Genomic DNA, 115343 nt, shown 5'->3' with positions numbered 1-115343 from the left:
CCTCGATATTCTTGACCACGCCGCGCACCGGCGAGCGCAGGGTGAGGCGGCTCAGCGTATCCGAGCGGCCGCGCACCACGGGGGCGAGCGCCTCCACCTCCTCGCTGACCTTGGCCAGATCCTGCCGCGCCTCGACGATATATTGCGAACGCAGGTCCGATTTCTTCAGGTCCAGATCGGCGCGCTGGCGCTTCAGGCGCAGCACCTCGACATTGCTGGCCGCGCCGACCGCGATCAGCGACTCGCCGATCCCCACTTCGCGGCCGATCAGCGCGAGCGACTCGTCGATCAGCCCGATCGAGCTGGCCAAGCTGCGGCGGCGTGCATCGTATAGCCGCTGCTGTTCGGCCTTGAGCGCGGGGAAAGCGTTCAGTTCGGGCGAGAAGGTCAGGGACGTGCCGTTCACCTCCGCCTGCAACCGCGCCTGCGCGGCGAGCGCGGCGCGGTATTTGGCGGCGCTTTCCTCGACCGTCGATCCGGCTTGCGTGGGGTCGAGCTGCGCCAGGATCTGGCCGGGCTTCACGATATCGTCCTGCCGGACCAGCATCTTGGCGAGGATGCCGCCCTCGAGCGATTGCAGCACCTGTTCGCGGCTGGTCGGCACCACCCGGCCGCTGCCCGTTGCGACCTCGTCCAGCTCGGCGAACCAGGCCCAGCCGAGTGCGGCGACGAACAGCGCGGTCAGCACCCACGTCATCCGCTTGGCCGCGAGCAGCGGCGCGCCGCCCTCGTCGGCGAAGGGCAGGTCGGCGGGATGGGTCAGCGCGGTCATGCCGCCTGGCTCCGCGCGCCACCTTGTGCGGCCTTGGTCATGGTCGCCAGCGCATTGGCCTTGGGCTGGTCGAGCAATATCTGGCCCTGGTCGATCACGATGATCCGGTCGACCAGTTCGAGCACGCGCATCCGGTGGGTGGCGACGATGACGGTGCGGCCCCGGCTCCATTCGCGGAACCGTTCGATGAACTGGCGCTCGGCGGTTTCGTCCATCGCGGCGGTCGGCTCGTCGAGCAGCACGACCTGCGGCTGGCGGATCAGCAGCCGGGCGAGCAGCAGCGCCTGTTGCTGCCCGCCCGACAGGCCACGCCCGCCTTCCAGCACGCGGTGCTCCAGCCCGTCGCGCAGCCGCCGGACGAAATCGACCGCGCCGACCATGGCGAGCGCCGCCAGGATCGCCTCGTCGCGCGCCATCGGTGCGCCCATGGTCAGATTCTCGCGCAGCGTCCCGTGGAACAGGCGGCTGTCCTGGGTCAGCAGCGCGACGTCGCGGCGGACATCGCCGGGATCGATCTGGTGCAGCGCGAGATCGTCGAGCAGCACCTCGCCCGATATCGGCTGGAGCATCCCCGACAGGCCCTGCAGCAGCGTGGACTTGCCCGCCCCGTTGCGGCCGAGCAGCGCGATCGTCTCGCCCGCCGCGATATCCAGCCGGGGGACGGTCAGCGCCGGGGGGGCATCGGGATCGGCATAGCCGAACACCGCCGAGCGCAGCGCGAAGCGCCCGGCGACCGAGGGCAGGGGGATGCGATGCTCGGCATCGGGATGGTCGACCGGCAGCGCCATGATCTGGTTCAGGCTCTGCGCGGCGACCTTGGCATGCTGATAGCGGCCGAGCAGGTGCGACACCTGCCCCATCGGCGCCATCATCCGGCTGGCCAGCATCGAGGTCGCGACCAGCGCGCCGGTCGTGATGTCACCCGCGATGACCATCGGCGCGCCAACGAAGATCACGGTCGCATAGACCGCATTCTGCACGCTCTGCGCCCAGGTCGACAGGCTGGCGGTCAGCCCGCGCAGACGCAGCTGCGCCTCGCCCGCCACCGCGTTGCAATGGTTCCACTGGCGCTGGAAACGCTCCTCGGCCTGGAGCGTCTTGATGTCCTCGATCCCCTGTACCGCCTCGACCAGCAGGGCGTTGCGCAGCGAGGTCTCGCGCATCGACTCGGTGGCATGCGCGCGCAGGCGGCGCTGGGCGAGGAGGCTGGGCAGCAGGAGCGCGACCAGCGCCACCACCGGCACTAGCGCCAGCGTGCCGCCGATGAAGCAGAGGATGGCGAGGAACAGCAGGAAGAAGGGCAGGTCCGCCACCGCCGCGACGGTGGTCGAGGTCAGCATGTCGCGCACCTGGTCCAGATCGCGAAGCTGCGCGATGAAGGTGCCGGTCGAGGTCGGCCGCGCGCGGTTGCGGACGCGCAGCGCGTGGCCGAACACCCGGTCGGACAGCCGCAGGTCCGCGCGCTTGCCCAGGATGTCGGTGATGCCGACCCGCAGCCGCCGCAGGACGTAATCGAACCCGGTCGCCAGCAGCACGCCCAGGAACAGGATATAGAGCGTCGGCATCGACTGGGCGGGGACCACCCGGTCATAGACCTGCATCGAGAACAGCACGCCCGCCAGCCCCAGGCAGTTGGTCACGACCGAGGCGATGGCGACATGGCCGTAGCCCCGTGCATCCTGAAGCAGGATGTCGCGCAGCCAGTGCGGCTGGAAGGGGCGGATATAGCTGTCGACCCGGACATCGGCGGCCGAGCGTGACGGGCGGGGGATGACGAAGACGCGGGTCTGTTCGACCAGCGCGGCGAGCGGTCGCTGCACTGCCAGATCGGCTTCGCCTGCGACGGTGAACAAAGCCTGCCCCTCGGCATCGATCGCGGTGATCAGCGCCAGCTCGCCGTCCGCCAGGCACGCGATGACCGGCAGCCGCCAGCTGGTCAGCCGGACGCTGGCCGGGGCGGCGAAGCGCACCGACAGGCCCGAGGCGCGGGCGAGCGCGCGGACCCGCGTCTCCTCGTCGCCTTCGCCCTGCCAGAGCGCGGTCAGCCGCGCGCGCTGTTCGGCAAAGGGCATGCGGTAATGGCGGGCGACCTGACCCATCATGTCGATCCAGCCCTGCGCATCGGCAGGCGCGGTCACAGCGTCACCCCCCGGATGCTGGTGCCGGTCAGCCCGAAATCGTCGCGCGCCTGGCCCGAGACATAAAGGCATTCCACCGCCAGTCGGCGCAGGTCATGCTGGGTGTTCGCCGCGTCGAAGCGCGCCTGCTGCAATTCCTGTTCGGCGTTGAGCAGGTCGACCAGCGTGCGCGTGCCCATGTCGAGATATTGCAGGCGATAGAGCTTGCCCGTCTCGACCATATTGTCCTGCCGTTCGGCGAGCGTGGCGAGCAGTTGCGACAGCCCGGCCATCTGCTGCTGCGCCTCGGCGAGTTGCTGGCCCGCCTCGTTGCGCGCCTGGCGCTCGGCGGCCTCGGCGGCGCGGACGCCGTAATCGGCGCTGCGCGCGCGGGCGCGCACCGCATTGCCGCCGAACACGTCGCTGGTGACGTTCAACCCGAAATTATAGAGGCTGCGGTCGGAAAAGGGCGACGACACATCGGCCGAGGCATCGCCGGCCAGCGCGATGGTGGGCAGCCGCCCGGCATGGGCGCGCCGCGCCTCGGCGGTCGCCTGTTCATATTGCGCGCGGGCCCGCATGATCGCGGGCACATCGGCCCAGTCGACCGTCATCGCGCGGCCGCAGCTGCGCAACAGCCAGTCGGGCACTTGCGGATCGACCGCGGGCGCGCTCTCGCGGCCCAGCAGGAAGGACAGGCTGGTGGTCCAGCGGCGCTGTTCCGCCTCGATCCGGGTCAGCGTCGCGCGCGCGGCGGCGACCCGCGACTGGGCCTGGAGCGCGTCGGATCGCGTCGTCGCGCCCTTGCCGAACCGCTTTTCGACCAGCGCGCTGATATCCTCGATCCGTGCCAGCTGCTCCATCGCGATGGCGCGCAGCGCGGCGTTGCGCTGGACCTCGATCATCGCAAAGCCGGTGTCGCGGATCAGCCCGTCCACCGCCAGCAACAGGTCCGCGCGCCCGATCCGGGTGCCTGCGCGCGCCGATTCCACCGCGCCCGCGACCTTGCCGAAATCATACAGCATCTGCGAGGCGGACAGTTGCGGCCGGGGGCGCCAGCCGGTGCTGATCCGGCTGTCATAGCCGCTGCCGACGCCCGCGCTGATCCGGGGGAGATAGCCCGCGCGCGCAACCTCGACATCCTCGCCGCGCGCGTCCAGCGTCGCGCTGGCCTGCGTGACCGAGGGGTGCCAGGCCAGCACCTCGCGCATGGCGCTTTCCATCGTGACGGCCGGTTCGGCCGATACGGGGGCGCTTGCCATGATCACCGCCAGAATAGCCGCCATCACCCTTTCCGATCGTCGCTGGTAGCGTTCACGCCACTCTGTTCTCATCAGGCGCCTTTCCTAGCCTCTCCAGCGCCGGAGTTCGGCTAAACTACTTTAATAAAAAAAGAAAAGTGCCGAAGACTGGCGCCTTCGGCACTCCCAATCACGTCCATTTCCGGAGTGGTGACCGCATTCGTCACATTATGTGCATGGTCGCCAGTTTCTCCTGCTCGGGATCGGCCGAAACGGTCAGATAGCCGAGCGGATCGTCGACGATCGGCGCGGCGTCGATGGGACCGGTATCGGTGGCGATCGCGGTCGATCCCCGATCGTCGTCGTTCAGGGTGACGGTCGCGGGCTGCTGCGTATCCAGATAGCGGGTCAGCACCGCCTCCAGATCGCCCTGGCCCTCCATCAGCGACAGGGCGATCCGCGCGTCGCCATGGTCGGCGGCGACCACCGGCGCGGGCTGGTCGATGTCCGCCATCATCGGCACCACGTCGAGCGCCAGATGATCCATGCCATCGGCATCGAGCGCGGTGATCGTCGCGGCCGGGAAGGCCGGGGCGACGCCGTTGTTGATGTCGACCGCGACGTCCAGCCGCGCGGTCGCCACCTGCCCGTCGGGCTGGACGATCTGATAGGTGAAGCTGTCCACCGGATCGACCGCCGAATAGCCCAGCGTCGTGCTCGGCTGATAGCTATACTGTCCGACCTCGTTGATCGTCAGCGTGCCGTGCGCCCCCGTCAGCGTCAGCAGCGTGTCGCCCACCGCGACGAAGCGGCCGCCCGACAACATCCGGATTTCCAGGAAGTCGCTGCCCGGCGCGTCGTTCGCCAGCAGGTCGCCGCTGACCGGGGTCGTGCCGGTCAGCGCGAACTGGTCGAGATGGGTGACCGTCTGGGCGACATAGACGCTGCTCGTATAGCCGGTGCCCAGCGCGTTGGTGCTGGTGACGGTGTAGTTATAGGTGCCCGAGGGCAGCCCGGTCATCGTCACGCTGAGCCCCGTGCCCAGCACCCCGCCAATGCCCGCCACGCCGGTGCCCGAGTTGGTGCCGACTACCGTGCCCGCCGCATTGGTGACGGTGATCGTATAGCTGGGCAGCAGCGCCAGCCCCGGCGCGATGACCGCCGACAGGGTGACGTTGGCGACGCTGTTGGCGTCCACCGTGAAGCTGTCGACGGCCCGCCCGGTCTGCGGCCCGGACAATATGCTCGCCAGCGGCGTGGTGAAGCTGGTGTCGACGACCGGCGCGCGCGTCTCGACCACGTTGACGAAGCTGGCCGCGGCGGTGGCGATGTCGTTCACGGCCAGGGGCGCGCCGGTCACGTCGGGGCTGCCGATCGTGATGGTCAGCGTGGCGCTCTCGCGTTCATTGTCCGAGGCGTCGAGCAGCGTGTAGGTGAAGCGGTCGACCTTGCCGAGCACCGCCGCATTCGCATCGGGGATATAGGTGTAGCTGCCGTCGCGCGCGATGGTCAGCGTACCCCATAGACCCGCGACGATCGTGGTGTCGGCCGTCACCGCCGTCGTCACGCCGTTCAGCGTCACGCTCTCCACGACCGTCTGCGGGCTGACCACGTCGATCTGGCCGCCGGTGCCGGGATCGGTGATGACGTTGCCGTTGGTGACGGCGGGTATGACCTGCGCGATGTCGGTGAAGTCGGAATCGACCCCGGTGACGCTCAGCCCGCCCAGCAGCCCGACGCCCAGCGTATTGTCGAAGGTGACGAAGGCGCGGTACTGGCCCGGCCCCAGATCGGCATTGGCGACGAGGTTGCCGTTCAGCAGCCCGACCTCCAGCAGCGAGGACGTGCCACCGCCATCGACCGCGACCCAGCTGGTCCCGTTGAACCGCTGGACCACCACCGAATAGCCGCTGGCGACCCCGACATTGGCCAGCGAGTCATAGGTGAAGGTCGCCGCCAGCGTATGGCCCGCATCGACGGTGAACTGGACATTGGGGATGGCCAGCACCTGCGCATCGAGGTTGACCAGCCCCAGCGAGACGAGCGCGGTATAATTGGCGCTGCCCAGATTCTCGTTGGTCTGGACCGGGACCAGATCGACCAGCGCCGTGGCGGCGTTGTCGAAGGCGCCGATGTCGAAGGGCGCGACGATCGACACCGCTGCCGAGACATTGCCCGCCCCGTCGCGCAGGCCCACGCTCAGCGTCTCGCCCGCCAGCTGCGGGCTGGGCAGCGTGACCGCATAGAGCCCTCCGGGGGCGACCGTGCCGGTGCCGAGGACGGTCCCGGCGGCGTTGCGCACCTCCACCGTGGCGCCCGGCTCGCCCAGGCCGCTGACCACCGTGCCGCCCGGATTGATCGTGGCGGTCGGGGGCGCGGGGGGCGTGATGTCGGGGGCGTTGGCGACGATCCGGACCGAGGCATTGCCCGCCGCATCGGTCTGGGTCACGCTCAGCAGCTGGCCATTGGCCTGCGGCGTGGAGAGCGTCGCGCTATAGCCGCCATCCGCACCGACCAGCGCGGTGCCTACCAGCTGTCCGGCGGGGTCGAGGATGCGGATCGTCGCCCCCGCCTCGCCGGTGCCGGTGACGGTCGTGCCCGTGCCGTTGACCGTCGCCAGCGGGGCGGCGGGCGGGGTGATGTCGGGCGCGATCACGCTGCCGGGCAGCGAGGCATTGCCCGCGACATCGGCCTGCGTCACCTGAAGCACCTGGCCATTGGCCTGCGGCACGGTCAGCGTCACGCTATAGCTGCCATTGGCCGCGACGATGCCGGTGCCGATGACCGCGCCCAGCGGATCGCGGACGGTGACCGTCGCTCCGGCCTCGCCGGTGCCGGTGACCAGCGTACCGACGCCGTTGATCGCGGCGGTCAGCCCGATCGGGGCGGTAATGTCGGGCGCGGTCGCCTGCGCGGTCGCCGAGACATTGCCCGCGGCATCGGCCTGGCTGAGCGACAGGAGCTGGCCGTTCGCCTGGGCCGGGACGAGCGGCACGGCGAAGCTGCCGTCCGCCGCGACCAGTGCGGTGCCCAGAATGGCGCCGCCCGGACCCCGGATGGTGACGGTCGCCCCCGCCTCGCCGGTGCCGGTCAGGGTGGTGCCGTCCCCCGACACGATGCCGACCGGCGCCAGCGGCGCGGTGAGGTCGGGTGCGGTCACCGCGGCAGCGGCCCCGACATTGCCCCCGGCATCGGCCTGGGTCACGGACAGCGCCTGGCCGTTGACCTGCGGCGTGGCGAGGATGGCGGCATAGGTGCCGTTGGGGGCCACCACCGCCGTGGCGATCACCGTGCCGCCCGCATCGCGGATGGTGACGGTCGCGCCCGCCTCGCCTTGGCCGGAGACCAGCGTTCCCGCGCCGTTGATCGCGGCGGTCAGGCCGACCGGCGCGGTGATGTCGGGCGCGCTGACCTGCGCGATCGGCGACACATTGCCCGTCGGGTCGCTCTGGCTGAGCGACAGCAGCTGGCCATTGGCCTGGGGCGGGGTCAGCGTCGCGGTGAAGCTGCCGTCCCCGGCCACCAGCGCGGTGCCCAGGACGATGCCGCCGGGGCCGCGGATGGTGACGGTGGCGCCCGCCTCGCCGGTGCCGGTGATGGCGGTGCCGTCGCCCGCGACGATGCCGACCGGCGCGAGCGGCGCGGTCAGGTCGGGCGCGGTGACGGGGGCGGGGGCGCCGCTATTGCCCGCCGCATCCGCCTGGGTCGCGACCAGCAGCTGGCCGTTCACCTGCGGCGTGGTCAGGAGCGCGGCGTAGCTGCCGTTCGCGGCGACCAGCGCGGTGCCCAGCACCGTCCCGGCGGCATCGCGGATGGTGACGGTCGCCCCCGCTTCGCCCTGGCCCGTGACGATGATGCCTGCGCCGTCGATTGCGGCGGTCAGCCCGACCGGCGCGCTGATGTCGGGCGCGGCGATCTGCGCCATCGGCGAGACATTGCCCGCCGGATCGGCCTGGGTCAGCACCAGCAGCTGGCCATCGGCCTGAGCGGGCGATAGCGTCGCGGTGAAGCTGCCGTCCCCGGCCACCAGCGCGGTGGCCAGGATCGTGCCGCCGACGTCGCGGATGGTGACGGTCGCCCCCGCTTCGCCGGTGCCGGTGACCGTCGTCCCGTCCCCGGATACGGTCCCCAGCGGCGCGATCGGCGCGGTCAGGTCGGGCGCGATGACGCCGATGCCGGGCGAGGCATTGCCCGCCGCATCCGCCTGCGTCGCGGTCAGCGGCTGGCCATCGGTCTGCGGCGTGGACAGCACCACCACATAGCGGCCGGTCGCGCCGACCACCCCGCTGCCCAGCAGCGTGCCGCCTGCGTCGGCGATGCGGATGGTCGCGCTGACTTCTCCGACGCCCGTCACCACCGAGCCGGTGGCGTCGATCGTCGCGGTCGGCGCGGCGGGCGGGGTCAGGTCCGGCGCGATCACGATGGCGGGGGGCGAGACATCGCCGTCCGCATCGGCCTGGGTCACGCGCACCGTCTCGCCATTGGTCTGCGGCGTGGTCAGCGTGGCGCTGTAGCTGCCGTCCGGATTGACGGTGGCGCCGCCGATGACGGTGCCGGTCGCATCGCGCACGGTGATCGTCGCGCCTGCCTGTCCGGTGCCCGATACGCTCGCGCCGTCCAGCGCGACGCTGGCGGTCGGTGCGCCCGGCGTGTCGTTGGGCACCAGATCGGGGGCGATCGCCGCGCCCGGTGCCGAGACATTGCCCGCCGCATCCGCCTGGGTCAGCGTCAATAGCTGGCCGTTGGTCAGCGGCGGGGCGAGCGCGACGGTGAAGCGGCCATCCGCGCCGACCGGCACGGTGGCGATCACCAGCCCGACCGGATCGGTGATGGTGACGATCGCGCCGATCTCGCCGGTGCCGGTCAGGCTGGCGCCGTCGGCCGCCACGACCGCGGCGGGCGCGTTCGGCGGCGTCAGATCGAGCGCGGCAACGCTCGTGCTGCCCGAGATATTGCCGGTGGCATCGGCCTGGCTGACCGACAGGATCTGCCGGTCGATCTGCGCGACGGGCAGGAGCACGGCATAGCTTCCCCCCGCATTGACGGTCGCGGTGCCCAGCACGTTGCCGCCCGCGTCGCGCACCGTCACGGTCGCACCGACCTCGCCCGTGCCCGACACGATCCTACCCGTCGGATCGAGCGAGGCGAGCGGCGCACCCGGCGCGGTGATGTCGGGCGCGGTCACGATGGTCGCGCCCGAGACATTGCCCGTTGCGTCGGACAGGGTGGCGCTGATCGTCCCGCCATTCGCCTGGGCGGGGGTCAGGGGCACGGCGAACAGGCCATCGGCACCGATCGCGCCGCTGCCGATCACCGTCCCATCGGCGTCGCGGATGGTGACGGTCGCCCCCGCTTCGCCGCTGCCGCTGGCCAGGGTGCCGTCGGCGTTGACGGCGACCAGCGGCGCATCGGGCGCGGTGAAGTCGGGCGCGGTCACCGTCACCGGGGCGGAGGCATTGCCCGCCGCATCGGCCTGCGTCACCAGCAGGGTGTCGCCGTCGATCTGGGGCGGGGCGAGGACGACCGTATAGGCGCCATTGGCGGCGGCGGTCGCGGTGGCGACCACCGTGCCGCCCGCATCGCGCACGGTAACGGTCGCGCCCGCTTCGGCCAGCCCGGTCACGACCGTGCCGGTGGCATCGATCGCGGCGGTCAGCCCGACCGGCACGCTGGTATCGAGCGCGATCAGCGCCAGCGGCGCCGAGACATTGCCCGCTGCATCGGCCTGGGTGACGGTCAGCGTCTGGCCGTTCACCTGCGGCGTGGTCAGCGTGACGGCAAAGCCGCCGTCTGCCCCGACCTGCGCGGTGCCCAGCACCGTCCCGTCCGCCGCGCGCACGGTAACGGTGGCGCCGACCTCGCCGGTGCCGCCGACCGTGATGCCCTCGGGCGACAGCGTGGCGACAGGCGCGGCGGGGGCGGTCAGATCGGGGGCGATGGGGGCGACGGAGAGTGAGGCATTGCCCGCCGCATCCGCCTGCGTCACCTGCAACGTCTCGGCATTGCGTTGCGGGATGGTCAGCGTCGCGACATAGCTGCCGTCCGCGCCGACGATGGCGGTGCCGATGACGATACCGGCGGGATCGCGAATGGTGACGCTCGCCCCCGCTTCGCCCAGGCCGGTCACCAGCGTCCCGTCGCCGCTGACCGTCGCGGTCAGCCCGGTGGGGGCGGTGATGTCCGGCGCGGTGACGATGACGACGGGCGAGGCATTGCCCGCCGCATCGGTCTGGACGATCTGCACGGTCTCGCCATTGGCTTGGGGCGTGGCGAGTGGGACGGCGAAGCGGCCGTCCGCGCCGACCTGCGCGGTGCCCAGCAGGGTGCCGTCGGCGGCCCGCACGGTGACGGTCGCGCCGGGCTCGCCGGTGCCCGCCAGCGTCACCCCGGCATCGACGACCGATCCGGTCGGCGCGAGCGGCGCAGTGATGTCGGGCGCGGTCAGCGGGACGGGGGCGGAGACATTGCCCGCCGCATCGGCCTGGGTCACGCTCAGCGCCTGGCCATTGGCCTGCGGGGTGGTCAGCGTCGCGCTATAGCCGCCATTGGCATCGACCTGCGCGGTGCCGATCGTCGTGCCGCCCGCATCGCGGATGGTGACGGTCGCACCGGGCTCGCCGCTGCCGGTCACGACGATGCCGTTGCCGTCGATCGTCGCGGTCAGCCCGGTCGGGGCGGTGATGTCCGGTGCGGTGAGGGTGACGGAGGGCGAGCTGTTCCCGCCGCGATCGGTCTGGCCGACCGTCAGGGTCTCGCCATTGGCCTGGGCGGGGGACAGGGTGACGCTATAGCCGCCGTCCGCGCCGACCACCGCGCTCGCCAGCGGGGTGCCGTCCGGCCCGCGCACGGTGACCGTGGCGAAGGGCTCGCCGGTGCCGATGACCGCGCTGCCGTCCGGCGCGATCGTCGCGACGGGTGCATCGGGGGCGGTCACGTCGGGGGCGGCGACGATGCTGGGGTCGGAGACATTGCCCGCCGCATCGGTCTGCGTCGCGGTCAGGACCTGGCCGCCGGTCTGCGGCGTGGCGAGCGACACGACGAAGCTGGTGTCGGCGGCGACCACCGCGCTGCCCAGCAGATTGCCGTTCGCATCGACGATCCGCACCGTCGCGCCGGGCTCGCCATTGCCATAGACCGCCGCGCCGTCACCCGACAGCGTGACGCCGGGCGCGTCCGGCGGGGTGATGTCGGGGGCGACCGTCATCATCGGCGGCGAGATATTGCCCGCCGCGTCGGTCTGCGTGACCATCAGCATCTCGCCATTGGCCTGCGGCGTCGGCAGCGTCACCGAGAAGCTGCCGTCCGCCGCCACGGGCGCCGTCGCGATCAGCGTGCCGTCGGCGTCGCGGATCTCGACGATCGCCCCCGCTTCGCCGGTGCCGGTGACGACCGTGCCCTCGGGGCTGAGCGCGACCGAGGGCGCGTCGGGCGCCGCTAAATCGGGCGTGACGGTGGTGACGGCGGCGGAGACATTGCCTGCGGCGTCGGTCTGCGTCGCCGACAGCGTCCTGCCATCGGCGGTGCCGGTGGGCAGCGTGACGCTGAACGCGCCATCCGCGCCGACGATGGCGGTGCCGATCGGCAGGCCATCGGCGTCCGTGACCCGCACGGTCGCGCCGGGCTCGCCCGTCCCGGTCAGCACCGTGCCGTCCGCGCTGACCGCGACGACCGGCGCGCCGGGGGCGCTGGTATCCGGCGCGGTCAGCGTGGCCGCAGCCGAGACATTGCTCGCTGCATCCGCCTGGGTGACGGTCAGCGTCTGGCCATTGGTCTGCGGCGTAGTGAGGGTCAGCGTATAATTGCCCTGCGCATCGACGGTGGCGGTGCCGATGTCCTGTCCTGCCGCGTCACGAACCGAAACCGTCGCGCCGGGCTCACCGGTGCCGGTGATGGTATCGCCATTCTGCCCTAGCGTCGCGGTCGGCGCAGCGGGCGCGGTCGTATCGGGCGCGGTTAGCGTGGCGGCGGGCGAGACATTCCCGGCCGCGTCGGCCTGGGTGACGGTTAGCGTCCCGCCATTGGTCTGCGGCGTGGTGAGGGTCAGCGTGTAGTTGCCCTGCGCATCGACGGTTGCGGTGCCGATGACCTGTCCGGTTGCATCACGAACCGAAACCGTCGCGCCGGGCTCGCCGGTGCCGGTAACGGTGTCGCCATTCTGCCCGAGCGTGGCAGTCGGTGCTGCGGGCGCGGTCGTATCAGGTGCGGTCAGTGTGGCGGCGGGCGAGACATTCCCGGCCGCGTCGGCCTGCGTGACGGTCAGGGTGCCGCCATTGGCCTGCGGCGTGGTGAGGGACAGCGTGTAGTTGCTCTGCGCATCGACGGTGGCGGTGCCGATGACCTGCCCAGCTGCGTCGCGAACCGAAACTGTCGCGCCGGGCTCGCCGGTGCCGGTTATCGTCGTGCCATTCTGGCCGAGCGTTGCGGTCGGCGCGGCGGGCGGGGTGATGTCGGGCGCGGTCAGCGTGGCGGCGGACGAGACATTCCCGGCCACGTCGGCCTGTGTGACGGTCAGCGTGCCGCCATTGGCCTGCGGCGTGGTCAGCGTCAGCGTATAATTGCCCTGCGCATCGACCGTCGCGGTGCCCAGCACGTTTCCGGCGGCATCGCGGACGGTGACGGTCGCGCCGGGCTCGCCGGTGCCGGTGATCGTCGTGCCCTGGCCGTTCACGGTCGCGGTGGGGGCGGTGGGGGGGGTGATGTCGGGGGCGGTGACGCTGGCACCGGGCGAGACATTGCCCGCCGGGTCCGACTGGGTGACGGTGACCGGCTGGCCGTTGGTCTGGGGCGGGTTGAGCGTGATGGCATAACTGCCGTCCGCGCCGACCGTGCCGGTCCCGATCACCGTGCCGGTGGGATCGGTGACGCGGACCGTCGCCCCGGCCTCGCCGGTGCCGGTGACGCCGGTTCCGGCCGGGTTGAAGATGGCGGTGGGCCGCGCGGGCGCTTGCGTATCGGCGGTCGGTGGGGTGGTGGGGGCGCGATCATCGCCGCCGCCGCCGCCCGAGACGGCTGCGACCAGACCGCCGACTCCCGCCACGCCCAGCACGGCGGGCAGGATGAACGACGCGCCGCCGCCCTGCGCCGCCCCCTGCGCGGCCAGCAGGTCGTCGAGGCTGGTCAGCGCGGTGAAGCGGCCCGCGCCACTGGCGGCGGGATGCGCCAGCCATTGACCGCCCTGATCGTCGCGCAGGACGAGGTCGCTGATGGTGCCGCGCTGCTCGTTGTAGAAATGGTCGATACGGATGGTCTGGCCATCGGTCAGGCGGATGATCAGGTCGTTGCCCTGTCGTTCCATCGCGGCGACCTGCGCGCGGTCGAGGTCGAGCCGGACGACGCTGGGCGCATCCAGGGTGATGACGTTGGCGGTGGTGGTGGTCGTGGTTCCGTTGGCCTTGGCGATGATCTCGGTCTGCATGCCCTGCTCCTCCCAAAAGCTGTTCCCGGCGTCCGGCACGGGATGCCGGACGGGGGCGACGGCGCATGGGTCGCACAGAGATGCGGACGCACGGCCTGCCCCTTATGAAGCGGGAACCACGGCCTGGGTCGGCGGATGCTGGAATTCCGAATCCGGATTTGATTCAGATGGTTAATGGAAGTTTACGCGTCCCCGTCACCGCCGGGGCGACAGCGTCGGCGCATCGTCGTCGGTCATCGTCACGCGGCGTATCCTGCCGTCCGGGGCATAGCCGATCCGGTCGATCGCCACGACCCGTTCGCCCCGGAACGGCCCGGGTCCGGCCGCGCGGTCCCAGCGGTGATAGACGATCAGCCAGCGCCCGTCGGGCGTCTTCACGAAGCTGTGATGCCCCGGCCCCTGATGCCGCGCGTCGCTGGTCAGGATCGCACCGCGATAGCGCCATGGCCCGACGGGCGAGGGGGCGGTCGCGTAATGGACCGAATAATCGGGTCCGTCGAAGCGGCCATGGCTGTAGGACAGGTAATAGAGCCCGCCGCGTTCGTGCATGAACGCGCCTTCGGTGAAGTTCGGCGGCTGCGGCACCGGGATCTCGCGCGCGATCGACACCATGTCGGGCTTCAGCTGCCATACGCGCAGCCTCGCCCCCGCGCTGCCGCCCGCATAGAGATAGGTCCGGCCCGATTTGCGGTCGGTAAAGACCATCGGGTCGATCGCCTCGAACCCCGGGCCGCCGGTGACGAGCGGGCGGCCGCTGTCGCGATACGGTCCCTCGGGCCGGTCGGCGACGGCCACGCCGATCCGGCTGGGCGTCGGATTTTGCGGGCCGACCGAATAATAGAGATAATAGCGGCCGCCCCGCACCGCGACGCCGGGCGCCCAGAGGAAATGGTCGCGGGCGCCGTCGTCCTTGATCCAGCCGATCTGGTCGCGCCGGATCAGCGCACCGCGCGGCCGCCAGTCCTTGAGGTCGCGGCTGGAAAAGGCGCCGAACCGGTCGGCGGCCCAACTGCCCCCCGGCCCGCCGGTGGGAAAAATCCACATCTCGTCGCCGATCATCATGGCATGCGGGTCGGCCCCCTCGAATTGCGGGTTCCGCGCGGCGACCGAGACGGTGATCGCCAGCGCCAGTCTGGCGGCGGCGCAATAGTGGAACGCCCTCATCCTGATCCTCTCTCATGGTTGCGGCCGACCTGTCGCGGTCGATCCGATTGGTCGTACAATATCCTGTAACATCGACGGATTTTTCTCTAGCCTCCTCGTGCAAAAGACCAACAAGACAAGGGAGAGGATGGGATGAAGCCATGGATGCTGGGCGGAATCGCGCTGCTCGCGCTGCTGCCCGCCGCACCGGCCGAGGCGCGGGACCGCTGGACCGAGGCGCAGGCCCGGGACTGGTATGATCGCCAGCCCTGGCTGGTGGGGGCCAACTACACCCCCGCCTCGGCGATCAACCAGCTGGAGATGTGGCAGGCGGTGACCTGGGACCCGGCGCGGATCGACCGGGAACTGGCGCTGGCGCAGGGCATCGGGATGAACACGATGCGCGTGTTCCTGCACGACCAGCTCTGGGCGCAGGACCCGGAGGGGTTCAGGCAGCGGATCGGCGCGTTCCTGACCATCGCCAGCGCGCATGGCATCCGTCCGCTCTTCGTGCTGTTCGACAGCTGCTGGGACCCGGCCCCCCGGCCGGGGCCGCAGCATCCGCCGATTCCCGGCGTCCACAATTCGGGCTGGGTGCAGGGGCCGGGAATGGCGGGGTTGCGCGACCGCGCGCGCTGGCCCCGCTACCGCGCCTATGTGCAGGGCGTCATCGGCGCCTTTCGCGACGATCCGCGCATCCTGGGCTGGGACGTGTGGAACGAGCCCGACAATGGTGCCGACCAGTATAAGGGCCAGGAGGGCAAGGAGCCGCTGGTCCGCGCGATGCTGGCGCAGGTGTTCGACTGGGCCCGCGCGGCGGAGCCGTCTCAGCCGATCACGTCGGGCGTATGGCTGGGCGAGGACTGGGCGCCGGGCGGGCGCGCCTCGCCGATGGAGAGGTTGCAATTGGCGCAGTCGGACGTGATCTCGTTCCACGACTATAGCTGGCCCGAGACGTTCGAGCGGCGGGTGAAGCAACTGCTCCCCTATAACCGCCCGATCCTGTGCACCGAATATATGGCGCGCGGCAACGGATCGACCTTCGACGGATCGCTGCCCATCGGCAAGCGGTACAATGTCGCGATGATGAACTGGGGCTTTGTCGATGGGAAGACGCAGACGCGGCTGCCATGGGATAGCTGGAAGAAGCCCTATGTCCTTGAGGAGCCGACCATCTGGTTTCACGAGGTGTTTCGCGGCGACGGCACGCCCTATCGCCCGGCGGAGACCGATCTGATCCGCCGCCTGGCCGCCGCGCCCAAGGGGGTGGTGCCCGCCGCCCCCTGATCCTTCGCGCTATCCGCCATCGGGAAAGGGCATCCAGCGGGCGGCACAATCCGCAGTAGCAACCTGGGCAGGGGGCAGGGCGGGGCCGGGCGGTGGCGGAGAGACGCCGCCCGGCCCGGCGGCGATCCGCGCATTCTCGACCTCCCATGTCGCGCCGGGTGCGAAGCGGACGCCGTCCATCGTCACCTCCAGCGGATGGCCCGCATCATGCCCGCGCAGCACCAGCGTACCGTCGGTGCCGGTCACGTCGTGCAGCGTGATGTCGCGGTAGAGCGGGATCGCAAACCCCTGTGCCGAGGCATCATAGCGCGTGTCGAAATCGATCGGCCGCCGGTTGCCGCGCAGGCATATCCCGTCATAGCGGATGTGTGTGACCAGCCCGCCCCGGCTGGCGTCGCTCTTGATCCGCAGCCCCGAGGTCGTGCCGTCGAGCGTCAGATGGCGGACGAGGATATCGCTGACCCCGGCCTGGGTCTCGCTGCCGATCGACATGCCGTGCCCTGCATAGAAATGGCTGTCGAGGACCGAGACATGCCGGGTCGGGCCCTTGCCCGCCTTGATCGCGACATTGTCGTCGCCGGTCCGGATGAAGGCATGCGCGATGGTGATGTCCTGCGACGCGCCCGGATCGATGCCGTCGGTGTTGCGCGCATCGGCGGGCGTGTCGATGCGCACGCCCCAGAAGGTCGCCCCCCGCACGTCGTTCAGCACGACATGGAAATTGGGCGCGTTGCGCAGGGTGACGCGGTAGAAGACGAGATCGCGGGCATGGTCGGCCTCGATCAGCCGGGGATTGTTCTGCTGGCCGCCCTCGCGTTGCGCGCGGCGGGCGAGTTGCCACCAGCTTTCGGCATGGCCGGTCATCGGGGTGCCGCCCGCACCGTCGATCGCGCCGTCCCCGACGATCCCGCCGCCGCGCGTCCCGTCGAAGCGGATGAAGGCGGTGCAGCCATTGCCCTTCGCCGCGATCGTGCCGCACATGCCTTGGCCGCGATCATAGACGCGCGGATCGGACAGGGCGGTCAGGACGACGCCGCGATCAAGCCACAGCGTGACGCCCGATGTCATGCGCAGCGGACCGCTGAGAAAGCGCCCACCTTCGGGACCGGCCACCAGCCGGACCGCCGCTCCGCTGTCGCAATGGTCGATGGCGGCCTGGATGCGCCGCGTCGCGTCCTTGCCCGCGCCATCGGGCGACAGGGTGGTGCAGATCCGTTCGGGCAAAGCGGGCTCGGCCACCGTCCGGCGATCCTGCGCCCGGGCGGTCGCCGCGATCAGGCCGAGCGCGAGGAGGGGGGCGAGGCGTAAGCAGGCAGCCATGCGGCCGTTCCTGCCATGCTCGGGATCGACCCCGCCTTACCGCCGGAGGACAGTGGGTTCATCCGCCATGCCGGTTCGCGTCAGGCGCGCAGGCGATAAAGCCCCGATCCATGCGGCGGCAGGGTCTGCGCGAAACGGCCGCCCGCCCGGCCGAGCGATTGTCCGCTCCACAGGTCGGTCACGCCGACCCCGCCCGGCAGGCCAAGATAGGACAGGGCCAAACCCACCTCCCTGGGCTTTTCGGTGGTGTTGAACAGCGCAAAATAACGGTCGCGCGGCGCGCCCTCGGGCGTGGCGGACCAGATGCGCGCGCCGTCCTCGACGAAATGCGGCCGGTTGTCGGTCGAGGCCTGGTTGACCGCCAGCACCGCGCGGTTGGTCAGCAGCGCCAGCGTCGGCGCGTCCAGATGGCGCAGGTCGCCGCCCATGATCAGCGGCGAGCGCGCGATCGACCACAGCGTCATCAGCGTCCGCTGCTCGTCGGGGGTGAACTTGGTGTCGCGCTTGCCCAGGGCGAGGCGGCCGAGCGGCAGCATGTCGGCATCGGGCCAGCCGCCCGGCCCGCAATAGGGCGTCCAATTCTCCAGCCGGGTGAACTGCGCCTCGAGCATCGGCCATTCGTCCCAGAAATCGTCCGAGATGCGCCACATCTGCGCATGGCGGCGGACATGCGGGCCCCGGATCACCGGCGTCTCGCCGGGCGACAGGCTGAGGATGATCGGGCGGCCGCTATTCCCGATCGCCTTGTGCGCCGCCTCGATCTCGGGCGCATGGGCGTCATAGGGGCGGCTCATATCGTCCATCTTGACGAAATCGACGCCCCAGGAGGCATAGAGCGCGAACACGCTGTCATAATAGGCCTGCGCGCCGGGTCGGGTCATGTCGACGCCGTACATGTCGGGATTCCAGGCGCAGATGCTGCTCGTGTCGGCGATGTCGGCGGCGCGGTAGCGGGTGCCGAGGATCGGCAGGTTGCGCTTCACCGCCAGCCGGGGAATGCCGCGCATCAGGTGGATGCCGAACCGCATCCCCATGGCGTGCACGTCCGCCGCCAGTTTCGTGAAGCCCGAACCGTCGGCGCTGGAGGGAAAGCGGTTGGGCGCGGGGATCAGGCGGCCATGACCATCCATCGCGGGCACCGGCGCGGCGCTATATTCATAGCTGGAGGCGTTGGGCTCATACCATTGGATGTCGACGGTGAAGATATCATAGCCGAAGGGCAGCAGCCGGTCGCGCATGATCGCGGCGGTCTCGCGGGCCTGCGCCTCGGTGATGGTGGTGGCGAAGCTGTTCCAGCTGTTCCAGCCCATGGGCGGGCGCGGGGCGAGCGGCCCTGCGGGCGCGGCGGCGCGGGCGCTCCCGCCAGCCAGCATCGCCGTGCCCGTCCATGCCGCCCCGGCCAGCGCCTGGCGCCGGTTGATCCCGCTTTCGTCCATCCTCACCACTCCCGGCCTGTTATTCTGTCGTTATCCCGGCAGGTTAGGGAGCATCCCCGGAGGCGGCAACCCGGTCGATATCCGCGCCCCAGGGATCGCGACCGACCACGACCGTTCCGGCGGGCGTGAAATCCGCCAGCGTGTCGGCGGCACGGCCATAGCGGTCCCAGCGGGGCAGGCCCGCGCCATTGGGGTCGCCGGTCTTCACGAAATTGACGAGATAGCCGCTCATCGCCCGGCCCATCGCCCGGTCGCGCGGGGTCGTGGCCGCGCCGTATTTGATTGCCTGATTGTCGAAGAAAAAGGGGATGTCGGTCGCATGCTGCGCGCCCGGCTGGCCGACCGACGAGGCGACATAGGAAAAGCGATATTCCCAGACCGGCACGCGCTTGTCGGCCAGCATTCCCGCCACCGCGCGTGCGCCGCCGACCATATAGCCGGTCTTGCCGCCGATATCGGCATCGGTCGCGCCGACCACCATCGGCACCCGCGCGAAGCGGTCGGCCCGATAGGCCGCGTGCGGATCGACGATCACCTTGCCGTCGACAAAGGGGCCGGAAAAGGTCGGCTCGCCGCCTGCGGGGTTGAAGAGCTGCGCCAGGTTCAGCCCGTCGGTCACCTGCTCGGCGGACAGTGCGCGCAGCCGCGACAGCGCATCGGGGGCGGCGGGGTCGATCCCCTTGGTGCGGGCGAACGCCGCGCCGATCCGCTCGACGGCGGCAAGCGTCCTGCGCGGATCGCTGCGCGCATCGCCGCCCGACATGACGAAGGCCCGGGCGAACAGCCCTTGCGCCTCGGGCGAGGTGACGAGCTGGTGCACCGACATGCCGCCCGCGCTCTCACCGACGATGGTGACCCTGGCCGGATCGCCGCCGAACGCCGCGATGTTGCGCCGGACCCAGCGCAGCGCGGCGATCTGGTCCATCGTGCCGTAATTGCCCAGCCGCCCACCATCGGCATTCTCGGCGGTCAGCTGCGGCAGCGCGAAGGTGCCGAACCGCCCGACCCGGTAGTTGAAGCTGACGACCATCACCCCCTGGCGCGCCAGATTCGCCCCCGCATAGGTCGGCGGCGATGCCCCGCCATTGACGAAGCCGCCGCCATAGATCCAGACCAGCACCGGCAGCTTGCGCCCGCTCCCGACGGGCTTCCAGACATTGGCGTAGAGGCAGTCCTCGGACGGCCGGGTGCCGAGCGGCGCGGCGTCGCTGGGAAAGGGTTGCTGCATGCAGTCGGCGGCATAGGCGGTGGCGTCGCGCACCCCGTCCCAGCGCGCGGCCGGTTGCGGCGCGCGCCAGCGGAGGGGGCCGACCGGCGGCGCGGCAAAGGGAATGCCCTTCCAGCTGGTCACACCGTCCGCGACGGTGCCGCGCACCTGTCCCGTCTCGATCCGGACCGTGGCGCCGTCGGACCGGGCGACGGCCGGGGCGGCCAGGGCGAGCGCCGACAGGGTCAGGACGGTCAGGGACTTCATCATCGGGCTCTCCTCCGCGCCGCTCCGGGCGTTCCGGGGCAAGGGGTACAACCCGATCATGCCGCCGCGCAATGCGGGGCGGTGAATTTATCGCTTTGTTATCAGGGCATTCAGGCGCCTTCGCAGGGGCGCGTCCCAATAATGATGCGCGACCGCGGCGAACAGGATCGTGAACAGATAGAGCGAAACCGCGATCGCCGTGGTCGTCGCGCCGCTGGCCGGTCGGGTCGCCACCCAGTTCATATAGACGTACACGAACGGATAATGGGTGATGTAGAGCGGATAGGAGAGCCGCCCCGCCAGCCTGCACAGCCGCAGCGTCGCGGGGCCGCCCGCCGAATGTCGGCCCGCCACGATGATGGCGGGAAACAGGATCAGCACACACCCGGCCTGGTAGAGTCCGTTCAACGCGATGCCATGCCACGTCCCCAGCACCGGCGCGGCGAACAGCGCCAGCAGGATCGCGCTCAACAGCGGGAAACCCAGCGTGAGGCCCGGCAGCCGGTCGCCCAGCCGATAGAGCAGCAATCCCACCAGAAACGGATAGGCCAGCCGGACCGGCGCGCCCCAGAAATTGGCAAGCCCCCAGCCGGTATCATAAGACCCCAGCGACAGCGCGGTGACCAGCGAGGCGATCGCCGCCAGCCCGGTCAGCGCGATCAGCGCGCGCATCCGCAACCGCCGCAGGACCAGCGCATAGGCGAGATTGCCGATATATTCCTGAAACAGGGTCCAGGCCGGGGCATTGAGCGGATGGCTGTCCCCCAGCCGATTGGGCAGCGGCGGCGAGGGCAGGGCGAGCATCGCCGCGACGAAGGCCAGAGCCACCCATGCGGCCGAGGCATCCTGCCGCCCATCGGCGAAGGGATCGCCCAGATAACTCGCCAGCCCGAGCAGGGCACCCAGCATGACGAGCGGATGCAGGCGAACCAGGCGCCGGACGAGAAAGTCGCGCACCGTCATCGCGCCCCATCGGTCGTCATAGGCATAGCCGATGACGAAGCCCGACAGCGCGAAGAAGAAATCGACCGCGAGATAGGCATGGGGCAGCATCAGCCGCGCCGGATCGAACAGCACCGTGATGCCCTGGATATGAAAGGCGACGACCAGCAGCGCCGCCGTGCCGCGCAGGCCGTCGAGCGTCTCGAAATGCGGCTTGTCCGTGCCGGTCCGGTCGAGCCGGGCGCTCATCGTCCGATCGGCCGGGCGGGATTGCCCGCCACCGTCGCGCCTTGGGCGACGTCACGGGTCACGACGCTGCCCGCGCCGATGATCGCATCGTCGCCGATGGTGACGCCGGGCAGGATCAGCGCGCCGCCGCCGATCCAGACATTGGCGCCGATGCGGATCGGCCGCCCCCATTCCAGTCCCTGCGCGCGCTGCGCCGGGTCGCGCGGGTGGTCGGCGGTCAGGATCTGGACGCCCGGCCCGACCTGCGTCCCCGCGCCGATCTCCACCGTCACGACGTCCAGGATGACGCAGCCGAAGTTCAGGAAGACCCCGTCGCCCAGCGCGATGTTATAGCCATAGTCGCAGTGGAAGGGCGGTCGCACGACGACGTTGCGCCCGACCTTGCCCAGCCCCTCGACCAGCAGCGCGTGACGCCCGCTCGCATCGGCGGCGAGCGACGCGTTGTACCGCGCCATCCAAGCCGCCGCCGCCGCCTGGTCGGTCGCCAGTTCGGGATCGTCGGCGGTATAGGGCTCACCCGCCAGCATCCGGTCCTTCTGGCGCATCGATCAGCTCAGATCGTGCAGGTCTTTGCCCAGCGGGGCGGTGATGCGCAGGTCGGAAAAGCGGACGCTCAGCCCGCTGCGCTCCGGGGTGCAGGCCATCGGCCCTACCTGATAGGCGGTGGCGACGGGGAAGGGGGCCAGCCGGACGAGCGGCCATGTCCGGCCGTCCGCCGACACCTGCAACCGCAATACGCCCCCGGCGACCGTCGCGCGCATCCAGAAGTCGGCGGCATCGCCCGTATAGGGGCCGGTCGCCCAGTCGGAACGGCCATCGGTCAACACGCTGCTCAGCATCGCGCGGCCATCGGACAGCTCGATCCCCGCCTTGACCCAGCGGCGTTCGTCGACGCGCACCATGATGCCCGCCTGATCGTAGAGCTTGTCGTAATGGCCCCGGATGCGCAGCTGCGCGGTGAAGGCGTCGGGGGCGGTGAATCCCAGGAAATGGCCGCTGTCACGCGTGAAGCCATAATGCGTCTCGCGCCAGAAGTCGGTGCCCTGATCGGTGGCCAGGGTCAGGTCGCCCGCCGCATCGACGCTCCATTGCCGGGGCTCGTTCAGCCAGCGGCCGTCGCGGCGGCCCAGCACCGGCCTGCCCGCATCTTGCGCCGCCGCCACGCCGCCGATGCCCGGCACCGTCAGCGCCATCGCACCCCCCATGACCGACCGGCGCGACATTCGCCTTTCCTGCATGACATCCATCCTTTCCGAACAGCGGATCGATGGCGATGTGTACATTTGTACACATGCAATGCAAGCGGTTTGCCGACGGCGGGGCGGGTCGGGTTCACCGGGCCGGGTGGTGCCCGCTCATCTCCGCTCCCGCATCGGCGGCGAAGCGGCGGTTCCAGATCACGGCGGAGGCCGAAATAGCGGCAACCACCAGGAACGCCGCCGAAAACACGGTCAGCGTCGGCTGCGCCTTGCCCTCGACCAGCGTCCCCAGCTCCAGCACCGTCGCCGCCGTGCAGATGCCCAGCGACAGGGTCAGCTGCTGGAAGGTCGCATAGAAGCTGGTCGCCGCGCTCATCCGTTCCTTCTCGACATCGGCATAGGCGATCGCGTTGAAGCCGGTGAACTGGAACGAGGTGAAGAAGCCCGACAGCGCGAGCACGCCGATCATCGCGGCGGTCGGCCAGTCGGGGCGGAACAGCGCGCAGGTCGCATAGCCCGCGCTGCTGACCAGCCCCGACACGATCAGGCTGCGGCGAAAGCCCCAGCGGCGCAGCACGCGCGGCGCCAGCGCCTTCATCGCCAGCGCGCCGACCGCGCCCGCCATGGTGATCGTGCCCGTCTTCGCGGCGGTCAGCCCGAAGCCCAGCTGGAACATCAGCGGCAACAAAAAGGGCTGCGCGCCCTGCGTGATCCGGGTCAGCGATCCGCCGATCACCGACAGGCGGAAGGTCGGCACGCGCATCAGCGTCAGGTCGAGGATCGGGTCGCTGACCCGCCGGGCATGGCGGATATAGGCGACGGCCAGCACCGCACCGACCGCCAGCAGCGCCAACGCGGCCCAGCCCGTCCCCGGTCGGCTCGCCAGCTCGAACCCGAACAACAGACAGCCGAGCGCGATCCCCGACAGGAGGAAGCCCGACACGTCGAACCGCGCCCGCGCATCGCCGGGCACGTCGGGCACCAGCAGGATCGCACCGATCATGCCCAGCACGCCGATCGGGATGTTGAGATAGAAGATCCAGCGCCAGTCGAGCCAGGTCACGATGAACCCGCCCAGCGGCGGCCCCAGGATCGGCCCGATCAGCGCGGGCATGACCAGCCAGGACAGCGCCTGGACCATATCCTCCTTGGCGACGCTGCGCAGCAGGACGAGGCGGCCGACCGGCACCATCATCGCCCCGCCGATCCCCTGCAGGAACCGCGCCGCGACCAGGATGGGCAAGGTCCCCGCCTGCGCGCACAGCACCGAGCCGAGCAGGAAGATGCCGATCGCCGAGCAGAAGACGGTCCGCGATCCGAAACGGTCGGCCAGCGTTCCGCTGGCGGGAATGAACAGCGCCAGCGCCAGCAGATAGGCGGTCAGCGCGAAGCTGAGGCTGGTGGCCGACGTGCCCAGGTCGCGCGCCATGGTGGGCAACGCAACGGTCAGGACGGTGCCGTCCAGCTGCTGCATGAACAAGGCCGACGCGACGACCAGCGCGATGACCCGATATCCGCGTTCGGGGGGGCGGGCGTCCGGGGCGGGGGTAGGGCGCGAACCGCTGGTCACCGCCTCGACCGCCGGGGCCAGTCCGTCGCCCACATCCGCACTCATCGAAGCCAAATTACGCCGCCGCCATCGCATGCCGTCCCGTCACCTCATCGTCCGCCATTGCCGAGTCTCGATCCCTTTACACGCAAATGGCGCAAAACGATCGATTTTGGGTCATGATGGCTGACGAATTGGGGCGGCAGAGAGTTCCCGATGGCGCGCGCTATCGGCGGGGCGATGTCACCGGATGCGCGTGCGCCCAGTCGAGCGCCTGTTGCAGCGTGGCGACCCAGACGTCGCGCCGATGCGCCTTCAGCCAGGCGACGAAGGCGCGGTGCTGCGCATCGCTGACCGCCAGGTGATCGCCGTCGACGCCGTGGAACAGCAGCACCGCCATGCCGCCGCCCGCCTCGGCCTGTTCGACAAAGGCGATCATCTTCGCGGCATCGTCGCCCTCGCCGAAACCGCGTGCGGGGATGTGCATCGGGTCGATCCGTGCGACGTCCGCCGCCAGCTCGGCCGGGCTGGCGCTGACCCCGCGGGCATAGGTGACGAGGCCGGCGGCGCGCAGCGGCTCGAGATAATCGACCCCGCCTGCTCGCGTCTCGCCACAGGGTGTCGCAAAGCCGTGGCGCATCCTGCCGTCGAGCGCGGTCAGCAGGACATTCTGCTGCGCGATCTCCTTAATCATGCTCGCCGGGGTATAGGCCTCGGTGGTGTAGCGCGGATCGGCGGGAAAGGCGGCGGCGCGGCAGGGGTGGAAGATGGTGTGATTGCCCAGCTCATGCCCTTCATGCGCCACGGCGCGCCAGCGACCGACATCCTGCGCGCGGACATTGGCGAGGAAGAAGGTGCCCTTCAGCCCGGCAGCGTCGAGCGCGGGCACCGCATGGTCGAGCTGCGAGGGCAGCGCATCGTCATAGGTCAGCACCACGGCCGCCTTCGCACCATGGGGCCAGCGGGTGGCGGCCTGGGCAGGCATGGCGGCCGCCGCGAGGGCGAGCAGCGTCAGGAGGCGGCGCATCAGCGGCGCGTCCATATATCGGGTCGGGCATCGATGGCCCGTTCGATCGCGGCGGCGATCCTGCGATCGTCATCCGTGTCGGGATGGGCGTCGCAGCCGGTGAAGCCCAGCCCGTCGACGGGCACGAAGGCGATGCGCCGTTCCCCGCCCGCGCGCAGCCGGTCGACGACCTTGCCGACCTCGCGCTTGATCTCGCCATCGGCCAGATCGGTCGCCCACAGGACGAAGAAGGCGCGGGGATAGTGGCGGCGCAGGCGGCCGACGAAATCGACATAGCGCCGCTCGTAATCGGCGTGCAGCGCGTCGCGGTCGGCCCAGCGCTCGCCGGGCTTCAGCGGCGTCGAAAAGTCGTTGGTGCCCAGCGCGATGACCACGACCTGCGGGTTCCAGCCGGGCGTCGCCGCCGGGGTGCGGCCGTCGAACAGCGCATAGGGATAGGCGTCCGGCAAGGTCGGCGCGGCGAAGCCGCCATAGTTGCGCACGATCCCGCGACCGGAAATGGCGTTGACCTGATAATCCGCGTCGTAATGGCGCGCGGCGATGCCGGGCAGGCCCAGCGTCGTGTCGGTCGTCCGCCAGATCGCATCCTGGCTGCACTGACGGGTGGGGGAGGTGTTGCCATAGCCGACCGTGTGCGAATCGCCGATGAACTCGATCTGCCGGGCGCGCGGCGCGGGCGCGGCCAGCGGGGTCGTGCCGGTGGGGGCGAACAGCCCGCGCAGCACCGTCCACCCGGCCTGGCTCTCGCTGGCGACGTCGACGCGGATGCGGTGCGGCCCCGCGCCCCGTGCGGCGATGCGATAGAGGCCGGGGGCGGGGCGGACCAGCGGCATGGGCGCGCCGCCATCGAGGCGGATGCGCAGCGACACGGCGCCGGGGCCGACCCCCAGATCGACCGACGGCCCCCGGAATGCGCCCTCGATATAGGTGCCCGGCCATTGCCGCCGATAGCCGTCCGTCGCGACCACGCGCCCGCCGATATGAAGCGGCAGCGGTCGCCCCGCCCGAGTCTCGGCCCCGAGCGCGCGGATGCCCTCGGCCGCACCCGACTGGGCGGGCAGGGCGGCGGGCAGGCCCATCGTCAGCGACAGACCGGCGAGCATCAGGCGGCAGCTCCGTGTCGGGGGCAGGATATGCGGCATCGTCTCTCCTGACGGGGCCGATGTTCCGCCCCATATGTCATCGCGTGCTACCCTCGGCGCGGCGCAACGCAACGAAAATCATTTCCTTTTCCCGTCCGGGCCTGACACGGATCGAACCGTGATGAGACAGGATTCCGAAGCGAGCGCGACCGCCGACTGGATCGCCCGGGCCCCCCGCGTCGCGGAGCGGAGCGCGCCGACCACGCAGGACGGTTTCCTCGCGCTGGTCGAGGCGGCGATGCCGGTGGTGCTGCGCGGTCTGGTCGAAGGCTGGCCGGTGGTCGCGGCGGGGCGGCGGGGAACGGCGGCGCTCGCCGACTGCCTGCGCGGCTATGACGGGGGCAGGCCGCTGGGGCTGATGGCGGGCGATCCCGCGATCGGCGGGCGATTCTTCTATCGCGACGATTTCAGCGGCTTCAATTTCGAGCGCGCGCAAATCCCGCTTCCCCTGCTGCTCGAGGCGTTGCTGCGCGCCGAGGGGCAGGATAAACCGCCCGCGCTTTATGCCGGGGCCAGCACCGCGGCCGAGCATTTCCCCGGCTGGACCCGCGACCATCCGCTGCCCTTGCCGGTCGGCGATGCGCAGGCGCGGCTGTGGATCGGCAATGGCAGCCGGGTGTCGGCGCATTACGACATGGCCAGCAACATCGCCGCCGTCGCGGCCGGACGCCGCCGGGTCGTGCTGTTCCCGCCCGAACAGACCGCCAACCTCTATGTCGGGCCGCTCGACATGACGATGGCGGGGCAGCCGACCAGCATGGTCGACCTCGAACGCCCCGACCTGACCCGCTTTCCCCGTTTCGCCGCCGCGCAAGCCGCCGCCCAGGTCGCCGAGCTGGGGCCAGGCGACGCCATTTATATCCCCGCCATGTGGTGGCACGAGATCCGCGCCGAAGGGCCGCTGAACCTGCTGGTCAATTACTGGTGGACGCGCGGCACGTCGGATGCGCCCTTCGCCGCGCTGGTCTATGCCATATTGGCGGTGCGCGACCGACCGGCGGCGGAGCGGGCGGCGATGCGCGAATGGTTCGACCACTATGTCTTTGGCGAGGATGCCGCGCGGGTGGCGGATCACCTGCCCCCGGCGGTGCGCGGCATATTGGGGCCGCCCTCTCCCGAACGGGACGAGCGGATTCGCGGCTATCTGTTGCGGATGCTGGGCGCCGGTCAGCCCTGACCGGCGACGATCCGCGCCAGCGCCACCGCATGTGGCGGCAGGCCCGCCACGGCGGTCGCGGTCGCCTGTCGCATCTGGCGCAGCGCGGCGAGAACCCGGTCGTCGTCCAGCGCGTCGATCACCGGGTCATAGCCCTGGGGCATCACCCCCTGGCCCAGCAGCACCGCGACCCAACTGGGCGTCGCGAACAGCTCGTCCTCATAGCGGAAGATGCGCCCCTTTTCGCGGAACAGCGCGATCTTGCGGGGCAGCGTGTCGGGCAGGGCCATGGTGCGGACATGGTCCCAGAAGGGGGAGTCGTCGCGCGCGGTCGCGTGATAGTGAAGGATGATGAAGTCGCGGATCGAGCGGTAATTGTCGCCCATCTGCCGGTTATACTCGTCACGCTCGACCGGCGAGAGCCGCTTGTCGGGGAAGAGCGCGAACAGTTTCGAGATGCCCTGCTGGATCAGGTGGATGCTGGTCGATTCCAGCGGCTCCAGAAAGCCCCCCGCGAGGCCCAGCGCGACGACGTTGCGCTCCCACAGGCGCTGGCGGCATCCGGCGGTGAAGGACAGCCGCCGGGGCGTCGCGGTCGGCGCGGCGTCGAGCCGGGACAAGAGCAGGCGCTCCGCCGCATCGTCGTCCATGAACCGGCTGGCATAGACCACGCCATTGCCGGTCCGATGCTGAAGCGGGATGCGCCATTGCCAGCCCGCTTCGTGCGCGGTGGCGCGGGTATAGGGGAGCAGCGGCTCGGTCCGCTCGGTCGGCACCGCGATGGCGCGGTCGCAGGGCAGCCAGTGCGACCAGTCCTCGAACGGCACGCCCAGCGTATCGCCCAGCAACAGGCTGCGGAAGCCCGAACAGTCGACGAACAGGTCGCCCGCGATCCGGCGGCCATCCTCCAGCCGCACGCCCGCGACATCGCCGTTTTCATGCCGCTCGACCGCGACGATCCGCCCCTCGACCCGCGCGACCCCGTCCGCCTCCGCACGCCGGCGCAGAAAGGCGGCATAAAGCCCGGCATCGAAATGATAGGCATAGGCCAGCCCCGACAGCGGCGAGCGCGGATCGGGCAAGGGCTTGCCGAACGCGGCCCGCTCCATCGCGACGGTCGAGGCGGAATAGTCGCCGATCGGCCCGACGCCCGGCTGCCCCTGCATCTTCAGCCAGAGCTGATGGAAGTTCAGCCCCTGAATGTCGCGGCCATGATGGCCGAAGGGGTGAATATAGTGGCTGTCGGGGCGGTGCCAGCCGGTGAATGCGATACCCAGCTTGAAGCTGCCCTGGGTGGCGCGCAGGAACTCCGCCTCGTCGATGCCGAGCAGCGCGTTGAAGTTCAGGATCGAGGGGATGGTCGCCTCGCCGACGCCGACCGTGCCGATCGCGTCCGATTCCACCAAGGTGATCCGGCGGCGGCCATTGTCCAGATAGCGCCCGGCGGCGGCCGCCATCATCCACCCGGCGGTGCCGCCACCGACGATCACGACATGTTCGATGGGGGAAGGGGTCATGATCCGCGCTTTCCGGCGGCGGCGCGCCACTGTCCAGCCCTGTCGAGCACGGCCCGGCGTGCGACCTCGCGCGGAATGCCCATCGCGATGGGATCGGACCGCTCGGGGCGCAGGCCCTGGCCGATCAGCATCGCGATCCAGGCGTCGCGCTCGACCGAATCCTCGTCCGCCGGGGGCAGGGTGCCGCGCCGTTCGAACTGGGAGATTATGGTCGCCAGCGACGGGGTCATGGCGGGCGGCGTCGTGGTGGCGATGTAATGCGCGGCGAGGAAGTCGCGCATCCGGTCGGCACGCTGGTTCGCGCGGCGATTATATTCGGCCGACAGCAGGGGCATGTCCGCGCCGGTCGGCAGCAATTCCAGCGCCAGCGCGATCTGGGCCAGCGCCAGCGTGAAGCCGGTCAGGCCCAGCGGCCCCGGCTGCACCGCCGCTTCGCCCAGCGCCAGGACGTTGCCGCGCATCGGCGCCGACAGGCGGCCCGGGACAAGGGCGATCGCGCCCGGTGCCGCGTCCCGGCTGGCGCTCACCGACGCGCCGGGCCATGTGGCGGTCCAGCCGTCCGCCACGGCGCGATAGCTGTCGATGGGGGAGGGGGAGGGGGCGGCGGCGGACGGCTCCAGCCGAAGGTGATGGCAGGGCAGGCTGTCGCCCCAGCCCTCGAACCCCTGGGAGGTGGCGACCAGCCGCGCCGGGCCGGTCGCGTCGATGACCAGATCGGCCTCGATCCGACCGCCATCAGAGAGTTGCAGCGCCTCCACGCCGCCGGTCCCGCCTGCCACTTCGGCGAGCGGAGCATTTGCGAGCACCACTCCCGCCTGCCGGGCGAGCGAGGCCAGCCCGTCGCGCAGCCGCCGCGCATCCAAATGGAGCCCAGACTCGACATCGCGGGGAACCAGGCCCGCCTCGGCGGCGACGCAGGCGGGGTGGAGCGCGTGGAACGGCATCGGCGCCCCGGCCCGGAGCCAGAGCTGGTGCAGCGGTGCACCGGCAAGCGGCGGGGCGGGCTCGTCCGCGACCATCCACGCCGTCCCGTCCGCGCTCCAGTCGAGGAACCGCGTGGCGAGGCGCGGCATCGCCACGCCGTGCGCCAGCATCACGTCGGGCGGGCAATGCAGCCGCGCGAGCATCGCATGGGCGGACGGCAGGGCGAGCGGCCAGCGATCCGCCAGCGCGGCATCGGGCACGGCCGCGGGGACCAGCGTGACTCGCGTGCCCGGCATGGCCTGCGCAAAGGCGAGTGCGGCGGCGAAGGCGACCGGCCCTCCACCCGCGACCGCAACATGGGCGGGAAGGGTGCGGCGGTTCATGCGCGTGCTCCCGCCGCGATGGCCGCCAGTGCTGCGTCATGGGTGGGCATCCGCGCCACCCGATCGGCGATCGCGCGCGACAGGCCGGACAGGGCGCGGTCGAGCCCGGTGCCTTCGGGCCGATCGGCGCGCGGGTCCCAACCATGCGGCACGACGCCCTGGCCCAGATAGACCGCGACCCAACTCGGCTCGAGGAACAGGCCGTGGCGATAATGCGCGACCTGCGCGGTGGCGCGCCACAACGCCATCTTCTCGGCCAGCGTGTCGGGCACCGTCATGGTGCGGACATGGTTCCAGAAGGGGGAGTCGTCGCGGGTCGTGGCGTGATAATGCAGGATCAGGAAATCGCGGATCCGGTCATATTCGGCATCGATCGCGGCGTTGAACCCGTCGCGGTCGATATCGGTGACCTGCGCGTCCGGGAAATGCTCGACCAGCGCGGTGATCGCGGCCTGGACCAGATAGATGCTGGTCGACTCCAATGGCTCGAGAAAGCCCGAGGCGAGCCCGACCGCCACGACATTGCCGACGAAGCTGCGCCGCCGCCGCCCCGCGCGGAATTTCAGGAAGCGCGGCTCGGCGAGCGCGGGGCCGTCCAGCCCGGCCAGCAGCAGTTCGGCCGCCCGTTCATCGTCGCAGAATGCGCTGGCATAGACATGGCCGTTGCCGACCCGGTGGCGCAGCGGGATGCGCCAGCGCCAGCCCGCGACGGTCGCGGTGGCATGGGTGAAGGGCTCGGTCGGCGCGTCGGGGCTGGCGCTCGGCACCGCCACCGCACGGTCGCAGGGCAGCCAGTGCGACCAGTCCTCCCAGGGTTCGGCCAGTTCCTGCCCCAGCAACAGGCTGCGAAATCCCGAGCAGTCGATGAACAGATCGCCCTCGATCCGCGTGCCGTCGGCCAGCGTCACGGCCCGGACCGCGCCGTCGCCCGCATCGCGCTCGACCGCCACGACGCGCCCCTCGGTCCGCCGCGCGCCGCGCGCCTCGGCCCAGCGGCGAAGGAAGGGCGCGAAGCGGGTCGCGTCGAACTGATAGGCATAGCCGAAGCTGGTGGTCGGATCGTCGGGGTCGGTGCCCGGTCGCTCGAACCGGCGGGCTTCGGCGGCTGAGACCCCGGCCGAATAGGCGCCGATCGGCGGCACCGGCGCTCCTTCGGCATGGCGACGCAGCCAGTAATGGTGAAAGCCGATATCGGCGAGCGGGCGGCCATAGGTGCCGAAGGGGTGGATATAGCGGTCGCCGATCCGGCCGAAATCGCGGAATTCGATCCCCAGCTTGTAGGTGGCATCGGTCGTCGCCATGAATTCGGCTTCGTCGATGCCCAGTCGTTCGAGATAGGCGCGCAGATGCGGCAGGGTCGCCTCGCCGACGCCGACGATGCCGATCTCCTCGGACTCGACCAAGTGGACGGTGCACGCCGCGGGCAACAGGCCGACCAGCCCCGCCGCGGTCATCCAGCCCGCCGTGCCGCCGCCGATCACGATGATGCGCACCCGGTCGTCCGCCGATGGATCGCCGCTCACTCGAACCTCTCCCGATCATGCCCGCAGGGATCCTGTGAGTGTCACCTGGCAGCAACAGTTCGATGCAATTCCTCAATAATTAAATCAAGTTTAGATATTTCCCTTGAGTCCGGATCGGCACCGATTTAGCCGCATGATAACCGCTATCACGCGGCACGAAAAAATGGGGGCGCTTCCATGACGAAGCGCATCGGAGAGGATCGGGAAGGTACATGCACACCATGCGAATCTTGGCTGACGGCGTCAGCCGCAAGCGGCTGGCGGCCACGGTTTCGGTCGTAGCCCTTTGTGCGGCCGTGCAATTGGTCCCCGCGACCGCGTCGGCCCAGACGACGCCCGCACCCGCTTCCCGCGACGACGAGTCCGTGCCCCAGACCAATGTCGGCGCCGGTACGGCCGGGCAGGCCAGCGTGCCCGCCGGTGCCAATGCGGGCAAGAAGCCGCTGTCGAACAGCGCGTCGATCGCCAACCAGACCGCGCCCGACCAGTCCAATGTGACCGCTACCGACGTCGCGACGCCCGCCGCCGAGGGCAATCAGGGTGACATCGTTGTCACCGGCCTGCGCCAGTCGCTCGCCAATGCCCAGTCGATCAAGCGCAACGCCGACACGGTGGTCGATGCGATCACCGCCGAGGACATCGGCGCGCTTCCCGACCGTTCGGTCAACGAAGCGCTGCAGCGCGTCCCCGGCGTCGCCATCACCCGCTTCGCCGCCGCCAACGACACCGCCCACTTCTCGGTCGAGGGTTCGGGCGTCACCATCCGTGGCCTCAGCTATGTGCGCGGCGAGTTCAACGGCCGCGACAGCTTCGGCGTGTCGGGCGGTCGTGAGATCGGCTTCAACGACGTGCCGACCGAACTGGTCGGCTCGGTCGACGTGTACAAGAACCTGACCGCCGACCTGATCGAAGGCGGCATCTCGGGCACGGTCAACATCAACACCCGCAAGCCCTTCGACACCAAGGAGACGCTGGTCTATCTGTCGGGCAGCGTGAACTATGGCGACTTCTCGAAGCGCAGCGCGCCCGCCGTCGTCGGCCTGTTCTCCAAGCAGTGGCAGCTGGGCAATGGCGGCCGCTTCGGCATCCTCGCCAGCGGCAGCTACAACCAGCAATATAGCCGGTCGGACTCGGTCTTTTATTCGGCGTTCATCCCGCGCTACAATGACGACACCAACGGCAATGGCCAGCAGGACGCGGGCGAGGGCCGGACGATCAACGCGGGCACGCCCTATGCGTCGACCGCCTATGACCATTATCCGGTGCCGTCGGGCCGCAACGTCGTGTACGTGCCGCTGGGTGCAGGCTCGCGCATGCAGCAGTTCGACCGCACCCGCATCGGCTATGCCGGTTCGGCGCAATATGAGAATGGCCGCGGCAACCTGCTGATCACCGCGCAGTTCCTGCGCGCCGAGTCCAAGCAGACCTGGCTGGACCGCACGGTCGAGCCGAACGTCTATTATGCCGACGCCAACCAGATCTTCCCGCAGGGCTATAACCCCAATGCGCCGATCGCGGGGCAGAGCTTCACCCAGCCGACCTATGACGCCAACGGCCTGTTCACTTCGGGCACGCTGATCCGCAACGGCGGCGGTCAGTACACCACGCTCGCCAACCGCTATTTCAAGACGGACGGCGCGACGCAGGACCAGTCGGTCAACGTCAAGTGGGACCCGACCGAGCGGCTGCACCTGAACTTCGACGGGCAATATGTCTTCTCGAAGGGCCGCGATTCGGACGACACGGTCGAACTGGCGACCTTCTCGGGCGTGCGGATCGACGGTAGCAACGGTGCGCCGCTGATCAACGTGATCCCGCCCAACGGCCAGTCCGCCGCCGCCTATTTTGGCGACCCGACCAAGATCTTCATCCGCGACGCGATGAACAACCGCACGCACAGCGACGGCGACGAGTGGGCATTCAAGGCCGATGCGCAATATGACGTGTCCGAGGACTCGTTCCTGCGCAAGGTGCGGGTCGGCGGCCGCTATTCGGACCGCAACCAGACGGTGAAGACCAACGACTATAACAACTGGGGCGCGGTGTCCGACACCTGGACCTCCAGCACCGCGACGCTCGACAAATATTCGAGCGCGGTGACCGGTCTGAACTTCACCGATTTCTATCGTGGTCAGGTGGTGACCCCGCCGACGACCTATGGCCTGCGCGATGCGCTGCTGACCGATCACGACGCGCTGACCGCACTGCTGCGCGAGGCGACCAAGGCGTCGGGCGGCGGCTATGTCCCGCTGGAGGATCGTGGGTCCGACCTGGTCGACGGCTATTTCCGGCCGAACGAAGTCTACAAGATGCGCGAGCGGACCTATGCGGCCTATGCGCGCGTGGATTTCGGGATCGACAATATCGGCGGCGGCGAGACCAGCCTGTCGGGCAATATCGGCCTGCGCTACGTCCACACGCAGGACGAGTCGACCGGCGGCATTACCTTCCCGCAGATCGGCACGACGATCGGCAATTTCCCGACCGTCGCGGCCTATTGCGCCTCGCCCAACGACACCAACACGGTGCGCCCGATCTGTACGCTGACCAGCGCGCAGCAGGCGGCGGTCGTCGCCTTCTCGAACGGCGCGTCGACTACCGACGTGGCCAAGCAGAGCTTCGACAAGTGGCTGCCCAGCCTGAACCTGAAGTACCAGGTGACGCCGACCCTGCTGTTCCGTCTGGCGGCGTCCAAGGCGATCTCGCGCCCCGGCTTCACCGATCTGCGCAACTTCGTCGGCCTCAGCCCCTCGGGCAGCAACACGACCGGGTCGTACGGCTTCCAGTCGAGCGCGCGGAACCCCTATCTGCGTCCGGTCGATGCCAAGCAGGTCGACCTGACCGCCGAATGGTATTTCGCCAAGGTCGGCTCGCTGACGGGTGCGGTGTTCTACAAGGAATTGTCGAACATCATCCTCGACAATTACGGGTTCGTCCGCGACTTCACCAACAACGGCCAGACCTACGCCGTGTCGGTGAACGGCCCCGCCAATGCACCGGGCACGGCGCATATCAAGGGTGCGGAAATCTCGTACCAGCAGACCTACGACTTCCTGCCGGGCATCCTGCGCGGCCTGGGGACGCAGGCGACCTTCACCTATGTCGATCCGGGCAAGATCCCCAATGCGACGCCGAACAACGGGCCTGCCGACGGCAACCGTCCGCCGGTCGACGTGGCGGGGCTGTACAGCACGCTGCCGCTGGCCCAGCTGTCGAAGTACAATTTCAACGTCTCGGCCTTCTATGACTATGCGGGCATCTATGCGCGCATAGCCTATAGCTGGCGGTCCAAGTATCTGCTGACCAACCGCGACTGCTGCTTCCCGTTCCTGCCGGTCTATTCGCTGGCGGCGGGCCAGGCGGACGCCTCGCTGTTCTACACGGTCAACAAGCAGTTCAAGATCGGTCTGCAGGTCCAGAATCTGCTCGACGCGACGACGCGCACGACCTTCGTGCTGAACAGCTCGGGCCTGGAAGCGCCGCGGTCGTACTTCAAGAGCGATCGCCAGTTCCAGCTGAGCGTCCGCCTGACCTACTGATCGGTCGGCACGACCGCATGAAAAAGGGCCGCGGTGGCGACACTGCGGCCCTTGTTTTTTCCCGAGCCGATCAGCGGGCGATGGGCTTGGGCGCTGGTCTGGCCAGCGCGGTGCGGATCGCGGCCTCGGCCACCGGGGCCATCACGGCATAGCCCGCCTCATTAGGGTGGACGCCGTCATAGGTCAGGCTGGCGCGGGTCGCCTGTCCGTCGTGCAGCGCCGACCAGTAGTCGGCATAGGTCGCCCCCGTGCGCGCCGCATAGCCCTTCATCCAGTCGTTGAGCACCGCGATCCGCGACGCGGTGTCGAGGCCGGGCCGCCAGGGGAAATGATCGGCGGGCGGAATGGAGGCCAGGATGACGCGGATGCCGTGCGCCCGCGCCAGCTCGGCCATCGACATGATGTTCGCCTCGGTCTGTTCGGGCGTCATCGGGCCGGTATTGCCCGCAATGTCGTTGGTGCCCGCCATGATCTGGACGATCTTCGGCTTCAGGTCGATCACGTCCTGGCGAAAGCGCAGCAGCATCTGGGTCGTCGTCTGGCCGCCGATGCCGCGCCCGATCCGGCCCGGCGTGAAGAAGCCCGGCATCTTGTCGAACCAGCCTTGCGTGATGGAATCGCCCATGAAGACGATCGTCACCGGCCCGGTCACGCGGGCATTGGCCTGTTGGTAGCGACCCAGCCAGCCGAAATCATTGTGCAGCCGGATTTCGCCCTCGTCGGGCTTGGCGGCGGCGGGCGGCGGCACCTGCTGCGCGGAGGCTCCGGCACCGAGCAGCAGCAGAAGGGCAGGGGCGTAGCGCATCAACGTCTCCAGCAAGCATCAGGCGGTCGCAAGGCACGGCGCCGCCTTTGTTTTTCGTGCCCTCGGTCATGTCCGACGAAGCCGTTGCGAAGCGTAGAGCGGTAAAAAGAAAATTTGAAATATGTTTTGTTGACAGCGCTGTCATGAAACCGGAACGTCGCATGAAAATCGACAGGAGAGGATGTACCATGCCGTTTTCCCGCACGCTGGCCCTGATGGTGGCCGCAACCGCGCTCAGCAGCGGCGTTTCCGCCCAGACAGCCGGGCAACAGGCCGCCGGTGCCGCCGAGGCTTCGGCGGTCGCGCATCCCGATCTGTGGCCCCGACTGCCCCTGAAGCGGCAGCGCGATCCGAAGGTCGAGGCGCGGGTCGAACAGATCCTGTCGAAGATGAGCGTGGAGGACAAGGTCGGCCAGCTGATCCAGGTCGACATCGCCTCGATCATGCCCAAGGACCTCGAGACGTACAAGCTCGGCTCGATCCTGAACGGCGGCAATTCGGCGCCCAATAATGACGAATTCGCCCCCGCGCCCGAATGGCTGAAGCTGTTCGACGCCTTTTACGACGCCTCGGCGAAGCGCAGCGACGGGCGTCCGCAGGTGCCGCTGATCTGGGGCACCGATGCGGTGCACGGCGCGAACAATATCGTCGGCGCGACGCTGTTCCCGCACAATATCGGCCTCGGCGCGGCGCGCGACCCCGAGCTGATCCGCAAGATCGGCGCGGCGACGGCGGCGGAGACGGCGGCGACCGGCATCGACTGGAGCTTCGCGCCGACCGTGGCGGTGGTGCAGGACGATCGCTGGGGCCGCACCTATGAAAGCTATTCGGAGGACCCGGCGATCGTCGAATCCTATGCCGGAAAGATGGTCGAGGGCATTCAGGGCAGCGTCGGCGGCGACTTCATGAAGCCGGGCCATGTCATCTCGTCGATCAAGCATTTCCTGGGCGATGGCGGCACCGGCGGCCGCGACCAGGGCGATACGCGCGTGTCCGAAGAGGTGCTGCGCGACGTGCACGCGGCCGGTTATCGCAGCGGCCTGGTCGCGGGCGCGCTGACCGTGATGCCCAGCTTCTCCAGCTGGAACGGCACGAAGATGACCGGCAACAAGAGCCTGCTGACCGGCGTGCTGAAGGACAAGCTCGGCTTTGACGGCTTCACCATCGGCGACTGGAACGCCCATGGCCAGGTGCCCGGCTGCAACAACGAGGATTGCCCGGCGGCGATCAATGCCGGGCTCGACATGTTCATGTATTCGGGCGCGGGTTGGAAGCAGCTTTACGCCAACACGCTGCGCGAGGCGAAGGACGGCACGATCCCGGCCGCGCGGCTGGACGATGCGGTGCGCCGCATCCTGCGCGTGAAGATATTGGCGGGCAGCTTCGAGGCGGGGCGTCCGTCCTCGCGGCCCATGTCGGGCAAGTTCGACCTGATCGGATCGCCCGAGCACCGCGCCATCGCGCGTCAGGCGGTGCGCGAGTCGATGGTCCTCCTCAAGAACAATGGCAGCCTGTTGCCGCTCAAGCCCGGCGCCAATATCCTGGTCGCAGGGCGCGGCGCCGACAATATCGGGCAGCAGGCGGGCGGCTGGTCGATCACCTGGCAGGGCACGGGCGTCACCAACGCCAACTTCCCCAACGGCCAGTCGATCTGGGCGGGCATCGACGAGGCGGTCCGCGCGGGCGGCGGCAAGGCGGTGCTGGCGGTCGATGGCGCCTATAGCGCCAAGCCCGACGCCGCGATCGTGGTGTTCGGCGAGACCCCCTATGCCGAGTTCACCGGCGACCGCCCGACGCTGGAATACAGCCCCGAGGACAAGAGCGACCTGGCGTTGCTCAAGAAGCTGAAGGCCGCCGGTGTCCCGGTCGTCGCGGTGTTCCTGTCGGGGCGTCCGCTCTGGGTGAACCCCGAGATGAACGCGGCGGACGCATTCGTCGCGGCCTTCCTGCCCGGCACCGAGGGCGGCGGCGTGGCGGACGTGCTGATCGCCGGGCGCGATGGCAAGCCGCGCCACGACTTCCATGGCAAGCTCAGCTTCTCCTGGCCCAAGCGGCTCGACCAATATGTGCTGAACAAGCGGGACGCCAATTACGACCCGCTCTTCCCGATCGGCTATGGCCTGACCTATGCGCAGGGCGCGACCGTGCCGGTGCTGAGCGAGGCGCGTCCGGCGGTGGCGGCGGGGGACCAGAATGCGCTGTTCGTGCGCGGCCGGGTGGTCGCGGGCGCGCGGCTGGACGTGGCGGGAGCGGTGCAGCAGAGCCGCGTCGACCGCGCCGCGCAGGAGGACAGCCTGCGCTTCACCTTCGCGGGCACCGGCCCGGCGAGCGCCGCGATCGAGGAAGCCAAGCCGATCGACATCACCCGCGAGTCCAACGGCCAGCTGAGCCTGCTGGTCGACTACCGCGTGACCCAGGCCCCGACCGGCGAGGTCCTGCTGGGCATGGAGGGCGGCAAGCCCGCCACCGTGCCGATCACCGGCGCGCTGAAGGGGACGCTGGGCGAATGGCGCCAGCTGGCGGTGCCGCTGCGCTGTTTCGCCGATGGCGGCTTGACCATGGCCTCGGTGACGAAGCCCTGGACGATCGCGACGAGCGGCAAGCTGGGCCTCGACATCTCCTCGATCCGCATCGCCAGCGCGCCGCCGGGGCCAGTCAGCTGCGGGATGCGCTGATCGGCTATCCGGTCCTGTAAGGGAATCGCTGCGAAAACGCCCTCACCATCCCCGCGCAGGCCGGGGTCCGGTCGGGCAAGCGCTGGTACATCGTTGCCATCGCCCCGTAACTGGACCCCGGCCTTTGCCGGGGTGACGGGTGGGGGAGGGTTTCGGCCACTCAAAATACCGCAAGCAATTTGCATTATTCTTCGTTATGCCAATGGAATCAGGTCGATCGACCTGCACCATGACGACGGCAAAGCCGCGTCGGGAAACGATATGAGGGGGAGGATGCGGGCATGACCATGGATATCGATCGTCGCGGCTTTCTGGGGTCGGCGGCCTTGCTGGCGGGATGCGCGGGCGTGGCGGCTGGCGCCGATGCGGCGGGCGCGAAGCGGGAGCTGTTCGTCCGGCGCAAGGGCACCCGCCTGATGATCGGCGACGCGGTCTATCGCTTCGTCGGGGCCAATATGTGGTACGCCGCCTATCTGGGGGCCGATGCCCCTTATGGCGACCGCGCCCGGCTGCGGCGTGAGCTGGATGCGCTGGCCGCGATGGGCGTGACCAATATCCGCATCCTCGCCTCGGCCGAGGAAGGGCCGTTGCGCGACTCGATCAAGCCGGGCTTCCGTACCGCCACCACGACCAACCAGACCTTGCTCGCCGGGCTCGACTATGCGCTGGCGGAGATGGCCAAGCGCAACATGCGCGCGGTCCTGTACCTGACCAATTTCTGGGAATGGTCGGGGGGCATGATGACCTATCTGTCCTATGTGAACGGGGGTCAGTTCCTGAATGCGAACGACCCGGCGCATCCCTGGCCCGCCTTCGCCAATTTCAACGCGCAATTCTATGGCAATGATCGCGCCAAGGAGATGTATCGCGACTGGATCCGCACCATCGTGTCGCGCACCAACAGCGTCACCGCAAAGCCCTATGCGGCCGACCCGACGATCATGGCGTGGCAGCTGTCCAACGAGCCGCGCCCGGCGGGCGATCTGGCGCATGCCGATCTCGACCAATTCCATGGCTGGGTCCGCGACAGCGCGACGCTGATCAAGTCGCTCGATCCCAATCATCTGGTCTGCACCGGATCGGAAGGGCTGAAGGGCACGCTGGAAAAGCCCGACATCCTGCTGGCCGAACATGGCATCGACGCGATCGATTATCTGACCGCGCATATCTGGCCCAACAATTGGGACTGGGTGAAGCAGGCCGATCTGGCGAACACCTACAAGCGCGGCGAGACGCTGACCCAGGACTATATCGTCAAGCACATCGGCTATGCCCGCCAGCTGGACAAGCCGCTGATCATCGAGGAGTTCGGCTATCCCCGCGACGGCGGCAGCAACGATCCGAAGGTCGCGACGACCTATAAGGACCGTTTCTACCGCCTGATCTATGCCGCCGCGCTGCGCGACATGGCGGCGGGCGGGCCGATCGCGGGCACCAATTTCTGGGCCTGGAACGGCGAGGCGCGCGCGCAGCATCCCGACTATCGGTTCCGCGATGGCGACGGCCAATATATGGGCGACCCGCCGCACGAGCCGCAGGGCTGGTACGGCATCTTCACCGGCGACACGACGGTCCGCATCGTCGCGGACCATGCCGCGGCCATCGCCCGGCTCCCCAAGACCCGATAAGCGCAGGAGAGGCCGCCATGCTCCGTCGTTTCGCCCGCCCGCTCGCCGCCGCCGCGCTGCTGCTCCAGATGGCCGTTCCCGCCACGGCGCAGGAGGTGCTGGACACCGACCCCAACACGCTCGCCCCGTCCCAGGACCCCAAGCGCACCGCCAACGGCCTCGCGCAGACCCCGCCCATGGGCTGGAACAGCTGGAACAAGTTCGCCTGCAACGTGAACGAGGATGTGATCCGCCGGACGGCGGACGCGATGGCCTCCAATGGGATGAAGGCGGCGGGATATGAATATATCGTCATCGACGATTGCTGGCACGGCGCGCGAGACGCCAATGGCTTCATCACCGAGGATCGCCAGCGCTTTCCCGGCGGGCTGAAGGCGCTGGGCGACTATATCCATGCCAAGGGGCTGAAGTTCGGCATCTATTCGGATGCGGGCACCAAGACCTGTGGCGGGCGTCCGGGCAGCCAGGGGCATGAATATCAGGACGCGCTGCAATATGCGCGCTGGGGCGTCGACTATCTGAAATATGACTGGTGCTCGACGGGCGTGCGCAATGCCGAGGAAGCCTATGCGACCATGGCCGATGCGCTGCGCGCGACGGGGCGGCCGATCCTGTTCTCGCTATGCGAATGGGGCCATTCGCGGCCCTGGCTATGGGGGGCGAAGATCGGCAATATGTGGCGCACCACCGGCGACATCACCGACAAATGGGAAGGCAAGCACGGCTATAGCTGGGGCGTCGCCTCGATCGTCGACATGAACGAGCCGCTCTGGCCCTTTGCCGGGCCGGGCCATTGGAACGATCCCGACATGCTGGAGGTCGGCAATGGCGGATTGAGCGACACCGAATATCGCGCGCATTTCTCGCTCTGGGCGATGATGGCGGCGCCGCTGATCGCGGGCAACGACGTCGCGGGCATGACGCCCGCGACCCGCGACATCCTGCTGAACCGCGACGTCATCGCGGTCGATCAGGACCCGCTGGGCGCGCAGGGCCACCGGGTGGCGCGCGACGGCCAGCGCGAGGTCTGGGTCAAGCCCATGGCCGATGGCGGCCGCGCCCTGTTGTTCTGGAACCGGGGCGAGACCCCCGCGCGGATCGGCGCGGACTGGACGCAACTCGGCCTGCCCGCCACGACCCGCCTGCGCGCACGCGACCTGTGGACGCACAAGGATCTGGGCCGTCTGTCCCGCCGCTACGAGGCGGAGGTCGCGCCGCACGGCGTGGCGATGATCCGCCTCCAACCCTGAAGCGGCGGCGGGCGCGAGCGGTCAGAGGCCCGCGCCGCCCCCGCCGGGCGTCTCGATGACGATCCGGTCCCCCGCCTGAAGCTCGACCTGATCGACGCCGGGCAGGGCGTGCCGGGTGCCGTCCGCCCGGACCAGCCATTGTCGTCCCACGGCTCCGGCACCGCCGCCCGCCAGACCGAAGGGCGCGACGGTCCGGCGCGAGGCGACGATGGTGGCGGTCATCGGTTCCAGCGCGGTGATCTCGCGAATGGCCCCGTCGCCGCCGCGATGACGGCCGCTGCCCCCCGATCCCCGGCGAATGTCGAACCGGTCGAGCCGGACGGGATAACGGAGTTCCAGTATCTCGGGATCGGTGATCCGCGTGTTCGTCATATGGCTGTGCACCGCCGATGCGCCGTCAAAGCCCGGTCCGGCGCCGGTTCCGCCGCAGATCGTCTCGTAATATTGATAGCGGTCGTTGCCGAACAGGAAGTTGTTCATCGTCCCCTGCGACGCGGCGCAGGCCCCCAGCGCGCCGAGCAGGGCGTTGCAGACCGCCTGGCTCACCTCGGTATTGCCCGCCACCACCGCGCTGCCGGGCGGGGGCGACAGGAAGCTGCCCGTCGGGATGATGATGGTCAGCGGTGCCAGGCACCCCTCGTTCAGCGGCAGGTCCTCGCCGATCAGGCAGCGAAAGGCATAGAGCACGACCGCACGGGTGACCGCCGGGGGCGCGTTGAAATTGCCGGGGCGGGCAGGGCCGGTGCCCGTGAAGTCGATCGTCGCCGCCCGCGCCGCCCGGTCGACCGTGACCCGCACCGCCAGCGGCGTGCCGTCGTCCATCGCATAGGCGAAGGCCCCGTCCTCCAGCCGCGACAGGACGCGGCGGATGCTTTCCTCCGCCTGGTCCATGACATGCCCCATATAGGCGTGCACCATCGGCCAGCCGCTGGCCGCGATCAGCGCGTTCAGCTCGGCGATGCCGGTCGCGTTGGCGGCGAGCTGCGCCTTGATGTCGGCGACATTGGTGTCAGGGCTGCGCGCGGGATAGCGCGCCCCGGCCAGCAGCTCGCGAAACGCCGCCTCGCGCAGCGTCCCGCCATCGACCAGCAGGAAGTCGTCGATCACCACGCCCTCTTCCTCCAGCGTGCGCGACAGGGGCGGGGTCGATCCGGGGGTCAGCCCGCCGATATCGGCATGATGGCCGCGATTGGCGACGAAGAAGCGGATATGCTCGCCTGCCTCGTCGAAGACGGGAGCGATCACCGTCACGTCGGGCAGATGGGTGCCGCCGTTGAACGGATTGTTGAGCGCGACGACATCGCCGGGCTTGAGCGTGGCCGACCGGCTGGCGATGACGGCACGGACGCTTTCGCCCATCGCACCCAGATGGACGGGGACGTGCGGCGCGTTGGCGACCAGCCGTCCCTGGCCATCGAAGAGGGCGCAGGAGAAGTCGAGCCGCTCCTTCATGTTCACGCTGCGCGAGGTGTTGCGCAGGACCACGCCCATACGCTCGGCGATGCCCATGAAGCGGGTGTTGAACAGTTCGAGCTGCACCGGATCGACCAGGCGCGGGTCGGGGGCGCTGCGCATGCCCGATGCGTCATGCGCGAGCAGCAGTTCGCCGCCATCGCCGACGCGCAGCGTCCAGCCCGGCTCGACCATCGTCGTCGCGATCGCCTCGCGGATCAGCGCGGGGCCGGCGATGCGATCGCCGGGTCTCAGCGTGGCGCGATCATGGACGGGGGTCGTATGCTCCGCACCGTTCGTCCAGACCGACACATGCGAAAGCGGCGGCGGCAGCGGACCCTGCCGCGCCGGGAGGGGCGGCGGCGTCACCGGCTCGCCGGGCAGGATCGCCTCGACCATCACGCTTTCGACGACCAGTTCGGCGTTCGGGCTGACGAAGCCGAAGCGCGCCCGATGCGCCGCCTCGAACGCGGCGTGCATGGCGGCGTCCCCGGCCCAGTCGACGGGCAGCGCGGTGTCGGTCCCGGCATAGCGCAGGTGAACGGTCGCGACGCGGCGTGCCCCGGCGCCGACCTCCGCCGCCGCTTCGTCGCCGAGCGCCGCCATGATGGCGTCCAGCGGCGTGCCCAGCGGCTGCTCGACCGATCGCTGACGGATCGTCACCCGGTCGGCCAGTCCCATGCCATAGGCCGACAGCACGCCCGCGAGCGGATGGATCAGCACCGTCCGCATCCCCAGCACCTCGGCGACGCGGCAGGCATGTTGCCCACCGGCCCCGCCGAAACATTGCAGCGCGAAGCCGGTGACGTCCTCGCCGCGCTCCAGCGCGACACGCTTGATGGCCGCCGCCATATGCGCGACGGCCACCTCCAGGAAACCCTCCGCCACGGCGCGGGGATCGGCCATGCCCATCTCCGCCGCCAGCTCGGCAAAGGCGCGGCGGGGTGCCTCCATGTCGAGCGGCTGGTCGCCGTTCGGGCCGAAGACCGCCGGGAAATGCGCGGGCTGGATCTTGCCGACCAGCACATTGGCGTCGGTCAGGGTCAGCGGGCCGCCGCGCCGATAGCAGGCGGGGCCGGGATGGGCGCCCGCACTGTCCGGGCCGACGCGGAACCGCGATCCGTCATAATGCAGGATCGATCCGCCGCCCGCCGCGACCGTGTCGATCGCCATCATCGGCACGCGCATCTCGACGCCCGCCACCTCGGCATCGAGCACCCGCTCGAACCGCCCGGCATAGAGCGCAACGTCGGTGGAGGTGCCCCCCATGTCGAAGCCGATCACCCGGTCGATCCCCGCCGCCTGCGCGGTGCGCGCGGCGGCGACGACGCCCCCGGCCGGGCCCGACAGGATCGCGTCCTTGCCCTGAAAGGCGCGCGCATCGGCCAGCCCGCCGCTGGACTGCATGAAGTGGAGCGGGATCGGCCCCAGCGCACCCGCCACCCGATCGACATAGCGGCGCAGCACGGGCGACAGATAGGCATCGACCACCGCCGTCCGTCCGCGCGCGACCAGGCCGATCATCGGGCTGACGACATGGCTGGCCGAAATCTGGGTGAAGCCCGCCGCGCGCGCCAGCGCGGCGACGCGCGCTTCGGTGTCGCCATGCGCCCAGCCATGGGTGAGCGCGATCGCGACCGCCTCGAAACCCTCCGCGCGTCTCGCCGCCAGCTGCGCGGCGCACGCCGCCTCGTCCAGCGGCAGGACCACCACGCCGTCGGCATCGATCCGGCCGCCAATCTCGATCACCCCGTCATACAGCGGGGCGGGGCGGCGAATGGCGAGGTCGAACAGGCGCGGGCGGGTCTGGTCGCCGATGACGAGCAGATTGGCAAAGCCCCGGTCGACCACCAGCAGCGTCCGCGCACCTTTGCGTTCCAGCAGCGCATTGGTCGCGACGGTCGTCCCCATCTTGACCTCGGCGATGCGATCGGCGGGCAGGGGCGCGTCGTCCGCCAGCCCCAGGATCGTGCGGATGCCAGCGATGGCCGCATCGGCATAACGTTCGGGTGCCTCGCTCAACAGCTTGGCGGTGGTCAGCGTCCCGTCGGGCGCGCGCGCGACCACGTCGGTAAAGGTGCCGCCACGATCGATCCAGAACGACCAGCCTGCCATCGCGCCACCTCCATGAGAAATTGTCGACGAATCGTCGATAAACTATCGGCGATGGATTGACAGCCCATAGAAACGCCGCAACCCTGAACGCGCAGGAGGCGGCATGACCAACGACAAGCGGGCGATCGTATCTTCGGCGCATCTGGCCGATGGCGCGGCCCCGGCGCTGTCCGAGCTGGAGTTCAGCCTGACGCTGGCCGCCGCCGCCTATCAACGCTGGATCGTGCGCTGCGCGGCGGCGGCGGGACTGGCGCTGGCGCCGCTGGAGGTGCTGATCCTGCACACCGTCCGCCACCGCGATCGCGCCAAGCGGATCGCCGACATCGCGCTGGTGCTGGATGTCGAGGACACGCATCTCATCACCTATGCGATCCGCAAGCTGGAACGCGCCGGGCTCGTCGCCACCGATCGGTCCGGCAAGGAAAAGCGGATCGCGGCGACCGAGGCGGGCCGCGATTTCTGCCTCCACTATCGCGACATCCGCGAACGCGTGCTGGCCAGCGCCGTCGTTGCCGACGGTCCGGACGGCCAGGCGCTGTCGGAGGCGGCCGACCTGCTGCGCTCGCTGTCGGGCCAGTATAACCAGGCGGCACGCGCCGCCGCGACGCTTTAGCGAGAGGCCGCCATGCTCGTACTGTCGGGAATCGCGATCATCATCATCGGCTTCGCGCTGGGCGTGAACCCCTTGCTGGTGGTGACCGTCGCCGCGCTGGCCAGTGCGGCGGCGGCGGGGTTCGGGCCGGTCGCGGTGGTCGCGATGATCGGGCGGGCCTTTGTCGATGCGCGGTTCCTGGCGGTCCCGTTCCTGGCGCTGCCGATGATCGGCCTTCTGGAGCGCGCGGGGCTGCGCGAAAAGGCGCGCGACATCGTGCGGGGGTTGCGCCGGGCGACGACCGGGCGGGTGCTGCTCGGTTACCTCGCATTGCGTCAGATCACGGCGGCGCTGGGGCTGGTGTCGCTGGGCGGGCATGTCCAGATGGTCCGGCCGATCGTCGCCCCGATGGCAGAGGGGGCGGAGGAGCGCGACGAGCGCCAGCCGCTTGACCCCGACACGCGCGACCGGATCCGCGCGCACGCCGCCGCCGTCGACAATATCGGCGTGTTCTTCGGCGAGGATGTGTTCATCGCGATCGGATCGATCCTGCTGATCCGGGCGATCCTCGAACAGGACGGCGTGGCGGTCGCACCGCTGGACGTCGCGCTCTGGGCGATCCCGACCGCCGTCGCGGCGTTCCTGATCCATGGCGCGCGCCTGCTGCTGCTCGACCGGCGGTTGCGGCGGCGGGCATGATCGGGCTCGATGCGATCGGGATGGCGGCGGCGACGCTGCCCGCGGCGGTGGCGGCGCATCACGCCTTCGACCGGGGGGCGCCGACGCGCTGGCGCAACGCCGGGTTCTGGGGACTCTTCGCGGTGCTGCTCGGGGTGGGGCCGTGGCTGCCCGATCTGCTCGCCGGGTGTCTCGTCCTGGTGATGGTGGGGCTCGCGACCTGGGGGCTGCGTCCCTCGGCCGTCGCCAGCAGCGACGCGGAGCAGCGCGCCGCCTCCGCTGCGCGACTGGGCGGCCGGCTGTTCGTGCCCGCGCTGATGCTGCCCGCCGTCACGCTGGCGGGGACGCTATCGATCGGCAAGGGCCGGATCGCGGGAATGGCGCTGATCGACCCGAAGCAGGTGACCCTGGTGGCGCTGGTGGCCGGGTCGATCGTCGCCCTCCTGCTGGCCGTGCGTCTCACCCGGCCGCCGCGCACCGCACCGGTCGCCGAGGCGCGGCGGCTAGTCGACTCGATCGGCTGGGCGATGGTACTGCCCCAGATGCTGGCGGCGCTGGGCGGCGTGTTCGCGATGGCGGGCGTGGGCAAGGTCGTCGCGAGCGGCGTCGTGAACATCGTCGCGCTCGACACGCCGCTGGCCGGGACGATCGCCTATTGCGTTGGGATGGCGCTGTTCACGATGGTCCTGGGCAATGCCTTTGCCGCCTTTCCGATCATGACGGCGGGCATCGGCCTGCCGCTGCTGATCCGCCACTTCGGCGGCGATCCGGCGGTGGTCGCGGCGCTGGGCATGTTGTCGGGCTTTTGCGGGACGCTGATGACGCCGATGGCGGCGAACTTCAACCTGGTGCCCGCCGCGGTCCTGGAACTGCGGGACCGGTTCGGGGTGATCCGGGTCCAGTGGCCGACCGCGCTGATGCTGCTGGCGTTCAATATCGCGGTGCTGACGCTCTGCGCCTTTCCTGGAGGATTGCGATGACCCCCATTCGTGCCGCGACATTCGCGCGGATCGCGCTCGGCCATGTCACCCGCGAATATCCGCACAAGGCCGATCATGTGATGACCGGCGATGACGACCCGTATCGCCCGCGCGCGGTGCATCCGATCTTCTTCGGCAGCTTCGACTGGCATAGCTGCGTCCATGGCTATTGGCTGCTCGCCCGGATCCGGCGGCTGTTCCCCGATCTGGCCGAGGTCGCCGCCATCGATGCGCTGTTCGACGCGGCCTTCACCCCCGAAAAGGTCGCGGCGGAGTGCGCCTATCTCGACCGGCCGAGCGCGCGCGGGTTCGAGCGGCCCTATGGCTGGGCGTGGCTGTTGATGCTCCAGAGCGAGTTGATGGTCGCGGGGCTGGGCCATGCGGACACGCTGCGGCCGCTGGCGGAGGCCTTTGCCGCACGATGGCGCGCGCATTTGCCGCTGATGACCTATCCGGTGCGCGCGGGGACGCATGCCAACACCGCCTTCGCGCTGGTGCTCGCCGATCGCTATGCGCGGGTCGCCAACGACCAGGCGATGCGCGGCGCGATGATCGAGCGTGCGCACCACTGGTTCGGCGCGGATCGCCAGGCCCAGGTCTGGGAGCCGAGCGGCGAGGATTTCCTGTCCCCGACGCTGATGGAGGCCATGGCGATGCAGCGCCTGTTGCCCGCCGACGCCTTTGTCGACTGGTTCGCGGCGTTCCTGCCGGGGCTTCCCGATACGCTGGCCACCCCGGCACGCGTCAGCGACCGCAGCGACGGCCGGATCGCGCATCTCGACGGCCTGAACCTCAGCCGCGCCTGGGCGATGCAGGCGCTTGCCGCAGCGGCCGATTTACGACTGCGTGACGAACTGCAAACCGCCGCCGCCGACCACCTCGCCGCAGCGATCGACGAGGTCGCAGGCGACTATATGGGAGAACACTGGCTGGCGAGCTTCGCCATGCTGGCCTGCACGGGCACGGATTGAGGCGGGGTGCCGTATCTGGTCGGGAGCGATCGACTTGTGAAAAGGTCGCTGATCGGAAGGGTGTGGCTCTTCGCCTATCAGCACATGGCTGAACCATACCAAGCGCTATCCAACCTTTGAAAAGGCTGGTGACCCCTACGGGAGGCGTTGATCCAGCGTAAAAAGCACGTATTTCTGCGGTTCTTGTTGGTCACTTGCCCATCGGTTTGTACACACGGCCTGTACCCGTGTGTGGCAGCTATTTGATCATGGCATCGGCCACCGTCAAGTGATGCAGACAGGTCCCCGAACTGCTTTCTATTAAGCGCCGATATCGACGGACAGGCCGTGCTGCTCGGTTCAGAATATATCCTCCGCAACAAGCCATGCGTAAGGAACAGGGTCTGATTGTTCGGGAGTGCTGCACCATCGGCGATGTTCCGTAAATCGGCTCGGCGGTGCGCCGTCCTGCCCTTGCGGCTCGATCCCGCGAGATCCCAGCAAAGCGATCAATTCGGCCATGACATCATCACGTTCGCGAACGAAACGCGAGGCGAAGCAGCGCCACACGGTCCAACCCGCCCGCTCCAGCATGCGTTGGCGGGCCATGTCGTGCGGCCATTGATCGGGGCCGTGGTAACGGTCGCCGTCGCATTCGATCGCCAGTCGCCGGTCGTTCTCGCCCTCGACAACCAAGTCGATCCGCTTGGTACCCACCGGCACCTGCGTGTCGACGCGATAACCCCGTTCGACCAAAAGGTCGTACATTTCGATCTCGAATGGCGACTCACAGCGGGCTCGGCGATCGGCGACCATGGCAGTGTCGGCCGCAAAGGGCGCATGGAAATGCTCGATTAGGCTTCGGCGCAATTTGTCGGCCGGACGCAAATCCTCCAACTCCACCGAGCGGACCAGCACCATCCGGTCGCGCGCCCGTGACGCGGCGACGTTGAAGCGCTGCTCATAGCCCAGGCCGGATAGGCCGCTGCTCTTCCCATCCGCGACCAGCGAAATGAACATGATGTCGCGCTCGTCGCCCTGAAAGGCTGCGGGCTCTCCAACGCGAATGTTGTGACGCAGCTGGACTTCGGAGCCCAGCACCTGCTCGATCGCTGTCATGATCGCGACGGCCTGTTCTTGGCCGAGCAACGTGGTCACGCCGATCGAGCGCTTGTGCATCGCCGGATCGTCGGCGATGCGACCGATGGCATCGACGATACAGTCGACCTCGGGCGGATTGACCTTCCCCCGGCGATAGCCATCCTCGACCAGAATATCGATCAGCGGCGGATCGAGCCGCTCGGACGCCGATGGCAGGCGCAGCGGTACTAGCTGGTGGCTGTAGAATTGCGCTTTGGAGTATTCGATGATTGGCCCGACGCAGCGGAAATGTTCCTTGAGGAGGATCGCCCCACCGGCAAAGACTACCGTACCCAGGTCGTATAGCGACTTTTCCTCGCGTAGCGCCGATCGATAGTCTGCGACCTGTCCACCCAGATGGCGGTCGGCCAGTTGGTTCATCCGTGCCTCTTCACGGAAACCTGCATCCGGACTGACCTGCCGGTCATCGCCGACGATCAGGACTTGGCGGGCCCGTAGAAGGGCTGGAAGCGCGGCAACGGTCGATTGCGACGCTTCGTCGATCACCACCAAATCGAACAGGCCCAGTTCGGCGGGTAGCGATTCCGACACGCGGTAATGCGGCATGATCCAGCAGGGCAGGGCGTTCTTGGCGCGGTCAGCCGCAGCACGCGCATCGGCACGATAGCGACCCGCACGGATGCCGGTGCCGCGCCCCAGCTTTCGCATCGCTTGCGCATAGGAAGCGAGCGCCGTGCGAACCTGATCGCTGGCCTTCTCAGCCAGGCGGCACCAAGTGCGAAGTTCGATCGCCTCTTCATATGCGCGGCGCAACAGCGACTCCTGCTCGCCGCGCTCCTGCCCCAGCGCGCGCAGCCGATCGTGCCGATCGACCCGGCGCAGCCAGGTGGACAGCCTGCGCAGCGTCCAACGTTCGCGCCAGTCGCCGGGCGTCAGCGCGTCTTCGGTGCCCGTCACGGCCTCACTGCGTAGTCGCTCCGCCCAACCGGGTGCCCCGTTTTCGGCGATTAGCGCGGTCAGATCGCGGATCGTCGCGAAGCTGGGGATCAGTGCACGCAGCACCGCCACCTCGCTCAGCGCCGCGTGCCACCGACGTTCGAGCAGATGAACGTCGATGCCCTGCTGTCCGACCATGTCCTGCAGTATGGCAAGTATTTCATCACCGATGGCGCCGCCAATGGTGCGAGCCAGCGTCACCAGTCGGTCGCGCTCCTCTTCGGCGGCGGATAGGCGGAAGACCAGCAGATGCTGGTCGCACAGCATGATCAGCGCCTCGGTCGCCGCATCGTCGCCGGTCAGCGGGCGTCGCCACCCGGGCAGGACTGCCCGAACGCCATCGGCCAATGCCCGCTCTTCGTGCGCCAGTGTGCGAAGGGCGGCGATGTGTGCAAGCTGCCGCCGCATGGCTTCGGCAGCGGCTGGCTCTTGCCCGGCCACCGGATCAACTCCGGCAAGCGGTCCCGCATGGTTCCACGCCGCCGCCAGCCGGATCGCCCGATCGCAGAGCGCGAGAGAGCGATGAACCTCGGCCCATTCGCTGGCATCACCGGGTGCGCGGCCCGAAAGCCGGACGGTGGCGACCTGCGTCTTGAGCTGTCGCGCGAACAGGCTCTGAAACAGGCCGAGATCCTCACCCGCCGCCAATCGACCAACGGTCTCGCGGAAAGCAGTATCGGTGAGGGCGTCATCGGGCAAAATGACCGGGCGGACTAGAAAGTGCCGCGCCTCGGCAGCAACCTGCCCAGCTTCCTCTGCCAGTCCGTCGAGGGCGACCAGCGCGGGATCGTCGGCATCGGCTAACCAGCGGTCGCGCACGGTGGCCGACCAGGCAAAACCGCCCGCCATCGCCTGCCGCCGGAGGGTAAGTAGAGCCTCGGCCTGCGCGTGCAAGGTAGCGACGGCCTCGGCACCGATCTGACGTCCCAGTGCCTGATCGCCCCCGGTCCGTTCACCAAGCGCGCGGGCCTCGACCAGATCACGGTGTATCGCCCCAATCGCCGCCGCATTGGGCAGGTCGCCGGGCGGCGGTGGCTGGTCGAGCAGCGCGATCCGTTCGCCCGCTTCCTTGCGTGCAGCGCGCAGCCGGATGATGGCGGCATCGTCGAACTCCGGTTCGTGCGAGGCGATGATGTCGATCGCATCGGGCAACCAATCCGCCAGTTCTCCTGCCGCCATCACGCGTCGTGCGGCATCGGCGGGTTCGACCGACGCGCCGTCAATCATAGCCCCGGTCATGGCCTGTCGACCGATATCCTCTACTTGCCGGTCGATGGTGGCGAGCTGACGATGGATCGCTTCGATCCGGGTATCGAGCACCGCGATTTGCTGCGCCGTTTCGGTCGGGCGAGTGCGGTGCAGCCGGTCGGCGATGATATCGACCGATTCCTGAAACTGTTTCAACCCATCGCGGTCGCTGTCGAGAAGGCTAACGGCGAGCGGGCGGACGGCGGCGGGTAATTTGTCGCGCAGCACTTTCAGCGCGGGCGCCTTTTGCGAGGTGACCAACACCCGTTTGCCGAGCGCGAGATAGTGGCTGATGATGTTCGCGATCGTGTGGGTTTTGCCGGTGCCTGGCGGCCCCTGCACGACCACCCCTGGCCGGGTAGCGAGGCGCTGGATCACTTCCACCTGTTCGCGATTGAACGGCATAGGAAAGAACAGGTCATGGCCCGATCCGTCCGAGGATGTGACGCCCGGCACCGTCGAGACGCCGCGATAGCTGGGATAGGCCTCCGTCGTCGCGCTGTCGGCGGGAGGTTGCAACAGGACACGGACGGCGGGGGGCAGAGCTTCCGGATCATCGATCGTGACGAGGGCAGCCTTGAACCGGCGCAGATCGTCCATCAACTGCGTCGCTTGCCGCGTGCGTTCGATCAGAACCCAGCCACCATCAACCTGCAGCGTCTCGCCGGTGGGTGGGTGGCGTTCGCCCAGATCGGGCAGATAATGCCCGTCGGGATCGAGCAGCGCGACCGCCCGGCGTAGCGGTGGTGCAAAGCTTTCAGCATCGAAAGGCGATAGGCCTTCGCCCTCCATTGCGTCGAGATAGCGTTGCGTGCCTGCTTGCCACTCATCGACCGAGGGCGCGTCGAGCGCATCGAGCGGAGCTGTCTCGATCCCCGGCGGCGCTTCGCTGCGCGGGCGAATGTCAATCCGGTGGGTAACCTCGTCCAGCGTCAGTTCGACGGGGACGGTGAGCAGCGGATGGTGCAGCCGCCCAAACGGCCGAGTCCAGCGAGCGACACCGATGCCCCATACCAGTTCGACCGGCTGCTCCGACCCGCCGTCCAGCGTCTGACGAAGCGCGAAAAGGCTGTTGTACAGGTCGATCGCTTGGCGGCGGGGCCGTTCCTCCAGCGCCCAGGCGGACCAGATTTCGCGTTTGTAGCCCTCCAGTGCCGCGTTCAAACGCGCAGCTTCAGGGTGATCGATCAGCGACAAGCCGGGCGTTTCGATCCCGTCGCGTAGCGCGTCGTCGAGCATCTCTCGAGGCAGTTCGCGGCGCAGACTTGGCACCTGCGCGACATCGTCGCGCAGGTCGATCCAGCGCCGCAATTCTGGGTCGCTTGGCACCGGTGGCGGGCGGCGGACGAGGCGGTCGACACTCAACCAGCGATGATCGTCGCCGTCGCGCACATTGACCAACACGCCGGGAAGAAGGATGATATCCTCACCCGACCGCCGAAACGCACGATAGTCCGCCATGTCGCTGACCGTGCGCAATCGATCTCGTTCGGTTGCCTCGACATATTCGATCAGTGCCGTCAAGCGATCCCGCTCGATCATAAACCCCCGTCGCCTTTGCTCGATGTCATCCCACCTTCACATGCCAAGCATAGAAAGATGAAGGGGCATTGGTCATCTTTTTTGCATTGACCAAAATGGATGAAAAAATTCGGGCGGTTGCGACCTTGACCTTGTGTCACTGTTCGCGCCACCATTGGTACATCTAACGGGGCGATGATCGTATATGGTTAGCTTGCAAAAGGGACAGACGGTTTCGCTTGCGAAGTCCGACGGCGGCAGCCTGACCAAGGTTGCGATGGGGCTGGGCTGGGACGTGCGCAAGGGTAAGGGGCTGTTCGGTCTGTTCGGCGGCGGTGGCGGCGACATCGATCTCGATGCCTCGTGCCTGCTGTTCGACGGCAACCGCCGCATGGTCGACGAGGTCTGGTTCCGCCAATTGTCGAGCAAGGACGGCAGCATCGTCCATAGCGGCGATAATCGGACCGGTGCCGGCGACGGCGATGACGAAACGATCAATGTCGATCTGTCGCGCGTTCCATCTTCGGTCCAGACCTTGGTCTTCACGGTCAACAGCTTCCAGGGCGACAGTTTTGAGCGGATCGCCAATGCCTATTGCCGGTTGGTCGACCTGACCACGGGACGCGAGATGGCGCGCTACGACCTGACGGGGGAGGGCAGCCACACCGGGCAGGTGATGGCCAAGCTGACCCGCAACGGCCAGGGCTGGGATATGAAGGCGCTGGGTGAGAAGACGACAGGGCGCACGTTCCACGACATGAGTTCCGCGATCAACGCTGTTCTCTGAGCTATCGTCCAGGCGGGGAATTGCGGGGCATGATCGAGCTTCAACAGGGCGGCAACACGCCTGTCACCGGCAGGCAGATGTCTGTCGGCTTTTCGTGGGCCATACCATCGGGGCGTGATGTCGAGGCGGATGCGTCTGCTTATCTGCTGACCGCAAGCGGTAAGGTTCGCGGCGATGCGGACATGGTGTTCTACAACCAGCCTGATGGTGCGGCTGGCGCGGTGCGTTTCGGGGATCGTACCGGACCGCGCGGCGGCTTCACCGTCGATCTGGCGCAGTTGCCCGTCGAGCTAGAGCGCATTGTTTTCTGTGTAACGATCCACGAGGCGCAGGCGAAGGCGCAGACGTTGGCGCTGCTCGCCGATGCCGAAATCTCCGTGACCCCGGCGGGCGGCGGCGACACGATTCGCTATCGGCCGATGCTGGCTGGAGCGACCGAAGCGGCGATGGTGCTGGGTGAGCTCTATCGGCGGGGTGACCAGTGGAAGTTTCGCGCCGTGGGGCAGGGGTTCAATGGCGGTCTGGCCCCCTTGGCGCGCTCCTTTGGGATCGAGGTGGCCGAGGACGCCGCTCCGCCGCCGGCGCCTCCTCCACCCCCACCGGCGCCGCCTGTTCGCCTGAGCAAGGTCACGCTCGACAAGCCTGGCCAGACGGTCAGCCTGGAGAAGAAGGGCAGCCATTTCGGCGAGATTGTCGTCAACCTCAATTGGTCGCGCGGTCGCAAGGCGTTTTTCGGTGGCAGCACCGCGATTGATCTGGATCTGGGGTGCCTGTTTGAACTGACTAATGGTCGTAAGGGCGTGGTACAGGCGCTGGGACGGGCATTCGGTGGTTTTGATCAGGCCCCCTATATCGCCCTGTCTGGTGACGATCGCACGGGCGATGTCTCGCAGGGAGAAACGATGCGCATCAATGGCGCGCATTGGTCGGACCTGCGTCGCATCGTCGTCTTCGCCAATATCTATGACGGTGTCCCGAACTGGCAGCAGACCGACGGCGTGGTGACGGTCACCATGCCGGAGCAGCCGCCGATCGAAGTCCGGATGACCGAGGGGCGCAATGACCGTCGTCTGTGCGGCATCGTTCTGATCGAGAATGACGGCGGGCGGCTGAAGGCGACGCGGATCGTCGAATATGTTCGCGACCAGCAGGTGCTCGACGAACGTTTCGACTGGGGTCTTCGCTGGGTTGCGGGCAGCAAGGATTAAGGCCGTCCGACGAAGGTCGACGGCATACGGGGGAAGAATGTTTAGATATTTCAAAGGATCGTTCGTGTTCGCGGCGATCTGTCTCGCGATCGGGGCTTGGATCGGCTGGACGCTGACGCACGATCTTGCAGGTACGCTTGGCATCCTGTGGATCGTGTTGGTGCTCGGTGTCCTGGAGGTTTCGCTGTCGTTCGATAATGCGGTGGTCAACGCCACCGTTCTACGCGACATGACGCCGGTCTGGCAGCGTCGCTTCCTGACCTGGGGCATTATCATTGCGGTGTTCGGGATGCGCATCCTGTTCCCGCTGGTCATCGTCGCGATCGCGGCACGCCTGGGGCCGATCGACGCGGTGGTGCTCGCGGCGACCGACCCCGTCGCCTATGAACGGATCATCACCGGCGCGCATGTCGGCATCTCGGGCTTCGGTGGCGCGTTCCTGGCGATGGTCGGGCTGACCTTCTTCCTCGACGAGGAAAAGGATTCGCACTGGATCGGCTTGATCGAGCGGCCTTTTGCGGGTCTCTCGCGGATATCGGGGCTGGCGATCGGCATCGTGCTGCTGGCGCTCTATGGGATCTCGCGCGCCATTCCTGCGGAGGAGGCGATGACCTTCCTGACCGCCGGAATCTTCGGACTGCTCGCCTATATAGCGGTGCAGGCGGTCGGTGCGATCCTGGAAAAAGACGAGGAGGAACCCACCTCGGGCAATGCGGCTGCGACGGTCGCGGTGGCCAAGTCTGGTCTGGCGGCGTTTCTATATCTCGAAGTGCTGGACGCCAGCTTCTCGTTCGACGGGGTGATCGGTGCGTTCGCACTATCGAACAACCTGTTCATCATCGCACTTGGGCTGGGTATCGGTGCCATGTTCGTCCGGTCAATGACGGTGATGCTGGTCGATAAGGGAACGCTGACCGAATATCGCTACCTGGAACACGGCGCATTCTACGCCATCATAGCGCTGGCCGCGATCATGCTGATCTCGGTCCGGGTCGAAGTGCCCGAAACCGTTACCGGCCTGATCGGCGCGGCGTTTATCGGCATGGCGCTGTTCGCATCGGTTCGCGCCAATCGGCGGGAAGGCGATGGCGATGTGGCGCTGGCGGACGCGGTGCCGGTCGCGCCGACCGGCGAGCGCCTGTCCGTCTGAACGATCAAGAGAGAGGAAGCACATCCATGTCAGTCAGTCTGGCCAAGGGCGGCAATGTCAGCCTGTCAAAGGAAGAACCCGGCCTCACCCACATCTTGATCGGTCTGGGCTGGGACACGCGGACCACCGACGGCACCGATTTCGACCTGGACGCCAGCGCCTTCCTGCTGGGTGCAGGCGACAAGGTTCGCGGGGATTCTGATTTCATCTTCTACAACAACCTGCGCTCGTCCGACGGCTCGGTCGAGCATACAGGCGACAACCGCACCGGCGAGGGTGATGGTGATGACGAGGCGCTGAAGGTCGAACTGGGCAAGGTGCCCGCCGATGTCCAGAAGATCGCGGTCAGCGTCACCATCCATGAGGGCGAGGCGCGGCGCCAAAGCTTCGGCATGGTGTCGAACGCGTTCATCCGCGTGGTCAACGATGCCACCGGCCGCGAGATCGCGCGCTACGACCTGTCCGAGGATGCCTCGACCGAGACGGCGATGATCTTCGGGGAAGTCTATCGCCATAATGGCGAGTGGAAATTCCGCGCGGTCGGCCAGGGTTTCAAGGGCGGCCTGGCTCCCATGGCCCGCAATTATGGCGTCAATGTCGGCTGATCGCCGACCTTATCGAGGATAGCAAAGATGGCAGTTTCTCTCTCCAAGGGCGGCAATGTCAACCTGACCAAGGAAGCACCGGGCCTGCGCGGCGTGCGGGTCGGACTGGGCTGGGACACGCGTGTGACGGATGGCAGCGCGTTCGATCTCGATGCCAGCGTCTTCCTGCTGAACGAAGGCGGCCGGGTCCGCTCGGACGCGGATTTCATTTTCTACAACAACAAGAACGGCGCGAACGGCGCGGTCGTCCATCAAGGCGACAATCTGACTGGCGAGGGTAGCGGCGACGACGAGGTCGTGGTCGTCGGCCTAGATCAGCTTCCTGCCGACATCCAGAAGCTCAGCTTCGCGGTGACGATCCACGAAGCCGAGGGGCGCCGCCAGAATTTCGGCATGGTGTCCAACGCCTATATCCGGGTGGTCAACGCGGACGGCGGTACGGAGATCGCACGCTACGATCTGTCGGAAGACGCCTCGACCGAGACGGCGATGATCTTCGGCGACCTGTATCGCCACAATGGCGAGTGGAAGTTCAAGGCGATCGGCCAGGGCTTCGCCGGTGGTCTGGGGCCGCTTGCCCAGTCGCTCGGCGTCAATATCTGATGACGCGATCCCGCCGGGGAAACCGGCGGGATCGGCTAGTTGTGGCCGTTCATTCGGGACATTCTCACCTCATGTCGGCCGTGCCGGACCTCGCGCCTCCACCCTATCGCATCGCTCTGCCGACCGGGCAGCTGACCATCCGCGTCGACCACAGCCGCTGGCCGCTGGAGGCGCTTTGTGACTTTGCCGCGCGGGAGAACCCCAAGCGCGGCTATCTGGTCGTGTCGCGCGTGCTGGGGCGTCATATGGCCGCGCGGCCCAGCGTCATGCGGCGCAGCGTTCGCGACCTGGCTTCCGCCATCCCCGCCGATATGCCCGGTCCGGTGCTGGTCATCGGACTGGCCGAGACGGCGGTTTGCTTGGGACAGACGCTGCACGAGGAATGGCAGCGTCAGACCGGGCGCGAGGATGCCGGCTTCATCCATTCCACGCGACAAACGGTGGACGCACCGCTGCTGTGCCGGTTCGAGGAACCGCACAGCCACGCTTCGGCACATCTGATCTATCGCCCGCAACTTGATACGCTGGCCTGTCCTCGATCGCTTGTGATCGTCGATGACGAGATTTCGACCGGCACCACCGTCCGCAACCTGGCCGCCGCACTGATCGCCGAATGGCCGCAGGTCGAGCGCATCATCGTCGCGACGCTGACCGACTGGACGGCGGGTACGGATCGTTGGAGCGCCATGCCCCGCCCGACCGGAGTGGTGTCGCTGCTTCGCGGGCGGTTGGACTGGACGCCTGCCACCGACCACCAGGCCGATCCGGGCTTCGAGGCGCGGGCGGGGTCGCTCGGCATTATGGCGACGCATGTCAATTACGGACGGTTGGGGCGGTCGGACTCGCCCGACACGCTGCCGGTCGAGCCGCTACCCGAAGGCACCGAGCCGTTGCGGATCATCGGCACTGGCGAGTTCACCTATCTGCCCTTCCGCCTCGCCGAACGGCTGGAGGAAGCGGGACGCGACGTGGTGGTGCAGGCAACCAGCCGCAGCCCGGCGCGGATCGGCGGCGCGATGGCGACCAAGCTGTGCTTCGGCGACAATTACGACACCGGGGTCGCCAACTATCTCTACAATGCCGATCCGGCCGATGGGCGGGCGAATTGGATCTGTCACGAAACGCCGATAGCCAGTGTCGATCCCGCGCTGATTGCGGCGCTGGATGCAAGGGTGCTGCGGTGGCGATGACGATAGGAGCGATCGCGTTCGTCGATCTGGACGATACGCTGTTCCAGACGATCGGAAAATGTCCCGACGATGTGCCGGTGGATCGGTTGACACCGCTAGGCTTCACTAGGGAGGGCGACCCGCTCAGCTATGCGACGCCCCGCCAAATGTCTTTCCTGAACTGGCTGGCTCAGACGACGCGTCTGATCCCGGTCACGGCGCGTAGCCTGGATGCGCTGCGTCGGGTTCATTTCCCCTTCGCTGCCGCGATCTGCGCGCATGGCGGGGTGATCCTCGACGATCATGGGCAGGTGGACGATGAATGGGGCGCTCGCATCGCCGCCAGCGCCGCTGCGCATGTCGCCGAGCTGACCGGCTATGCCGACGCCATTGCAGCCGAGGCCGAGCATAGCGGGCAGGCGATCCGCGTTCGCGTCCTGACCGAAGACGATGTGCCGCTGTACGTGTTGGTCAAACATGCGACGGCGAACAGCGCGGCGCTGAACCAGGTGGTCGACGCCGCCGTACCGGGCCTGCCCGTCGGCTGGACCGATCACCGCAACGGCAACAATATCGCGCTGATGCCGCCCTATCTGGGCAAGCGGCATGCGGTCGAGCGGCTGCTGCCCCGGTTGCGGGCCGCGCATGGCGATCTGCCGGTTCTGGGCATCGGCGACAGCCTGACCGATGCGCCCTTCATGACGGCCTGCGACTTCGCGATGATGCCGGTGGGATCGCAACTGGGCAAGCAGGTGCTGCGTGACGGCTGATCCCGTCACCGTCCCGGTAGGAGTGCCATTCTCGGGCAGTTATGCGCCCGAAGATGTGACGTTCCTGCTCAAGCCGGTCGCGCTCGACGCGACGGACATTGTGGAGAAAGAGGCGCTGATCCAATCGGGTCGCCGCCATTACTCCGAGATGATCGCCCCCGAAGCCGTGCCCGGCGACGCCTATCTCTCGCTGTATAACGCGGCTTTGGCGCGCAATGGCGCGCGGCTAGCGCAGGATATTGCGAGCCTTGCCGCGCATATGGCGGCGCGGCGTCCCGGACGGCCTGTGGTGATCGCCAGCCTCGCCCGTGCGGGCACGCCGATCGGGGTATTGCTGAAGCGGGTGCTGCGTGCCGCCGGGCATGGGGTGGATCACTATGCCGTCAGCATCATTCGCGATCGCGGCATCGACCGGAACGCGCTGCGCCATATCGCTGATCGCCACGATCCGGCCGATATCGTCTTCGTCGACGGCTGGACGGGCAAGGGGGCTATCGCGCAGGAACTGCGTGCCAGCCTCGCCGACCGACCCTTCGGCTTCGCGCCGGTGCTGGCGGTCGTAGCCGATCCCGCCGGACAGGCGGACATCGCTGCTTCCGATGACGATTACCTGATCGCCTCGGGTCTGCTGAACGGGATCGTTTCGGGACTGGTCAGCCGCTCGATCCTGCGCGACGATCTGGTTGGGCCGGACGATTTCCATGCCTGTGTCTGCTATCCGCAGTTCGCCGCCGCTGACCGTTCGCGCGCCTTTGTCGATGCGCTGACGCCATTGGCACTGCGAGCGATGGTGCAGCCGATCGACGGACATGAGGCACGGCGACCGGCGCTGCGTCAGGCATGCGAGGTGATGGTCTCGCGTCTGCTCACATTGGCGCAGACTAATGACCGCAACCGGATCAAGCCCGGCATCGCCGAGGCGACCCGCGCCTTGTTGCGTCGTATGCCCGAGCGGTTGCTGGTCCGCGATCGCGACGATCCCGATGTCGCACATCTACTCCATCTGGCCAAACGCGGCGGCGTTCCCGTTTCCGACCTTGGCGATGACAGCCGCTACCGCGCGGTCGCCATCATCCGCAGCCTGGGGAACGACTCATGATGTCGGCGATGATGCTGGGCGCGACGCTCTACATGCCATGCACCCGGCCCGATCTGTTCGAGCGGTTGTTCGGTCCGGTTGCCGTGCCAGGGCTGCGCTCGGCGGTACTGTGCTTGGAAGATGCGGTCCTCGATTCCGACATCCCGCTGGCGATGGCGCATCTGGCGGCGCTGCTGCGTCGGCTGGCGCAGCGAGACGCCGTACCAGGCGAGCCGATGATCTTCGTCCGGCCGCGCGATGGGGCAATGCTGGATCATATCCTCCGCCTGCCCGGCATTGAGCGGGTCCAGGGCTTCGTCCTGCCCAAGGCCCATGCCGACAACATGCCGGCCTATCTCTCGCTACCCTATGCGCCGGGGCATCGATTGATGCCGACACTGGAGACGCGGGAGGCACTCGACCCCTATGAGCTGCGTCGGCTGCGCGATCAGTTGCTGGCGGTGCAGGATCGCATTCTTGCGCTGCGTATCGGTGGCAATGATCTGCTGCAGACCATGGGGTTGCGCCGCGTGGCGGGGCGAACCGCCTATGACGGGCCGCTGAGCGCGGTGATCGGAATGCTGGTCAGCAGCTTTGCGCCATGGGGCTTTGCCCTCAGCGCGCCGGTGTTCGAGCAGTTCGGCGACACCTCGCTGCTCCGCGACGAAGTGCAGCGCGATGTCGAGCATGGCCTGTTCACCAAATCGGCGATCCATCCCGATCAGGTTCCGGTTATCCAGGCGGCGCTCGCGGTGCCGTCGCACCAATGGAGAGAGGCGCAGGCGATCCTGGCGCCGGATAGTGCAGCGGTGTTTGCCCATCATGGGGTCATGTGCGAACCATCGACCCATCGCGGCTGGGCCAAGCGGACCCTTGCCCGCGCCGATGCCTTCGGCGTGACGGATCCCATGGCACACCCCGCGTCGATACCGCTGCGCGCATGAGCATAGGGGAGAGTAGCATGAGCGATTATCGGACCAAGATCGACGAGCAGGTCGGCAACGGTGTCCGCTTCGAACTGTATCAATTCGTGCGCAAGAGCCACGCGCTCGGCACGCCGGTGCACGTCCCCAATGCCTCGCCCAACGGAACCGCCGCCACCATCCACCTTCACCCGCCGCATCCCGCCACCGCGCGCCAGCTGCGGATCGTGCTCGATGGCGGTGCGGCACTCCTGGAGCCGGGTGCTTTGCAATATGCCAAGGGCCGGTTGCAGATCGACATTCAGAAGAATGCCGGTGCCGGTAGCTTTTTTGCTCGCGCCATCACCTCCGCCGGGACGGGCGAGAGCGCTTTCGCGACCCGCTATGCCGGGCAGGGCGAGGTCTGGACCGAGGCGACGCCCAAGCATTTCATCTTGGCGCAGATGGACGGGCCGCAGGATGCCTTGATCCTCGACGACGGCGCTTTCTACGCCTGCGACGGCAATATTGCGGTGTCGACCCATATCCACCGCTCGGTGCAGGGCGTGTTGTCGGGCAACGGCCTCATGCAGCCGAAGCTGACCGGGGCGGGGGCCTTTGTCGTGGAGTCGCCGGTGCCGGTCGACGAGATCGAGGTGGTCGAGCTGGATGGGCGTGACGAACTGATCGTCGATGGCGACCTGATGCTGATGTATTCAGCCGGGTTGCAGGTTGAATTGCGCCCGTTGGTCCGGGGGTTGCGCAATGCGATGCGTAGCGGTGAGGGGCTGGTCTTTGTATTTTCCGGGCGTGGCACGGTGTGGCTCACGCCGACGATGCGGCTCGGCTAAGGGACGTCAGGCGGGGCCGTTGTCGCCATAGCGCTGCTCGATGAAGCGCAGATTGTCGGCGAAGCTGTCGATATCGTCCTGCGCCATCGATCGGGACAGCGTTTCCGCTCGAGTGACCATGCGATCGAGCGCCTCGTTGAGGTTGTAGCTCGCCGAACGACCCGTCGTGCGGAAAATTTCAGCGCGGTGGGCAGGGGGGATTTCCGCATAGCTGGCGATCAGTCGCGGCAAATGCGTGTCGCGCATCTGGCGAACCTCAGCCAGTGCCGAAACCAGCAGGCCGTTGTCCCGGGCACGTGCTTCGATATCGGCAATGAGCGAGACGAGCCGGGCCACGCGCGGGCGCGACGCATCGGGGAGGCGTTCGTCGTCGGGGCTGATGGCAGGGCTGCTTGGAACGGGCGCAGGGGGCTGGGTGGCCGATACGTCATCGGGGGCCGAGAGCCAGTTGGCGATCCGATCAAGAAACCCCGAAACCATGTCTTTCGCTTGTCGCCTCCGTCTTGACGGGAGCCTAACGCATGCAGCGGCTACAAATCCAGCGGGCTGGTGGAATTGTCACGCGATGCCAATGTCTCCAGCGCCTCGTGCGCCTCGGCCAAGGCAGCACGAAGTTTGTCTCGGGCGCGTTCGGCGGCGAGGCCTGGCTCGATACGCGTCTGATCGCTCATCACCTGCCTGGCCGCCATGGCGACTTGCAGCGCCGACAGCGTTGCAGTGCGCGCCTGGATGATCGCCTTGTCGAGGACGGTATGATTGGCGATTAGCAGATCCAGCGTCATCACGGCCTGCTGGTGAATGGCCTGCTGCGTGAGCAGGGCCTGTTCGCGTTCCAGCAGGATGGCAGATCCGCGATCCTGCATGGCGGCGACGCGTTCCGGCTGTTCGACCCGCAACTCCCGCCCCGCTGACTCGATCATGGGCCTCAATAGCTCGATCGTCGTCAAAGCCTGCTCCAATCCGCCATCGGCCCTGGCCAGGCGATCGCGGGCCGATGTGAGGAGGATCATCTGCCGAGTGGATTCATCCCGTTCGGCATCCAGGCGCATCACCAGCGTGTCGATATCTGTGGGCGACAGGCTGGGGGCAGTCTGCTGACGGCCTCGCAGCCACGGAAAGCGAGGCGGCGGCGGGGGCGCATCCCATGCCGCGATCGACCGCTCGATATCCGCTATGACGGTCTGCGCGGATCGGCCCTCGGCCAACGCAGGCAGGTGAGCCGTCGCATCGGACGATGCTCGCATGGCTTCCTCGCCAATCCGGTCGAGTATAAAGTCACTGGCATCGCGGACCCACCGTCGGACGATTTCTCTCGCAGCTGTCTTCAATTCGGTTCCTGCCACGACCGGGCTTCGAGAATTGCTGGGCTCACCGTCTACCATGTGTGTCTGATCATTCTGCCGCGGTGGAACCGACCACAGAATACGGAATATGCATCGGCGCTGTAAAGCTGGGTGACCTGAGGGGCGGGAAAAGGTCCCATCGTGACTGAGGATGAGGAAATTCAGGCGCAACTACGCAGATTGGCGGGCCAATCTGCCGTGCGCCGCCCGCCGCCGTGACCATCGGCGCCGGGCGATGTCCTCCAGCCTGTCGGCTTCCGGAAGGCGGAGGCGACGTGTTCGTCGAGGGGGTTGCCCTATCCCGACCGGTCCGGGACAATATGACATATGGCGTCACCCGGCACAGATGGCGGCGCGCGCGCGGTCTATGCCCATCACGTGCGGGCATTGCTGCGGCGTCAGCAGCAGGACGATCGCGATGCGATCGGTGCGACGCTGTCCCGTGCCCGCTTCCGCGCGCAGGGGGTATCCGAGCAAACCGCCACGGGGAAGAAACGGCGAGCCAAAGCGCCGACCGATCAGCGCGTCGTCGACTTCTTCACCGCCAGCCCGTTGACCGGTCGCGACCGCCAGTCCGGCGGTTTTCGCATACCGCATTTCGACGTCAAGCCGATCACCCGGACGTTCGCGCCGACCCGCAAGGACGGTTATGTCCGGCAGGGTCACAAGACGGCGGCCATGACGGCAGGCGACCATTTCGACTATGTCACCGGCGGTGCCACGATCGGGATCGCGGCGCATATAGACTATATCCGGCGAGAAACCGGACTGCAGGATCCGATCGGTGCTCTAGCGATCGACGCGATCGAGGAGCAGGAAGTGCGCGCCGAGGCCAACGGGCTGGCCACGTTCACCAATATTCCTGGTGACCGGGGGCGGCAGCGGACCCTTTTCGAGGCGGCGGAACGGTACGAATCCTCGCCGCGCACGCATTATCTGACCGCCTCGACGGCGCAGGTTGACGGCTACACCATGTTCGAGCGGATGGGGATCGCCCCCGACTGGCTGCGCGCGATGAGCCGTCGTCTCCGCGATGGACGCGACGCGTTGAAAAAGAAGGCTGCGGAAGCAGGTACGTCTTTCAGGGATCGTGAAATTCCGGTGGCGGAGGTAACCGAAGAAGAGGCCTTTGACAGGCTTGCTTGGCTCGACGCACATCCGGCGGGCGAGGGCCTGTTCCAATGGAAGCAGGGCCGCACCGGACGGGTGCAGCACCGCTTTGTCGGTGAACTCCCCGACGGGCTGTCGGTCCATGATCGGCACGAGATCCTGTCCCGCTTCTGTGGCGCGCTTGGCGATGACGGGTGGATGGTGATCGGCGCGATCCACCAGCCCGACCGGCATAACGACCGCCGCAATTTCCACATCCATGTCGATGGCTATGACCGGCCCTGCCGATGGCTCGACGACCACGGCTGTTGGGATTTCGAATATGTCGAACGCCGGGACGGCAAGAACGTTCGCCCCTTTGCTCAGTCCAAGGTCCACTATGGTGCCGACATCGGTACGGATGGCAGTGGGCGGCCGAATGTAGCGGGCCTGATGCGGCGGCGCTTCATCCGCATCGTCAATCAGGTGGTTGGCGACCGGCCCGACATCGTTCGGTACCTGCACGGCACCTATGCCGATTACGGCATCGCCATGACCCCGCTCGAGCATATGGGCAACCGCGCGACCGGCCTCGAACACCGGGGTATCGTGACCGAGGTGGGATCGCGCAATGCCCGCAAGATCGTCGCCGACGAGGCCGCTGCCTGCGAGGCGCGAGCAGCAGCCGCCGAAGCAGCGCTGGAGAAGGAAGTCGCGTTTTCCCGTTCGACCTTGGCACATGATCGCGATGCGTTGGCGGCCCTTGATCGCTGCGAGAGGCTTGAACGCCGGCTGATCCGGCGACGTCTGCAGGCGGAACTGGCCGATGTCGTCGTCGCGATGGCACGATCCCGCGCCGATGCGGTGATCCGTACCCTGACGCCCGAACCCGGCCGGCCAGTGAAGAAGAAAGCCGGCGACGACCATCTGCGCGCTGCAGCGCTGGAGCACCTCGCTTGGGTCGAGCGGCACAGCCCTTCTCTGGCGGAGCGTGACGCCGAACGCCGCGCGCTGGCTCAGGCGGAGGCCCGCGTGGCGGCCGAATGGCATGTCGTGCAGGCCGTGACGCAGCAGGCGTCACAGGATCAGACCCGCAGATCCGCCATGACATACCATCCGCGTGTCCGGGTGAAGCAACCTGCCACACCGATGCCGTCGCGCTACGACGACCGCAAACGCGAGCGGCTGCACGCGTGGCTCGTCAAGCACGCGGCGGACCCGGCGCTGTTGGTGATCGAGGGTGGCGCGGTGCGGCTCGGACAACGCGTCCCGGTCGCCATCGACACGCTGATGCGCCTATTTTCGGCGGAACGTCCGATCCAACGCATTCTGCTCGTCGAGCGCGCCCGGCGAAAGACGGCAATGTTGGCTGGCGCGTCGAACGAGGCGTCCGGGATGCGCAAGGATTTGCGCATGACGCTGGCGGAGTTCAGCATCGACCCCATGGTCTTGAAGACTGACGGGGCTGAGAAAACGGGCGATCGGCAAACCATGCGCGGGAGCGAGGTGACTGAACCGTCCTCATCGGCATCTGTGATGCATCGGCGAGATGCAAAGGAGATTGAAGCCGCTGTCGTTCAGCCAACCATTGCAGAAGCGAACCGGGAAGCTCGGCGAAAAGCAGCCCGCCGTCAACAAGCCCTGCTTCGCGAACAGGCATGGGAAATTTTGCGCCGGAAAAACGCGGCCGTCACCGCCGTTGGCGATCGATACCAAGTCGACATGACGGGACTGAGCGCGGAGGATCAAAGGGTGCTGACGCATCCCGATTATCACGCGGAATTGCAAGCGCGCCTGGCCGAAAGGTACGCTGAGCAACAACAGCGGCAATCCGATCTGCCATCCATTACGCCGCCGCGGCATGGAGGCCCGCGCAGGCCTATCCTACCCATACCTCATGTCGTGACGATGCCGCTGGAACCGCCTATTGGGCTGCGGGCCGTACCTGCGTTGCGTGATACCGGACGCCTTGGGAAAGTCGCGGCCTTGGGGGCCAGCGAGCGAGCTGCACCTGCGTCGCCTGTAGGTGTGGTCCGTCGGCGCGACCTGATTGAAGGCGTTGAACGACAGATACCGAACGCATCGCCGCCAAAACAGGAAAAGCCGCAATCCTCCCGTGGCGTATCCGGTCAGCTTGGTCGATTGGCCAGAACGCTTGGGCCACATACTGACGATGCGAAGTCGAAAGGCAAAGCGGAACCAACGGTTCCGCATATCAGGGGCAAGGGATCGCACGAACGCTGATCACGCCGGTCTATCACCTGCTGCGGTGAAGCGGGAACGCTCGGCAATCTGCTACGTCCTCCAGGCGCGTCGCCTTCATCGCGAAGGCGAAGGATAGACCGGCCGGGCCGGCCGGTATGATGGTTTGGAAGGGGCCTGCGGCTGTGCCGTATAGGCGAAATGATGGTGCGGGGCCGGCGAGCAGCCCGCCGTTCCCGCGCAAAATTAAGGTCTTCTATGTACATCGTAAATCGAGAGCGCGAGCTCGCACAGGCGCGCGCACTGTCTGGCGCGCTGGCCATCGCCGAGCGCGCCAGTTGGCGGATCGACCGGTCGGTGCCGATCCTGCCCGCCCCTTTCCGCAATTTTCTCCACATCGCGGCCGCCGAGCTGCTGCTCGTACCGTCGATCGAGCCGTCACGCGGGGATCTCGACACCGTCGAGCGCGGGACCCGCATTGCCCGGTGCGATGCGCTGGTGGTGAAAGCGTCGAGCGCCGGACATCGAACCGTCTACTGTGCGGTCGGCGAGTGGCAGCGCCATGGCACCGTCTGGCATCACGCTCGCCGACTCTGGCTTTCGCGCAGCAACGAGGCGTGGCTGGTGCCCGATCCTGCAGAACCGGACGAGAGCGACGCGATTTTCCGCCTTTCCCCTGGTCGTCTGCGGCCGATGAGGCCGGCCCGGCTGTCCGCCGCTGACGGAGGCTGCGATCTCGCGCGGGGCTGGCGAGGGCCGATGCTTTCCTTGCCGCCGTCTGGGGGGATCGCTGATGAGCAAGCCGCTGCCGTGGATCAGCCCGTCCGACGCCGACGACATGCTCTACGATGACCCGATGGGCTCACTCCCTGATTTCGGTTTTGCGCTGCTGCGTAAGACTGCAAAGGGAAAGGAGAACCGCGTCGCTGATCTGGCCCGCGCCAAGCTGCAACCGAGCAAGCCCGCTGACACGGATTGGCTGGCAGACGGTCTGTGGCCGATCACCTGTGCATCGCACCGCATCGTCACCGCGCCCGGTGTCGCAGTCGAGCCTGGCGCGCTGGAGGAAATTTTCCAGGGGTATGATGCCAAAGTCCAAGCGCACCAGAAACTTCTGGCAGTCGTGCTGACCATGCGATTTCCGCACAGCTGGCAACCTGCCGATATTTTGTCGCTGGTCGGCACGTACACACTGGAAAAGCTCGCGCTGCAGCGCCGACTGACAAGCATGATCGTGGTGCACATGCCTGGTGACGAGTTGTCGGCGCGCCGGCCTCACGCACATGTCCTGTGCCTGTCGCGCGTCCATCGCTCGTCGGGCTGGGGCGAAGTGCACCCTGATCTTGTCGCCAAAACCGCGCAGGCGCGATTCCAGCAGGAATGGGAGGCTTTTTACGACGTCTGGGTGCCGCGCTACCGGGACGGTTGAGCATGACGGGCGGGATCCGCAGCGGTCCCGCCCGCCTGCCGGGGGCAAGATACGAAGGAAGGAGGATGGTCCCCAATCCGGGGATGAAAATGGAGAAGACGATAATGACGACCGACAAGACCGCGATCATCCGCTGCTACACCGAGGCTGTCGCCCAGATGCTGGTCGGCAGCCGCACGATGAAGCCCGGCGCGGCGATCCTCGCCGGCGAAATGGGCGGAGCCGAAGGGCGGCTGCGGATGGGCGCCATCGCGCACAGCAGCGGCAACGATCTGGTGTATCTGGATTTTGCCGATGGCGAAGACGGCTATCACCTGACCGGCATCACGCTGTGCGCGGTACGCGACGGCATCTGCCACCTGCAGACCGACTGCGGCCTGTATCTGAGCCGCAATGGATCGCGGGCGATCATCCTGCCGCAGCCCCGCATCCGCAAGGCGTACCGGCTCGCACCTGGCGAACTGATCCAACTGGCCAACCAGCCGGCTGACCGTGACGAGGGCATTGCCCGCGCCGAGGCGCGGCTCGCCAAGCTGGTCGCTCGCCGCGCAGCTTTCGCCGATCGTGCTGCCGTCCGGACCCGACCGCTGGCGGCCTGATCCGATCCGGCTGACACTGTCGGTCGATCATCGCGTCGACCGATCGTGACGGCTCATCATCCCGGTGACAGAACCTCTCTACCTATAAAGCGGACGACCTCACAAATTCGGACAGCGGCCAATAAATATTTCATGCTTCTGTCCGAGAATGCCGAGCCGTCCGCTTTATAGAGTAAGGGAGGCCGTCATCTCAGCCGTCACGCCGACAGCAACACCGGTTCAGCCGCCCGCCGATGTCTATTCGACTGCCGAGGTTAATGCGATGCTGGAGGCAATGACGACAACCGACCACAGCTACCTGCGGCGGCGGTCTCTCTATCTGGCGCAGGGGCATTACATGCTTGCCAGTGACCTTCGGCAGGAGGCGTTCGTCCGGGCGCTCGATGGTCGTCGCCAATGTCGGCGAGGCTATCAAATCGTCCACTTCCTGATCGGGATCATGCGCAGCCTGACCTCGCAGGATCGCGAAGCCGAACGCGACGGCCTGCACCCGGTCCCGCTCGACCTCGACGACGATACGCTGGCGATGGCCTCGCTGGCGCCCAGTCCGGAGCAGGTCGGGCATGATGCGCTGCATTATCGCCGGACCCTCGCCGCGATCCAGCAGTCGATCGGGAACGACCCGCAGTTGGTCACCTTGCTGGATGCGGTGCTCGACGGCGAGAAGGGTATCGCCTTGCAGAACCGGCTGGGGCTCGATGCCAAGAGCCTCGCATCGTTGCGCAAGCAATTGCAGCGCAAGCTGGCGGCCGCCGCCAAGGACAGGAGCATACCATGACCACTGACGCGGACGAACTGATGCAACTGCGACTGTTGGACGACTTCCTCGACGGTGAGGATGTCGAACCTGAACTGGCCGACCTGCAGGCCGAGATCGCCCAGGCACAGCTGGCAGTGAAGAAGGCGAACCTGCGCGCGATTCGGGCCAAACTCGATGCCGGCACCGATGCCCGGGTCGTACCGATCGATCGAGCGCGTCTGCGGGCGCAGTTGCAGCAAGCCATGTCGGGCGATGCCGACTTGCGCATGACGCTGGCTGCCCGCGGCAACGACGGCCATGATATCGACGACCTGATCGAGGATCTCGCCGAACTCGACCACGAAACAGGCGACCGCCCTGCGTGACGGACGCGGTTGATCCGCCTGCCGAACGCCTCCTGCATGACCTCGGCATCACCGAACCCGGCGAGATCGACGTCGAGGTCATCGCCTGTGCCGTTGGCGCAACGGTGCGCTATCGTCGCCTTGGCGTTGGCGATGCGCGGATCGTTGGTCTGGGCGACCGGGCAATCATCACGGTCGACGACCGGGCCAGCCGCGTCCGGCAGCGTTTCTCCGTCGCGCATGAACTCGGTCATTGGCACCACCATCGCGGCCAACAGCTGATCTGCCATGGCGCCGCCGCCCGACAAGACGGAGCGGCGGGCTGCGAACGCCAGGCGGACGGGTATGCTGCTGACCTGCTCATGCCCCGCTTCATGCTGGAACCATTGGTCGCTGGCGTCTCGATGTCATTCGATCTCGTCTATCAAGTTGCGGCCGCGTTCGGCGTCAGCGCGATGGCTGCCGCCTTGCGGCTTGCCGATGTTCATCCTGCGGCATTCGCGCTTGTCGTCGAAGAAGCGGACGGGCGCCGATGGTTCAGACGGTCAGCAAGCCTAAACCCTCGTTGGTTCGTCCGGTCGACAGTTTCAGACATGAGCGCGATGGCCGATCACCGTAGATTGCCTCATCCGAATTTCGCGTTCGCTGTGCCGGCGCAGCAATGGTTCCTGGGGCAGGGCATTAAAGACGCACAAGCGCTTTACGCCATCGACCAGATGGCATGCGGTACGGCGATCCATCTCATCTTGGTGGCATAGTATGAGGGTAAGCTACCGAAGATATCGATATGAACCGCCCCGGGTTTGCCGGAGGCCGTGGGTTGTGAGTTACGCTGCCATATCCAGGTTCTCCGCGGCAGCATAATATTGCTTTTCGGCTTCGGCAGGCGGGATGTTGCCGATGGGCTCCAGCAGCCGGCGATGGTTGAACCAGTCGACCCATTCGAGCGTGGCGTATTCGACGGCTTCAAAGCTGCGCCACGGCCCACGCCTGTGGATCACCTCGGCTTTGTAGAGGCCATTGATCGTCTCGGCCAAAGCGTTGTCGTAGCTGTCGCCGACGCTGCCAACCGATGGCTCGATCCCGGCTTCGGCGAGGCGCTCGGTGTATTTGATGGAGACGTATTGGGCGGATTCAACCGGTCGTCGCAACGCCGTAATGTTTGATCTTTGCGAGGCATTGGTCAAGCGCCTCGGCCGGTGTTCTCCAGCCAAGCGTCTTGCGTGGTCGATCATTGAGGGTCGCTGCAACCGCCGCGAGCGTATCGGCGCTATGTGCACTGAGGTCGGTGCCCTTGGGGAAGTACTGGCGCAGTAACCCGTTGGTGTTCTCATTGGTGCCGCGTTGCCAGGGGCTTTGGGGGTCACAGAAATAGACCTGCACGCCTGCATCGATCTTGAGACGGGCGTGCTGCGCCATCTCCGCGCCCTGATCCCAGGTGAGCGAGCGGCGCAACTCCCTGGGCAAGGTGGTGATGGTACGGGTAATGGCATCCCGCACGGCCTCGGCGCCATGCCCAGCCAGCGCCGGTCCGTTTTTGATACGCGGCTTGGCGTCGTGACCATCCATACGGGGCAGATGGAGCAGCATCGTGAAACGCGTCGACCGTTCGACCAGCGTCCCGATCGCCGAGCTGCCGACCCCGAGGATGAGGTCGCCTTCCCAATGGCCCGGCACCGCACGGTCATCGGCTTCGGCGGGCCGTTCGCTGATCATGATCTCCGGCGTCACGAAGCCCTTGCCGCGCTGACCAACCCGCGCCCGTGGCACGCGGAGAGCCCGGCCGCTGCGCAGGCATGCGGTGAGGTCACGGCGCAGGGCGCCGCGGGCTTGCACGAACAGCGCCTGGTAGATGGCTTCGTGGCTGATGCGCATGCTGTCGTCGTCCGGAAAGTCGATGGGCAGACGACCGGCAATCTGCTCCGGGCTCCATGCCGTTGACCAGCGCCGGTTCTGGCGCCGTCCATGTCGCCGCCCTTTCCATGATGCCACCGTCGGGCCGATGACAGACGGGCCACCGGGTCTGGCAACGACGCCGCTCAACCGATCTTCCACCCAGCGCCTCAGCCCTTCATTGGCTGCAAGCTTGGCGACCTTGGGACGGCGTGCCGCCCGCTCGGCATGCCACTGGGCCGTCGTCGCACGATAGTCGAAATTGCCGCTGCGCGTCGCGGCATTGCGCCGGATCTCGCGCGAGATGGTCGAGGCAGCACGGCCGAGCCGGCGGGCTATCTCACAGACGCCATGCCCTTGAACCAGCAACAGCGCGATCTCCTCGCGTTCCGCCAGCGACAGGTATCTGCCCGATAAGGGCTTCGCCGATGGCCTGAACGCTGCCGGTGGCATCCCGCCTGCCTCCCGAAACCAGCGGCTGCCAACCGGTTGTGACGCTCCTGCCTTCACCGCTGCCGCCTCGCTGCTCATCCCGGCAGCTACATACCGCCAGAACAGTTCACGCTCTTCCCGATTGGCGACTGGCGGCCGTCCCGGAGACCGCAACTGTGACCGTGTGCACCGGTCCGAACGCCGCTTCTTTATATCCATCGTCCGCCTCCATTTTCGAAGCGTTGCGACGACCGGTTGAATCCGCCTTGCGACCCACGGTCGCTATGATGGACGAGACCGCTTCGATGGGCCGGCCGGCGGTCATGAAGCGCTTGTTCCAAAGCATCGAGGACGAAGCTGGCATGCGCTGTCCTGCTCGCCCGCCAGCCGACGATGCGTCTCGCGTAAGTGTCGATGACGAAGGCGACATAGACGAACCCCGCCCAGGTAGCGACGTAGGTGAAATCCGACACCCACAGCATGTTCGGCGCTGGCGCGTAGAACCTGCGGTTGACGTGATCCAGCGGGCACGGCGCTGCTTTGTCGCTCATCGTCGTGCGAACCGGCTTGCCCCGGATCACGCCCTGTAGACCCATATCGCGCATCAGCCGCTCGATAGTGCAGCGGGCGACCGGGAAGCCCTCGCGCATCATCTGCCGCCAGACCTTGCGGACGCCGTAGACCGCGAAGTTCTCGGCGAACACACGCGCCACCTCGGGCTTGAGAACCTGATCCCGCTGTGCCCGCGCCGACAGGCGCATTGGATCCTGCCGCTGCGCGACACGCTCGAAATACGTCGATGGGGCGATCGGCAAGACGCGGCAGATCGGCTCGACCCCATAGGATTTACGGTGATCGTCGATGAAGGCGATCATCGCCGGAATGGGCGGTCGAGCTCCGCCTGGGCAAAATATGCGGATGCCTTGCGCAGGATCTCGTTGGCCTGTCGAAGCTCGCGGACTTCGCGTTCTAGCGCCTTCATCTTGTCAGCGACCTCGGTCGGAACGCCAGCGCGCTTGCCGCTGTTCACCTCCGCCTTCTTTACCCACTCATGCAGCGTCTGCGGAACGCAGCCAATCTTCTCGGCAATGGAAACTACCGCTGCCCATCGCGATGGGTGATCGCGCTCGTGATCCAGCACCATCCTTACCGCTCGCTCGCGGACTTCAGGCGCAAACTTGTTCGTCGTCTTACTCATACAGGCTCCACCTTCTCAGGAGTTGGAGCCTCCGACAAACCCGGGGCGGTTCAGTACGCCGTATCGACTCCATTGCTAATCATGATCTAGCTTGGAGGACAAGGGGGCTGCGCGACGTATGGCTAAGGTCGTTCTGTCAGATCGAGAGGTTGGCCTCATCAAGGGCCTGATCCAGCATAAGGCTTTGAACGACCAGCAGGTGTTGGCGATCTTCAGCTTCCTCGACCGAAACTTCAACCACCGCGAGATCGGAGCAATTCGGAAAGGTACGAAGCCCCGCTACGCCGCGATAGCAGCCGCAACCGTTGGGGAGGTGGATGCGCTTCTTTACCAGTATGCCAAGCTGGCCGCGCTGGCCGAGCAGCTCGGGTTCTATGCAACCACCTATGCGGGCGCGCAGGTCCGCAAGGCCGTCGAGATATTTAAGACCGCCGTCCTCGTCTACAACAATAACACGCTGTCCACCCGATCCGAGACATTCATTGTCCTGTCCATCATTGCCTGGACATATCTCCTACACGCGCGACTGACCCAACAGGGCGTGACGCCGGCGTTCAAGAACGCCGATGGCTCACCGGTCATGATCGACGGTCAGGAGAAGCTCTGGGAGTTGGGCTATTGCATCGAGCGGCCGCAGTCAGGGCTGTCAGCGGGCGAGAAGGCCAACCTCAAATACCTGATCGCGATCAGAAACGCGATCGAGCACCGGTCGGCTGAGGACGTTAACGATGCGCTGCAAGCGAAGATACAGGCGAACGCATTAAACTTCCTGCGGTTCGCTAAGGACAACTTCGGCAGCAAGTACGACTTCTCCCACGACCTCGCGTTCGCAATCCAGCTCCAAGCGCTGACCCTGCAGTCCGCGAACGCGCTTAAGGGCGCGGTGCCGGTCGCCAAGGCGGTCGCTGTCGTCAATGCGCTCATCGAGGGGCCGATGTCGCAGGCCCAGTTCGACGATCCCGCCTACTCCTTCCGGGTCTACGTGGTGCCGAAGGTGACGAACAACGCCAAGAAGGCGGATCAGGCTGTGATCTATAGTCCGGTCGGCTCCAACGTGGAGGTAGCAATCAAGCACGTCGAGCGTCCAAAGTATCGGATGACAGAGGCCATCAAAAGGCTGCTCGACGACGACGGCTTGGCCATTACCGCCTATCAATTTACACAGGCTTGGAAGCTCAACGACCTGAAGGATCCGGCGAAGGGATTTGCAGTGCTGCTGGGCGGCCAGTGGTTCTGGTATCAGGAGGGGATCGACCGGATCAAGGGCATCGTAACGACCTAAAATCGTTACTGCAGGGGCGACAATGTCACGGAGCTAACGGCAGCTGCGCGCGTCAGCGTGTCAAAGGCTGCCAGTTAACGTTGTCCCCAATCCAAGCCGTTCCAAGCGCCTCCTTGAGCTCGTTTGAACCGTCCAATTATTTAAATGAACGAGCGGCAGTTTTTGGTGCTGCCTTTCAGTCGCTGCGTTGCCGATAGTGGGTCGAGGTGTTCTGCGACACGGATGCAACATCAGTTTCGACGCAATCACTTTTGGCTGGATACTGTAATGAAGCGCTCGACGACGCGATTCCAGTCCACTTCCGGATAGCTAATCTTCTCAATGGCATCGCGCAGCACCCGCATATCAGCGCCGCGCCCATAGTGCGTGCTGACCGATCCGTTGGCATGACCGAACAACAGGTCGACTATTTCGGCGGGAGCCTTGCCCCGAATCGCCCGTTTGCCGGTGTGGCGGAACGAATAGAAGACCAGTTCTGAATCGGATAGCCCGATACTATCGAGGAAGTCGTTCATTACCCGCGAAAGGCGCTGTGTCCGGCTGCCATATTTGTTGGTGTCTAGTTCCGGAAAAAGCCATTCGGCATTCTCCTCCCTTCGTTTGGCCACCAGATCGAGGAAGCCCGCTTTTATGAGGACGGGGTGCAGTGGGATATCGCGCTTGGCACTCGCGGTCTTCATCCGCTTGGCTGGGCCTTCCTGTTCCTCGCGGACACGCAGGCGATCTGGCTCGATCGCGATGTAGGGAATGCCGTCGTAGGTCCTGACGTTACCTGGACGCAGCTTGCCCAGTTCCTCCAGTCGGCATCCGGTGAAGGGAGCCAAGAGCAAAGTCCAGGCCAGGGTGCTGGGTGCAACACCGCTCTTGTTCGGAAGCTCTGCACTGAAGATTTTGACGAGATCCTGCGGTTCGAACGGCAGGCGAGGGTCTTCGATCTCGTTTTTTGGGAGGGACTTGACAGTCTTCGCTACGTTCTCGGTTATGACTTCGAGTTCTTCGACGGCATGATCGAGCGTCACGCGGATGGCGGACAGCGCCTTGTTGACCGTTGCGGGCGCGAGTACTTTTAGCCCCTGCGCCTTGGCGAGTTCCACCTGCTCGAGCAACGGAAGCGCGTTAATCGCCTTGCCCACGCGCGACGGCAACGCCGCACAAGTCCGGCGATAGGTGCGGACCATCGACGCGGTGATGGTATCGACGGGCGGATCGTTGTGCAGGCGGGCGAACCGAGTAATCGCGGTACGCCATTCGTCGACGAGCTTGGGCTCGCGGGGCTGGGACACAGCCCAATCCTCGAAGACCTTGGTAATGGTCGGTACCGAAGCGTTCGACGAGGTTTCTGGCGACTGCAGACCTGCGGCCGCGTGATGAGTACTTGGCACCACGCCGAACGGGAGGGCGGATGGCAGGATGCGCGTGCGGGCCGGATCGATCTTTGGCGTGCAGGCCTCGGAAAGCCTGTCAAGAAAGGCTTGGCCGATCGCTTCGTAGAGCGCTGGGTCGATTGGCTGGGCAATGCCGCTGTTGAACGCGATTGCGAGGATGGCCCAGTCGATCGGATCCAGCGACGGGAGAGTGGAAATCCGCCGTAGCGTTTCAAGCCAAGGCAGCGGGCTGAAGTCCGGCACTGCCTCCAGCATCTTCTTGCGGTCGCCGAAGTTTTGGAGGTCAGGCCGTTCCGGCGGGCTGCCGAAGTCATAGCGCGAACCGGGCTCATGGTCGGTTAGGCCGTGGGCGTGTTGGAAAGCACCGAATTCGAGCGACGCCAGTTTCTGCGCCATGCCTTGCAGTTGCTGGTCGCTGACGCCGTCAAGATAGGCGTCGACCATGGATCGCGCCGATCGAAGTTGCTGGCTGGCAAGGCTGCGCCGCGCTGCCGCCAGCTTCTGGTCATAAACGATGGCGTGCGGGTGGTAGCGCTGACGAGCTTCATCCGGATCGCGCGTATCGAGGGTCCGCTTGTACTCGCGCGACGCGCCGTCAAAGAACGGCCGAAGCGCCTCAGGAATGACCCGACGGAAATAGAAAATGCCAGTGCGAGGATCTTTGAACGGAGCAGCCATGCGGATCACTTTGTACGCATCCTTTGTACACAAGGATGGGTAAAGCGTCCATGAAGAGCGTCAAAACCGCGCAAATCCGCCATTTTGGCGGGCGCTGGTGACCCCTACGGGACTCGAACCCGTGTTTTCGCCGTGAGAGGGCGACGTCCTAGACCGCTAGACGAAGGGGCCGTTTGCGGTGGAGGGGCGCAATTAGCGGGGGTGGGGCGGGGCGTCAAGCGGACGGTGTACGGAAACTGTGGATAAGATCGGGGCAGGGAGCCTTGCGGCTTCCCCGCCCCGAAATCCGGATCAGGCGGCGGCCTTGCGGCGTTCGGCCATTTCCTCGTTGAGCATCTCGGCCAGCAGGAAGGCCAGTTCCAGGCTCTGGCCCGCATTCAGGCGCGGGTCGCAATGCGTGTGATAGCGGTCGGCCAGCGACTGTTCGGTGACGTCGATCGCGCCGCCGGTGCATTCGGTGACGTTCTGCCCGGTCATCTCTGCATGGATACCGCCCGCATGCGTCCCCTCGGCACGGTGCACGGCGAAGAAGCCGCGCACCTCGGCCAGGATACGGTCGAAGGGGCGGGTCTTGTAGCCGGTCGCCGCCTTGACCGTGTTGCCGTGCATCGGGTCGCACGACCAGACGACCGGATGCCCCTCGCGCGTGACGGCACGGACCAGCCTGGGCAGATGCGCCTCGATCTTGTCATGGCCATAGCGGGTGATGAGCGTCATCCGGCCCGGCACCCGGCCGGGGTTCAGCGTGTCGAGCATGCGCAGCAGCGCCTCGGGCTCGAGGCTGGGTCCGCACTTCACGCCGATCGGGTTGTCGATGCCGCGCAGGAACTCGACATGCGCCGAGCCCTCGAAGCGGGTGCGGTCGCCGATCCACAGGAAGTGGGCCGAGGTGTCGTACCAGTCGCCGGTCAGCGAATCCTGCCGGGTCAGCGCCTGCTCATAGGGGAGCAGCAGCGCCTCGTGGCTGGTGTAGAAGCTGGTCTGCGCCAGCTGGGGGACCGAGGCGGGGTCGATGCCGCACGCCGCCATGAAGTCCAGTGCCTCGCCGATGCGGTCGGCGGTCTCGGCATATTTCTGCGCCCAGGGGCTGCGGCCCATGAAGTCGTGGGTCCAGCGATGCACCTGGTGCAGATTGGCATAGCCGCCCTGCGCAAAGGCGCGCAGCAGGTTCAGCGTCGCCGCCGACTGGGCATAGGAGCGCAGCATCCGCTGCGGATCGGGCACGCGTGCCTCAGACGTGAAGGCGATGTCGTTGACATTGTCGCCGCGATAGCTGGGCAGCTCGACCCCGCCGATCACCTCGGTATCGGCCGAGCGCGGCTTGGCGAACTGGCCCGCCATGCGGCCCAGCTTCACCACCGGCAGCTTGGAGGCGAAGGTCAGGACGACCGCCATCTGGAGGATGACGCGGAAGGTGTCGCGGATGTTGTTGGCGCTATGCTCGGCAAAGCTCTCGGCACAGTCGCCGCCCTGGAGCAGGAAACCCCGGCCCGCCGCCACCTCGGCCAGCTCGGCGGTCAGGCTGCGCGCCTCGCCCGCAAAGACCAGCGGGGGATAGGTCGCCAGCGTACGGGTCGCGGCGTCCAGCGCGTTACGGTCGGGATAGTTGGGAAGCTGGCGGGCTTCGGCGCTCGTCCAGCTGTCGGGGGCCCATTTCGCGGCCATGATATCCTGCTCTTTCGTCTTCTTTGTTGATTTGCCCGCCATGCGCCGAATCGTGGGGATACGCAATGAAGTTGGCGTTTGGGCCCCTCAAGTCGCGCCGATTGTTGCGCATGATACGGCTTTGCGCCGAGCCGTTGGCCGTTGCGGCGGCGGGCTTTGCGGATCGGTGGGGAAGCGATTAGCAGGGGGCCCATGTCGCGTTCGCTCTTCCCATCGGCCGCCATGGTCGCGCTTTCCGCTCTATCGCTGGTCGTGGCGCCACCCGTGCCGGCCCGCGCCGCCCCCCCCGTCGCGGTCGCGGCGACGGACGACCGGGCGCTGTTCGATGCGATGCGCGCGGCGGACCTTCGGCTGGCGACGATCGCGTGGCGGCTGGCGACGGCCAATGTCACGCTGTGCCGGGATACGGCGCCGACGCCCGGCCTCGTCATCCATGCGATCGATCAATATGAGCCCGCGCTGCGCAAGGAACTCCCGGCGACCTTCGGGTTCGAGGGGCCGGTCGCGGTCGAGGCGGTGGTGCCGGGCAGCGCGGCGGACAAGGCGGGGATCGCCCCCGACGACACGATCCTGGCGGTCGATGGCCAGCCCCTGGCGGTCGATCCGGCCGGTGCGACGCAGGCCAACAGCGCCACGCGCGACGCCGCCCAGCGCCGGATCGCCGCCGAGCCCGCCGATCGTCCGCTGCGCCTGACCATCCTGCGCCATGGTGAGCGGCGCGACGTGACGGTGGCCGCGCAGCCGGGTTGCCGGTCGCGGTTCGAGATGAGGATCGGCCCCGACCTGACCGCCTCGGCGGACGGGGACATCGTCCAGATCGGATCGCGCTTCTTCGAGCGGTTCGACGACCGGATGATCGCGGTCGTCGTCGCGCATGAATTCTCGCACAACATCCTGCACCATCGCGAGCGGCTGGACGCGGCGGGCGTCAAGCGCGGGTTGCTGTCGGAGTTCGGGCGCAACGGGCGGCTGTTCCGCCAGACCGAGACCGAGGCCGATCTGCTGGGCGCGCACCTCATGCGCAATGCGGGCTATGACCCGCAGGATGCGGTGCGCTTCTGGCGCGAACATGGCGGCGAGGTCGATGGCGGCCTGTTCCGCAGCCGGACCCATCCCTCGTCCTCGGCGCGTGCCGATGCGGTGGCGGCCGAGATCGCCGCGATCCCGGCGGGGGCGCCGATTCCCTATCGCCCCGCGCTGATCGACCGGGCGGGGGCGGCGCTGCAATAATCGGTCCGTCGCAAAACCCATTCCCTGTGTAACGGCTTAACCAACTATTTGGAGTCACCGCTTAGGAGTCGGAGGCAATCGGAAGCGAAGGGGCTTTCGACCTGCCAGGATTCGTCATGCTCTCTTCCATGCCCATACCGAAGAAAATCGGTCTGTCCTTCGCCATCGTCGTCCTGTCGGTCCTGGCGATGATGGGGACCTTGTGGTGGGCATTGTCACGGATCGAGGGGACGACGAAGAAAAGCGTCCATGCGCAGACCACCTATACCACCACGCTGGACATGGAGGGCGGCGTCCAGCGCGAGAACAGCCAGATGCGCGGCTTCCTGATCACCGGGGACGAGGCCTATCTGACGCAATATTATACGGCACGGGCCGCCGAGAGGCAGGCGGCGGCGGAGCTGGACAGGGCGCTGGTCGAGGACCCCAGGGCGCGCGCCGAGGTAGCGGCGTCGCATGCCAGGATGGAGGAATGGCGCCGCGACATCGGCGACCCGCTGATCGCGCGCAGCCGGACCGACCGCGAGGGCGCGCAGGCCTGGCTCCGCGCCAATAGCGAGCGGTCGCGGGTCACGGTGATCCTGCAACCCTTGCGTGATCTGCGCGCCCGGATGGTCGAGGTGATGGGGGTGGTCCGCAACGAGCGCAAGATCGTGCTGTGGACGGCGCAATGGAGCCTCATCATCGGTGGTCTCATCATGATCAGTGTCGCCGTCGCGATGGCCATTTTGTTGTCGCGGGCGCTGGGTCGGCCGATCGTCCGGCTGACCGGGGTGATGGATGCGCTGGCGCGGGGGCGGAACGACATCGCGATTCCCGATGCCGAACGCGGCGACGAACTGGGCAGCATGTCGCGCGCCGTCGTCGTCTTCCGCGACACCGCCGTCGCCAAGGCGCAGGCCGATGCCGAGCAGAACCAGATGGTAAGCCAGATCGGCGAGGCGCTGGAGCAGCTCGCCGGTTCGGACCTGACGGTCAAGCTGAGCGGCTTCCCGCCTTCCTATGCCGCCATCGAGCGCGACTTCAACATGGCGGTGTCGCGGCTGTCGGGCTCGCTGGGCGCGGTGCGGGTCAATGCGGCTGGGATCAGCAGCGGCACGGTGGAGATGAACCAGGCCGCCGACGATCTGGCCCGCCGCGCCGAGCAGCAGGCGGCCAGCATCGAGGAAACCTCGGCCGCGATGAACGAGATCGCCCAGTCGGTCACCGCCGCCGCGGCCAAGGCGCAATCGGCGCAGACGATCGTCCGCAAGGCGAGCAGCGACGTCGGCAACAGCGAGGAGATCGTCCGCCGCACCGTGTCGGCGATCGGCGACATCGAGCGTTCGTCGAGCGAAATCGCCGAGATCATCGCGGTGATCGACGGCCTGGCCTTCCAGACCAATTTGCTCGCGCTGAATGCGGGCGTCGAGGCGGCGCGCGCGGGCGACGCGGGCAAGGGCTTTGCGGTGGTCGCCTCCGAAGTGCGTGCGCTGGCCGAACGCTCGGCGGAGGCGGCGCGCGACATCAGCGCGCGGATCACCACCACGGTCGACCGGGTGCGCAGCGGCGTGGAACTGGCCAACAAGACCGACGATTCGCTGCGCCTGATCGCGACGGGGATGCAGGACATCGCCGGACTGGTCGAATCGATCGCGGGCGGGGCGTCCGAGCAGGCGACCAGCATTCAGCAGGTCAATCTGGCGATCAACGACATGGACGGCGTGACCCAGGCCAATGCCGCCATGGTCGAGGAGGTGACGGCCGCCGTCCGGGCGCTGTCCGCCGAGACCCAGGCGCTGGAGGAGCAGATCGGCCGCTTCCGGATCGAGGGCGGCTTGCCCCAGCCCGCCGCGCCCGTCGTCGCGATCCGGCGGCCGGCGGCGGTATCGCCCGCGCCGCGCCGCATGGCCGCGCCGGTGCCCTCTCAGGGCAATCTGGCGGTCAGGCAGGACGATGACGATTGGAGCAGCTTCTGACCGACGTCCTATCCCGTTGAGCGGTCGATAAAAGGCCCGCCATCCCGGTCGTCGGGGTGGCGGGCCTTTCGCATTCGGAGCAAGGGGGCTTGTCACCCCTGTCCGGGCCGGGCAAGCGGCCGCCATGGATATTCCCGCACGCTATGCCGCCTTCATCCAATGGGTCGGTGACGGAACCGGCATGGCCGACAGCCTGCTGCACGTCCATGCGGGCATGGCGGTTCTGTTTCTCGCCCGCATCCTGACCCGCAAGTCGCTGGCGACCCCGATCCCGCTGCTCTGCGTCGCGCTGGCCGAGGCGGGCAACGAGGTCCTCGACCGGCTGCATTACGGGTCGTGGCGCTGGGCCGACACGCTGGGCGACATCGCCAATACGATGTTCTGGCCCACCGTGCTGTTCATCGGCCTGCGCCTGCGGTCGCCGCGTGGCGGATATGGCGGCTGGCGCCGGGGATCAGGCGGCCGGTAACACCGGCTTCCAGTCCCAGCCCAGCGGATCGCCGTCCATCACCTCGACCCCGGCGGCGAGCAGCGTGTCGCGGATCGCATCCGACCGGGCAAAGTCCTTCTCCGCCCGCGCCGCGCGCCGCTCGGCCAGCTGCGCCTCGATCCCCGCTTCGTCGAGCGTGGCCGCCTTGGGCCGGGTGCGCAGGTCGGCGCGGGTCAGCGTCGCGAGTTGCAGCCCCAGCGTCGCGTCGAAATCGGCGAGCGCGGCCAGCCGCACGCCGGGCGACAGCTTCTTGTCGGCCAGCATCTCGTCGAGCACGGGCAGCGCGCGCGGCGTCGCGAGATCGTCCGACAGCGCGGCGTCCAGCCGCTCGCGATAGGCCGCCGCATCGCCCTTGGCGGGCGCATCGGCCCGCGTGCGCAGCCCCTCGACCGTCTGGACCAGTCGCTTCAGCCGCACCTGCGCGGCGGCGAGGCCATCCCAGCCAAACTCCATTTCCGAACGATACTGCGCCTGCAGGCACATCAACCGATAGGCGAGGGGGTGGAAGCCCCGATCGACCAGCGCCTGGAGCGTCAGGAACTCGCCCGAGGACTTGGACATCTTGCCGGTGCGGTCGACCAGGAAATTGTTGTGCATCCAGATATTGGCGCCGGTCTCGGCGGTGCAGCCATGCGCCTGGTTCTGCGCGATCTCGTTGGGATGGTGGATTTCGCGGTGATCGATGCCGCCGGTATGGATGTCGAACTGCGCGCCCAGATATTGCTTGCTCATCACCGAGCATTCCAGATGCCAGCCGGGCGCGCCGCGGCCCCAGGGGCTGTCCCATTCCATCTGGCGATTCTCGCCGGGTGCCGAGGCGCGCCAGATCGCGAAGTCCGCCGGATGGCGCTTGCCCGCGACGGGATCGATCCGGCTTTCGCCTTCATCGTCCTGGTGGCGGGCAAGGCGGCCATAATCGGGCACCGTCGTCACGTCGAAATACAGCCCGTCGGGCAGGCGATAGCAATGCTTGGCCTCGATCGCCTTGGCGAACGCGATCATCTGGGGCACGTGATCGGTCGCCAGCGGAAAGCGGGTCGGCTCGGCGATGCCCAGATCCTTCAGATTCTGCTTGAAGGTCCGGGTGTAATGCGCGGCGATCGCCCAGATGTCCTGGCCGCTCTTCTTCGCGGCGGCCTCCATCTTGTCGTCGCCCGCATCGGCGTCCGAGGTCAGGTGGCCGACATCGGTGATGTTGATGATATGGGTCAGCGGCCAACCCTTCCAGCGCAGCACGCGCGCCAGGGTGTCGGTGAAGACATAGGCGCGCAGATTGCCGATATGCGCGTAATTATAGACGGTCGGCCCGCAGGAATAGACGCGGACATTGGCCGGATCGATCGGCCGGAACGTCTCGGGCGCGCGGGTCAGGCTGTTGTACAGGATCAGCGGATTGGAAAGGTCGGGCGCGGTCATGCGGCCTGCCTTAGCCATGTCGCCTGTCCCCCGAAAGGGGGCCCCGGTCCGACGGGAGTTCGGACCGGGGCAAACGCAGCGACAGGGGAGGCGCCGCGTCATGATGCCGGTCACTCGGGGGAATGAGCCGACATGTCATACAGGGGTGTCCGGTACACGGGGATGAAACCGGACGAACGGCGTGATAGCGGTGGCGACATCACGTCGGCATGGCTGGCACATGACATTATGGTTCATGTCGCCTTGGCGGACGGGGCGAAATCCGCACCGACGGGTTGTATTGGGCAGACTCCCCTGCTAGGAGCGCCCAACGATGCGGCTACAGTTGTTCTGTGGCCGCTTTATCCTGTTTTGCCGGAGCAATTCGTTTTTATGCAGATCATCGTTCGCGACAACAATGTGGATCAGGCCCTCCGCGCGCTCAAGAAGAAGCTGCAGCGGGAAGGCGTGTATCGCGAGATGAAGCTCCGTCGCCACTACGAGAAGCCGTCGGAAAAGCGCGCTCGTGAGCGTGCGGCGGCGGTTCGTCGTGCGCGCAAGCTGGAGCGCAAGCGCGCCGAGCGCGACGGCGCCCGGTAATATCCGGCGGATCGTCCCCGCCCCGTCGCTCCGAGCGGCCTGGGGTGGGGAACGGTCCCACCGGCTATCGATTCGCCTGGACGAATCGATTCGCGCTTCGCGCGCCGCATCCTTGATGCGTACCACGAACGCCAACGCACAGAGCGAGAAACAGGCATGTCCGTAACCGCTGTTCCCCTTCGTCCCGTCCGGCGTGCCTATCTGGTCTGGATATGGGTCGCGGTGGCGGCCGCGATCGTGGTGGCGGCCTTGCTGGCGCGCCAGGGCGATGCCGCGCTCCTGCGCGAGGCGCGTGGACCGGGTGTCGAGACGACCGCTTCGGGCTTGCAGTACAAGGTGCTGGTGCCCGGCAATGGCGGTGCGCATCCGACCGCCAGCGACGTGGCGTTGATCAACTATACCGGTCGTCTGATCGACGGCACCGTCTTCGACAAGTCGCAGCAGCCGGCCCCGATGCCGCTTTCGGGTGTCCTGCCGGGCTTTGCCGAGGCGCTCAAGCTGATGCCAAAGGGCGCGAAGTATCGCTTCTGGCTGCCTGCCAAGCTGGGCTATGGCGACCGCGCGAACGGTGCGATTCCGGCGAATTCGACGCTGGTGTTCGATGTCGATCTGATCGACTTCATCCCCGAATCGGTCCTGCGCCAGATGCAGGCCCAACAGTCGATGATGGGCGGCGCGCCCGGGGCGATGCCCGGCGGCGTCCCCGGTGCCTCCTCGCCGCGCTGACCGGTCGGTCGCACTAGCGACCCTCCTGCCGATCGAAAATAGTCGCCGGGGTCCTATGGACTCCGGCGATTTTCGTTTGTCCGCGGGGTGGGGATGGCAGTTTATTGTAACCGTTCGACGCTGCCTCCTTGCGGCTTTCCAAAGAGGAAGCGGATCAGCATAACTCTACTTTCGCCAGTCGACCCGAGCGAAGTCGAAGGCCAGGGCGGTGCCTGTCTTGCGCCAAATCCCCAGCTATGGATCTAGGCCGGATCGACATTCAGTATTGTGTCTTCTTCCCCTCTCCCCTGGACAGGGGAGAGGGTTAGCGAAGCTTGCAAGCCTGCTGGCTAGCACAGCTTGGGTGAGGGATTGAGCGAGCCCAAAGGCTCGCGCGCTAGCTTCGCGAGCGCCCACCCCTCACCCAGCTCCGACTAAGCCTTTGCTCTCGCAAAGGCCAAGTCTGCGCAACCCTCTCCCCTCTGCGAGGGGCGAGGGAGGGATAAGGCATCGCTGAATGTCGAGCGGCCCTAGGCCGGTCTGTCGGTTTCAGCCCAGAAGGAAGTGCGATTTAGCTGGATCGCTGAGCGACACCCCCCCCCCCGGCAATTCCAAGCGCCATAATCCGGCGAGCCCCGGAAATCAGGCAAAAAAATAGCGGCCCGAAGGCCGCTATTCCTTTCAGCCGTGAGGCTGAAGCAACTTAGTTGCTGTCCGACGAGTCGGCGACGACCACGATGCCGGCGACGACGGCAGCAGCCGCCAGAACCGCAACGAGAACGCCACCACCGGCCAGGCCGTTCTTCTTGGCAGCCGGAGCCGAAGCGCGAACCGACTTCGAAACCGAGAGGCTGGCAGCCGGGTTCGCAGCCATCGCCGGGGCAACGGTCATCGAAACGGCGGCAGCGGCGACGAGAAACTTCCCAAGACGCATGTTAAACTCCCTTGATAAATGTCGGTGGGCTCATGACACGGCAGCCGTACCATGGCAACCCCACCAACGAGTGCGGGACAGTTATGCTCCCGCACTGGTGCGGCATTGCAACATTGCTTCACCGCTTGGCGGCTATACTGTGCTTTGCCGACAAACGGAATGCCTCGGCAAACGTTTCGCCTCGGTAAACCGACCTCAAGTGGTGAAAATCTCCTGGATGCCGTCTTCCAGCATCAGCGCGGACAGGCGATCGGTCTGGTAGGCGCCGGTGTCTATGCCGATGCGATGCGGCAGGATTTCCACCTCGTCCGCGACGGTATGGCCATGCACCACGACCTTCTCCAGCACGCCGCGATGGTCGAGAAAGGGATCGCGGATCCAGCGGGTCTCGGCCAGTTTCTGGTCGGCGATGGCGATACCCGGCCTGACGCCCGCATGGACGAACGCATAATCACCCAGCACCATGATCTCTTTCAGATCGCTCAGGAACTCGCGATGCGTGGCGGGGATGACGGCCTTCAACCGCTCGGCGACTTCGGCATAGTCGAGCCGTTCATAGTCCTCGGCCGTCACGCCATAGCTCAGCATGGTCTCCCGCCCGCCGACGCGGCAGAACAGCCGGAGCGCCTTGTCCTCACCCTGGAGCGCGCGAATCAGGATCTCCTCGTGATTGCCCATCAGGCAATGCACCCGGTGGTCCGCCGCGCACAGTCCGCTCACCCGCTCCAGCACCTCGGCCGAATGGGGGCCACGGTCGATCAGGTCGCCGAGAAAGATGATATGCCGCTCGGCCGGACCGCGCGCCGCGTCATCGGCCTCGATCCGCGCCAGCAGCGTGTCGAGCAGGTCGAGCCGACCGTGAATGTCACCGATCGCATAGACCCGAAGGCCAGGCTGCATGAAGGGCACGAACTCGGGCGCGCGTTTGCGCAGATTCAATAATTTGGCAAGCATGGGTGGCTTTAAATCCGCAACAGGCGGTTGTCCTTAATCTCCCCCGGCCCCCCACGCAAACGCGAAGCGCGGTCTCAGGCCTGGTCGGGCCACAGCCCGCGCGTATCCAGCACCGTCTTGCCGCGTCGCTCTTCCAGGGGAACCGATCGGAAGATGTCGTGATCGACCAGAACGACCATGGCGTCGCAAGTTTCCAGCGCGGTGTCGATGTCGATCAGGGTGGCGCCGGTCCCGTCGAAGCCGGAGGGCAGCGACCGGGCATAAGGCTCGACGATCCGGATTCGCGCGCCGAAGCGTCGGGCCAGCGCGGCGGCGACCTTCAGCGCGGGGCTTTCGCGGAAATCGTCGATATTCGCCTTGAAGGCCAGGCCGAGACAGGCGACCGGGCGGTCCGGTCCCTGCGCCTCGATCATCGCACTGGCGCGGGCGATGATATGCGCGGTCTTGCCGTCATTCACTTCGCGCGCGGTGCGGATCAGCGGTGTGTTCTGCGGATCGGCGGCGACCAGGAACCAGGGGTCGACCGCGATGCAATGCCCGCCGACGCCGGGGCCGGGCGACAGGATGTTGACGCGCGGATGGCGGTTGGCGAGGCGGATCACCTCCCACACATCGACGCCCAGCGTGTCGGCGACCAGGCTGAGTTCGTTGGCGAAGGCGATGTTGACGTCGCGGAACGCGTTTTCGGTGAGCTTGGTCATCTCCGCCGCGCGCGCGGTCGTGGTGACGCAGGCGCCGCGCACGAAGCGCCGGTAAAAGGCCAGCGCCTTGCGCGCGCAGCGCGGGGTGATGCCGCCGATCACCCGGTCATTGTCGATCAGCTCGACCAGGATGCGTCCCGGCAGGACGCGTTCGGGGCAATAGGCGATGGCGAGATCGGCCTGCTCGCCCGCACGCGCCAGCCCCGGCATCTTCAGGTCGGGGCGCAGGGTGGCGATCAGGTCGCGCACCTGCTCGGTCGTGCCGACGGGCGAGGTCGATTCGAGGATCACCGTGTCGCCGGTCTTCAGCACCGGCGCGACCGCACGCGCGGCTTCGAGGACATAGGTGATGTCGGGCTGCCGCGCCTCGGTAAAGGGCGTCGGCACTGCGATGACGAACACGTCGGCGGGCGCGACCGTCAGCGCCGCCCTGAGCAATCCGCGCGACACCACGCCGGAGACGAGACCGTCGAGATCGACCTCCTCGATATGCACGCGGCCCGAATTGATCGTTTCCACGACCGAAGGCGTGACGTCGACGCCGGTCACCATCGCGCCGGTGCGCGCGATGATCGCGGCGGTGGGCAGGCCGATATAGCCCAGCCCCATGACCGTGACCGCGAATTCAGTGTCCAAGGGCATGTGTGATGATCCTGCTGATCCGGTCGGCGCTGTCGCCGTCGCCGAAGGGGTTGTGGGCGCGCGCCATCGCGGCATAGCGGTCGGGCTGGTCGAGCAGCGCGAACAGTTCGGCGACGATCCGGTCCTGGTCGGTGCCGACCAGCCGCGCGGTGCCCGCCGCGACGCCCTCGGGCCGCTCGGTCGTCTCGCGCATGACGAGCACCGGCTTGCCGAGCGCGGGGGCTTCTTCCTGCACACCGCCCGAATCGGTCAGGACGATATGCGCGGCGTCCAGCGCCCGGACGAAATGCGGATAGTCGAGCGGCGCGATGCGCGCGATACCGGGATGGTCGCCCAGCTCGCGGTCCATCACGCTGGCGACCTGCGGATTGGGATGGACGGGAAAGAGGATGCCGACATCCGCCCGCGCGGCGATCCGGCGCAGCGCACGGGCGATGGCGGCCATGCCGTCGCCGAAATTCTCGCGCCGATGGGTCGTGACCAGGACGATCCGCCGACCCGCCATCCGCGCCAGCACCGGATCGAGATCGGCGGCCAGCGCAGGCTCGGCGGCGATGCGCGAGCGGGTCCAGTGCAGCGCGTCGATCACGCTGTTGCCGGTGACATGCACGCGCTCGGTGGCGATCCCCTCGGCCCGCAGCGCCGCCGCGGCGGTTTCGGTCGGGGCGAAATGGAGCGCGGCGATCGGGGCAATCATCCGCCGGTTCACTTCCTCCGGCCAGGGTTGATAGATGTCGCCCGAACGCAGTCCGGCCTCGACATGCGCGACCGGCACCTTGCGGTAATAGGCAGCCAGCGCGCCCGCCATGGCGGTGGCGGTATCGCCCTGCACGACGACCATCGCGGGGGTCTCGCGGTCCATCACCTCGCCCAGCCCGGTCAGCAGCCGTGCGGTCAGCCGATCGAGCGACTGGCCCGGTTCCATCAGGTCCAGGTCATGGTCGGGCGTCAGCCCGGCGATCGCCAGCACCTGGTCCAGCATCCCGCGATGCTGCGCGGTGACGCAGGTCCGCACCGGCCGCCCCGTCGCCAGCGACAGGGCCCGGATCACGGGAAACAATTTGATCGCTTCGGGTCTTGTGCCGAAGACGACGAGGATGGGGGCCCGATTCATGCGGTTTACCTGTAGCTTGTCGCATTTAAAGACACCCTAACCGCGTTTTGTCATCACGGCACTTTGTTGCAGTGCATGATGCAGATAGGGCCGCTTCGTCCCAGGGAGGTTTCATGACGATCAAGAAAGTTCGCAAAGCGGTTTTCCCGGTGGCCGGGCTCGGTACGCGGTTCCTGCCGGCGACCAAGTCGATGCCGAAGGAAATGCTGACCGTCGTCGACAAGCCGCTGATCCAATATGCGGTCGAGGAAGCGCTGGAAGCGGGGATCGAGCAGATCATCTTCGTCACCGGCCGCGGCAAGGGCGCGCTGGAGGATCATTTCGACATCTCCTACGAACTGGAAGCCACGATGAAGGCGCGCGGCAAGTCGCTCGCCGTGATCGAGGGCATCCGCCAGAAGCCGGGCAGCCCCGTCTATGTCCGCCAGCAGGAGCCGCTGGGCCTGGGCCATGCCGTGTGGTGCGCGCGCGAGATCGTCGGCGACGAGCCGTTCGCGGTGCTGCTGCCCGACGAACTGATGGTCGGCGGCTTCATGAAGCAGATGGTCGAAGCCTATGACCAGGTCGGCGGCAACGTCATCGGCGCGCTGGAAGTGCCCGACAGCGAGACCGACAAATACGGCATCATCTCGCCCGGCAAGCAGGACGGTCGCCTGACCGAAGTGACCGCGCTGGTCGAGAAGCCCAAGGGCAAGGCGCCGTCGAACCTGATGATCCCCGGTCGCTACATCCTCCAGCCCGAGGTCATGCAGATCCTCGATGCGCAGGAGCCGGGCGCGGGCGGGGAGATCCAGCTGACCGACGCGATGGCCAAGCTGATCGGCAACCAGCCGTTCCACGGCTTCACCTTCGACGGCCAGCGTTACGACTGCGGCGACAAGGCGGGCTGGCTGACCGCCAACCTGGCGCTGGGCCTCGCACGCGAGGACATCGGCCCGGCGGTGCGCGAATTCGCCAAGACGCTGCTCGGCTGATCGGCTTCCCGGTGTTTGGAGAAGGGGCGGGGCCGAAAGGCCGCCGCCCCTTTTTCATTCCCTCCCTCCAGGCCATGCTGGGGAGGGGAACCATCGCGTCAGCGATGGTGGAGGGGCTTTGCCGCCCCGGACAGGTCTTTCATCGCCCTCGCCGTGACAGCCAGGCGAAGGTCAGCAGGATCACCGTCGGCCACAGCATCGTCGCCCACATGTCCGACCAGCTGGCGGCCAGATTGCCCTCGTCGGTGGGGTAGAAGGGCTGGAGCAGGTCATAGGCCTCGTTGACCGTCTCGATCGCCAGCACGGTCAGCCAGCACCGCCAGTCCCAGGGCTTGCGCCGCATCGCCAGCGCGGTGAGCACCAGGATCGCCATGCCCGCATGCACATGCAGCGTGCTGTCGGGCAGGCCGGTGACCTGGCCGATCCACCCCTTGTCCCCCGTCCAGTCGAGCCAGCCCGAGGGCGGCCGGGGAGCCCCGCTCATGCCGCCGCCGCCGCGCCGGCGCAGCGGCAGCCGGGGTCCTTGGGCAAAGCAAGCGTGCGGAAGCGCAGCGACAGGAGATCGGCGATCAGCACGCTCCCCGCGCTGTCCCGGCCGAAGGGGGCGATGGCGCGCAGCACCTCCAGCGCGGCCAGGCTGCCCATGATGCCCGTCACCGGCCCCAGCACACCGTCATCGGCGCAGGTCAGCCCGGCCTGATCGACCGCGTCGCCGACGAAGCAGCGATAACAGGGCTTGTCGGCTTCCCAGCCGCGATAGGTCGCCAGCTGCCCCTCGAACTGCCCGACCGCCGCCGAGACCAGGGGGATGCGCCGCGACAGCGCCGCGTCGGCCACCGTCAGCCGGGTGGCGAAATTGTCGCATCCGTCGAGCACGACATCGGCGCCGTCGATCAGCGACAGCACGGTTTCGGGCGTCACCCGCGCACGGTGCGTGTCCACCGCGACATGCGGGTTCAGGCGGCGCGCGAAGCGGGCGGCGGCCTCCACCTTGGGCGTGCCGCGATCCTCTGTCGTGAAGATCGTCTGGCGTTGCAGATTGGACGGCTCGACGACATCGTCATCGATCAGGACCAGCGACCCGACCCCGGCGGCGGCGAGATACTGGATGGCGGGGGAGCCGATCCCGCCCGCGCCGATCACCGCGACCCGCGCCTGTTTCAGCCGGAGCTGGCCCCCGCCGCCAAATTCGCGCAGCACGATGTGACGGGCATAGCGAGCCAGTTCGTCGTCGGTCAGGATCATCCCGGCCATGTATAGGTGATGACGGTCCGATACCAGCGGTCGCCCTGGCGCGTCATGCGGTACGGCATTTGCCGGATCATCCGCTGTGCCACGCCCGCGCTATATTGCTCGACCGTGGGGCAGCCGATGGCCAGCGGCACCACGCTCTGCGCGCTGCCATCGGCGTTGAGCCAGACCGCCATCGGCACGACCAGCACCACCTGCCCCTCCTCGGTCACGCGGTCGCGCGGGCAACGCCCGGCCTGGACCTCGGCGTGGACGAAGCGGACCATATCCGGCCCGGCGGGCGGCAGGGTGAGGGTGGGTAGCGTGGTCCAGTCGTGCGGCGGCTCTCTGGCGGAGGGCGCCGCCGCCGGGGGCGGGGGCTGGGGCACCGTCACCTGCGGCGCGACCGACACGGTCTGGAGCGCGAACAGGGTGGCGAGCGCGATCATCGGCCGGTCGATCCGAAACCGCCGCTCCCGCGCTCGGTCGCGTCGAGTTCGTCGACTTCGGCCAGCACGGCGCGCTGGACGGGGGCGGGGACCAGCTGCGCGATCCGCTCGCCGCGCACCACCGCAAAGGGCTCGTCGCCCAGATTGGCGAGGATCACCTTCACCTCGCCGCGATAATCCTCGTCGATGGTGCCGGGGGTGTTGAGGCAGGTGATGCCATGCTTGAGCGCCAGGCCCGAGCGGGGGCGCACCTGCACCTCGTAACCCGGCGGGATGGCGATGGCGAAGCCGGTCGCGACGGCGGCGCGCCGACCGGGCTCCAGCGTCAGCGTCTCGGCCGCGACCACGTCCATCCCGGCCGCGCCGGGCGTGGCATAGCCGGGCAGGGGAAGCCCCTCGCCATGGGGCAAGCGTTTGAGAGCAATCGAAATGGGTGTAAGCGTCATGACCGCGCTTGTAGCGCATCGGCAATGCGTTGCGCGAGCCCCCTGGCGACCGCGTCCTTGCCCATCCGGTCCCAGCTCTCGACGCCGTCGGCGGTGACCAGATGGATGCTGTTCGCCTCGCCCCCGAACACGTCCGAGGATACGTCATTGGCGACGATCCAGTCGGCGCGCTTGCGGGCGCGCTTGGCGACGGCATGGTCGATCACATGCTCGGTCTCGGCGGCGAAGCCGACGACCAACGCTGGGCGGTTCGGCGCGGCGGCGACGCTTGCCAATATGTCGGGATTTTCGACCAGCGTCAGGGCAGGGGCCGCGCCGCCGTCCTTCTTGACCTTCTGCCCGGCCGCCTCGACCCGCCAGTCGGCGACCGCCGCGACCATCACCGCGGCATCGGCGGGCAGCGCGGCGGCGACGGCATCGGCCATCTGGCGCGCGGTCTCGACATCGATCCGGTCTACCCCCGCCGGCGTCGGCAGCGTCACCGGCCCTGCGACCAGGGTCACGCGCGCACCCAGCCGGGCGAGAGCTTCGGCCATGGCGAAACCCTGCCGCCCCGAGGAGCGGTTGGCGATGTAGCGGACGGGGTCGATCGGCTCATGCGTCGGCCCGGCGGTGACGAGGATATGGCGGCCGGTCAGCGGTCCGGCCCTGGGGGCCAGCGCGGCCTCGATCGCGGCCAGGATGGCGGGCGGCTCGGGCAGGCGGCCGGGGCCGAACTCGCCGCAGGCCATGGCGCCCTCGTCGGGGGCCATGACGGTCAGCCCGTCCGCGCGCAGCCGCGCGACGTTGCGCTGCGTCGCGGGGTGCTGCCACATGCGGACGTTCATCGCGGGCGCGACCAGCACCGGCGTATCGGTGGCGAGCAGCAAGGTCGTCGCCAGATCGTCGGCATGGCCGCCCGCCATCCGCGCCATCAGGTCGGCGGTGGCGGGCGCGACGACGATCAGGTCGGCCTGGCGGCTGAGCTGGATATGCCCCATCTCCGCTTCGTCCTTCAGGTCCCACAGGGTGGTGAAGACCTGATTCTCCGACAGCGCGGCCAGCGTCATCGGGGTGACGAAATGGCTGCCCCCCTCGGTCAGGACACAGCGCACGCCATGCCCGTTCCGGCGGAGCAGGCGGATCAGCTCGCACGCCTTGTACGCGGCGATGCCGCCGCCGACGATCAACAGGATTTGGCTCATCGCACGACTCGCGTCACGGTGATGCGTCGCCGGTCGCGTGCGGCGGCGATCAGCTCGCGAACCGCATCGGGGGCGAAGACCACGCCGAGGAAGAAGATCGGCGACAGGCCCAGCACCATGGCGGGCGACCCCGTCACCAGCGCCAGCGCCGCATAGACCGCCATGGTCGCGACCGCCCGTCGCGCGACGGGTTGCCGCCAATGCGCCCAGCCGAGCGCGGCCAGCACGGCCAGCGGCACGACCATGCTGATCGGCAGGCCGCCGACCGCCTGCGCCGCCGCGATCGACGCGATCAGCGTGCCGGGCGCGATCGGATGGACCGGGCCGTCCATCGCCGGGTCGATCGCGGTCACCATGCCGTGCAGCGCATGCGCATGTGCCGCCAGCACCAGCAGCGCGACCGCCAGCGCGGTCATCCATCCGATCGCCTCGCGCCGCGCGCCCGCCTGCGCCGCCAGCACCAGCATGATGACGGCATAGGGCAGCGCCATCGGGGTAAGGATCATCGCGACCAGCCCCAGCGCCACCGCGCTCAGGCCTGCCTCGGGCCGCCGCTGGACCAGCGACAGCGCGATCAGCACCCCCGCCCAGCCTTCGGGCGTGGTCACCATCGGCAGGTTGGGAAGCGGGAAGAAGCCCGCGATCAGCAGGATCGCCGCCAATCCGATCGCGATCCGCCCCTCCAGCACCGGCACGATCCGCCGCAGCCACCCCATGACCAGCCCGATGCCGAGCATCATCATGCCCGCATGCCAGACCAGCGGGGGCAGGGCGGCCAGCGTGACGAACAGCGCGGGCAGCGGAACCGCCAGCAGCGCGGGGCGAAGCGCCCGGCCATTCTCGCGCAAAGCATCGAGCGCGGCCGGATAGAAGGACTGGCCGTGGCGCACATGGTCGAGGATCGCCATGGTCACCGGCGACAGCCGCTCGCCCACCGGCTCGAAGGCGCCCTGTGTGGCATAGCCGATCGCGACCAGCAGGATCAGCAGCGCCAGCACCGCGCGCGCCACCATGGGCGACACGCCCGTCATCCGCCCCGGCTGGCCCAGCCAGAGCGGCCGCGACAGGCGGCGCACGGGAACAGGCGGCGCGCTGCCCGGCATTCCTACCGAAGCACGGCCAGTGTTGCCGCGACCCCGACCGCCGCCGAGGCCATGGACAGCAGCGCATAGCGCCAGCCGCCGCCGATCCGCACGACCTCGATCTCCTTGAGCGGCGGAGCGGGCGGCTCGCCACCCGGCGCGGGGTAGCGCGCCTCGATCCGGCGGACCAGTTCGGGCAGGCGGGCGAGCGTCTGCACGTCCTCGATCAGGCGATCGGCGATCTTGGCCTCGGGGCCCAGTTCGGTGCGGATCCACTCGCGCACGAACGGTGCGGCCGAGTCCCACAGGTTGATGTCGGGGTCGAGACTGGTCGCCACGCCCTCGACCATCACCATGGTCTTTTGCAGCAGCAGCAGATGCGGCTGCGTCACCATGTCGAAATCGCGGGTGATCGAGAACAGGCCGTCCAGCATCATGCCGATCGACATGTCCTTGACCGGCAGTCCGCGCATCGGTTCGCCCACCGCGCGCAGGGCGGTGGCGAACTCGGCGACATTGTGGTGCGCGGGGACATAGCCCGCCTCGAAATGGATTTCGGCGACGCGCTTATAGTTGCCGGTGATCAGGCCATAGAGGATCTCGGCCAGCCAGACCCGCGCGCGCCGGTCGATCCGGCCCATGATGCCGAAATCGATCGCGGCGATCTTGTTGCCGGGCAGGGCGAAGAGATTGCCCTGGTGCATATCGGCATGGAAGAAGCCCTCCGCAATCGCCTGGCGCAGGAACGCGCGGACCAGCGTCTGGGCGAGGTGCGGCAGGTCGTACCCCGCCTCGACCAGCGCCTGCCGGTTGGACAGCTTGATCCCGTCGATCCATTCGACCGTCAGCACCTTGGCGGTCGAGCGCGCCCAGTCGATCTGCGGCACGACGAAATCGGGCTCGGCGGTCATCGCCTCGGCGAGTTCGGAGGCGGAGGCCGCCTCGCGCCGGAAGTTCAGTTCGCGCAGCGTCCAGCGGCGGAAATTCTCGACCGTCAGGCGAGGGCGAAGCCGGGCGGCCTCGCCGCTCATCCCCTCGACCTGCGCGGCGGCCCATTGATAGGTGTCGATGGCGCGGGCGAAGTCTTCCTCGACGCCGGGGCGCAGCACCTTGACCGCGACCGTCCGGCCATCGGTCGTCACCGCACGGTGGACCTGCGCGATAGAGGCGGCGCCGACCGGTGTCTCCTCGATCGAGGAAAAGAAGTGCGAGGGCGGCCGGCCCATGCTGGCCTCCATCGCGGCGCAGATGGTCGCGAAGGGGACGGGGGGCAGCTGGTCCTGCAGCCGCAGCAGATCCTGCGCGGCATCGTCGCCGACCAGGTCGGGACGGGTCGCCAGCGTCTGGCCCAGCTTGATTGCGGCCGGGCCGATCGCCTGGAACGCATCGGCATAGGCAGGCTTGGCAGGCACGCGCGCACCGAACCGGGCGACACGCGCCAGCCGCCTCACCGGCGCGGGCGTGTTGGGATCGCGCTCGATCCCGCGCAAGGCGCCATGCCGCGCCAGCGTCCGCCCCCATTTGAGCAGACGCCACAGATGCACCACCGGCTGGGTCACAGGGCGAATCCGCCCGGACGTCCCTGCATCAAATCTTCCAACCCGAATGGATCGCGACCAGGCCGCCCATGATCGGCTCGACCTTGGTCTCGATAAAGCCCGCCTCGCGGATCATGCCCTCGAAGGTCGGCATGTCGGGGAAGCGACGGATCGATTCGATCAGATAGCGATAGCTGTCGGCATCGCCTGCCAGCATCTGGCCCAGCTTGGGCACCAGCTTGTGCGAATAGGCGTCATAGACTTCCGAGAAGCCCGGCCAGACGGTGGTCGAGAATTCCAGGCAGAAGAAGCGCCCGCCGCGCCGCAGCACGCGGTGCGCCTCCCGCAGCGCGGCCGGGATGTCGGTGACGTTCCGGATGCCGAACGCGATCGTATAGGCATCGAAGAATTTGTCGGGGAAGGTCAGGATCTCGGCATTGGCCTCGGTCCAGACCAGGCCGTCGATGCCGCGATCCTGCGCGCGCTTCATGCCGACTTCCAGCATCGCCGGATTGATGTCGGCGACCGTGATGCTGGCGCCCGATTCGGCCAGGCGGAAGGCGATGTCGCCGGTGCCGCCCGCCATGTCGAGGATCTGGTCGCTGGCGCGCGGCTTCACCCGGCGGACGAAGCGATCCTTCCACAGCCGGTGCATGCCGCCCGACATGGCGTCGTTCATCAGGTCATATTTGGAGGCGACGTTGGTGAAGACCCCGCCGACACGGGCAGCCTTCTCGTCGCGGGGCACATCTTCATAGCCGAAGGAGACGGTATCGCTCATGGACTTGCCCTAGCCCGGCCTTGCTGGCGGGGCAAACGCTACCTAGCTGTTTGGGCGACGAAAGCCATTCAGAGGGACGATGCCCGAACTTCCCGAGGTCGAAACCACCGTGCGCGGCCTGACGCCGGTGCTGGCGGGCGAGCGTTTGACGCTGGTCGAGCCGCGCCGTGCCGACCTGCGTCGCCCGTTCCCCGCCGAACTGCGCCAGCGGATGACGGGCGCGACGGTCACGGCGCTGGGGCGTCGCGCCAAATACGGCCTGATCGACACCGATCGGGGCGATACCATGGTCTTTCACCTGGGCATGTCAGGCCGCTGGCGGATCGATCCGGGCGAGCCGCTGGTCCATGACCATCTGCTGCTGGAGACGGGGGCGGGGCGGCGGCTGGCGTTGAACGATCCCCGGCGATTCGGTTTCGTCGATTTGTGGCCGACCGCCGAGCTCGCGGGCTATCCGCCGTTCCTCGCCATGGGGCCCGAGCCGCTGGGCCCCGACTTCACCGCCGACTATCTGGCGACGGCGCTGGAGGGGCGTGCGGCCCCGATCAAGGCGATGCTGCTCGACCAGCGAATCGTCGCGGGCCTGGGCAATATCTATGTGTGCGAGGCGCTGCACATGGCGCGGATCACGCCGGGGCGCGCGGCCGGGCAGATTTCGCGGACGCGACTCGTGCGGCTGGTTGAGGCGATCCGGGCGGTGCTGGAGGCCGCGATCCTGGCGGGCGGATCGTCGCTGCGCGATTATGTCCGCCCCGATGGCGAACTGGGCTATTTCTCGAAGGAGTGGCGGGTCTATGGTCGGGAGGGCGAGGCCTGCGAATGCGGGGCAATCGTCCGGCGCCGGACCGATTCGGGGCGATCGACTTTCTGGTGTGCGACCTGCCAGCGGAGTTGACGACCGTCCCGCCAAGGTTTAAGGGGCGCGGCTTCAAAGCTGGTGCGTCGCGCCGCTATTCCTTTTGATCGAAATTTAGAGGTTTTCATGGCGAACACGCCGCAGGCCAAAAAGCGTATCCGTCGCAACGAACGTCGCGCCGTCATCAACGGCAACCGCGTCAGCCGCATCCGTACCTTCGTGAAGAAGGTCGAAGCCGCCCTGGCCGCCGGTGACAAGGAAACCGCGACGGTCGCTCTGGCCGCGGCGCAGCCCGAAATGGCGCGTGGCGTTGCCAAGGGTGTGCTGCACAAGAACACCGTGGCGCGCAAGTTCTCGCGCCTGACCAAGCGCATCGCCGCGCTGGCCTAAGCCTCTCAAAGCGACGAACGAAACCCGCCGGGGGCGGTCCCCCGGCGGGTTTTTTCGTGCGCCTGTCCCGGGTTAACGCATCGATTCCGTATCGGGCGGCGGGAACAAATCCGCGCTTTGCCGAACCCTAGGATTCTCCGCGATTCGACTAGATCGGGTCCGGGGAAGGCTTTCGTGCGCCTTGGTTAATTTGTAATGATTTCAGCGGGTTAAGAGATAATTGAACGGGTTTCTGCGGGCTTTTGCCTGTCAATCCGGTTTATTTCAGATTTATGGCCGGACACGGTCTTGATCAGACCCCACCATGGCTCATAATCGGTATCCCAGCAGCGGCGTTACGTCGCCGCGTCATGGAAATAGCAAGGTGACAGGACCGGGCCGAATCCCCTCGATTCGCTCCAGGGATGTCCTGTCGCCAAGTGAAACAGGGTCGGCCGTCAGCGGCGGCCGGTGAGTATGGAGTGCGCGGGTGACGAATTGGCAGGCAACGCGACCGACGTCGGACCAGGCTCGTGCCTGGGCGCGCGTCCGCGCGAACCTGCGCGAATCGGCAGGGGCGCGGCTGTTCGACCAGTGGCTCAAGCCCATGGAACTGATCGAGGGCGATGAGCCCGACACGGTCCGCCTGGCGCTTCCCTCGGCCTTTGCGACCAACTGGGTGCGCAGCCATTATGCGGACCGGCTCCATCTGGAATTCAAGGCGGTGCTGCCCGAGGTCCGCTCGGTCGTCATCGAAACCCGCGCGCCCAGCCGCACCGCACGGCTGACCAGCGCGGACACGCTCGACGTCGTGACCCCGCTGCGTGCGGTCGCCGCCCCGCGTGTCGAGGAGGCCGCGCCGTCCGCCGAGCAGCCGTCGCTGTTCGCGGTTCCGGCCGAACCGGTGGCCGCGCCGCCTGCGCCGTCACGGACCCGCGCGCCGCGTGCGGCCCCCGCCGCCGCACCGCATCCGGTCGCGCAGGAGGCCGCTCCCGCCACCACCGCCGCGCCGGCGATTCGGGTGACGAGCGACCGCCCGCCGCTCGACCCGCGCCTTACCTTCGACCGATTCGTGGTCGATTCGTCGAACCGGGTCGCGTTCAACGCTGCGCTGTCGCTGGCCGAACCGGGCCCGCCGCGCTTCAGCCCGCTGTTTCTCCATGGCGGCACCGGGCAGGGCAAGACCCACCTGATGCATGCCATCGCGCATGCCTTTCTCGAATCGCATCCCGAGGCGGTCGTGCTGTGCATGTCGGCCGAGCGGTTCATGTTCGATTTCGTCGCCGCGATGCGCGCGCGCGACACGCACAGCTTCAAGTCGCGGCTGCGCTCGGCCGACCTGCTGCTGATCGACGATCTCCAGTTCATCGCGGGCAAGGATTCGACGCAGGAAGAATTCTTCCACACCGTCAACGAGCTGGTCGGTGCGGGCAAGCGGCTGGTCATCTCGGCCGATCGTTCGCCCCAGTCGCTCGACGGGGTGGAGCCGCGCATCATCGGTCGCCTGGGCGCCGGGCTGGTCGCCGACATCAAGGCGCCCGACCTGACGCTGCGCCGCACGATCCTGAACCGCAAGGTCGCCGACCTGCCCGAGAACGTCCCCAACGACGTGCTCGACCTGCTCGCCTCGCGGATTCGCGGCAATATCCGCGAGCTGGAGGGCGCGCTGAACCGCGTCGTCGCCTATGCGCAGCTGACCGGCGACAAGATCGACCTGGAATTCGCGGTGGCGACGCTGGGTGAAGTGCTGCGCGGGGCTCAGCGGCGAATCACCATCGACGAGATCCAGAAGCTGGTGAGCCGCCATTTTGAGCTCAAGCCGCTCGACCTGGTCTCGGCCCGCCGCGCCCGCGCGATCGCGCGTCCGCGCCAGATCGCCATGTATCTCGCCAAGCGCCTGACCACCCGCTCGCTGCCCGAGATCGGCCGCAAGTTCGGCGGGCGCGACCATTCGACCGTGATCTATGCGGTGCGTAAGATCGAGGAACTGCGCGATACCGACCGCGATATCGACAATGCGGTGCGGGTGCTGATGAAGGAATTGGAGGGCTGAGGTTCCGTCGGGCGGGGTGGGGGCGTGGCCTTCGACTTCGCTCAGGCTGAACGGCTGTCGGAACGGGGCTTGTTTCCCTCGCTCCGTTCAGCCTGAGCGAAGTCGAAGGCCACGCGCATTCGCATCCCCAAGGTCCGTCAACACCCGATCCAACTCTGGCGCCCGCTCATAGCGGATCACCCGCTCCCCGGCGGCTTCCAGCACCTGCACGATCCCCGGCCGCACGGCGCGCCGCCATCGCCAGCCATATAGCAGGAACGCCAGATCCAGCCGTTCGGGACATCCGGGCGCGCTATCGGGCCGGACCTGCCCTCGATAGCGTACCACGCGCCGCAGGATACGCGGCATGGTCACGCGGCGCGGCAGATCGAGCAGGATGATCCGATCCGCCCGTGCCAGTCGTTCGCCAATCGCAGGTCCATAGCGGGCATGGGAATAATTGCCGTCGATGACCCATCGGGGCTGCGCGGCGATCGCCGCCAGATCGGCGATGAACGCCTCTCTCGGCCGGGCGACCCAGCCGGGACCATGAAACAGCGCATCGGCGTGCCAGACGGGCAGGGCCAGGCGTTCGCCCAATTGCCGGGCCAGCGTCGACTTGCCGCTGCCCGGCGGCCCCATCACCATGATGCGGGTGACGGGGCCGGGGGGCATCAGATTTGCAGGCCCATGGTCCGCTGCACGTCGAGCAGCATCGGCGCGGCCAGATCGCGCGCCTTCTCGGCGCCGCGCTCCAGGATGCGCCCCACCTCGCCGCGATCGTCGAGCAACCGGGTCAGCCGCTCGCGGATCGGACCCAGCGTCGCGACCGCCAGATCGGCCAGCTCGGGCTTGAACGCGCCAAAGCCCTGGCCCGCAAACTGCGCCAGCACATCGGCGGGCGCGCGGTCCGCCATCGCGGCATAGATGGTGATCAGGTTGCGCGCCTCGGGGCGGCCCTCCAGCCCGTCCAGCGTCTCGGGCAGGACGTCGGGGTCGGTCTTGGCCTTGCGGAATTTCTCGGCGATCTGGTCGTCGCTGTCGATCAGCTTGACCAGCGACATCTCCGACGGGTTGGACTTGGACATCTTGGCCGATCCGTCGCGCAGGGACATGATGCGCGGCGCGGCGGCGCTGATCAGCGGTTCGGGCAGGGTGAAGACCTCGCGGCCATAGTCGTTGTTGAACTTGGTCGCGATGTCGCGGGCCAGCTCCAGATGCTGCTTCTGGTCCTCGCCCACCGGCACATGGGTGGCGTTGTAGAGCAGCACATCGGCGGCCATCAGCACCGGATAGTCGTACAGCCCGACGCTGGCGCCCTCGCGGTTCTTGCCCGCCTTGTCCTTGAACTGGGTCATGCGGTTCAGCCAGCCGACCCGCGCGACATTGTTGAGCAGCCAGCCCAGCTCGCTATGCGCCGGCACGCGGGTCTGGTTGAACAGGATCGAGCGTTCGGGATCGATCCCGGCCGCGATCAGCGTCGCGGTCATCTCGATCGTGTTGGCCGCCATCGCCTCGGGCGCGATCCATTCGGTCAGGCCGTGCAGGTCGGCGATGAAGTACATCGTCTCGCCGCCCTGGGCCTGGATCTGGTCCTGCATCGCCACCCACTGCTTCACGGCGCCCAGATAATTGCCGAGATGAAGGTTGCCCGTGGGCTTGATGCCGGAAACGACGCGCATGATGGTCCTCAACTGTTGCGGCGAACGAGCCGCTTGATGTCCGCGATCCGGAAAGCGCCGGTCGCGAAGGTGGCCATCGCATAGACCAGCATGCCGGTGGCGACCAGTAGGAGGAGCGCACCCCAGCGTTCGAGGTTGGAGCCGGTCACATAGGGCTGGAACTGCGTGTTGAGCAGCGCCATCGCCCCGCCCATCAGCAGCGCCGCGACCCCCATCCGCCACGCCCGGCGGCGCAGCTGCGCATCGGCGACGAAATGCCCACGCTTCGACAGGGTGCGATAGAGGAGCGCGACATTGACGGTCGAGGCGATCGCGGTAGCGAGCGGCGGGCCCATATGCTTGAGCGGCCAGATCAGGATCAGGTTCAGCACCAGATTGACCAGCATCGACTGGGTGGCGAAGCGCACCGGCGTGCGGGTGTCGGCACGCGCGTAGAAGCCCGGCGTCAGCACCTTGACCAGGATATAGCTGGGCAGGCCGATCGAGAAGGCGGCCAGCGCCTGCGAGGTATAGAGGCTGTTGGTCGCGGTGAACTTGCCATGCTGGAACAGGGCGGCGGTGATCGGCTGGCCGCAGACGATCAGCGCGACCGTGGCGGGCAGGGTGAGCAGCAGCGCCAGCTCCATGCCCCGGTTCTGCGTCTCCATCGCCTCGGCCTCCTTGCCCGCGCCCAGCAGGCGCGAGATGGTGGGCAGGAGCACGGTCCCCAGGCCGATGCCAATCAGCCCCAGCGGCAACTGGTTCAGCCGGTCGGCGGCATAGATATAGGACACCGACCCCGCAGGGAGGAAACGCGCGGCCAGCCCGGTCGAGATCAGCAGGTTGATCTGCACCGCGCCCGCCCCGGCGGCGGCGGGCAGGATCAGCTTCAGCAGCCGCTTGACGTCGTCATTGATCGTCGGCCGCTTCAGCCGCAACCGAACCCCGGCGCGGCGGCAGGCCCACCATAGCCAGACGAATTGCAGGATGCCCGCGACCGACACCGCGATCGCCTGGTTGCGCGCGGTGGGCAGCGGATCATGCGCGTGGAACAGCAGGAGGGCCGCGATCAGCGTCAGGTTGAGCAGGATCGGCGCGGCCGCATTGACCCAGAAACGGTGCAGCGAATTGAGGATGCCGCCCAGCAGCGACACCAGGCTGATGAACAGCAGATAGGGAAAGGTCAGCCGGTTGAGCAGCACGATATAATCGAACTGCGCGGCCGTCCCGTCGCCATAGCCGAAGGTCTGGAGCCAGGTGACGGGCCAGGCCGCGACCTCGACGATCGCGGTCATCACGATCAGGACGGGCAACAGCACCGACAGCGCGTTTTCGGCAAAGGCGAGCCCCAGCGCCAGGCCGGAGCCTTCCGCCGCCTTGTCCCCCTCCGCCACCTTGCGGTTGAACATCGGGATGAAGGCGGCGGAAAAGGCACCCTCGGCGAAGAGGGCGCGGAAGAGGTTGGGCAGGCGAAACGCGATCTGGAACGCGTCGGAGGCGAAGTTCGCGCCCACGAAGCGGAAGAACAGCGAGTCGCGAACCAGACCAAGCACGCGGCTGGCCAGAGTCAGCCCGCCGACCGAGCCCAGCGCCTTGGTCAGATTCATCGATCAGTCCGGATCAGGCGTGGCCGGTTTCCGGGGTGTTCGGCTGGGCCGTGCCCTGCGCCTCGGACTGCTGGACATAGAGCTGCGCGAAGTCGATCGGCTCCAGCATCAGCGGCGGGAAGCCGCCGTCGCGGACGGCATCGGCCAGCACGCGGCGCGCGAAGGGGAAGAGCAGGCGGGGCGCTTCGCCCAGCATGAAGGGCTGGATCTGGTCGACCGGCACGTTGCGGAAACCGAACAGGCCCGCATAGCTGAGGTCGACGATGAAGGCGGTCTTGCCCTCGGACTCGGCGCGCACCTCGATCTTCAGGACCAGTTCGTGCACTTCCTCGCCGACCTGCGACGCCGAGATGTTGAACTGCACGTCGATGCCGGGGGCGGCCTGTGCCTGGTAGATGCCCGGCGCGTTCGGGTTCTCGAACGACAGGTCCTTCACATATTGCGAGATCAGACCGGCGGCGGGGCCGCCATCCTCACCCTCGGCGGTCGGCGCTTCGAAGCCCTGCGGCAAACCCTGTTCGTCCATCGTCAATACCTTCTAGCGTAGCATAAAGGGGAAAAGGGAACCGAAAGGGCGGGTTCGCGCGTTCGGCCCAATGGCCGCTTCGCGTAGCAGCGGGTCGACGGGGATTCAACCTTGGCCTCTTGCATGGGCCGTGCGGGTTTCCATTGTCGGGCCGCGCGCCTATATCGGCCCTATTAGTGAAAGGCGCCTGCGTTGTTATTCTACGTCGTTCTTCTCGCGATGGTCGCGCTCTTCCTCGCGCTGAGGCTGTACAGCGTGCTGGGCAAGCGCACCGGTCATGAACAGCAGCCGCTGGCGCGCAGCGCCGACGATCGGGCCCTGCCGGTCACGCTGCCCCGCGCGCCCGAACCGGCGCAGGCGGCGATGCCGGTGATGAACCGCAACATCGACCCGCGCGCCGAACAGGGCCTGCGCGCGGTGATCGCGGGCGAGTCCGGTTTCGACGTGGCGCAGTTCCTGAACGGCGCGCAGGCGGCCTATCGCATGACGCTGGAAGCCTTTTGGAAGGGCGACGAGGACGCGCTGGCCGATCTGGTGGAGGCCGATGTGCTGGGCGCCTTTGCCGAGGCGATCGAACAGCGGCGCGCGGCGGGCCAGACGCTCGATAACCGCCTGATCCGTATCGAGAGCGCCAAGATCGTCGACGCGCAGGTGCAGGGCCGCGATGCGCGCATCACCGTCCGCTTCGACGCCGATATCGCCGCGATCACGCGCGATGCCGATGGCAACGTCATTGCCGGTTCGCTGAGCGATGCGGTCGAGACGCACGACGTGTGGACCTTTGCCCGGACGCTCAAGAGCGGCGATCCGAACTGGAAGCTCATCGACACCGACGAAGCCTGACGCGGCCATATGGGGGACAGGAAAGCGGTGAGGGGGCTGAGGCTCGCGGCGACGGTCGCGCTATCGTTGAGCTTGGCGGCCTGTGCCGGACGGATCGTGCCGCCGGGCGCGGCTGGCGAGGCGCCGTCGCGCGGACATGGGGTTCGCCCGGAGCCGGTTCGGCCCCGCGCTGGTGGCGCGGCGGTTCAGCCGGGCGGTCCCAGCGTATCGCGCGTGCCCAATGGTTCGGCCCGGATCGTGGGAGCGACGCCGCTGCCCGCCACCCCGGTCGTGCCCGTTGCGGGCGCGCTGAACGCGGCGCAATCGGGTATCCTCGCCGGGCCGCCCGTCGCCTCGCTTCCCATCACCGAGCCGCAGGCGGAGGCCGCGCGCGCCGCCTTTGCCTTGTCCTGCCCCGGATTGATGCGGCGCACCGATGCCAGCGGTCTGACGCAGGGTGCCGACTGGCAACCCGCCTGCCAGGCCGCCGCCAGCGTATCGCCTGGGCAGGCCCGCGATTTCTTCGCACGCTATTTCGAGGCGGTGCAGGTCAGCGACGGCCGCTCGCTCGCCACCGGCTATTATGAGCCCGAAATCGCCGGATCGCGCGAACGGCGCGCAGGGTATGACGTGCCGATCTATGCCCGGCCGCGCGACCTGATCGATGTCGACCTGGGCGCCTTCTCGACCGATTTGAAGGGCAAGAAGGTGCGCGGCAAGGTGCAGGGCAGCAACCTCGTCCCCTATGACGACCGCACCGCGATCGAGCAGGGCTCGCTGGCGGGGCGTGCGCCAGTGCTGGCCTGGGGTGCCGATCCGGTCGAGGTGTTCTTCCTCCAGATCCAGGGATCGGGGCGGCTGCGTCAGCCTGACGGGTCGGTCATGCGGATCGGCTATGACAGCCAGAATGGCCGCGACTATACCGGCATCGGCGCGCTGATGAAGGCGCGCGGGCTGCTGGGGCCGGGGCAGACCTCGATGCAGGGCATCGTCGCATGGCTGCACGAGCATCCCGAGGAAGGCCGCGCGATCATGCGCGAGAATAAGAGCTTCGTCTTCTTCCGCGAGCTGAACGGCGCACCCCAGGGGGCAATGGGCTATGCGGTGACCGGGCAGGTCAGCGCCGCCGCCGATCCGAAATTCGTGCCGCTGGGCGCGCCGGTGTTCCTGTCGATGGACCGGCAGGACGTGACCGGCCTGTGGGTCGTGCAGGACACCGGGGGCGCCATCAAGGGCTCCAACCGCTTCGACACCTTTTGGGGCGCGGGCGACACGGCGCGCAGCGTCGCGGGCGGCATGTCGGCGCGCGGCACCGCGTTCCTGCTGCTGCCGGTGGGCACGCTGGCGCGGGCGGGTTTGGCGAGCGCGAGCGGAACGCCCGGTGCGCCCCCTCAACGCTGACGAAGCGCAGCTCTGGGCGCGGGTGATGGAGACGGTGCGCCCATTGCGCGCCGCCGTCGTCCCCGCACGCCCCGCGCCGCCCCCGCCCAGCATGGAGGCGGTGTTCCAGGAAACTCCCGGCGCGCCCAAGGTTCGCGTGAAGGGACGGGTGCCGCCGCTGCGCCAGCCCGCGCCGCCCCCCGCCGCGCCCAAAAAGGGGCCGGGCGAGACGCTGGACGGTGGCTGGGACAAGCGGCTGTCGCGGGGCAGCGTGATGCCCGACAGCTCGCTCGACCTGCATGGCCATACGCTGGCCTCGGCCCATGCACTGCTCGATCAGGGGCTGGGCCGGGCAATCGCGCGGGGGGACCGGGTGCTGTTGCTCGTCACCGGCAAGCCGCCGCGTCCTGAAAGCGAACGGCCCCATGCGCGCGGCGCGATCCGTGCGGCGATCAGCGACTGGCTGGGGGCGTCGCGCCATGCCGATGCCATCGCCGCCATCCGGGGCGCCCATCCGCGCCATGGCGGGCTGGGCGCGCTCTATATCGTGTTCAGGCGCCCGCGCGAGCGATGACACCGGCATAGATACGGGTCAGCGCGCGCAGGTCTTCGACCGCCACCGCTTCGTCGACCTTGTGCATCGTGGCGTTCAGCAGGCCGAACTCGACCGTCGGGCACAGCTTCGACAGGAAGCGCGCGTCGGAGGTGCCGCCGGTGGTCGACAGCTCCGGCTCGATCCCGGTCTCGGCGCGGATGGCCTCGGCGATCATCGCGGAGAAGGCGCCGGGCTGGGTCAGGAAGGCCTCGCCCGAGATTCGGCCTGACACCTGTGCCGATGGGGCATGGGCATGCGCGATCTCGGTAATGCGCGTCACCAGCGCCTCGCCGCTCTGTTCGTCATTGAACCGGATCGACAGCCGCGCCTGGGCCGAGCCCGGAATGACGTTGGTCGCCGGATTGCCGACATGCAGGTCGGTGATCTCGATATTCGACGGCTGGAACCAGGCATTACCGGTGTCGAGCGTGATCCCCTCGATCTCCGCCAGCATCGCGACCAGCGGGGTGATCGGATTGTCGGCAAGATGGGGATAGGCGACATGGCCCTGGCGGCCGGGCACGGTGATCCAGATATTGACCGAGCCGCGCCGTCCGATCTTCATCATGTCGCCCAGCCGCTGGGTCGAGGTCGGCTCGCCGACCAGGCACAGATCGGGTGCGATGCCGCCCGCCGCCATCCGGTCGATCAGCGCGCGAGTGCCGTAGATGGCGGGGCCTTCCTCGTCGCCGGTGATGATCAGCGACAAAGGGATGGTCGCGGGGCAAGCGGCGACCGCCGCGACGAAGGCGGCGACCGCGCCCTTCATGTCGACCGCGCCGCGCCCGAACAACAGACCGTCGCGCACGTCCCCCGAAAAGGGTGAGCCCTGCCAGCCATCGCCCGCGGGCACGACATCGACATGGCCCGCAAACGCCAGATGGGTGCCGCTGCCGCCGCGCGTCGCCAGCAGATTCTCGACCGGACCGTCGGGGGCCTCGCCCACCACGAAGCGATCCACCGCAAAGCCGAGCGGGGTCAGCGCCGCTTCCAGCACGTCGAACACGCTTCCCATCGCGGGCGTGACGCTGTCGGCGCGGATCAGCGCCTGGGCGAGGTCGAGAACATCGGTCATGCCCGGCGGCATAGGCACCGCATGGCCGCTCGGCAATTCCCCCTTTAAGGCAAAGCCCATAGGCGGCGGCTTGGACCCCTGCGCCGCCCGGCTTCGTTCTGTCCCCCGGACAACAGGAGCGATGCGATGAACGATCCCGATCATAAGGGGCACAAGGCGGGTGGACGATTGCTGATGTGGCTGGTGATCGCGCTAGGTGTTGCGGGAATCCTGCTCTACACCTTCAGCACGCGCGTCGCCGAACCGGCGGACGAACAGCGCGCGCCGCTGAACGAGGTGCGGCCGACCGCGCGCTAGGCTCCGCCCTCCGTTCGCGCCCTGTCGAGGCGCGAGCGGAGGGGGGGCGGTCACGCCACCGGCTGCTCGAACCGCTCGATCACCCATTCCTCTTCCTGCGCGGCGGCGATCCAGTCCTGCATGAAGGGATGGCGCAGCACCGCGTCCATATAGGGCACGGCGAAGCGCGCGACGGGCAGCTGATAGGTCACGATGCGGGTGACGACCGGCGCGAACATGATGTCGACCGCGCCGAATGATCCGAACAGGAAGTCGCCCCCGCCGCCGAAGCGCGCGCGGGCCTGGGCCCATAGCTCCATGATGCGCTTCAGATCGACGATGACGTCCTCGTCGGGCGTTTGCGCCGGATAGACCTGACGGATGTTCATGCTGTGCTTGCGGCGCAGCGCGACGAAGCTGGAATGCATCTCGGCCGCCATCGACCGCGCCATGGCGCGCGCGGCATCGTCCTGGGGCCAGAAACGGTCGCGGCCCACCTTGTCGGCCAGATAGTCGATGATCGCCAGGCTGTCCCACACGACCGCCTCGCCGTCCCACAGGATCGGCACCTTGCCCGAGGAGGGGGCGAACTCGGCGCCCTCGCGCCGGCGGTCCCAATCCTCGTCATAGAGCGGCACGACCACTTCCTCGAACGCGATGCCCGACTGCCGACAGGCGAGCCAGCCGCGCAGCGACCAGGAGGAATAGGCCTTGTTGCCGATGATCAACTTCATGGGCCAAGGCGTAACCGGCTCGACGCGACGCTGCAACCGCACAAAAAAGCCCGCCCGGAGGGAACCGGACGGGCCTTTTTCGTTTCGAGTGGGGCCGATCAGAAGCGGGCGGTGGCCGCCACGCGGAAGAAGCGCCCGATGATGCCCGAATAATAGGGGCGGACGCCCGTGGTGCCGACCGGCAGCGGGTAAGGCGGCCGGGCGTTGAACACATTGTCGACGATGAAGCGCAGGTTGAACTGCTCGTTCACCTTCATGCCGACCGTGGTGTTGAACACCATCCAGTCGCTGGCACCCTTCACGTCGCGGGCATTGGCGGCCTCGTCCATGTCGAAGCGGACCTTGCCGGTATATTGCCCCTGGAACAGGACGTTGAAGTTGCGGCCCTCATAGGTCAGGTTCGCGGTGCCCGAATGGCGCGGATAGCCGATCTCGCCCGCGTTATGGTTGATATCGCCGGTGCCGACCTGGGTCTGCAGCTTGTCGCGGTAGAAATAGTTGACCGACAGGCCGACGGTTCCCGCATCGGTCAGCCCGACCCGGTCGAGCGGCAGGCGATAGGCGATGGTCGATTGCAGCCCGGCCGTCTCCAGCACGGCGGCATTGTAATAGCCTTCGCGGATAGTCGTGATCTGCCCGTCGGCACCGCGATCCAGCAAGCCGCAGAACTGGTTGGGATAGCTCGACGAATCATAGCAGGCGTTCAGAATGTCCGTCCCGCCCAGCGAGGCGATCGCATCGTTCAGCTTGATGTTCACCCAATCGACCGCAATCGACAGGCCGGGGATGAAGCGCGGCTGCGCGATGGCGCCGACGGTCCAGCTGTCCGCCTTCTCGTTGCGCAGATTCGGGTTGCCTGCGACCGTGACCGGCACGGTGAAGTCGCTGAAGTTCGACGTGAAGCTGTCCGGATTGATCCCGGCGGCGACGCAGTTTGCGCGACGTACGGCGGGATTGGGACCATTGCCGACATAGCGGGCATCACACGGATCATTGCCCGAATCGAACGCGCGCGAGGTCGGGTTGAACACCTCCGTGATCGCGGGCGAGCGGATCGAGCGGGTGAAGTTGCCGCGGAAGGTCAGCCCCTGGAAGAAGCCGACCCGGCCGCCGGCGGTCCAGGTCAGGTCGCCGCCTGACAGCGAGTTGTCGACATAGCGTGCCGCCCCATCGAATTCGAGCGTCTTGAGCCAGCGCAGCTCGTTCTTGCTCGACACGAAAGGCACGACCAGTTCGCCGAACACCTCATTGGTGTGGAACTTGCCACGGATCGGGTCGATCGGGATGATCCGGCCATATTGGACGCGGCTGCCGTCCGCCTGCGGCTCGCCATAATAATAGGTGCCGGGATCGAAGCGGGTCTTTTCCTCACGATGCTCGTAACCCAGCGACAGCGAGACGTCGTTGCCGAACAGCTGGAAGACCGGGCCGTTGATGTTCGCGTTGAGCACGATCTGCTCGTTGACCGAACGCGGCGTGGCGACCGCGAAGATATAGTCGCGCGCCGCCTGGCTGGCCTGGCCGATGCCGAAGATGTTGAGGGGCGTGCAGCTCTGGTTCGCGGTCGGGATGGTCGCGTTCACGACGCCGGGGCGGCAGGTGATGTTGCCCGACGCATCGCGCACCGCGTCGATCGCATTGGCGAAGTTCTGCTGCACCAGTTCGTAATTGCGGCCGTCGGTCTGCGAACGGCCATAAACGCCCGAGGCTTCCCATTTGAAATCGCGGCCGAGCAGCGGCACCGTGCCGTCGAACCCGCCGACGAAGCGATAGGTCTCGACCTTCGCCTCGGCGCGGCCCGTGGTCAGGTCGGCGAGCGCGCGGCCCAGATAGAATTGGTTCTGTCCCGCGGGCAGGTTGGCGGCGATCGTCGCGCGGTCGGTGGCGGACAGGAACGGATTGTCCAGATTGACGATGATGTTGCCGTCGGCGGTGCCCGCAGCGTCGAACAGCGCGGTATTGTAATTCGGCTGGTCGATCAGGTTCACGCCCTTGCTGTGCGTGTACCAGGCCTCGCTGAAGAAGCGGATGCGGTCGCTGATCTGATAGCTGGCCTGCGCGCTGGCGATATAGCGTTCGGAATTGGTCAGCAGATTGTTCTGGAGAGGCAGGTTGAAGCCGTTGCCGCCGCTGCTGATGTAACCCTGGCGCATCGGCGTGCCCAGGTCGAGCGGAACGAGCGTGCCGTCCGCGCCGAACTGGAGCAGCTGGCCCGCCGCGTTGCGGATGCCCGACCGGCGGGCGAGATAGTCGTCCGCGCTGAACGGCACGCCGCCCACGGTGAACGCGCTGTAACGCTGCGACGGATAGAGGATGCGCTGGAACGGCGAGCTGGTATCGGTCGGCGTACCGAAGAAGCGGCCCTCGGCGGTCACTTCGCGATCGGCATAGGTCAGGCCGGTGACGCGGTTATACTCGCCCGAGATGGTGATGTTGCCGCGCCCGTCGGCGAAATTCTTGCCCGCCAGCACGCTCAGCCGCTGGTCGGGGGCGTCGCCGCGCTGCGAGACGCCCGCCTGACCCTCAAGCTGAAGCCCCTCGTAATTGCGCTTCAGGATGATGTTGACGGTGCCCGCGATCGCATCCGAACCATAGATGGGCGCGCCGCCGATGGCGACGGTCTCGACCCGATCGACCAGCGTGGTCGGGATGTTGTTCAGATCGACCTGCGTACCGGCCGAGACGGGGCCGAAGATGCTGGCGGTGTTCGATGACACGAAGCGGCGGCCATTGATCAGCACCAGCGTGCGCTGGGTGCCCAGACCGAAAAAGTCGACAAAGGTCTGCGCGGGGCCGAAGGACGACTGGGCGCCGACGCCGCTATTGCCCGGAGGGCCGAAGGCGGGGATTTCGCTCAGCACCTGGCCGACATTGGTATAGCCGCGATTTTCGATCTGCGCCGCACCCACGACCTGGGTCGGCTGCAAGGTTTCGAACTCGGGACGGGCGATGCGCGATCCGGTGACGACCACGTCCTGACCGCCCGCCGCGTCCTGATCCGCCGGGCTATCCTGCGCGGTGGTGGTCTCCGACGCGCTGGGGGGCAGGGTCTGCGCGGCGGCGGGGGCCGCAAGCAGCGTGAGCAGCGCGACGGCGCTGACGTCGCGCAAGGCGCGCGAGCGGATATTCCGGGACATGATACGCTTTCCCCATGTTATGGTCTTGTTTTCATGGGGCTATTCCTGCGTATGACAGGAGGTCAATAAAAGCGTCATATTTGCTGACATTTGTCAGCCGTCGCTGCATTTTTGCAACAACATCAGTTAGTTCGTCTGGGGTCGATCGACATTCAGCGATGCCTTTCCTTCCCTCGCCCCTCGCAGAGGGGAGAGGGTTGCGCAGACTTGGTCTTTGCTAAAGCAAAGGCCTAGTCGGAGCTGGGTGAGGGGTGGGCGCTCGCAAAGCGAGCGCGCGAGCCTACAGGCTCGCTCAACCCCTCACCCAAGCTGCGCTAGCCAGCAGGCTGGCAAGCTTCGCTAACCCTCTCCGCTGTTCAGGGGAGAGGGGAGGAAGAAGCAATGCTGAATGCTAATCCGACCTAGGGCCCGACATGTGGCCGGAATGTCATGGCGAGAGACGGGAGCCCGCCGCCGCGCGGCCGGGCTCCCATGGCCGGTTCAGCCGATCGCTTCGAGTACGGCCGCGCGCAGTTCGGGAATGCCCAAGCCGCCTTCGCTGGAGGTGGCGAGGATTTCGGGATGCGCTGCGGCCCGCTTGCGGGCCTCCGCTTCGGTCCGCTCGACGACGGCGGCCAGTTCGCTCGCCTTCACCTTGTCCGCCTTGGTCAGGACGATGCGATAGCTGACCGCCGCGCGGTCGAGCATCTCCAGGATCTCGCGATCCACCTCCTTGATGCCGTGACGCGAGTCGATCAGCACCAGCGCGCGCTTCAGCGCCTGCCGTCCGCGCAGGAAGTCGTTCACCAGGAACCGCCACTGCTTGACCATGTCCTTGGGCGCCTTGGCAAAGCCATAGCCCGGCATGTCGACCAGCCGCAGCGTCGGCGGCGTGCCGACGTCGAAGAAGTTCAGCTCCTGCGTCCGGCCCGGCGTGTTCGAGGTGCGGGCCAGGCCGTTGCGATTGGTCATCGCGTTGAGCAGCGACGACTTGCCGACGTTCGACCGGCCCGCCACCGCGACTTCCGGCACGATCGGATCGGGCAGGAATTTCAGCGCGGGCGCGGACTTCAGGAACGAGACGGGACCGGCGAACAGCTTGCGCGCCGACTCGACCAGTTCCTCCGAAAAACCGGTCGGTTCTTCGGAGGGGAGGGGGGTGGGAAGCTCGCTCACTTGGCGACCGGCTGCTTCAGGCCCGGATGGCGGGCATAGAGCAGGCGCTGCTGCAGGATCGAGATGCAGTTGGTCGTGATCCAGTAGACCTGAAGGCCGACTGCGAACGGCGCCATCACGAACATCAGCACCCAGGGCAGGATCGCGAAGACCTGCTTCTGCGCGTCGTCCATCGGCTGCGGGTTCATCTTGAACTGGAAGTACATCGAGATGCCCAGCAGGATCGGCACCACGCCGATCGCGATGAAGTGCGGCGGCACGAAGGGCAGCAGGCCGAACAGGTTGACCGGGGTCAGCGGATCGGGCGCGGACAGGTCCTTGATCCAGGCGACGAACGGCTGGTGCCGCATCTCGATCGTCAGCATCAGCACCTTGTAGAGCGCATAGAAGATCGGAATCTGGATCAGCGTGGGCAGGCAGCCCGCCAGCGGATTGACCTTCTCCTGCTTGTAGAGGGCCATGACCTCCTGCTGCATCCGGACCTTGTCGTCCTTGAACCGCTCCTGCAGCGCCTTCATCTTGGGCTGCACCGCGCGCATCGCCGCCATCGAGGCGAACTGGCGCTGCGCGATGGGGAACATCAATGCGCGGATGGTGACGGTCAGCAGGATGATCGCGACGCCGAAATTGCCGACCAGGCGGAACAGCCAGTCGAGATAATAGAAGATCGGCTTTTCGAGGACCCGCAGATAGCCCCAGTCGAGCGCGTAATCGAGCTTCGTCGCGCCTTCCTTGTCGGTATAGCGGTCGAGCAGCGCGACTTCCTTGGCGCCCGCGAAGAAACGGGTCGTCTGGGTGATCTGCTTGCCCGGCGCCAGCGTCTGCGGCTGGAGCGTATAGTCGGCCTGATAGGTCTGACCCGCGCCCGCGCGGAACTGGCCGTCAAAGGCCTTGGACTGGTCGGGGATCAGCGTCGCCAGCCAATATTTGTCGGTGAAGCCCAGCCAGCCGCCGGTGGTGGTGAAGCGGGTGGGGGCCTTGTCCAGATCCTTCCAGTTGGGGCCGTAATGCGCGGTGCCGTCATTGACCGACATCGGGCCGACATGGATCGTCCAGGTGTCCGGATCGGCCGAGATGCCGCGATTGACATAGCCGTATGCCGCGACCGGCACGGCCGCGTTGCCGCCGTTCGCCACCGTCTGCTGGACGGTGAACATATAATCCTTGTCGACCGACAGGGTGATCTGGAAACGCTGGCCGGTCGCGTTGGCGGCGGTCAGCGTGACCGGCTGGCCGGGGCGCAGCACGGGCGCGCTGGCGGTCCAGACGGCATCGGCGGCGGGCGGGTTCAGCCCGTCGGTGCGCCAGCCGAAACCGGCGAAATAGGCACCCTGCGCGCCAGCGGGCGACAACAGGCGGATCGGCGGCGAATCCTTGGCGACCGTTTCCTTATAGTCGAGCAGGACGAGGTCATCGATCCGCGCGCCCTTCAGGTTGATCGAGCCCTTCAGGCGCGGCGTCTCGATCGCCACGCGCGGGGTTTCGGCCAGCACGACGCGGCGGTCGCGAATCGCCGAGGGTGTCGTCGCGGTCGGATTGGCCGTCGAGTTGGCCACCGGTACCTGCTTGCCGTCGACGATCTTCGTCGCGGGCGGGTTGCTCGGGAAGAACTTGTTCTGGATGAGCGGCCATCCGAACAGGATCAGCGCCGCGATCACCGCGAACACGACGAAATTCTTGCGGTCTTGGTTCACGTGGAAACCCCAGTTGTGACGCCAGTTACGTCAGGGGACCGGGTCGGGTCCGTGCCCGCCCCAGGGATGGCACCGCGCAATGCGCTTGAGCGCCAACCAGCCCCCTTTGACCGCGCCATAGCGGCCAATGGCCTGTATTGCATAGGCCGAACAGGATGGTTGATAGCGGCAAGTGGGCGGTAAAATGAGCGACGGGCCGAGTTGCCAGCCCCGCGCGATCAGAATCAAGGCCCGCGCGAACAGGGTCAC

90 protein-coding genes, 1 tRNA gene, 2 pseudogenes and 1 other annotated feature (2 of these 94 cut by a window edge) are annotated in these 115343 nt (G+C 67.5%); of the genes and pseudogenes, 41 read left to right on the top strand and 52 right to left on the bottom strand.

The features are described from left to right. The 5 genes from QE360_RS00935 to QE360_RS00915 form a co-directional block, all read right to left on the bottom strand. A protein-coding gene (locus QE360_RS00935) for an HlyD family efflux transporter periplasmic adaptor subunit (protein WP_309698588.1) crosses the window boundary here: on the bottom strand, positions 1 to 772 show its 5' portion. It extends 416 nt beyond the left edge of the window; only the first 772 of its 1188 coding nucleotides appear in the window; it begins with the start codon at positions 770 to 772; the stop codon falls past the left edge of the window. Continuing rightward, complete coding sequence (locus tag QE360_RS00930) at positions 769 to 2910, bottom strand: type I secretion system permease/ATPase (RefSeq protein WP_309698586.1); 2142 nt, start codon at positions 2908 to 2910, stop codon at positions 769 to 771. The genes QE360_RS00935 and QE360_RS00930 overlap by 4 nt, the downstream gene beginning before the upstream one ends. Beyond that, entirely contained in the window at positions 2907 to 4175 is a 1269-nt protein-coding gene (locus tag QE360_RS00925) for a TolC family protein (RefSeq protein WP_309698584.1), read from the bottom strand. The genes QE360_RS00930 and QE360_RS00925 overlap by 4 nt, the downstream gene beginning before the upstream one ends. 178 nt (positions 4176 to 4353) lie before the next feature. Then, positions 4354 to 13545 carry a BapA/Bap/LapF family large adhesin gene (locus tag QE360_RS00920; protein ID WP_309698582.1) on the bottom strand — a complete coding sequence of 3064 codons (9192 nt, stop codon included), beginning with the start codon at positions 13543 to 13545 and terminating at the stop codon, positions 4354 to 4356. A 195-nt stretch (positions 13546 to 13740) separates the two neighbouring features. Further along, entirely contained in the window at positions 13741 to 14709 is a 969-nt protein-coding gene (locus QE360_RS00915) for a family 43 glycosylhydrolase (protein WP_309698580.1), read from the bottom strand. 132 nt (positions 14710 to 14841) lie between these two features. On the opposite strand from QE360_RS00915, the gene QE360_RS00910 reads away from it, so the two are divergent. Continuing rightward, positions 14842 to 15975, top strand: coding sequence for a cellulase family glycosylhydrolase (locus QE360_RS00910; RefSeq protein WP_309698578.1), 1134 nt, complete (start codon positions 14842 to 14844; stop codon positions 15973 to 15975). Between the two features lie 9 nt (positions 15976 to 15984). Here the strand turns inward: QE360_RS00910 and QE360_RS00905 are convergent, their stop codons facing one another. The 9 genes from QE360_RS00905 to QE360_RS00865 all read right to left on the bottom strand — a co-directional run bounded on the left by QE360_RS00905 (position 15985) and on the right by QE360_RS00865 (position 26313). Then, complete coding sequence (locus QE360_RS00905) at positions 15985 to 17295, bottom strand: glycosyl hydrolase family 28 protein (RefSeq protein ID WP_309698576.1); 1311 nt, start codon at positions 17293 to 17295, stop codon at positions 15985 to 15987. Positions 17296 to 17375: 80 nt separating this feature from the next. Continuing rightward, positions 17376 to 18731 (bottom strand): glycoside hydrolase family 27 protein, encoded by a 1356-nt coding sequence (locus QE360_RS00900; protein WP_405052544.1) that lies wholly within the window; start codon positions 18729 to 18731, stop codon positions 17376 to 17378. 43 nt (positions 18732 to 18774) lie between these two features. After that, positions 18775 to 20205: a carboxylesterase family protein gene (locus tag QE360_RS00895; RefSeq protein WP_309704004.1), complete on the bottom strand. Its 1431-nt coding sequence runs from the start codon at positions 20203 to 20205 to the stop codon at positions 18775 to 18777. An 87-nt stretch (positions 20206 to 20292) separates the two neighbouring features. After that, on the bottom strand, positions 20293 to 21396 hold the full coding sequence (locus QE360_RS00890; RefSeq protein ID WP_309698574.1) for an acyltransferase: 1104 nt from the start codon (positions 21394 to 21396) through the stop codon (positions 20293 to 20295). Continuing rightward, positions 21393 to 21941, bottom strand: coding sequence for a sugar O-acetyltransferase (locus QE360_RS00885; protein ID WP_309698572.1), 549 nt, complete (start codon positions 21939 to 21941; stop codon positions 21393 to 21395). Before QE360_RS00885 ends, QE360_RS00890 begins: the two co-directional genes overlap by 4 nt. 3 nt (positions 21942 to 21944) lie before the next feature. Then, complete coding sequence (locus QE360_RS00880) at positions 21945 to 22619, bottom strand: DUF1349 domain-containing protein (protein WP_309698570.1); 675 nt, start codon at positions 22617 to 22619, stop codon at positions 21945 to 21947. Positions 22620 to 22728: 109 nt separating this feature from the next. After that, positions 22729 to 24210 (bottom strand): DHA2 family efflux MFS transporter permease subunit, encoded by a 1482-nt coding sequence (locus QE360_RS00875; protein ID WP_309698568.1) that lies wholly within the window; start codon positions 24208 to 24210, stop codon positions 22729 to 22731. Positions 24211 to 24370: 160 nt separating this feature from the next. Then, complete coding sequence (locus QE360_RS00870; RefSeq protein WP_309698566.1) at positions 24371 to 25171, bottom strand: polysaccharide deacetylase family protein; 801 nt, start codon at positions 25169 to 25171, stop codon at positions 24371 to 24373. Continuing rightward, complete coding sequence (locus tag QE360_RS00865) at positions 25171 to 26313, bottom strand: GDSL-type esterase/lipase family protein (protein ID WP_309698564.1); 1143 nt, start codon at positions 26311 to 26313, stop codon at positions 25171 to 25173. The genes QE360_RS00870 and QE360_RS00865 overlap by 1 nt, the downstream gene beginning before the upstream one ends. 121 nt (positions 26314 to 26434) lie before the next feature. Between QE360_RS00865 and QE360_RS00860 the strand changes: the two genes are divergently transcribed. Then, entirely contained in the window at positions 26435 to 27490 is a 1056-nt protein-coding gene (locus QE360_RS00860; protein ID WP_309698562.1) for a cupin-like domain-containing protein, read from the top strand. Here QE360_RS00860 and QE360_RS00855 read toward each other — a convergent pair. Genes QE360_RS00855 through QE360_RS00845 form a run of 3 tightly spaced genes read right to left on the bottom strand, consistent with a single transcriptional unit; the run spans position 27481 to position 31816 of the window. Next, complete coding sequence (locus tag QE360_RS00855; RefSeq protein ID WP_309698560.1) at positions 27481 to 28986, bottom strand: tryptophan 7-halogenase; 1506 nt, start codon at positions 28984 to 28986, stop codon at positions 27481 to 27483. The genes QE360_RS00860 and QE360_RS00855 overlap by 10 nt on opposite strands. Further along, complete coding sequence (locus QE360_RS00850; protein WP_309698558.1) at positions 28983 to 30293, bottom strand: tryptophan 7-halogenase; 1311 nt, start codon at positions 30291 to 30293, stop codon at positions 28983 to 28985. Before QE360_RS00850 ends, QE360_RS00855 begins: the two co-directional genes overlap by 4 nt. Further along, entirely contained in the window at positions 30290 to 31816 is a 1527-nt protein-coding gene (locus QE360_RS00845) for a tryptophan 7-halogenase (RefSeq protein WP_309698556.1), read from the bottom strand. Before QE360_RS00845 ends, QE360_RS00850 begins: the two co-directional genes overlap by 4 nt. 221 nt (positions 31817 to 32037) lie before the next feature. Between QE360_RS00845 and QE360_RS00840 the strand changes: the two genes are divergently transcribed. Next, positions 32038 to 35355, top strand: coding sequence for a TonB-dependent receptor (locus QE360_RS00840; protein ID WP_309698554.1), 3318 nt, complete (start codon positions 32038 to 32040; stop codon positions 35353 to 35355). Between the two features lie 70 nt (positions 35356 to 35425). Here the strand turns inward: QE360_RS00840 and QE360_RS00835 are convergent, their stop codons facing one another. Beyond that, the gene (locus QE360_RS00835) at positions 35426 to 36160 is read right to left on the bottom strand and encodes a GDSL-type esterase/lipase family protein (RefSeq protein WP_309698552.1); all 735 of its coding nucleotides are present in this window, start codon (positions 36158 to 36160) and stop codon (positions 35426 to 35428) included. Between the two features lie 188 nt (positions 36161 to 36348). On the opposite strand from QE360_RS00835, the gene QE360_RS00830 reads away from it, so the two are divergent. From QE360_RS00830 to QE360_RS00820, 3 genes are all read left to right on the top strand, one after another. Continuing rightward, the gene (locus QE360_RS00830) at positions 36349 to 38835 is read left to right on the top strand and encodes an exo 1,3/1,4-beta-D-glucan glucohydrolase (RefSeq protein WP_309698550.1); all 2487 of its coding nucleotides are present in this window, start codon (positions 36349 to 36351) and stop codon (positions 38833 to 38835) included. A gap of 281 nt (positions 38836 to 39116) precedes the next feature. Beyond that, positions 39117 to 40463 carry a cellulase family glycosylhydrolase gene (locus QE360_RS00825; RefSeq protein ID WP_309698548.1) on the top strand — a complete coding sequence of 449 codons (1347 nt, stop codon included), beginning with the start codon at positions 39117 to 39119 and terminating at the stop codon, positions 40461 to 40463. A gap of 17 nt (positions 40464 to 40480) precedes the next feature. Then, positions 40481 to 41713, top strand: coding sequence for a glycoside hydrolase family 27 protein (locus tag QE360_RS00820; RefSeq protein WP_309698546.1), 1233 nt, complete (start codon positions 40481 to 40483; stop codon positions 41711 to 41713). A gap of 21 nt (positions 41714 to 41734) precedes the next feature. Here the strand turns inward: QE360_RS00820 and QE360_RS00815 are convergent, their stop codons facing one another. Next, entirely contained in the window at positions 41735 to 45280 is a 3546-nt protein-coding gene (locus QE360_RS00815) for a hydantoinase B/oxoprolinase family protein (RefSeq protein ID WP_309698544.1), read from the bottom strand. A 103-nt stretch (positions 45281 to 45383) separates the two neighbouring features. On the opposite strand from QE360_RS00815, the gene QE360_RS00810 reads away from it, so the two are divergent. Genes QE360_RS00810 through QE360_RS00795 form a run of 4 tightly spaced genes read left to right on the top strand, consistent with a single transcriptional unit; the run spans position 45384 to position 48501 of the window. Next, positions 45384 to 45893, top strand: coding sequence for a winged helix DNA-binding protein (locus tag QE360_RS00810; protein ID WP_307104032.1), 510 nt, complete (start codon positions 45384 to 45386; stop codon positions 45891 to 45893). Positions 45894 to 45905: 12 nt separating this feature from the next. After that, a complete protein-coding gene (locus QE360_RS00805) occupies positions 45906 to 46571 on the top strand; it encodes a 5-oxoproline transporter, DUF969 family subunit (protein WP_309698542.1) in 666 nt (221 codons plus the stop codon). Continuing rightward, positions 46568 to 47530 (top strand): DUF979 domain-containing protein, encoded by a 963-nt coding sequence (locus QE360_RS00800; RefSeq protein WP_309698540.1) that lies wholly within the window; start codon positions 46568 to 46570, stop codon positions 47528 to 47530. The genes QE360_RS00805 and QE360_RS00800 overlap by 4 nt, the downstream gene beginning before the upstream one ends. Next, positions 47527 to 48501 (top strand): DUF2891 domain-containing protein, encoded by a 975-nt coding sequence (locus tag QE360_RS00795; protein WP_309698538.1) that lies wholly within the window; start codon positions 47527 to 47529, stop codon positions 48499 to 48501. The genes QE360_RS00800 and QE360_RS00795 overlap by 4 nt, the downstream gene beginning before the upstream one ends. Positions 48502 to 48840: 339 nt before the next feature. Here QE360_RS00795 and QE360_RS00790 read toward each other — a convergent pair whose 3' ends face one another. Next, positions 48841 to 53367, bottom strand: a complete 4527-nt coding sequence (locus tag QE360_RS00790; protein ID WP_309698536.1) for an AAA domain-containing protein — start codon at positions 53365 to 53367, stop codon at positions 48841 to 48843. Between the two features lie 184 nt (positions 53368 to 53551). Here QE360_RS00790 and QE360_RS00785 point away from each other — a divergent pair, with 184 nt between their 5' ends. From QE360_RS00785 to QE360_RS00740, 10 genes are all read left to right on the top strand, one after another. Next, positions 53552 to 54133 carry a TerD family protein gene (locus QE360_RS00785; protein ID WP_309698534.1) on the top strand — a complete coding sequence of 194 codons (582 nt, stop codon included), beginning with the start codon at positions 53552 to 53554 and terminating at the stop codon, positions 54131 to 54133. Positions 54134 to 54162: 29 nt separating this feature from the next. Next, entirely contained in the window at positions 54163 to 55341 is a 1179-nt protein-coding gene (locus tag QE360_RS00780; RefSeq protein WP_309698532.1) for a TerD family protein, read from the top strand. Positions 55342 to 55378: 37 nt separating this feature from the next. Beyond that, positions 55379 to 56491, top strand: a complete 1113-nt coding sequence (locus QE360_RS00775) for a DUF475 domain-containing protein (protein ID WP_309698530.1) — start codon at positions 55379 to 55381, stop codon at positions 56489 to 56491. Between the two features lie 26 nt (positions 56492 to 56517). Next, a complete protein-coding gene (locus QE360_RS00770) occupies positions 56518 to 57096 on the top strand; it encodes a TerD family protein (RefSeq protein ID WP_309698528.1) in 579 nt (192 codons plus the stop codon). Positions 57097 to 57123: 27 nt separating this feature from the next. Continuing rightward, the gene (locus QE360_RS00765; RefSeq protein ID WP_309698526.1) at positions 57124 to 57699 is read left to right on the top strand and encodes a TerD family protein; all 576 of its coding nucleotides are present in this window, start codon (positions 57124 to 57126) and stop codon (positions 57697 to 57699) included. A 71-nt stretch (positions 57700 to 57770) separates the two neighbouring features. Beyond that, on the top strand, positions 57771 to 58889 hold the full coding sequence (locus QE360_RS00760; RefSeq protein WP_309698523.1) for a phosphoribosyltransferase domain-containing protein: 1119 nt from the start codon (positions 57771 to 57773) through the stop codon (positions 58887 to 58889). Beyond that, complete coding sequence (locus QE360_RS00755; RefSeq protein WP_309704002.1) at positions 58886 to 59638, top strand: hypothetical protein; 753 nt, start codon at positions 58886 to 58888, stop codon at positions 59636 to 59638. Before QE360_RS00760 ends, QE360_RS00755 begins: the two co-directional genes overlap by 4 nt. Further along, the gene (locus QE360_RS00750) at positions 59628 to 60737 is read left to right on the top strand and encodes a cysteine protease StiP domain-containing protein (protein WP_309698521.1); all 1110 of its coding nucleotides are present in this window, start codon (positions 59628 to 59630) and stop codon (positions 60735 to 60737) included. Before QE360_RS00755 ends, QE360_RS00750 begins: the two co-directional genes overlap by 11 nt. Then, positions 60734 to 61660 carry an HpcH/HpaI aldolase/citrate lyase family protein gene (locus QE360_RS00745; RefSeq protein WP_309698519.1) on the top strand — a complete coding sequence of 309 codons (927 nt, stop codon included), beginning with the start codon at positions 60734 to 60736 and terminating at the stop codon, positions 61658 to 61660. Before QE360_RS00750 ends, QE360_RS00745 begins: the two co-directional genes overlap by 4 nt. 17 nt (positions 61661 to 61677) lie before the next feature. Continuing rightward, a complete protein-coding gene (locus QE360_RS00740; protein ID WP_309698517.1) occupies positions 61678 to 62469 on the top strand; it encodes an AIM24 family protein in 792 nt (263 codons plus the stop codon). A gap of 6 nt (positions 62470 to 62475) precedes the next feature. Here QE360_RS00740 and QE360_RS00735 read toward each other — a convergent pair whose 3' ends face one another. Together QE360_RS00735 and QE360_RS00730 are read right to left on the bottom strand one after the other, a co-directional pair. Next, positions 62476 to 62949 carry a hypothetical protein gene (locus QE360_RS00735; protein ID WP_309698515.1) on the bottom strand — a complete coding sequence of 158 codons (474 nt, stop codon included), beginning with the start codon at positions 62947 to 62949 and terminating at the stop codon, positions 62476 to 62478. Positions 62950 to 62999: 50 nt separating this feature from the next. After that, positions 63000 to 63797, bottom strand: a complete 798-nt coding sequence (locus tag QE360_RS00730; protein ID WP_309698513.1) for a toxic anion resistance protein — start codon at positions 63795 to 63797, stop codon at positions 63000 to 63002. Positions 63798 to 64139: 342 nt separating this feature from the next. Between QE360_RS00730 and QE360_RS00725 the strand changes: the two genes are divergently transcribed. The 7 genes from QE360_RS00725 (at position 64140) to QE360_RS00695 (ending at position 70993) form a co-directional block, all read left to right on the top strand. Beyond that, positions 64140 to 67145, top strand: a complete 3006-nt coding sequence (locus QE360_RS00725; RefSeq protein WP_309698511.1) for a MobA/MobL family protein — start codon at positions 64140 to 64142, stop codon at positions 67143 to 67145. Positions 67146 to 67361: 216 nt separating this feature from the next. Continuing rightward, on the top strand, positions 67362 to 67955 hold the full coding sequence (locus QE360_RS00720; RefSeq protein WP_309698509.1) for a hypothetical protein: 594 nt from the start codon (positions 67362 to 67364) through the stop codon (positions 67953 to 67955). After that, positions 67897 to 68532, top strand: a complete 636-nt coding sequence (locus QE360_RS00715) for a hypothetical protein (RefSeq protein WP_309698507.1) — start codon at positions 67897 to 67899, stop codon at positions 68530 to 68532. The genes QE360_RS00720 and QE360_RS00715 overlap by 59 nt, the downstream gene beginning before the upstream one ends. Positions 68533 to 68636: 104 nt before the next feature. After that, a complete protein-coding gene (locus tag QE360_RS00710; protein ID WP_309698505.1) occupies positions 68637 to 69131 on the top strand; it encodes a hypothetical protein in 495 nt (164 codons plus the stop codon). A gap of 274 nt (positions 69132 to 69405) precedes the next feature. Continuing rightward, complete coding sequence (locus tag QE360_RS00705; RefSeq protein ID WP_309698502.1) at positions 69406 to 69909, top strand: hypothetical protein; 504 nt, start codon at positions 69406 to 69408, stop codon at positions 69907 to 69909. Beyond that, a complete protein-coding gene (locus QE360_RS00700) occupies positions 69906 to 70256 on the top strand; it encodes a hypothetical protein (protein ID WP_309698501.1) in 351 nt (116 codons plus the stop codon). The genes QE360_RS00705 and QE360_RS00700 overlap by 4 nt, the downstream gene beginning before the upstream one ends. Next, entirely contained in the window at positions 70253 to 70993 is a 741-nt protein-coding gene (locus QE360_RS00695; protein ID WP_309698499.1) for an ImmA/IrrE family metallo-endopeptidase, read from the top strand. Before QE360_RS00700 ends, QE360_RS00695 begins: the two co-directional genes overlap by 4 nt. Positions 70994 to 71062: 69 nt before the next feature. Here QE360_RS00695 and QE360_RS00690 read toward each other — a convergent pair. From QE360_RS00690 to QE360_RS00680, 3 genes and pseudogenes are all read right to left on the bottom strand, one after another. Next, positions 71063 to 71365, bottom strand: a pseudogene (locus QE360_RS00690) (integrase core domain-containing protein); the annotation flags it as partial. Positions 71366 to 71369: 4 nt separating this feature from the next. Then, positions 71370 to 72779: an IS30 family transposase gene (locus tag QE360_RS00685; protein WP_309698497.1), complete on the bottom strand. Its 1410-nt coding sequence runs from the start codon at positions 72777 to 72779 to the stop codon at positions 71370 to 71372. Between the two features lie 5 nt (positions 72780 to 72784). After that, positions 72785 to 73758, bottom strand: a pseudogene (locus QE360_RS00680) (IS3 family transposase); the annotation flags it as partial. After that, positions 73361 to 73477, bottom strand: a sequence feature (AL1L pseudoknot). (Overlaps the previous pseudogene by 117 nt.) Before the next feature lie 118 nt (positions 73759 to 73876). On the opposite strand from QE360_RS00680, the gene QE360_RS00675 reads away from it, so the two are divergent. Then, positions 73877 to 75040 carry a DUF3644 domain-containing protein gene (locus QE360_RS00675; RefSeq protein WP_309698495.1) on the top strand — a complete coding sequence of 388 codons (1164 nt, stop codon included), beginning with the start codon at positions 73877 to 73879 and terminating at the stop codon, positions 75038 to 75040. A gap of 245 nt (positions 75041 to 75285) precedes the next feature. Here QE360_RS00675 and QE360_RS00670 read toward each other — a convergent pair whose 3' ends face one another. The 3 genes from QE360_RS00670 to QE360_RS00660 all read right to left on the bottom strand — a co-directional run bounded on the left by QE360_RS00670 (position 75286) and on the right by QE360_RS00660 (position 78768). Next, a complete protein-coding gene (locus tag QE360_RS00670; protein ID WP_309704000.1) occupies positions 75286 to 77103 on the bottom strand; it encodes a site-specific integrase in 1818 nt (605 codons plus the stop codon). A gap of 95 nt (positions 77104 to 77198) precedes the next feature. Next, positions 77199 to 77274 (bottom strand) — tRNA-Glu (locus tag QE360_RS00665). A 120-nt stretch (positions 77275 to 77394) separates the two neighbouring features. Further along, complete coding sequence (locus tag QE360_RS00660; protein WP_309698493.1) at positions 77395 to 78768, bottom strand: class II 3-deoxy-7-phosphoheptulonate synthase; 1374 nt, start codon at positions 78766 to 78768, stop codon at positions 77395 to 77397. A 192-nt stretch (positions 78769 to 78960) separates the two neighbouring features. Here QE360_RS00660 and QE360_RS00655 point away from each other — a divergent pair, with 192 nt between their 5' ends. The 3 genes from QE360_RS00655 (at position 78961) to QE360_RS00645 (ending at position 82425) form a co-directional block, all read left to right on the top strand. Further along, positions 78961 to 79998, top strand: coding sequence for a M48 family metallopeptidase (locus QE360_RS00655; RefSeq protein ID WP_309698491.1), 1038 nt, complete (start codon positions 78961 to 78963; stop codon positions 79996 to 79998). 116 nt (positions 79999 to 80114) lie between these two features. Next, positions 80115 to 81956, top strand: coding sequence for a methyl-accepting chemotaxis protein (locus QE360_RS00650; RefSeq protein ID WP_309698489.1), 1842 nt, complete (start codon positions 80115 to 80117; stop codon positions 81954 to 81956). A gap of 124 nt (positions 81957 to 82080) precedes the next feature. After that, positions 82081 to 82425: a hypothetical protein gene (locus tag QE360_RS00645; RefSeq protein WP_307104047.1), complete on the top strand. Its 345-nt coding sequence runs from the start codon at positions 82081 to 82083 to the stop codon at positions 82423 to 82425. Here the strand turns inward: QE360_RS00645 and cysS are convergent. Further along, positions 82411 to 83862 (bottom strand): cysteine--tRNA ligase, encoded by a 1452-nt coding sequence (cysS, locus tag QE360_RS00640; protein WP_309698487.1) that lies wholly within the window; start codon positions 83860 to 83862, stop codon positions 82411 to 82413. The two genes, QE360_RS00645 and cysS, sit on opposite strands and share 15 nt — an antisense overlap. A 372-nt stretch (positions 83863 to 84234) precedes the next feature. On the opposite strand from cysS, the gene rpsU reads away from it, so the two are divergent. Further along, positions 84235 to 84441 (top strand): 30S ribosomal protein S21, encoded by a 207-nt coding sequence (gene rpsU / locus QE360_RS00635; protein ID WP_007404630.1) that lies wholly within the window; start codon positions 84235 to 84237, stop codon positions 84439 to 84441. Between the two features lie 156 nt (positions 84442 to 84597). Beyond that, positions 84598 to 85167 carry an FKBP-type peptidyl-prolyl cis-trans isomerase gene (locus tag QE360_RS00630; protein WP_309698486.1) on the top strand — a complete coding sequence of 190 codons (570 nt, stop codon included), beginning with the start codon at positions 84598 to 84600 and terminating at the stop codon, positions 85165 to 85167. A 682-nt stretch (positions 85168 to 85849) separates the two neighbouring features. Here the strand turns inward: QE360_RS00630 and QE360_RS00625 are convergent. The 4 genes from QE360_RS00625 to wecB all read right to left on the bottom strand — a co-directional run bounded on the left by QE360_RS00625 (position 85850) and on the right by wecB (position 89491). Then, positions 85850 to 86080: a hypothetical protein gene (locus tag QE360_RS00625; protein ID WP_307104054.1), complete on the bottom strand. Its 231-nt coding sequence runs from the start codon at positions 86078 to 86080 to the stop codon at positions 85850 to 85852. Positions 86081 to 86275: 195 nt separating this feature from the next. Next, complete coding sequence (locus QE360_RS00620) at positions 86276 to 86980, bottom strand: metallophosphoesterase family protein (RefSeq protein ID WP_309698483.1); 705 nt, start codon at positions 86978 to 86980, stop codon at positions 86276 to 86278. 128 nt (positions 86981 to 87108) lie between these two features. Then, positions 87109 to 88377: a UDP-N-acetyl-D-mannosamine dehydrogenase gene (gene wecC, locus QE360_RS00615; protein WP_309698481.1), complete on the bottom strand. Its 1269-nt coding sequence runs from the start codon at positions 88375 to 88377 to the stop codon at positions 87109 to 87111. Next, a complete protein-coding gene (gene wecB / locus QE360_RS00610) occupies positions 88361 to 89491 on the bottom strand; it encodes a non-hydrolyzing UDP-N-acetylglucosamine 2-epimerase (protein WP_309698479.1) in 1131 nt (376 codons plus the stop codon). The genes wecC and wecB overlap by 17 nt, the downstream gene beginning before the upstream one ends. A 113-nt stretch (positions 89492 to 89604) precedes the next feature. Here wecB and galU point away from each other — a divergent pair, with 113 nt between their 5' ends. Continuing rightward, positions 89605 to 90465, top strand: a complete 861-nt coding sequence (galU, locus tag QE360_RS00605) for a UTP--glucose-1-phosphate uridylyltransferase GalU (protein ID WP_307104062.1) — start codon at positions 89605 to 89607, stop codon at positions 90463 to 90465. A gap of 139 nt (positions 90466 to 90604) precedes the next feature. On the opposite strand, the gene QE360_RS00600 is transcribed toward galU, so the two are convergent. Genes QE360_RS00600 through QE360_RS00565 form a run of 8 tightly spaced genes read right to left on the bottom strand, consistent with a single transcriptional unit; the run spans position 90605 to position 97175 of the window. Continuing rightward, positions 90605 to 90949 (bottom strand): hypothetical protein, encoded by a 345-nt coding sequence (locus QE360_RS00600; protein ID WP_309698476.1) that lies wholly within the window; start codon positions 90947 to 90949, stop codon positions 90605 to 90607. Next, positions 90946 to 91710, bottom strand: a complete 765-nt coding sequence (locus QE360_RS00595) for a HesA/MoeB/ThiF family protein (protein WP_309698473.1) — start codon at positions 91708 to 91710, stop codon at positions 90946 to 90948. The genes QE360_RS00600 and QE360_RS00595 overlap by 4 nt, the downstream gene beginning before the upstream one ends. Further along, the gene (locus QE360_RS00590) at positions 91707 to 92144 is read right to left on the bottom strand and encodes a hypothetical protein (protein ID WP_309698471.1); all 438 of its coding nucleotides are present in this window, start codon (positions 92142 to 92144) and stop codon (positions 91707 to 91709) included. The genes QE360_RS00595 and QE360_RS00590 overlap by 4 nt, the downstream gene beginning before the upstream one ends. Next, positions 92141 to 92590 carry a dUTP diphosphatase gene (dut, locus tag QE360_RS00585; RefSeq protein ID WP_309698470.1) on the bottom strand — a complete coding sequence of 150 codons (450 nt, stop codon included), beginning with the start codon at positions 92588 to 92590 and terminating at the stop codon, positions 92141 to 92143. The genes QE360_RS00590 and dut overlap by 4 nt, the downstream gene beginning before the upstream one ends. After that, positions 92587 to 93774 carry a bifunctional phosphopantothenoylcysteine decarboxylase/phosphopantothenate--cysteine ligase CoaBC gene (gene coaBC / locus QE360_RS00580; protein WP_309698468.1) on the bottom strand — a complete coding sequence of 396 codons (1188 nt, stop codon included), beginning with the start codon at positions 93772 to 93774 and terminating at the stop codon, positions 92587 to 92589. The genes dut and coaBC overlap by 4 nt, the downstream gene beginning before the upstream one ends. After that, entirely contained in the window at positions 93771 to 94850 is a 1080-nt protein-coding gene (locus QE360_RS00575) for a hypothetical protein (RefSeq protein ID WP_309698466.1), read from the bottom strand. The genes coaBC and QE360_RS00575 overlap by 4 nt, the downstream gene beginning before the upstream one ends. A 29-nt stretch (positions 94851 to 94879) precedes the next feature. Further along, the gene (gene ubiB, locus QE360_RS00570) at positions 94880 to 96415 is read right to left on the bottom strand and encodes a 2-polyprenylphenol 6-hydroxylase (protein ID WP_309698464.1); all 1536 of its coding nucleotides are present in this window, start codon (positions 96413 to 96415) and stop codon (positions 94880 to 94882) included. A gap of 28 nt (positions 96416 to 96443) precedes the next feature. After that, the gene (locus QE360_RS00565) at positions 96444 to 97175 is read right to left on the bottom strand and encodes a class I SAM-dependent methyltransferase (protein ID WP_309698462.1); all 732 of its coding nucleotides are present in this window, start codon (positions 97173 to 97175) and stop codon (positions 96444 to 96446) included. 79 nt (positions 97176 to 97254) lie between these two features. On the opposite strand from QE360_RS00565, the gene mutM reads away from it, so the two are divergent. The 3 genes from mutM (at position 97255) to dnaA (ending at position 100453) form a co-directional block, all read left to right on the top strand. Further along, entirely contained in the window at positions 97255 to 98070 is an 816-nt protein-coding gene (gene mutM / locus QE360_RS00560) for a bifunctional DNA-formamidopyrimidine glycosylase/DNA-(apurinic or apyrimidinic site) lyase (RefSeq protein ID WP_309698460.1), read from the top strand. An 87-nt stretch (positions 98071 to 98157) separates the two neighbouring features. Continuing rightward, positions 98158 to 98421: a 30S ribosomal protein S20 gene (rpsT, locus tag QE360_RS00555; RefSeq protein WP_007404699.1), complete on the top strand. Its 264-nt coding sequence runs from the start codon at positions 98158 to 98160 to the stop codon at positions 98419 to 98421. A gap of 469 nt (positions 98422 to 98890) precedes the next feature. Further along, the gene (dnaA, locus tag QE360_RS00550) at positions 98891 to 100453 is read left to right on the top strand and encodes a chromosomal replication initiator protein DnaA (protein ID WP_309698458.1); all 1563 of its coding nucleotides are present in this window, start codon (positions 98891 to 98893) and stop codon (positions 100451 to 100453) included. A gap of 87 nt (positions 100454 to 100540) precedes the next feature. On the opposite strand, the gene QE360_RS00545 is transcribed toward dnaA, so the two are convergent. From QE360_RS00545 to secB, 4 genes are read right to left on the bottom strand one after another with little or no spacing between them, the layout of a single operon-like run. Further along, positions 100541 to 101107, bottom strand: coding sequence for a topology modulation protein (locus QE360_RS00545; protein ID WP_309698456.1), 567 nt, complete (start codon positions 101105 to 101107; stop codon positions 100541 to 100543). Then, a complete protein-coding gene (trpS, locus tag QE360_RS00540; protein ID WP_309698454.1) occupies positions 101107 to 102114 on the bottom strand; it encodes a tryptophan--tRNA ligase in 1008 nt (335 codons plus the stop codon). The genes QE360_RS00545 and trpS overlap by 1 nt, the downstream gene beginning before the upstream one ends. 8 nt (positions 102115 to 102122) lie before the next feature. Then, entirely contained in the window at positions 102123 to 103700 is a 1578-nt protein-coding gene (gene murJ, locus QE360_RS00535; RefSeq protein ID WP_309693849.1) for a murein biosynthesis integral membrane protein MurJ, read from the bottom strand. Between the two features lie 13 nt (positions 103701 to 103713). Next, entirely contained in the window at positions 103714 to 104226 is a 513-nt protein-coding gene (secB, locus tag QE360_RS00530) for a protein-export chaperone SecB (RefSeq protein WP_307104089.1), read from the bottom strand. Between the two features lie 219 nt (positions 104227 to 104445). On the opposite strand from secB, the gene QE360_RS00525 reads away from it, so the two are divergent. From QE360_RS00525 to QE360_RS00515, 3 genes are read left to right on the top strand one after another with little or no spacing between them, the layout of a single operon-like run. Continuing rightward, positions 104446 to 105069, top strand: coding sequence for a Tim44/TimA family putative adaptor protein (locus QE360_RS00525; RefSeq protein ID WP_405052658.1), 624 nt, complete (start codon positions 104446 to 104448; stop codon positions 105067 to 105069). A 27-nt stretch (positions 105070 to 105096) separates the two neighbouring features. Continuing rightward, on the top strand, positions 105097 to 106449 hold the full coding sequence (locus QE360_RS00520; protein ID WP_405052543.1) for a murein transglycosylase A: 1353 nt from the start codon (positions 105097 to 105099) through the stop codon (positions 106447 to 106449). Positions 106450 to 106474: 25 nt separating this feature from the next. Next, on the top strand, positions 106475 to 107002 hold the full coding sequence (locus QE360_RS00515; protein ID WP_309703998.1) for a Smr/MutS family protein: 528 nt from the start codon (positions 106475 to 106477) through the stop codon (positions 107000 to 107002). On the opposite strand, the gene dapE is transcribed toward QE360_RS00515, so the two are convergent. Then, on the bottom strand, positions 106980 to 108098 hold the full coding sequence (gene dapE / locus QE360_RS00510) for a succinyl-diaminopimelate desuccinylase (RefSeq protein WP_309698451.1): 1119 nt from the start codon (positions 108096 to 108098) through the stop codon (positions 106980 to 106982). The genes QE360_RS00515 and dapE overlap by 23 nt on opposite strands. Positions 108099 to 108224: 126 nt before the next feature. On the opposite strand from dapE, the gene QE360_RS00505 reads away from it, so the two are divergent. Continuing rightward, positions 108225 to 108395, top strand: a complete 171-nt coding sequence (locus QE360_RS00505; RefSeq protein WP_309698449.1) for a hypothetical protein — start codon at positions 108225 to 108227, stop codon at positions 108393 to 108395. Positions 108396 to 108445: 50 nt separating this feature from the next. Here QE360_RS00505 and QE360_RS00500 read toward each other — a convergent pair whose 3' ends face one another. From QE360_RS00500 to rnpA, 6 genes are all read right to left on the bottom strand, one after another. Continuing rightward, entirely contained in the window at positions 108446 to 109108 is a 663-nt protein-coding gene (locus QE360_RS00500) for a glutathione S-transferase (protein WP_309698446.1), read from the bottom strand. Between the two features lie 98 nt (positions 109109 to 109206). Next, positions 109207 to 112245, bottom strand: coding sequence for a TonB-dependent receptor domain-containing protein (locus QE360_RS00495; RefSeq protein ID WP_309698444.1), 3039 nt, complete (start codon positions 112243 to 112245; stop codon positions 109207 to 109209). 480 nt (positions 112246 to 112725) lie between these two features. Further along, positions 112726 to 113400 carry a ribosome biogenesis GTP-binding protein YihA/YsxC gene (yihA, locus tag QE360_RS00490; protein ID WP_307104103.1) on the bottom strand — a complete coding sequence of 225 codons (675 nt, stop codon included), beginning with the start codon at positions 113398 to 113400 and terminating at the stop codon, positions 112726 to 112728. Further along, positions 113397 to 115094 carry a membrane protein insertase YidC gene (gene yidC / locus QE360_RS00485; RefSeq protein ID WP_307104105.1) on the bottom strand — a complete coding sequence of 566 codons (1698 nt, stop codon included), beginning with the start codon at positions 115092 to 115094 and terminating at the stop codon, positions 113397 to 113399. Before yidC ends, yihA begins: the two co-directional genes overlap by 4 nt. Positions 115095 to 115124: 30 nt before the next feature. After that, positions 115125 to 115337, bottom strand: coding sequence for a membrane protein insertion efficiency factor YidD (yidD, locus tag QE360_RS00480; RefSeq protein ID WP_042490341.1), 213 nt, complete (start codon positions 115335 to 115337; stop codon positions 115125 to 115127). A 2-nt stretch (positions 115338 to 115339) separates the two neighbouring features. Continuing rightward, positions 115340 to 115343: the end of a ribonuclease P protein component gene (gene rnpA / locus QE360_RS00475; protein WP_373424734.1), read on the bottom strand. The gene runs 383 nt beyond the window's last position; 4 of the gene's 387 nt are visible here — the last part of the coding sequence; its start codon lies off the right edge, out of view; its stop codon occupies positions 115340 to 115342.

Source organism: Sphingomonas sp. SORGH_AS_0789 (genome assembly GCF_031453055.1).
GTDB lineage: Bacteria > Pseudomonadota > Alphaproteobacteria > Sphingomonadales > Sphingomonadaceae > Sphingomonas.
This window is presented reverse-complemented; position numbering and strand designations above follow the sequence as displayed.

Excerpts from the sequence above, each read along its gene's own strand:
- QE360_RS00795 (WP_309698538.1), top strand. The coding sequence starts at position 47,527 with ATGACCCCCATTCGTGCCGCGACATTCGCGCGGATCGCGCTCGGCCAT.
- QE360_RS00790 (WP_309698536.1), bottom strand. The coding sequence starts at position 53,367 with ATGATCGAGCGGGATCGCTTGACGGCACTGATCGAATATGTCGAGGCA.
- QE360_RS00815 (WP_309698544.1), bottom strand. The coding sequence starts at position 45,280 with ATGGCAGGCTGGTCGTTCTGGATCGATCGTGGCGGCACCTTTACCGAC.
- QE360_RS00705 (WP_309698502.1), top strand. The coding sequence starts at position 69,406 with ATGACGACAACCGACCACAGCTACCTGCGGCGGCGGTCTCTCTATCTG.
- QE360_RS00625 (WP_307104054.1), bottom strand. The coding sequence starts at position 86,080 with ATGCGTCTTGGGAAGTTTCTCGTCGCCGCTGCCGCCGTTTCGATGACC.
- QE360_RS00700 (WP_309698501.1), top strand. The coding sequence starts at position 69,906 with ATGACCACTGACGCGGACGAACTGATGCAACTGCGACTGTTGGACGAC.
- QE360_RS00785 (WP_309698534.1), top strand. The coding sequence starts at position 53,552 with ATGGTTAGCTTGCAAAAGGGACAGACGGTTTCGCTTGCGAAGTCCGAC.
- QE360_RS00660 (WP_309698493.1), bottom strand. The coding sequence starts at position 78,768 with ATGGCCGCGAAATGGGCCCCCGACAGCTGGACGAGCGCCGAAGCCCGC.
- QE360_RS00545 (WP_309698456.1), bottom strand. The coding sequence starts at position 101,107 with ATGCCCCCCGGCCCCGTCACCCGCATCATGGTGATGGGGCCGCCGGGC.
- coaBC (WP_309698468.1), bottom strand. The coding sequence starts at position 93,774 with ATGAGCCAAATCCTGTTGATCGTCGGCGGCGGCATCGCCGCGTACAAG.
- QE360_RS00720 (WP_309698509.1), top strand. The coding sequence starts at position 67,362 with ATGTACATCGTAAATCGAGAGCGCGAGCTCGCACAGGCGCGCGCACTG.
- QE360_RS00565 (WP_309698462.1), bottom strand. The coding sequence starts at position 97,175 with ATGAGCGATACCGTCTCCTTCGGCTATGAAGATGTGCCCCGCGACGAG.
- QE360_RS00770 (WP_309698528.1), top strand. The coding sequence starts at position 56,518 with ATGTCAGTCAGTCTGGCCAAGGGCGGCAATGTCAGCCTGTCAAAGGAA.
- QE360_RS00885 (WP_309698572.1), bottom strand. The coding sequence starts at position 21,941 with ATGCGCCAGAAGGACCGGATGCTGGCGGGTGAGCCCTATACCGCCGAC.
- QE360_RS00905 (WP_309698576.1), bottom strand. The coding sequence starts at position 17,295 with ATGGCTGCCTGCTTACGCCTCGCCCCCCTCCTCGCGCTCGGCCTGATC.
- QE360_RS00715 (WP_309698507.1), top strand. The coding sequence starts at position 67,897 with ATGAGCAAGCCGCTGCCGTGGATCAGCCCGTCCGACGCCGACGACATG.
- dapE (WP_309698451.1), bottom strand. The coding sequence starts at position 108,098 with ATGACCGATGTTCTCGACCTCGCCCAGGCGCTGATCCGCGCCGACAGC.
- QE360_RS00890 (WP_309698574.1), bottom strand. The coding sequence starts at position 21,396 with ATGAGCGCCCGGCTCGACCGGACCGGCACGGACAAGCCGCATTTCGAG.
- murJ (WP_309693849.1), bottom strand. The coding sequence starts at position 103,700 with ATGAATCTGACCAAGGCGCTGGGCTCGGTCGGCGGGCTGACTCTGGCC.
- rpsU (WP_007404630.1), top strand. The coding sequence starts at position 84,235 with ATGCAGATCATCGTTCGCGACAACAATGTGGATCAGGCCCTCCGCGCG.
- QE360_RS00820 (WP_309698546.1), top strand. The coding sequence starts at position 40,481 with ATGCTCCGTCGTTTCGCCCGCCCGCTCGCCGCCGCCGCGCTGCTGCTC.
- QE360_RS00810 (WP_307104032.1), top strand. The coding sequence starts at position 45,384 with ATGACCAACGACAAGCGGGCGATCGTATCTTCGGCGCATCTGGCCGAT.
- QE360_RS00725 (WP_309698511.1), top strand. The coding sequence starts at position 64,140 with ATGGCGTCACCCGGCACAGATGGCGGCGCGCGCGCGGTCTATGCCCAT.
- cysS (WP_309698487.1), bottom strand. The coding sequence starts at position 83,862 with ATGACCGCGCCCGACCTTTCCAATCCGCTGATCCTGTACAACAGCCTG.
- QE360_RS00915 (WP_309698580.1), bottom strand. The coding sequence starts at position 14,709 with ATGAGGGCGTTCCACTATTGCGCCGCCGCCAGACTGGCGCTGGCGATC.
- QE360_RS00775 (WP_309698530.1), top strand. The coding sequence starts at position 55,379 with ATGTTTAGATATTTCAAAGGATCGTTCGTGTTCGCGGCGATCTGTCTC.
- QE360_RS00505 (WP_309698449.1), top strand. The coding sequence starts at position 108,225 with ATGAACGATCCCGATCATAAGGGGCACAAGGCGGGTGGACGATTGCTG.
- QE360_RS00620 (WP_309698483.1), bottom strand. The coding sequence starts at position 86,980 with ATGCAGCCTGGCCTTCGGGTCTATGCGATCGGTGACATTCACGGTCGG.
- QE360_RS00920 (WP_309698582.1), bottom strand. The coding sequence starts at position 13,545 with ATGCAGACCGAGATCATCGCCAAGGCCAACGGAACCACGACCACCACC.
- QE360_RS00755 (WP_309704002.1), top strand. The coding sequence starts at position 58,886 with ATGACGATAGGAGCGATCGCGTTCGTCGATCTGGACGATACGCTGTTC.
- wecB (WP_309698479.1), bottom strand. The coding sequence starts at position 89,491 with ATGAATCGGGCCCCCATCCTCGTCGTCTTCGGCACAAGACCCGAAGCG.
- QE360_RS00590 (WP_309698471.1), bottom strand. The coding sequence starts at position 92,144 with ATGATCGCGCTCGCCACCCTGTTCGCGCTCCAGACCGTGTCGGTCGCG.
- secB (WP_307104089.1), bottom strand. The coding sequence starts at position 104,226 with ATGGACGAACAGGGTTTGCCGCAGGGCTTCGAAGCGCCGACCGCCGAG.
- QE360_RS00825 (WP_309698548.1), top strand. The coding sequence starts at position 39,117 with ATGACCATGGATATCGATCGTCGCGGCTTTCTGGGGTCGGCGGCCTTG.
- QE360_RS00670 (WP_309704000.1), bottom strand. The coding sequence starts at position 77,103 with ATGGCTGCTCCGTTCAAAGATCCTCGCACTGGCATTTTCTATTTCCGT.
- QE360_RS00765 (WP_309698526.1), top strand. The coding sequence starts at position 57,124 with ATGGCAGTTTCTCTCTCCAAGGGCGGCAATGTCAACCTGACCAAGGAA.
- QE360_RS00780 (WP_309698532.1), top strand. The coding sequence starts at position 54,163 with ATGATCGAGCTTCAACAGGGCGGCAACACGCCTGTCACCGGCAGGCAG.
- dut (WP_309698470.1), bottom strand. The coding sequence starts at position 92,590 with ATGACGCTTACACCCATTTCGATTGCTCTCAAACGCTTGCCCCATGGC.
- QE360_RS00735 (WP_309698515.1), bottom strand. The coding sequence starts at position 62,949 with ATGGTTTCGGGGTTTCTTGATCGGATCGCCAACTGGCTCTCGGCCCCC.
- QE360_RS00645 (WP_307104047.1), top strand. The coding sequence starts at position 82,081 with ATGGATATTCCCGCACGCTATGCCGCCTTCATCCAATGGGTCGGTGAC.
- galU (WP_307104062.1), top strand. The coding sequence starts at position 89,605 with ATGACGATCAAGAAAGTTCGCAAAGCGGTTTTCCCGGTGGCCGGGCTC.
- QE360_RS00925 (WP_309698584.1), bottom strand. The coding sequence starts at position 4,175 with ATGGCGGCTATTCTGGCGGTGATCATGGCAAGCGCCCCCGTATCGGCC.
- QE360_RS00685 (WP_309698497.1), bottom strand. The coding sequence starts at position 72,779 with ATGGATATAAAGAAGCGGCGTTCGGACCGGTGCACACGGTCACAGTTG.
- QE360_RS00880 (WP_309698570.1), bottom strand. The coding sequence starts at position 22,619 with ATGTCGCGCCGGTCGGTCATGGGGGGTGCGATGGCGCTGACGGTGCCG.
- QE360_RS00710 (WP_309698505.1), top strand. The coding sequence starts at position 68,637 with ATGACGACCGACAAGACCGCGATCATCCGCTGCTACACCGAGGCTGTC.
- QE360_RS00895 (WP_309704004.1), bottom strand. The coding sequence starts at position 20,205 with ATGAAGTCCCTGACCGTCCTGACCCTGTCGGCGCTCGCCCTGGCCGCC.
- QE360_RS00495 (WP_309698444.1), bottom strand. The coding sequence starts at position 112,245 with ATGTCCCGGAATATCCGCTCGCGCGCCTTGCGCGACGTCAGCGCCGTC.
- QE360_RS00745 (WP_309698519.1), top strand. The coding sequence starts at position 60,734 with ATGATGTCGGCGATGATGCTGGGCGCGACGCTCTACATGCCATGCACC.
- QE360_RS00805 (WP_309698542.1), top strand. The coding sequence starts at position 45,906 with ATGCTCGTACTGTCGGGAATCGCGATCATCATCATCGGCTTCGCGCTG.
- QE360_RS00830 (WP_309698550.1), top strand. The coding sequence starts at position 36,349 with ATGCCGTTTTCCCGCACGCTGGCCCTGATGGTGGCCGCAACCGCGCTC.
- QE360_RS00675 (WP_309698495.1), top strand. The coding sequence starts at position 73,877 with ATGGCTAAGGTCGTTCTGTCAGATCGAGAGGTTGGCCTCATCAAGGGC.
- QE360_RS00835 (WP_309698552.1), bottom strand. The coding sequence starts at position 36,160 with ATGCGCTACGCCCCTGCCCTTCTGCTGCTGCTCGGTGCCGGAGCCTCC.
- QE360_RS00800 (WP_309698540.1), top strand. The coding sequence starts at position 46,568 with ATGATCGGGCTCGATGCGATCGGGATGGCGGCGGCGACGCTGCCCGCG.
- QE360_RS00870 (WP_309698566.1), bottom strand. The coding sequence starts at position 25,171 with ATGCGCCGCCTCCTGACGCTGCTCGCCCTCGCGGCGGCCGCCATGCCT.
- QE360_RS00655 (WP_309698491.1), top strand. The coding sequence starts at position 78,961 with ATGTCGCGTTCGCTCTTCCCATCGGCCGCCATGGTCGCGCTTTCCGCT.
- QE360_RS00900 (WP_405052544.1), bottom strand. The coding sequence starts at position 18,731 with ATGGACGAAAGCGGGATCAACCGGCGCCAGGCGCTGGCCGGGGCGGCA.
- QE360_RS00760 (WP_309698523.1), top strand. The coding sequence starts at position 57,771 with ATGTCGGCCGTGCCGGACCTCGCGCCTCCACCCTATCGCATCGCTCTG.
- QE360_RS00650 (WP_309698489.1), top strand. The coding sequence starts at position 80,115 with ATGCTCTCTTCCATGCCCATACCGAAGAAAATCGGTCTGTCCTTCGCC.
- QE360_RS00630 (WP_309698486.1), top strand. The coding sequence starts at position 84,598 with ATGTCCGTAACCGCTGTTCCCCTTCGTCCCGTCCGGCGTGCCTATCTG.
- QE360_RS00515 (WP_309703998.1), top strand. The coding sequence starts at position 106,475 with ATGGAGACGGTGCGCCCATTGCGCGCCGCCGTCGTCCCCGCACGCCCC.
- rpsT (WP_007404699.1), top strand. The coding sequence starts at position 98,158 with ATGGCGAACACGCCGCAGGCCAAAAAGCGTATCCGTCGCAACGAACGT.
- trpS (WP_309698454.1), bottom strand. The coding sequence starts at position 102,114 with ATGCGCGTCGTTTCCGGCATCAAGCCCACGGGCAACCTTCATCTCGGC.
- QE360_RS00840 (WP_309698554.1), top strand. The coding sequence starts at position 32,038 with ATGCGAATCTTGGCTGACGGCGTCAGCCGCAAGCGGCTGGCGGCCACG.
- QE360_RS00740 (WP_309698517.1), top strand. The coding sequence starts at position 61,678 with ATGAGCGATTATCGGACCAAGATCGACGAGCAGGTCGGCAACGGTGTC.
- mutM (WP_309698460.1), top strand. The coding sequence starts at position 97,255 with ATGCCCGAACTTCCCGAGGTCGAAACCACCGTGCGCGGCCTGACGCCG.
- QE360_RS00875 (WP_309698568.1), bottom strand. The coding sequence starts at position 24,210 with ATGAGTGCGGATGTGGGCGACGGACTGGCCCCGGCGGTCGAGGCGGTG.
- wecC (WP_309698481.1), bottom strand. The coding sequence starts at position 88,377 with ATGCCCTTGGACACTGAATTCGCGGTCACGGTCATGGGGCTGGGCTAT.
- QE360_RS00850 (WP_309698558.1), bottom strand. The coding sequence starts at position 30,293 with ATGAACCGCCGCACCCTTCCCGCCCATGTTGCGGTCGCGGGTGGAGGG.
- QE360_RS00500 (WP_309698446.1), bottom strand. The coding sequence starts at position 109,108 with ATGAAGTTGATCATCGGCAACAAGGCCTATTCCTCCTGGTCGCTGCGC.
- QE360_RS00855 (WP_309698560.1), bottom strand. The coding sequence starts at position 28,986 with ATGACCCCTTCCCCCATCGAACATGTCGTGATCGTCGGTGGCGGCACC.
- QE360_RS00525 (WP_405052658.1), top strand. The coding sequence starts at position 104,446 with ATGGTCGCGCTCTTCCTCGCGCTGAGGCTGTACAGCGTGCTGGGCAAG.
- QE360_RS00860 (WP_309698562.1), top strand. The coding sequence starts at position 26,435 with ATGAGACAGGATTCCGAAGCGAGCGCGACCGCCGACTGGATCGCCCGG.
- QE360_RS00595 (WP_309698473.1), bottom strand. The coding sequence starts at position 91,710 with ATGATCCTGACCGACGACGAACTGGCTCGCTATGCCCGTCACATCGTG.
- QE360_RS00910 (WP_309698578.1), top strand. The coding sequence starts at position 14,842 with ATGAAGCCATGGATGCTGGGCGGAATCGCGCTGCTCGCGCTGCTGCCC.
- QE360_RS00600 (WP_309698476.1), bottom strand. The coding sequence starts at position 90,949 with ATGAGCGGGGCTCCCCGGCCGCCCTCGGGCTGGCTCGACTGGACGGGG.
- QE360_RS00865 (WP_309698564.1), bottom strand. The coding sequence starts at position 26,313 with ATGCCGCATATCCTGCCCCCGACACGGAGCTGCCGCCTGATGCTCGCC.